Genomic DNA, 115,343 nt, shown 5'->3' with positions numbered 1-115,343 from the left:
GGTCATCACCGAGTTCTGCACGGTGTACAGGCGTTTTTCCGGGTGCAGCACGCTGACTTCCTTACCATCGCGGATCACCCGTACGGTGCCCTTGTCGGAGGTGAAGTTCGGGCCTTCGAAGTGCTTGGCGCCTTCGAACACAAACTGATAACCGGCCAGGCTCATGGACTCACCCGGTGCCAGGCGCAGATCGCGCTCGGCACTGTTCTGGCTCGACAACACGACACCCAACGCGCACACGGCGATGCCCAAATGCGCAAGTTGCATGCCCCAATAGCTGCGGGTCAGGGTCGGCAGACCTTTGATCAGGCCTTTGTGGCGAGTCTTGTCGAAAATGTCCCGCACACCGGCCAGCAACACCCAGGCAGCCAGCATGAAGGTCGCCAGCACCGCCCAGTTGAAATCGCCGTAGGCGACACCCGCCACGACAGCCAACGCGGCGCTGCCAAGCAACACCGGGGTCAGCATGCTCATCAGCCATTTGACCGGGGTGTCTTTCCAGCGCACCAGCATGCCGACCGCCATCACCACCATCAGGATCGCCATCAACGGAATGAACAGCGCGTTGAAATACGGCGGGCCGACCGACAGTTTGGCACCGGTCATCGCATCAAGGATCAGCGGATACAAGGTGCCCAGCAGGATCATCGAAGCAGCCACCACCAGCACCAGATTGTTACCCAGCAGCAGGGTTTCCCGAGACCAGAGGTTAAAGCCCACATGGCTCTTGACCACCGGGGCGCGCAGGGCGAACAGCGTCAGCGAACCGCCGACCACAAACAGCAGGAAAATCAGGATGAACACGCCGCGCTCAGGGTCGGACGCAAAGGCGTGAACCGAGGTCAGCACGCCGGAACGTACCAGGAAGGTCCCCAGCAAGCTCAACGAGAACGCGGCAATGGCCAACAGCACGGTCCAGCTCTTGAACACGCCACGTTTTTCCGTGACCGCCAACGAGTGAATCAGTGCCGTGCCCACCAGCCAAGGCATGAAGGACGCGTTTTCCACCGGATCCCAGAACCACCAGCCGCCCCAGCCGAGTTCGTAGTAGGCCCACCAGGAACCCAACGTGATACCGATACCAAGAAAGGCCCAGGCGACGATGGTCCACGGACGGGACCAGCGTGCCCACGCCGCATCGAGACGACCGCCCAGCAGCGCGGCGATGGCGAAGGCGAAGGCCACGGAGAAGCCGACGTAACCCATGTACAGCATCGGCGGGTGAACGATCAGGCCGATGTCTTGCAGCAGAGGATTAAGATCGCGCCCGTCCGCCGGCATCTGCGGCAGGATCCGGGCGAAAGGGTTGGACGTCAGGATCAGGAACAGCAGGAAGCCGGTGCTGATCATGCCCATCACCGCCAGCACCCGGGCCAGCATCACTTGCGGCAACTGTCGGGAGAACACCGACACCGCGAAGGTCCAGCCGCCGAGAATCAACGCCCACAGCAGCAACGAACCTTCGTGAGCGCCCCACACGGCGCTGAACTTGTAGTACCACGGCAGCGCGCTGTTGGAGTTGCTGGCCACGTAGGCGACAGAGAAGTCGTCCGCCATGAACGCATAAGTCAGGCAACCGAAGGCGAACAGCAAAAACGCGAACTGCCCCCACGCGGCCGGCTGGGCCAGGCTCATCCACAAACGGTCGCCGCGCCAGGCACCGAGCAACGGCACCACGGCCTGCACCAACGCAAAACACAACGCCAGGATCATGGCCAGATGGCCGAGTTCGGGGATGAACAGCCCCGAGCTGTAAAGTGCGGAAGTCATCAGTTAGCCCTCCTTGGCTGGCGTAGGTGCCGACTGGCCACTGTCTTTCAACGCCTTGGTCACTTCCGGCGGCATGTACTTCTCGTCGTGCTTGGCCAGCACTTCGTCGGCCACCACCACGCCATCAGCGTTGAGCTTGCCGAGGGCAACGATGCCCTGCCCTTCGCGGAACAGGTCCGGAAGGATGCCGCGATAGCTGATGGTCACGGATTTGTTGAAGTCGGTGACGATGAATTTCACGTCCAGGGAATCGCCGGAGCGTTGCAGCGAGCCTTTTTCGACCATGCCGCCCGCGCGGATACGCGTGTCTTGCGGCGCTTCGCCGTTGGCGATCTGGGTCGGGGTGTAAAACAGATTGATGTTCTGCTGCAGGGCGCTCAGGGCCAGGCCGACGGCAGCGCCGACACCGACCAGGATCGCGAGAATGATGACAAGACGCTTTTTACGCAGCGGATTCACTGGCCGTTCTCCCGGCGCAAACGACGCGCCTCTTGTTGCAGATACCGCTTGCGGGCCAGGATCGGCGCCGCCACGTTGAGGGCCAGCACCGCCAGGCAAATGCCATAGGCTGACCAGACATACAGGCCATGATGGCCCATGGCGAGAAAGTCGCCGAATGAAGCGAAACTCATCGAGCGGCCTCCAGACTGTTCTGCACTTCGGATTTCACCCAGCTCGCCCGGGCTTCGCGCTTGAGCACTTCAAGGCGCATGCGCAGCAACAGCACCGCGCCGAAGAAACAGTAGAACCCCAGCACCGTCAGCAGCAGTGGCAGCCACATCTCGGCGGGCATCGCCGGTTTTTCGGTGAGGGTGAACGTTGCGCCCTGGTGCAGGGTGTTCCACCACTCCACCGAGTATTTGATGATCGGGATGTTGATCACGCCGACAATCGCCAGCACCGCGCAGGCCTTGGCCGCGCTGTCACGATTGCTGATGGCGTTGCCCAGCGCAATAAGACCGAAGTACAGAAACAGCAAAATCAACATGGACGTAAGTCGCGCATCCCAGACCCACCACGAACCCCAGGTCGGTTTGCCCCAGATCGCCCCGGTAACCAGCGCCACGGCGGTCATCCAGGCACCGATCGGGGCGGCGCATTGCAGGGCGACGTCGGCCAGTTTCATTTTCCACACCAGCCCGACAATGCCGCACACGGCCAGCATCACATAGATCGACTGCGCCAGCATGGCGGCAGGAACGTGGATATAGATGATTCGAAAGCTGTTGCCTTGCTGGTAGTCCGGCGGTGCGAAGGCCAGGCCCCAGACCACGCCGACGCTAATCAGCAGCAACGCCGCGACGCTCAGCCAGGGCAGCAATTTGCCACTGATGCCGTAAAACCATTTGGGCGAGCCGAGCTTATGAAACCAGGTCCAGTTCATTGCTGTTTCCATCACGGTTGCTGTTCGTTATCACGAAACAGCCAAAGGGTCTTTACTGGTTAAATTTTAACCAGACCTCATTATTCGCCGACACTGATTTTCAGGCCAGCAGCTATTGCAAAAGGTGTCAGGGTTATCGCCAGGGCGGTCAGGCTACCAAGCCACAAGAGATAACCGGTCGCCGGCATGCCCTGCAATGCCGCCTGCAAGGCGCCACTGCCGAGAATCAACACCGGGATATACAGCGGCAGAATCAGCAGTGCTAGCAACAGGCCACCACGCTTCAATCCTACCGTCAGCGCCGCGCCCACCGCACCGAGCAGGCTCAACACCGGTGTACCGAGCAATAAAGAAAGCAGCAACACCGGCAGACAAGCGGCAGGCAAACCGAGCATCAGCGCCAGCAACGGCGCGAGCAAAACCAGTGCCAGGCCGGAAAAGGCCCAGTGTGCCAGCACCTTGGCCAACACCAGAAGAGGCAAGGGGTGCGACGAAAGGACCCACTGTTCAAGGGATCCATCTTCGAAATCACTGCGGAAGAGCCCGTCCAGCGAGAGTAAAACCGATAAAAGCGCCGCCACCCAGACCAGCCCCGGAGACAACGTTTGCAACAATTGAGTCTCGGGACCGACCGCCAGCGGGAACAAGGAAACAACGATGGCGAAAAATACCAACGGGTTCGCCAATTCGGCGGGACGGCGGAACAGCAAACGAGCCTCACGGGCGACCAACAGGCCGAAAACACTCATACGGCCCAATTCCCCAAATCAATCTCGCGATAGCCGGCCGGCATCCGGCTCAGCGTGTGGTGAGTGGTCAGCACCACCATGCCGCCGCGCTCGCAGTGCGCGGCCAGGTGTTCTTCGAGTTGCGCAACGCCTTGTTTATCGAGCGCGGTGAACGGCTCGTCAAGGATCCACAGCGGCGGGCTGTCCAGGTACAACCGCGCCAACGCCACACGACGTTGCTGGCCGGCAGACAGGGTGTGACAGGGAACATCCTCGAAACCGCGCAGCCCCACCGCCGCCAGCGCTTGCCAGATCGCCTCATGGGAGGCCGGTTGATGCAAGGCGCAGAGCCAGCTGAGGTTTTCTTCGGGGGTCAGCAGGTCCTTGATCCCGGCGGCATGGCCGATCCACAGCAGGTTGCGCGCCAGTTCGCTGCGTTGTTCGTTCAGTGGCTGGCCGTTGAGCAACACTTGACCGGCGGTCGGGTGCATCAAGCCGCAAAGCAGACGTAACAGGCTGGTCTTGCCACTGCCGTTGGGGCCGCTGATCTGTAACATTTCGCCACTGGCCAGTCGCAATTCGAGATTTTCGAAAAGCAGCCGAAGGTCTCGCTCACAGGCAAGGGCAACGGTTTGCAGGACAGGACTGGTCAAGGGTTCACGGGCCTTATGCGGTTCAAGTCGGCTCTGGCGCGGCCGTTAAAGAGATGCAGCATAGATGCTATGACGGCTTGTTCTAGAGAGCTGCGTCAATCAATTGCAATGTTTTCGCCACTCAGCGAAAGACGGGCGGCATTATACATGGCGTTCCCTACTCTCAAGAGTGCAATTTCCTCAGGTTGTGTCCGCGTATGACAGGCGAAATGAACATCCTCCCGCTCCCGCCAACCACCCCGGCGACTTCGCGCCCTTTGGTGATCAGCGGCGAGTTGCTCAAGCTGCTGACGCCGATGGAGGGCCTGATCACCGCCGGTCAGACCGCCAAGGCTGAAGTGCTGTCGCTCAAGCAGGCGGATCAGACCTTTCAACTGTTGCTCAAGGTCACTCTCGACAGCGGCCGCCAGACCACGGTCCAGGCCACCAGCACTCAGCCGTTGCCCCAGGGTACCAGCCTGTCGATCACCCAGCCGTCGGCGGGCAATCTGGCAGTCACGGTGCAACAGGCCATCGCCTCCAGCGTCGCCACCCTCACCCGTATCGACACTGCGCAACTGCCGGTCGGCACCCTGCTGCAAGGCAAAGTGCTGACTTCTCAGGTGATGCCGCAGGTGCCGGGCCAGCCGACGGTGTTTCGCTCGATGGTGAGCCTGCTCAATACCGCGCTGAGCGGCAGCACGCTGAGCATCGACAGCCCGACGCCGCTGCGCATCGGCACCTTGCTGAGCGCCTTGGTGCAGGACACCCAGACACTCAAATTCGTGCCGCTGAGTAGCCGTCAGGAACAGTTGGCGGTGACGCAACAACTGGTCAGCCAGCAAAGTCGCCAGGGTTCTCTGGATGGCTTGATCAAAGTCCTGCAAAACCTGCCGCCGTCGGATCAGACCTCCAGCGACCTGCGCGCCGCTGTGGACAAATTGCTCGCCGGCCTGCCTGACGTCCAACAATTGAGTACGCCCAAAGGCCTGGCCCAGGCGCTGGCCAACAGTGGCCTGTTCCTCGAAGCCAAATTGCTGACCGGACAAAACCCGACGCTGGCGCCAGACATGAAAGGCGACCTGCTCAAGCTGATCGCCCAGCTGACGCCGAGCCTGCCGGCCAACACCAATCTCAACGCCATCATCGCCGCCAACACCCTGGCCCAGGCGATGCCGAGTTTCGTGCGCAATGCCCTCGGCATGCTCGGGCAAGTCAGCGCCAAGCCGTCACCGACCAGTTTTCCGCTGCCCGAGCGCCTGCTGCAAAGCGCGGAAGGCGAAGATGATCTCGAGCACCTGCTGCGCCTGGCTGCGGCGGCGGTTTCACGTTTGCAAAGTCATCAGCTGTCGAGCCTTGAGCAGACTGGCGTCACCAGTGACGGGCGGTTGATGAGCACCTGGCAACTGGAAATCCCCATGCGCAACCTGCAGGACATCGTGCCGTTGCAGGTCAAGTTCCAGCGCGAAGAAGCCCCCGAAAAAGAACAACCGCGCGAACGCCGCGATGAACGCGAACCCAAGCAACCGCTATGGCGCGTCGAGCTGGCGTTCGACATGGAACCGTTGGGGCCGTTGCAGATTCAGGCCCAACTGATCAAAGGCAGCCTCTCCAGTCAGCTGTGGGCCGAACGGCCTTACACCGCGAGCCTGATCGAAAGCAATCTGGCCGCGCTGCGCCAGCGCCTGCTGGATTCCGGGCTGAACGTAGGCGATCTGGATTGCCACCTCGGCACACCGCCACAAGGCCCTCAAACCCGTCTCGAACAACGCTGGGTCGACGAAACCGCATGAACGAATCCACCGCACCGCGCCAGGCCATCGCCCTCAAATACGACGGCAGCCACGCCCCTACCCTTACGGCCAAAGGTGACGAGGAACTGGCTGAAGAAATTCTGCGGATTGCCCGTGACTACGAAGTGCCGATTTACGAGAACGCCGAACTGGTGAAACTGCTGGCGCGGATGGAATTGGGCGAGAGTATTCCCGAGGAGTTGTATCGCACGATTGCCGAGATCATCGCGTTTGCGTGGAATCTGAAAGGCAAGTTTCCGGCGGGGCATGATCCGCATGCGGTGACGGTGGAGAAGGACGTCACCGAGCGCGGGGATGATTATTGAATCTTTGTTGAATGTAAAAAGATCGCAGCCTCGTTTCACTCGACAGCTCCTACATTGGGATGGTGTACGCCCTGTAGGAGCTGTCGAGTGAAACGAGGCTGCGATCTTTTGCTCTTCTCAGTTTCTGTGCAACTTGCTCATCAACTCCGCCTCAGCCTGGGTCAAGCCGCAAGACTGAGTCAGCTCATCGACGCTGGCCCCCATCCCCACCAGGCGCGCGGCCTGGGCGAATGAAAGGCTCGACGGATCACGCTGTTCCAACTGCGCCAGCTTGTCCGGCAACGGCCCGACCACCGCACGCAGTTCGTGCAGGTCTTCACCCATGCGCACATTGCCGTTCTGGTAGTCGTCGACGCGCTTGGCCAGGTCCTTGATGCGCTGATCACGCAGCGCATCGCCCTGAGCCTGTTGTGCGGCGAGCTGCCTTTGAGCGCGGATGTACGCCAGGAACATCGCCAGCGTGCCTGCCCACAAGAGGAACAGGACAATTACAGCCACCTCAAGAATCAATCAGATACTCTCCAGTTCCGACCATTCTTCTTCGCTCATCATCTTGTCCAGCTCGACCAGGATCAGCAGTTCATTGTTCTTGTTGCACACGCCTTGAATGAACTTGGCGGACTCTTCGTTACCGACGTTCGGCGCGGTCTCGATTTCCGACTGACGCAGATAAACCACTTCAGCCACGCTGTCGACCATGATCCCGACCACTTGCTTGTCGGCTTCGATGATGACGATGCGGGTGTTGTCGCTGACGTCGACCGTGCCCAGGCCGAAACGCTGGCGGGTGTCGATCACGGTGACCACGTTGCCGCGCAGGTTGATAATGCCCAGCACGTAGCTCGGGGCACCCGGTACCGGAGCGATTTCGGTGTAGCGCAGGACTTCCTGAACGCGCATCACGTTGATGCCGTAGGTTTCATTGTCCAGCTTGAAGGTGACCCATTGCAGGATCGGATCTTCGGAACCTTTTGCCGCCGTCGCCTTGTCATTCATACCCAGACCCCTCGAAAAACCGCCCTAGCGGTGTGTATTCAGTGCACCGGCACTTGAATGCCGATGCGTGTTTTTTATGTCGGTTTGTGGTTCGGCTTACTGCCGCCCATGTGCTTCGCCCCGCCGCTGGCGATCAATTCGGCCAGTGCGGCGACATCGAGCAAGGCGCACATGTGTTCAATCACCGTGCCGGCGAGCCATGGCCGCTGCCCCCGGTGACTTCTCCATTTGATTTCATTCGGATCCAGGCGCAACGAGCGGCTGACCTGATGCACCGCCAGCCCCCACTCATAGCCCTGGACTGAAATAACGTATTGCAGGCCCTGGCGGAAATCGTCGCGGTAGCGGTCCGGCATGACCCAGCGTGCGGTATCCAGCACCTTCAGGTTGCCGGCCTGGCTTGGCAGGATCCCGAGGAACCATTCCGGCTGACCGAACAACGGCGTCAGCTCGTGGCCGGCCAGGGAATAAATCGAGCCCAGGCACACCAGCGGCACCGCCAGGGTCAACCCGGCGACATCGAACAACAGGCATTCGAACGGCTCGGCCGCCCAGGCCGGACGATCATCATTTTCCACCGGAGGCGGCGTGTTGCTCGGCGGCAGATGAACTTCCACCACCGGCGGCACCAACGCTTGCAGCAACGGAGCAATCGTCGACACGGACGCCAGAATCGGCGCCGGTGCTTCGATCACGGCCACCGGTGCCTTCGCCACTGGCGCAACAACGGGGGCCGCGACCACTGCCGGCTTCTGCGCATCGCGCGCCTGCTCTTCGAGCACCGCCGCCTGAAACTCGTCCAGGGCAGCTCCAGCCTCGACAACCTCGGGCAGCGCCTCGACTTCAGGCAACAGCTCTTCGGTCGCGTCCTGCAGCAAGCCATCCAGATAAGACTGAAGGGCCAATTGCGGGCGCGAGGTGATCTTCACCGGCCGGGTCATGCGAATACCATCGTAGGAATCAGGCTCATCTCAAGCCACCTGCGGAACGAGTTGCTGCGCTAGCAGGTGCTTGAGCAGTGCGCGGTAGGCGAGAACACCACGACTCTTGCCATCGAATTGCGACGGCGTCAGCCCTGCCCGGCTCGCGTCACGCAAGCGGGTGTCGATCGGGATGTAGCCTTGCCAGATTTCTTCCGGGTACTTGTCGCGCAACACGCGCAGAGTGCCTAGCGAAGCCTGGGTGCGGCGGTCGAACAGGGTCGGCACGATGTTGAACGGCAACGCCAGTTTGCGCGAGCGGTTGATCATCGCCAGCGTGTTGACCATGCGTTCCAGGCCTTTGACCGCCAAGTGCTCGGTCTGCACCGGAATCACCAACTGCTGGCTGGCCGCCAAGGCATTGACCATCAGCACGCCGAGCAACGGCGGGCTGTCGATCACGGCGTAATCGAAGTCTTGCCACAACTGCGCCAGACTCTTGGCGATCACCAGGCCCAAACCGCTCTGGCCCGGCGACTGGCGCTCAAGGGTGGCCAGCGCGGTGCTCGATGGCAACAGGGAAATGCGTTCGTCACTGGTGGGCATCAACAACTGACCGGGCAAGCCTTGCGGCACGCTGCCCTTGTGCAGAAACAGGTCGTAGCTGCTGTGCTCCAGGCTGTCGGGGTCGTAACCGAAGTAGCTGGTCATGGAGCCGTGGGGGTCGAGATCGACCACAACCACGCGCTTGCCCGCCTCCGCCAGTAAACCGGCTAAAGCAATGGAGGAAGTGGTTTTACCGACACCACCCTTTTGATTGGCAACTGCCCAGACTCTCATTCGGATTGTTCCTCCCGGTCGAAAAGGCCAACCGAGAAATAGCTCAACGTATTAATGCGGGTGACGGAGAATTGACGGCACTCTCGCGTCCCGGCGACTTGACCGGGGTCGGTGCAGTTTGTGTGCCAGCCCGCTTCAATGCGGCATCCGGTTGTGCATGAGCCGTTCCGGTACCGGTGAGGCTACGGCGTACATCAAGATTGCGTGACACCACCAGCACCACCCGACGGTTGCGCGCACGGCCTTCGGCGGTGGCGTTGTTGGCCACTGGCTGGAATTCGCCATAACCCACCGATGCCAAGCGACCAGGGTTCACGCCCTGCATCGCCAGCATCCGCACGATGCTCGCCGAACGGGCCGAGGACAGTTCCCAGTTGGTCGGGTATTGCGCGGTGCGGATCGGTTGATCGTCGGTGAAACCTTCGACGTGGATCGGGTTGTCGAACGGCCGGAGAATCGCAGCGACCTTGTCGATGATGTTGAACGCGATGTCGCTGGGCATCGCGTCGCCGCTGCCGAACAACAGGCTGGAATTGAGTTCGATCTCGACCCACAACTCGTTGCCGCGCACGGTCATCTGGTTGGAACTGATCAAGTCGCCGAACGCTGCGCTGATGTCATCGGCGATGCTTTTGAGTGGATCTTTGGCGGCCTGGGCGATGCCGGCGTCGATCTGCTCGCTGTCCTTGACCAATGGCTTGGCCGGAGTCACGGTCTTCGGTCGCTCTTCGCCGATGGGAATTGGCTTGAGGGCGCGGTCAGTGTCGGTAAACACCCCGATCAACGCCTCGGAAATGATCTTGTACTTGCCTTCGTTGATCGAAGAAATCGAGTACATCACCACGAAGAACGCGAACAGCAAGGTGATGAAGTCCGCGTAGGACACCAGCCAGCGTTCGTGATTGACGTGTTCTTCATGCTGGCGACGACGTGCCATGAGGTTAGTCCCTTAATCCATGAAGCCCTGAAGCTTCAACTCAATAGAGCGAGGGTTTTCACCTTCGGCGATCGACAGGATCCCTTCCAGCAACATTTCGCGATAGCGCGACTGCCGTAACGCGATGGATTTGAGCTTGGCGGCAATCGGCAACAGCACCAGGTTGGCACTGGCCACGCCGTAGATGGTGGCGACGAAGGCGACGGCAATGCCGCTGCCCAATTGCGATGGGTCGCCCAGGTTGCCCATGACGTGGATCAGGCCCATCACCGCACCGATGATACCGATGGTCGGCGCATAGCCGCCCATGCTTTCAAAGACTTTGGCGGCTTCGATGTCGCGGCTTTCCTGGGTGTAGAAATCCACTTCCAGAATGCTGCGAATCGCTTCCGGCTCGGCACCGTCGACCAGCAGTTGCAGGCCTTTGCGCGAGTAGCTGTCGGGTTCGGCGTCGGCCACTCCTTCCAGCCCGAGCAAACCTTCCTTGCGGGCGGTCAGGCTCCAGTTCACCACGCGATCAATGCCGCCGGCCAGGTCCACGCGAGGCGGAAACAGAATCCAGGCAAGAATCTGGATGGCGCGCTTGAAGGCACTCATCGGCGATTGCAGCAGCGCGGCACCGATGGTGCCACCGAGGACGATCAACGCCGCCGGGCCGTTGGCCAGCGCGCCGAGGTGACCGCCTTCAAGGTAGTTGCCGCCGATGATGGCGATGAACGCCATGATGATCCCGATAAGGCTGAGCACATCCATCAGATGCAAGCCTCAACCAAGTGCCGACCGATGTCGTCGAGGCTGTACACCGCGTCCGCGAGTTCGGCTTTGACGATGGCCATTGGCATGCCGTAGATCACACAACTGGCTTCATCCTGGGCCCAGATCGCACTGCCACCCTGCTTGAGCAGACGCGCGCCTTCGCGACCGTCGGCGCCCATGCCAGTCAGTACCACCGCCAGAACTTTGTCGCCGTAGGACTTGGCCGCGGAACCGAAGGTAATGTCCACGCACGGCTTGTAGTTCAGACGCTCGTCGCCCGGCAGGATTTTCACCGCGCCACGGCCGTCGATCATCATCTGCTTGCCGCCCGGTGCCAGCAGCGCCAGGCCCGGACGCAGGATGTCGCCATCCTCGGCTTCCTTGACACTGATGCGGCACAGCTTGTCCAGGCGCTCGGCGAAGGCCTTGGTGAAGGCTGCCGGCATGTGCTGGATCAACACGATGGGTGCCGGGAAGTTGGCCGGCAACTGCGTCAGCACCCGTTGCAGCGCAACCGGGCCGCCGGTGGAGGTACCGATGGCGACCAGTTTGTAGGCTTTGCGTTTCGGTGCAGGAGACGACGGCGCCGCAGCATGGGTGCGTGCCGGAATCGGTGCCGGTGCCGGACGCGCAGGTGCGCTGCCGCCATAGCTGCCGACGCTCGAAGGCGCAGGAGCAGGCGTCGGGGCCGGCGCGGCGACCGGCGCCGGAGGTGTGTAGGCACTGACACGACGGTTACTGCGCGAGATGCTGAGAATCTTCTCGCACAGCAGCTGTTTGACCTTCTCCGGGTTACGGGAGATGTCTTCGAAATTCTTCGGCAGGAAGTCCACCGCGCCGGCGTCCAGCGCATCGAGGGTGACCCGGGCGCCTTCGTGGGTCAGCGAGGAGAACATCAACACCGGGGTTGGGCAGCGCTGCATGATGTGCCGCACCGCCGTGATGCCATCCATCATTGGCATCTCGTAGTCCATGGTGATCACGTCTGGCTTGAGGGCCAGGGCCTGATCGATCGCCTCTTTTCCGTTGGTCGCCGTACCGACGACCTGGATATTTGAATCCGCTGCAAGAATTTCCGAGACGCGGCGGCGGAAAAACCCCGAATCGTCCACCACCAGGACTTTGACTACCATAAACACTCCGTTAGACGGGGCGAGGCTCTGGCGCCCCGCTCCCCCAGAATCAAATACGCCGTGCGGCGTAACGCTTGAGCATGCTCGGAACATCGAGAATCAGCGCAATGCGGCCGTCACCGGTGATGGTGGCACCGGACATGCCCGGGGTTCCCTGGAGCATTTTGCCCAATGGCTTGATGACCACTTCTTCCTGACCCACCAACTGATCGACGACGAAGCCGATCCGTTGAGTGCCCACCGAAAGGATCACCACATGGCCCTCGCGCTGCTCTTCGTGAGCGGCGGAGCTGACCAGCCAGCGCTTGAGGTAGAACAAGGGCAGCGCCTTGTCCCGCACGATCACCACTTCCTGGCCGTCCACCACGTTGGTGCGCGACAGGTCGAGGTGGAAGATCTCGTTGACGTTCACCAGCGGGAACGCGAACGCCTGGTTGCCGAGCATGACCATCAGCGTCGGCATGATCGCCAGGGTCAACGGGACCTTGATGACGATCTTCGAGCCTTTGCCCTTGGTCGAGTAGATATTGATGGTGCCGTTGAGCTGGGCGATCTTGGTTTTCACCACGTCCATGCCCACGCCACGACCGGACACGTCGGAGATCTCGGTCTTGGTCGAGAAGCCCGGCGCGAAGATCAGGTTGAAGCAATCGGACTCGCTGAGACGGTCCGCCGCATCCTTGTCCATCAAACCTTTTTTCACGGCGATACCGCGCAAAACGTCAGCGTCCATGCCCTTGCCGTCATCGGAGATGGACAGCAGGATGTGGTCGCCTTCCTGTTCAGCGGACAGAATCACTTTGCCGCTGCGAGGCTTGCCCATCGCTTCGCGATCAGCCGGCTCTTCGATACCGTGGTCGACCGAGTTGCGCACCAAGTGGACCAACGGGTCGGCCAGGGCCTCGACGAGGTTCTTGTCGAGGTCGGTTTCTTCGCCGACCAGTTCCAGGTTGATCTCTTTCTTGAGCTGGCGAGCCAGGTCGCGAACCAGACGCGGGAAGCGCCCGAAGACTTTCTTGATCGGCTGCATCCGGGTCTTCATGACCGCGGTTTGCAGGTCGGCCGTGACCACGTCGAGGTTCGACACGGCCTTGGACATGGCTTCGTCGCCGCTGTTGAGGCCCAGACGGACCAAGCGGTTACGCACCAGTACCAGCTCGCCGACCATGTTCATGATTTCGTCGAGACGCGCGGTGTCGACCCGCACGGTGGTCTCGGCTTCGCTGGTTGGCTTTTCCGCGGGCGGCGCGGCCGGGGCACGAGCAGCAGCCGGTGCCGCGGCAGCAGCAGGCTTGGGTGTTTCGGCTTTTGGCTCGGGCGCTTTGGCAACAGGTGCCGGCGCCACAGCCTTGGCGACTGGAGCCGACACTGCAGCAACAGCCGAAGCAGTGCCCACTTCAGTGAACTTGCCCTTGCCGTGCAATTCGTCGAGCAGCGATTCGAATTCGTGATCGGAGATCAGATCGCTACCGGCCGCAGCGGCGGTTGGCACAGCCGGGGCTGGCGCCGAAGCGATTGCCGATTCCAGCGCATCGACCGCAAAGTTGCCTTTGCCGTGCAGCTGGTCGAGCAGTGCTTCGAACTCGTCGTCGGTGATGTCGGAGCTGTCGCCGGCGGCTTTCGGAGCAGCCGGTGCGGCGGGCGCTGCGGCCACCGCATCGGCGGCGAACTGACCTTTGCCGTGCAATTGATCGAGCAACGACTCGAACTCGGCATCGGTGATTTCGTCACTGGCTGCTGCATCGGCGGCAGGCTGCGAAACAGGCTGCGCAGCGGCTACGGGTGCCTCGGCCTGGGCCTTGACGGCGTTCAGCGAGTCCAGCAGTTGTTCGAATTCGTTATCGGTAATGTCGCCCGATTCGCTTTCGGCGACCGGAGCTTCAACCACTTCAGCGACCGGTGCCGGTGCGGCTTCCATTTGCGGCTCGGCCAGACGGGCCAGCGCCGCGAGTAACTCAGGCGTGGCAGCCGTGATCGGGCTGCGTTCGCGGACTTCGCTGAACATGCTGTTCACCGCGTCCAGCGCTTCGAGAACCACGTCCATCAGTTCCGAGTCGACGCGACGCTCCCCCTTGCGCAGGATGTCGAACACGTTCTCGGCGATGTGACAGCACTCCACCAGCTCGTTGAGCTGGAGGAAGCCGGCGCCCCCTTTTACAGTGTGAAAACCGCGAAAAATTGCATTGAGCAAGTCCGCATCATCAGGTCGGCTTTCCAGCTCGACCAGCTGCTCGGACAGTTGCTCTAGAATCTCGCCGGCCTCAACCAGGAAATCCTGAAGGATCTCTTCATCGGCGCCGAAGCTCATTAAGGGGGTGCTCCTACAGGTCTAAAAACCCAAAAAACTAAAATCCAAGACTGGATAGCAAATCGTCCACATCGTCCTGACCGGACACAACGTCTTCTCTTTTATCGGCATGAATCTGCGGACCTTCACCCTGAGAGAGATGTTTTTGTGGATCTTTTTCAGCCAGCATCGCTTCACGGTCATGTTCGATACCCGCGAAGCGGTCTACGTGACTGGCCATGAGTACGAGCTTGAGCAGGTTGCTTTCAACTTCGGTGACCAATTGGGTCACACGCTTGATCACCTGACCGGTGAGGTCCTGGTAATCCTGGGCCAGCAGAATGTCGTTGAGGTTGCTCGACACGACGCGGTTGTCCTCACAGCTGCGTGTCAGGAAACCATCGACCCGCCGGGCCAGTTCGCGGAACTCTTCAGCCCCGACTTCGCGACGCATGAACCGTCCCCAATCCGTGCTCAGCGCCTGGGCTTCATCGCTCAGGCTGTTGATCAGCGGCGTGGCGTTTTCCACCAGGTCCATGGTGCGGTTGGCCGCGGCCTCGGTCAGCTTGACCACATAGGACAGGCGCTCGGTGGCATCCGTGATCTGAGACACTTCCTCGGCTTGCGGCATGTGCGGGTCAATCTGGAAATTGACGATCGCGCTATGCAGCTCGCGGGTGAGCTTGCCCACTTCCTGATACAGGCCGCGGTCACGGGTCTGGTTGAGCTCATGGATCAGTTGCACAGCGTCGCCAAACTTGCCTTTTTCAAGGCTGTCGACCAGTTCGACCGCGTGTTTTTTCAGGGTCGACTCGAAATCGCCCTGTGAAGATTCGTTATGCTCCATAGCTCCCCCGTGCGCAGTACATCAGCCGATGCGTTCGAAAATCTTCTCGATTTTTTCTTTCAACGCCTGGGCTGTGAAGGGTTTGACCACATAGCCGTTAACACCGGCCTGGGCCGCTTCGATGATTTGCTCGCGCTTGGCTTCGGCGGTCACCATCAGCACCGGCAGGTGCTTGAGCCTTTCATCGGCGCGCACCGCACGAAGCAGGTCGATGCCGGTCATACCGGGCATGTTCCAGTCGGTAACCAGAAAATCGAAGTTACCGCTTTGCAGCATCGGCAACCCGGTCAGCCCGTCATCGGCTTCGGCGGTGTTGGTGAACCCAAGGTCACGCAACAGGTTTTTAATGATCCGCCGCATCGTTGAGAAGTCATCAACGATGAGGATTTTCATGTTCTTGTCCAATTCGACCTCCAAGCAGTCTTAAACGCGCCCAGCACCTGGACGCGCCATTTCAATCAATCCGGCAAAGCACTCAATGACTGTCTGGAGCACAACAGATCGAGACCGGTACGGTTCAACACCACACCAGCTCCATTCGCAGTGTCCCCACACTGCCTTCAGCGCGCTCGCCACTCCCCCAAACGCCCCCGCAAACGGGCCGCGCACTGGCTGTGTAACTGGCTGACCCGAGATTCACTGACCCCCAGGACCTCACCGATTTCCTTGAGATTCAACTCTTCGTCGTAGTACAGCGCCAACACCAGTCGCTCACGCTCCGGCAAATTGGCAATCGCGTCCGCCAGCGCCGCCTGGAAGCGTTCATCTTCCAGATCGCGTGACGGCTCGAGATGAGCACTCGCGCCATCCTCATGCAGCCCTTCGTGTTCGCCGTCCTGCAACAGATCGTCGAAACTGAATAACCGGCTGCCCAGGGTGTCGTTCAAAATCCCGTAATAATCGTCGAGACTCAATTGGAGTTCGGCCGCAACTTCGTGATCTTTAGCGTCACGGCCGGTTTTAGCTTCAATCGAGCGAATCGCGTCGCTGACCATGCGGGTATTGCGGTGGACCGAACGTGGCGCCCAGTCCCCCTTGCGCACTTCATCGAGCATCGCGCCGCGGATTCGAATACCCGCGTACGTCTCGAAACTCGCGCCTTTGCTGGCGTCGTATTTGGTTGATACTTCAAGCAGGCCGATCATCCCGGCCTGGATCAGGTCTTCGACCTGGACACTGGCCGGCAGACGCGCCAGCAAGTGGTAGGCAATGCGTTTGACCAGTGGCGCGTAACGCTCGATCAGCTCGTACTGCGCGTCACGTGCCGACTTCTTGTAGAGGTTGTAACCGCTGGCTGTCATAGCACGGGTCCTGCCGTTTGTTGCACGAGGCGCTCGACGAAAAATTCCAGGTGCCCACGCGGGTTGGCCGGCAGTGGCCAGGTATCGACTTTCTGCGCAATGGCCTTGAACGCCAGGGCGCACTTGGAACGCGGAAAGGCTTCATACACCGCGCGTTGCTTCTGCACGGCCTTGCGCACGCTTTCGTCGTAAGGCACCGCACCGACGTATTGTAAGGCGACGTCGAGGAAGCGATCCGTGACCTTGGTCAACTTGGCGAACAGGTTGCGGCCTTCCTGCGGGCTCTGCGCCATGTTGGCCAGGACGCGGAAGCGGTTCATGCCGTAGTCGCGGTTAAGCAGTTTGATCAGCGCGTAGGCGTCAGTGATCGAGGTCGGCTCGTCGCACACCACCAGCAAGACTTCCTGCGCGGCGCGCACGAAGCTGACTACCGAGTCACCTATGCCCGCAGCGGTGTCGATCACCAATACGTCGAGGTTGTCGCCGATGTCGCTGAATGCCTGGATCAGGCCGGCATGCTGGGCCGGGCTCAGATGAACCATGCTCTGGGTGCCGGAGGCAGCCGGGACGATGCGGATACCGCCAGGCCCTTGCAACAGCACGTCGCGCAGCTCACAGCGGCCTTCGATCACGTCGGCCAGCGTGCGTTTGGGTGTCAGTCCCAACAGAACGTCGACGTTCGCCAGCCCCAGATCGGCATCCAGCAGCATGACGCGCCGGCCGAGCTCAGCTAGAGCCAGGGACAAGTTCACTGACACGTTAGTCTTCCCGACGCCACCTTTGCCGCCGGTCACCGCGATCACCTGTACGGGATGCATGCTGCCCATGTTATTTCTTTACCTTGTCTTACTTAGACGGAGGCCACATTACTGGCTGCGCGTTCACCATCGGAACAATGCATGGCAGACCATCGATGTAGGTACAAAAAATGTTCATTAACACCTCAGCCAACCTGCTTGGTCGGGCTGTGGTAAATATCAGCGAACATGTCAGCCATGGCTTCTTCGCTGGGTTCTTCCTGCATTTGCACGCTAACGGCGCGACTGACCAACTGATGACGACGTGGCAGATGTAAATCATCCGGAATCCGCGGACCATCGGTCAGGTAAGCCACCGGCAACTCATGACTGATCGCCAGGCTCAACACCTCACCCAGACTTGCCGTTTCATCCAGTTTAGTCAGGATGCAGCCGGCGAGGCCGCAGCGTTTGTAACTGTGATAAGCGGCGGTTAGAACCTGTTTCTGGCTGGTGGTTGCCAAAACCAGATAATTTTTTGATTTGATGCCGCGCCCGGCCAGACTCTCGAGCTGCATGCGCAGTGCCGGGTCGCTGGCCTGAAGGCCGGCGGTATCGATCAGCACCACGCGTTTTCGCAGCAAGGGCTCCAGCGCCTGCACCAGGGATTGACCCGGGTCGACATGGGTCACCGACACATTGAGGATCCGGCCCAGCGTCTTGAGCTGTTCCTGGGCACCGATGCGATAGCTGTCCATGCTCACCAGCGCGATGTTCTGCGCGCCGTACTTGAGCACGTAGCGGGCCGCGAGCTTGGCCAGCGTGGTGGTCTTGCCCATGCCGGCGGGGCCGACCATGGCAATCACCCCGCCCTCTTCCAGTGGTTCGACTTCCGGGGTGGCGATCATCCGCGCCAGGTGCGCAAGCAACATGCGCCAGGCCTGACGAGGCTCTTCAATGTCGGTAATCAGTGCCAGCAGATCGCGCGACAACGGGCCGGACAAGCCGATACGTTGCAGGCGACGCCAGAGGTTGGCCTGCGCCGGACGGCTGCCTTGCAGCTGATTCCAGGCCAGCGAGCCAAGCTGCACTTCCATCAGTTCACGCAGGCTGTTGAGTTCGAAACGCATCGAATCGAATGCGCGCGGATCGACACCGGTCGCCGCAGCAGGCGCGGGAGCCGGACGCCGAGGTTCGGCCAGCACCGGTTCGATCAGCGGTTCGGCGGCGGTCAACGGCAGGCCGGCGAACAACTGGCGATTGGTGGTCTTGTCGCTCTCGCCATCGCCGCGCAGGCTCAGTTCGGCCTGGGCGGTGACGATCCGCGACTGGGTCTTGCGCAGCTCATCCTCAAGTTCCATGTTCGGAACACGTGGGGCCAGCGCCGACAATTTGTAATCCAGGGCAGCCGTCAGCTCGACACCGCCGGCGATCCGGCGATTGCCAATGATGGCGGCATCAGCGCCCAACTCATCACGAACCAGTTTCATGGCCTGACGCATATCGGCGGCGAAAAAACGCTTAACTTGCATAAACCACTACCTCAGCCGTTGGGCCCTACTGTCGCAACGATGGTCACTTGCTTGTTGTCAGGAATTTCCTGGTAAGCCAACACGTGCAAACCCGGCACTGCCAGCCGACCGAATCGCGAGAGCATCGCGCGAACCGGACCGGCCACCAGCAGAATCACCGGCTGACCTTGCATTTCCTGACGCTGCGCCGCATCGATCAACGAGCGTTGCAGTTTTTCCGCCATGCTTGGCTCCAGCAGAACGCCCTCTTCCGAGCCTTGTCCTGCCTTCTGAAGACTATTGAGCAATATTTGTTCCAACCTTGGTTCCAAGGTGATCACAGGCAGCTCCGACTCAGTGCCTACAATGCTTTGCACGATTGCACGGGATACGCCGACGCGCACCGCGGCCACCAAAGCGGCGGTATCTTGACTCTTGGCGGCGTTGTTCGCGATGGCTTCGGCGATGCTGCGGATGTCCCGCACCGGCACCTGTTCGGCCAGCAACGCCTGCAAGACTTTGAGCAGTTGCGACAGCGAAACCACCCCCGGCACCAGTTCTTCGGCCAGCTTCGGTGAGCTTTTGGCCAGCAATTGCATGAGTTGCTGGACTTCTTCGTGGCCGATCAGCTCGCTGGAGTGCTTGTACAGAATCTGGTTCAAGTGGGTCGCTACCACCGTACTGGCATCGACCACGGTGTAACCGAGGGATTGCGCCTGGGCACGCTGGCTGATTTCGATCCACACCGCTTCCAGGCCAAAAGCCGGATCTTTGGCGGTGATGCCATTGAGCGTGCCGTAGACCTGACCCGGGTTGATCGCCAGTTCGCGCTCCGGGTAAATCTCCGCTTCAGCCAGGATCACGCCCATCAGGGTCAGGCGATAGGCGCTAGGCGCCAGGTCGAGGTTGTCACGGATATGCACAGTCGGCATCAGGAAGCCCAGGTCCTGGGAGAGTTTTTTACGCACCCCCTTGATCCGCGCCAGCAACTGCCCACCCTGGTTGCGATCCACCAGCGGAATCAGGCGGTAGCCCACTTCCAGGCCAATCATGTCGATCGGCGTCACGTCATCCCAGCCAAGCTCCTTGGTTTCCTGAGCCCGAGCCGGCGACGGCAGCAACTCCTGCTGACGCTTGACCTCTTGCAGGGCCTGAACCTTGACCGCGTTCTGCTTTTTCCAGAACAGGTAAGCACCACCGGCCGCCAGGGCTGCCATGGACAGAAAGGAGACGTGCGGCATGCCGGGCACCAGGCCCATCACCGCCATCAAGCCTGCGGCCACCGCCAAGGCTTTCGGCGAGGCGAACATCTGACGATTGATTTGCTTGCCCATGTCCTCCGAGCCGGAAGCACGGGTCACCATGATCGCGGCGGCGGTCGACAACAGCAGTGATGGCAATTGCGCCACCAAACCGTCACCGATGGTCAACAGCGCATACACCTTGCCGGCATCACCAAAGCTCATGCCGTGCTGGAAGATACCCACCGCCATGCCGCCGATCAGGTTGATGAACAGAATCAGCAGACCGGCGATGGCGTCACCGCGCACGAATTTGCTGGCACCGTCCATGGAACCGTAGAACTCGGCCTCCTGGGCGACTTCCATCCGGCGCAGTTTCGCCTGGTTCTGATCGATCAGGCCGGCGTTCAAGTCGGCGTCGATCGCCATCTGTTTACCGGGCATCGCGTCGAGGGTGAAACGCGCGCTCACCTCGGAAATGCGCCCAGCACCCTTGGTTACCACGACGAAGTTGATGATCATCAAAATCGCGAAGACCACGATACCGACCACGTAGTTACCGCCGATCACCACTTCACCGAAGGCCTGGATCACCTTGCCGGCGGCGGCATGGCCGTCCTGACCGTGGAGCATGACCACCCGCGTGGAGGCCACGTTCAGCGCCAGTCGCAACAACGTCGCCACCAGCAGAATGGTCGGGAACACCGCAAAATCCAGTGGTCGCAAGGCGTATACACAGACCAGCAACACGACGATGGACAGGGCAATGTTGAAGGTGAAAAACACGTCCAGCAGGAACGGTGGCACCGGCAACATCATCATGGCCAGCATGACCAGCAGCAACAGCGGCACGCCCAGATTGCCCCGACTGAGGTCGGCGACGTTTGTGCGGGCACTGTTGATTAACTGAGAGCGATCCACCGGTTTTCCCCGTTCCTTTAAAGCAAACTTTTGACGCCTGAAGCAGGCGCAGGGCGGCTATTGCAAGAAGCCTTCCAACTTTTGCCAAGGAGGGAAATAGATAGATTTGTTGAGCCCGGGGTAGCAGCTGCCGAGCCTGCGAGACTGCGTTCGAGGACGCAGTCCTCGCAAAGGTTTACGACTGCTGCGCAGCCGAACGCAGCCTCGCAGGCTCGGCAGCTGCTACGAACAGGGTGGATCAGAGGCGGGGCATGACATCGCTCAAGTTCACTGCCCTGCCATTCGTTCAGAGACCTGCACAGCCGTAAGTTTTGATAGTAGCCAAAACGGCCTTATGGGTATTGGATGGTGATCATCAGCGTTGGTAATACCAAGCGCCGGAGCAGCGATCATGCCCAAGAAAGCGGTCAAGTCATTCAACGATGCCAAAGGCTTCGATCTGGTTGCGCCCAAGCAACAGGACGACAGGAAGAAACAGGAAAACAGTATTGCGAAAGAGCCCGGCAATGAAAAAGCCAATAGGCGGCATCAGCGCCCGTAGGCGCTGCCGAAGGCGGCTATCTTTTTGATTTCAGAGCCGTAGACCCGATCAGGAATCGCGACGCAGATCCGGCGGAATCGGCAAATCATCCTTCAGCGGATCCGGACGTTTGCCCTTGCCCGCGCGGTACTGGCGGATCTGATAGACGTAAGCCAATACCTGAGCCACCGCCAGATACAGCCCGCCTGGAATTTCCTGATCCAGTTCCGTGGAGTAGTAAATCGAACGCGCCAGGGCGGGCGATTCGAGTAACTGCACTTGGTTGGCCACGGCGATTTCGCGGATCTTCAAGGCCAGGAAGTCGCTACCCTTGGCGATCAGCATCGGCGCCCCGCCCTTCTCCGGATCGTACTTGAGCGCTACGGCGTAGTGGGTCGGGTTGGTGATGACCACGTCGGCGTCGGGGATCGCGGCCATCATTCGCCGCTGCGACATCTCGCGCTGCAATTGGCGAATGCGTTGCTTGACCTCCGGCCGCCCCTCTTGGTCCTTGTGTTCGTCACGCACTTCCTGCTTGGTCATCAGCAGCTTATTGTGGCTTTCCCAGAGCTGCACCGGCACGTCGACCAGCGCGATGATGATCAGCCCGCAAGCCATCCACAAAGTGCTCCAGCCGACCACTTGCAGGCTGTGAATGATCGCCATGTCCAACGGCTCATGGGCGATGCGCAGCAGATCGTCGATGTCTGACGACAAGACCGCCAACGCCACGAACAACACGATGAAAAACTTCGCCAGAGCCTTGAGCAACTCCACCAGCGCCTTGGTCGAGAACATCCGCTTCAGGCCCGCGAGGGGGTTCATGCGACTGAACTTGGGCGCCATGGAGCCAGGCGCAAATAGCCAGCCCCCCAGGGAAATCGGGCCGATCAGCGAGGCCAACAGCAAGGTAATCATCAGCGGCTGAATCGCGTACAAGGCGATCTGCCCCGAGTGCAGCAGATAAGTCGCCATAAAGCGCTGATCCAGAATCACCTCTCGCGAGAGCGAGAAGTTCATGCGCATCAGCTCCATCAAATCCTGGGCCAGGGCGCCACCAAAAATCAGCAGCCCACCGGCGCCGGCGAGCATGACCGCCAGGGTGTTGAGCTCCTTGGAGCGCGCAATCTCGCCCTTCTCACGGGAGTCCTTTTTGCGTTTCTCCGTGGGGTCTTCTGTTTTGTCCTGACCGCTTTCGCTCTCAGCCATGACTCAGCGCGCCTGTGCCAGTTCGCGTAACAACTGCAAGGCCTCGACGGCCAGCGGTTGATACTGATTGAGAATGTCCGCCAGGCCGACCCAAACGATGAACAGCCCAAGTACCAGGGTCAGCGGGAAGCCGATCGAGAAGATGTTCAGCTGAGGTGCTGCCCGGGTCATCACGCCAAACGCAATGTTGACCACCAGCAACGCAGTGATCGCCGGCAACACCAGCAACAGCGCCGCACCGAATACCCAGCCGAGCTTGCCGGCCAGCTCCCAGAAATGATTGATCACCAAGCCACCACCGACCGGCAACGTGGTAAAGCTTTCGGTGAGGACCTCGAACACCACCAGATGGCCGTTCATCGACAGGAACAACAGCGTCACCAGCATGGTGAAGAACTGCCCGATCACCGCCACCGACACACCGTTCGTAGGGTCGACCATCGAAGCGAAACCCATGCCCATCTGGATCGCGACAATTTGCCCGGCGACCACGAACGCCTGGAAAAACAGCTGCAAGGAGAAGCCCAACACCGCGCCGATGATGATTTGCTCGGCGATCAGCAACAGCGCGCTCAGGTCCAGCGCATTGACCGCAGGCATGGGCGGCAGACCCGGCGCGATGACCACAGTAATCGCCAGCGCGAAGTACAAACGCACGCGCTTGGGCACCAGCGTCGTGCCGAAAATCGGCATGACCATCAGCAACGAGCCGATGCGAAACAGCGGCAACATGAACGTCGCCACCCAGGTGCTGATCTGCGTATCGGTCAGCTGCAGCAGCGACATGGCTTAACCGATGACCTGAGGAATGCTGTGGTACAGCTGCAGGATGTATTCCATGAATGTCTGCACCAGCCACGGGCCGGCAACGATCAGCGTCACCAGCATCACCAGCAGGCGCGGCAGGAAGCTCAGGGTCTGTTCGTTGATCTGGGTGGCCGCCTGGAACATCGCCACCAACAACCCCACCAGCAAGCTCGGAATCACCAGCACGGCGACCATCATGGTGGTCAGCCACAGCGCTTCGCGAAAGATGTCTACGGCAACTTCAGGCGTCATGGTGAAACACCGCCGAAGCTGCTGGCCAACGTGCCGATGATCAACGCCCAGCCATCCACCAGCACGAACAGCATGATTTTGAACGGCAGGGAAATGATCAGTGGCGAGAGCATCATCATACCCATCGCCATCAGCACACTGGCCACCACCAGGTCGATGATCAGGAACGGAATGAAGATCATGAAGCCAATCTGGAACGCGGTTTTCAGTTCCGAGGTCACGAACGCCGGCACCAGAATCGTCAGTGGCGCCTGATCCGGCGTAGCAATATCAGTGCGCTTGGACAGGCGCATGAACAGCTCCAGATCGCTGCTGCGAGTCTGGGCCAGCATGAAGTCCTTGATCGGCACCTGAGCCTTGGCGACTGCATCCTGAGCGGTGAGTTTCTCCGCCAGATACGGCTGCAAGGCATCCTGATTCACCCGATCGAACACCGGAGCCATGATAAACATGGTGAGGAACAGCGCCATGCCGGTGAGGATCTGGTTCGACGGTGTCTGCTGCAAGCCCAGGGCCTGACGCAAGATCGAGAAAACGATGATGATCCGGGTGAAACTGGTCATCAGCATGACGAACGCCGGGATGAAACTCAGCGCAGTCATGATCAGCAGGATTTGCAGGCTGACCGAGTATTCCTGGGCGCCATTGGCATTGGTGCCCAGGGTGATCGCCGGGATCGACAACGGATCGGCGGCGAACGCCAGTGGCGCAGCCAGCATCAGGGCCAGCGTCAAGACGATGCGTAACGCACCCATTACTTCTTATCCTTCTGATCCTTGCCAAGCATCTCCAACAGACGCTGGGCAAACTCCGGAGTCGCTTTCTCGGTTGCGCTCGGCACTTGTACCGGCTCCTTGAGCACATGCAACGCGGTGATGGTGCCGGGGCTCAGGCCGAGCAGAATCTGTTCGTTGCCGACCTGTACCAGCATCAAACGGTCACGGGGGCCGAGGGCCCGGGAACCGATCAACTCGATCACTTGCCCCTTGCCGGCCGGCCCGGCCTGCTGGACCCGGCGCAGCAGCCAGGCAAGGAAGAAGATCAACCCCAGCACCAGCAGCAAGCCAAACACCAACTGCGTCAATTGCCCGGCCACACCGCTGCTGACGGCTGGCGCGGCCGCCGCTGTCGCAGCAGTCGTCACCGACTCGGCCGCCAGCACGCTGGATGGCAAGGCCAACAGAACCGCAAGAACCTTGTTCACTCAGCGCAGCTTCTTGATGCGTTCGCTTGGGCTGATCACGTCGGTCAGGCGGATGCCGAACTTTTCGTTGACCACGACCACTTCGCCGTGGGCGATGAGCGTGCCGTTGACCAGCACGTCCAGCGGCTCACCGGCCAGGCGATCGAGCTCGATCACCGAACCCTGGTTGAGTTGCAGCAGGTTGCGGATGTTGATGTCGGTGCTGCCGACTTCCATGGAAATCGACACCGGGATATCAAGGATCACGTCCAGGTTCGGACCGTCCAGCGTCACTGGATCGTTGTTCTTCGGCACGCTGCCGAACTCTTCCATCGGCAGACGGTTGGAGCCCGACGTACCGGCATCGGCCGCCAGCAGCGCATCAATGTCGGCCTGCCCGGCGTCACCGGTTTCTTCCAGGGCCGCAGCCCATTCGTCGGCCAGTGCCTGGTCGTCCTGGGCGTTCATATCGTCGTTCATCATTTGTCCTCGGCGGGCAACAATTCAGTTAAATGCGTAGGGGGTACGAGCGCCGGTCAACGGCGCTCGATCGGCTCGATCACTTGCAACGCGAGGTTGCCTTTGTGCGAGCCCATCTTGACCTTGAAGGCCGGCACGCCGTTGGCGCGCATGATCATTTCTTCCGGCATCTCGACCGGGATCACGTCGCCGGGCTGCATGTGCAGGATGTCGCGAAGGCGCAGCTGGCGGCGGGCAACGGTGGCACCGATCGGTACGTCGACGTCCAGCACGTCCTGGCGCAAGGCGTTGATCCAGCGTTCGTCCTGATCGTCGAGGTCCGACTGGAAGCCGGCATCGAGCATCTCGCGCACCGGCTCGATCATCGAATACGGCATGGTCACGTGCAGGTCGCCGCCACCGCCATCGAGTTCGATGTGGAACGTCGACACCACAATGGCTTCGCTCGGCCCGACGATGTTGGCCATGGCCGGGTTCACTTCCGAGTTGATGTACTCGAAGTTCACTTCCATGATCGCCTGCCAGGCTTCCTTCAAATCGACGAAAGCCTGCTCCAGCACCATGCGCACCACACGCAGTTCGGTGGGGGTGAATTCACGCCCTTCGATCTTCGCGTGACGGCCGTCGCCGCCGAAGAAGTTGTCCACCAGCTTGAACACCAGTTTGGCGTCGAGGATGAACAGCGCGGTGCCGCGCAGCGGTTTGATCTTGACCAGGTTGAGGCTGGTCGGCACGTACAGCGAGTGCACGTATTCGCCGAACTTCATCACCTGCACGCCACCGACGGCAACGTCCGCCGAGCGGCGCAGCATGTTGAACATGCTGATGCGGGTGTAGCGGGCGAAACGCTCGTTGATCATTTCCAGCGTCGGCATGCGTCCACGGACGATGCGATCCTGGCTGGTCAGGTCGTAGCTTTTGACACTGCCGGGTTCGGCAGCGTTATCGGTCTGTACCAGACCATCGTCGACGCCATGCAACAGCGCATCGATCTCATCCTGGGACAGCAGGTCCTGCACGGCCATGTCGTGTTCCTACTGCAGTACGAAATTAGTGAAAAGCAACTGTTCGATCACCACTTTGCCCAACTCTTTCTGCGCCACTTCCTGAACGCTGGCCGTGGCTTTCTGACGCAACATCTCCTGGCCAACCGGGGTCGCCAGCGTGGCGAAATCCTGACCGGAAAACAGCATGACCAGGTTATTGCGGATCACTGGCATGTGGACTTTGAGCGCCTCCAGATCAGCCTGATTACGCCCCTGCATGGTGATGCTCACCTGCATGTAGCGCTGACGGCCGTTCTGGGTGTAGTTGGCCACGAAGGCTGGAGCCATTGGCTCGAAGATCGCCGGCTGCTTGCCGACCACAGCGGTTTCAGCCGCGGCGGCAGGCTTGCTCTGGGCGCTGTGCATGAAGAACCAGGTTGCCCCCACGGACAAGCCGATCGCCAGCAGCAGGGCCACGACGATCACAATGATCAGCTTGATTTTGCCTTTGGTTGCGGGGTCTTTTACTACTGCTTCGCTCTTCGCCATGCCAATAATCCGTCACTATTCGGGTTTTCACAGTCGCACGGCAAGGCAAGAGCAAGTGTTATGCCAGAAGTGTCTGGGGACATATGGGCGTCAGCAGGCAGACACCGAAAATCAAAAGATCGCAGCCTTCGGCAGCTCCTGCATTTGGATGGTGTACACCCGTAGATACAAGGAGCTGGCGAAGGCTGCGATCTTTTGAGGGGACGTCCTGATTTATCAGGCGTAATAATCGACCGCGCTGGTGCCGATCACGCTGGTGGTGTTGGCGGCCACATCAGCGACCGTCGCAGGAAGCTCTTCATCCATCGAATCGAGGCGACCGCCACTGGCATTGGTGCGCCCGCCCTGCCCCTGTTGAGCCTGTTCCTGCCCCTGGCCCTGCCAGCCACGGGACTGATCGGAAACGTTGACGTCGACCTGGCCCATGCCCTGCTGCGCGAACATGTCTCGCAGGCGATGCATTTGCCCGTCGAGTGCTTCGCGAACGCTTGGGTGAGCGCTCATGAAGGTCACTTGGGTCTGCTGATCCGGAACCATGTTCACCCGAATATCGAGGCGTCCCAGTTCGGCCGGTTGCAACTGGATATCCGCCGCCTTGAGATTGGCGCTGGACAGGTACATGACCCGGTTGACCACCTCTTCGGTCCAACCGCTCTGATGCATGGCGATCGGTTGGTTCACCGGCAATGCATTGGCAGTCTTGGGTGTTGCTGCCTGGGTCAGAGCCGCCAGACGATTGGCGAAGTCATCGACACGGGTGTCGCTGCTGGCGGACTTGAGATCCTTGAGGCCGTCATCGATCAGGCCACTGAACGCCTTCTCGCCGCCCTGGCTGGTGCTGTCCTGATCGGCTTGCACGTCGAGCATGCTCGCCATGCCCGCGGCAAAAGTCTGTGCCGAGGTCAGCTCGCCGTTGGCCTGAGCCTGAGTCGGCGCCGCTTTTGGCTGAGCCTGGCTGGCGGCCGAAACGTGCCCGCTCTGCTCCATCGCCATGCGCACGGCCGGCAGTGCATCGAGAGGATCGGCTTCGGGATCGAAATCAGGATCGGTGGTCGCAGCGGCTTGCGTCGCTGCCGTGGTAACGGCGGCCGCGACGGGTGTTTGAACGGTTGACTGCACGGCGGCGACAACCGGCGAGGTTTCCGGCACAGGGGCTGGCAGCACCGGCTGCACCACTTGCATCAACGCCGGATCAAGGGCTGGATCGACAGGCGCGCTATCGGCTATCGGCGTCGTCGGCTCAGCGGTATCGGGCGCGCCATCGTTAGCGGTCTTGTCATCGGCCTGCGCCGGTTTATCGGCGGGCAAGGATTTGCCGCTATCGGCAACCGTCGGTTCCTGGGCGGCAGACGAGTCGTTGCCCACGTCCTTTTTGCCAGTGTTGTCCGAGGCTTTGTCACGTACGGGTTTAGCCGATCCGTCCGCCGTAACCGAAGGCTTGTTCTGGGCCTGATTGGCGTAGACCTGAGCGAAGCTGGACGCCTTGTCCCCGGGCTCGGCCGTAGACGCCGGGGTATTGGCGGACGCGGCTTGAGTCTTGGCCGCAGCCGCGGCCTGAAGAAGAATGTTTGGGGTAACGGGCATGGAACGGTCTCCGCTGCACTGGGATCGTAGGTACAGTTGAGTGAGTTGACTGCAAGGGTCGAGCCAGCTTTGTTCGCTGGCCGCCAAAAGCGCCGGATGGTTAAGCTGTAATGCAATCCGTAGTGGCTGGTGGTTGTCTTATTCTGCCAGGGAGCGCTGGCGCTCTGCCTCGAAAAGCGGTCGAACAATCGCGAATTCGCCGTCGATCTCTCCAACCAGCGCTTCTATGCCTTCGAGTTTTTTCTCTTTGGCTCGCTGCTCCAGCTCATGGCACAGCTCAGCCAGCCGAGTCGCGCCCATGTTGCTGCTGCTGCCCTTGAAACTGTGTGCCGTGGCACCTAACCGATCGGCATCGTCAGCCTTGCGCAGCAAGCTCAATCGCTCTTCGGAATCGCTGAGAAAGGTATCGAGCAATTCTGGATACCCGTCCTCCATAACTTCTTGCAACGCGCTCAGCACGTCGCGATCCAGATGTGTGTCGTCCACTTGTTCACTCCTTTGATCAAGAATGCCTGGGATTATGCCTGAGCCTCCCAGAAAAACTCCACGCGAGCACTGCGCCCATTATCGGACCAGCTCGCATGATGACTCAACTGTCGAATCAAACTGACGCCACGTCCCGACAAACGGACATCATCGACGGGACGCTCCATCACCCGTACCACATCGAAGCCCTTGCCACTGTCTTCGACTCGAACAGTCAGGCAACCGCCTTCGCCTTTTGGCGTCACCTGTAAATGTACGCGCACATAGCCGTCCTGCAATTCGTCCAGGCGCGCACTGCGCTGCTGATAATAACGCGCAAAACCCGAAGCATCGCGTTTGAGACTCGAATCCAGACCTAGCACGCCATGCTCCAGGGCATTGGAGTAAAGCTCTGCCAGCACGCTGTAGAGCGCACCACTCTGAGCGCGCAAGCCATGCACCTCAAACAGCAATTGCAACAGGTACGGCAGCGGGTTGAAGCGCTTGAGGGTGGCGGCGCGAAATTCGAAACTCACCGACCAGTCCAGCGGGCAGGACTGACCGCTATCGGAATATACCGGTGCTGGCGGGCTCAGTTGCGCCGCATCCAACAGGCTGACCTCAACCATGCTCACGTCATCGCGAGCCTCGCCGCGAAAGTCCCGCAGGGCCTGCTCGATTTCTTCGAACAGCGCATCGGGCTGACGATTGACTGCAAACACCTGCTCAAGTCGCTCGACACCAAACAACTGCTCATTGGCATCGCAGGTATCGATTACTCCATCAGACAACAGGAACACCCGATCCCCAACGGCCATCGGGAACACCTCGGTGCGGTCATCGAAGGTTTGCGGGCTCAGTACACCCAGCGGCAAGTGCCGTGCCGTGAGCGCTGTACGCTCGCCACTGGTGGCGTTGTGCAAATAGCCGTCCGGCATCCCGCCGTTCCAGACCTCCACCGACCCTCGCTGAAAGCTCAGGCGCAGCAGGGTCGCGCAGCAGAACATGTCGACCGGCAGGATACGTTTGAGCTTGGCGTTCATCTCGCGCAGGGTTTCGGACAAACCATAACCCTTGGCGGTCATGCCATAGAAAACTTCGGCCAACGGCATGGCACCGACAGCGGCCGGCAAACCATGGCCGGTGAAATCACCGAGCAACACATGCATGTCGCCGGCCGGGGTAAACGCGGCCAGCAACAGATCGCCGTTGAACAGCGCATAGGGCGATTGCAGATAGCGGATGTTCGGCGCATTCAGGCAACCGGAGTGGGCCACCTTGTCGAACACGGCTTTGGCCACTCGCTGTTCGTTGAGCAGGTAATCGTGGTGCCTGGCGATCAGGTCGCGCTGTTCCAGCACCGTGGCCTGCAAACGCCGCAAGCGGTCCATTGCCTTGATCTTGGCCGCAAGGATTACCTGGTTGTAAGGCTTTGCCAGAAAGTCGTCGCCCCCGGCCTCCAGACAACGAGCCAGGGCTTCGCTTTCGGTCAGCGACGTCAGAAAGATGATCGGCACCAGGGTTTCGCCGGCCAGCGCCTTGATCTGCTGCGCGGCCTCGAAGCCATCCATCACCGGCATCATGGCGTCCATCAGCACCAGGTGCGGCCGCTGCGAGCGAAACGCCTCGACCGCCTCGGCGCCATTACTGGCTGTCAGCACTTCATGCCCCTGACGACGGACAATAGTCGACAGCAGCATACGATCGGCCGCACTGTCTTCGGCGATCAGAATCGTCAGCGGCTCGAGCGGCTGCATGACAGTCAACTGATGTCGAACAGCTTGTCGAAGTTGGAGATGGCGAGGATTTTCTTCACATCGCTACTGCTGTTGACGACACGAATATCGGAGTTGTCGCCACCGGCGTGATCGCGCAGCAAAAGCAACATGCCAAGCGCCGAACTGTCGAGATACGTGGCTTCCTTCAGATCTACGACGATGGACTCGGGTTTCCGGTTGAGTCGCTCGTAGGACTCGCGAAACTCCTGATGCCGACCGAAATCGAATCGCCCCTTAACCGAAATCGTCAACTTTTGCCCATCCGGGGATACTTCTGTAACGACTGACATTTCACGGCTTCCTTGTCATTGGCGAACGTACGTGTACAAGGTTTAGCACTTGCCGGGGGCTGGAGCAAGGTCAAAAGATCGCAGCCTTCGACAGCGTCTCCGGAATCAGGTTTGCATGCACCCGTGCAGGTGCTGCCGTAGGCTGCAATCCTTTGAGATCAACACTCAATACGAATCCTGACGCGGCAACCGCTGGGACAATTCATCCAGCAACTTCTGCTCGCGCTTGTCTTCCAGTTGCCGTGCCTCATCCATGTAGCGCTGAACCAGTTTGCGCAAGCCTTCGACCCGGGCAAATGCCTGTTGCCAGGCTTCTCGGGCCTTGTTCAGATTGTTTTGATGCCAGTTCAGGCTCTGGCGCTGCTGGTCGATGGCCGTGCCCAATTGCGCGAGAAAACCCTGATAGCCCAGCAGCCACTGACCCGAAACGCCGCCGCTGCCGCGCACGATCCATTGTTCCTGGTAGTCGAGACGGAAGGCTTCGAGGTCGGCGAGTTTACTTTCTGCCAAACGAACCTGGCCCTGGAAGTGCCCCAGGCGCTGGACGGCGGTTTTCTCGGCCTTTTCAGCCATTTCCACCACGGGCGCCAGACGTGCCGCGCGACTCGAGGCCATGACCGGTTAACCGCCCGGCGCTGGTGCGAAGACCGACGCGAGATGGTTTTCGCTGGCGCCCATGCTGATGTTGTCGTTCAAGCCCTGACGCAGGTACATGGTCATGGCCGGTTGCAGATTGATCGCGGTGTCGGTTTCCCGGTCCCCGCCGGGCACATAGGCGCCAACGCTGATCAGGTCGCGGCTCTGCTGATAGCGCGACCAGTATTGCTTGAACATCTGTGCGTGGTTCAAGTGCTTGATGCCGACCACCGATGGCATGACCCGGCTGATGGACGCTTCGATGTCGATGGCCGGGTAATGCCCTTCCTCGGCCAGGCGCCGGGACAGCACGATGTGCCCGTCGAGCACGCCCCGCGCCGAGTCGGCAATCGGGTCTTGTTGGTCATCGCCTTCAGACAATACCGTGTAGAACGCGGTGATCGAACCGCCGCCCTTTTCGGCGTTACCGGCCCGCTCCACCAGTTTCGGCAACTTGGCAAACACCGACGGCGGATAGCCCTTGGTCGCCGGCGGTTCGCCGATGGCCAGGGCGATTTCCCGCTGGGCCTGGGCGAAACGGGTCAGGGAATCCATCAGCAACAGGACGTTCTTGCCCTTGTCGCGGAAATATTCGGCGATCCGCGTGCAGTACATGGCCGCACGCAAACGCATCAGCGGCGCATCGTCCGCCGGCGACGCCACCACCACTGAACGCTTGAGCCCTTCTTCACCGAGGATGTGCTCGATGAACTCTTTAACTTCACGACCCCGCTCACCGATCAATCCGACCACGATAATGTCGGCCTCGGTGAAACGGGTCATCATGCCCAACAGCACACTCTTGCCGACGCCGGTACCGGCGAACAGCCCGAGGCGCTGACCGCGACCGACCGTCAACAAACCGTTGATGCAGCGAATGCCCACGTCCAGCGGCTGGCTGATCGGGTCACGCTTGAGCGGGTTGATGGTTGGACCGTCCATCGGCACCCAGTCTTCAGCCTTCATCCCGCCCTTGCCATCCAGCGCACGACCGGCGCCATCAAGCACCCGCCCGAGCATGCTCATGCCCATTGGCAAGCGACCGTTGTCCGCCAGGGGAACCACGCGTGCGCCTGGCGCAATGCCGGCGACGCTGCCGACCGGCATCAGAAAGACTTTGCTGCCGGAGAAGCCCATGACTTCGGCTTCGACCTGCACCGGGTGATAGCTGTCATCGTTGATGACCATGCAGCGGCTGCCCATGGCGGCGCGCAAGCCTTCGGCTTCGAGGGTCAGGCCGACCATGCGCAACAGGCGACCTTCGAGGATCGGCGCGCCAGCCAGCTCCGTGGCCTCGGCATAGCTGCCGAGGCGTTTGGCGAAGCTGGTGCGATCAAGGCGCATCGGGATCGTCCAGTTCCGGTTCGACCGGGGTGACGGCAGGCTTCTTGTCGATCGGCAATTCCAGGCTGAGGTCCGGCGCGGCCGGGTGCAACGTCTGATCGTGGAGTTGATCGAACAGCTTGGCCATGACCTGGGTCACACGGGTTTCGATGGTCGCATCGATACGGCTGTGTTCGGTCTCGACCCGGCAACCGCCCGGCAACAAGGATTCGTCCTCGACGATGCGCCAGGTTTCTTCATGGCGCTCGCGCAGGGCTTTGACCTGTTCGAAATCCTGCGGGTTGACGTACAACCGCACATTGCCCACGCCCAGTGGCAAGAGCTTGAGCGCTTCACGCATGACGTGTTCGATCTGCGTCGAGTCGATGGCCAGCTCGCGCTGAATAACCTGTTTGGTGATGTGCTGCACAAGGTCGACCAGCGACTTTTCGATCTGGGTGTCCTGCTCGGCAATCGGTTCAAACAGGTTGGCCATCAGCTGTTCCAGGCCCGCGATCTTGGCCGTCAGGGCCACTTCGGCTTCCTGACGGACCTTGAGCGTGGTGCTATGGAAACCTTCTTTCTCGCCAACCGCGAAGCCTTCGTTGTAGGCCTCCTGGCGAATGCTTTCGAGCTCTTCGAGGGTCAGTGGCTGGACTTCTTCCAGCGGCACTTCTTCCATTTCCGGCGGTTCGGGTTCCGGTTCCGGCTCGGGTTCCGGCACAAACGGGTCGAAGCTGGGCAGCGCCCAGACGTCGAAACCTGCGACGTCCTTGCCACGGATCAGGTCGGTCTGGGACTCATCATGTTTGGACGACATAGTGACCTTAGATCATCTCTTCGCCGCCCTTCCCGCCGAGAACGATTTCTCCGGCTTCGGCCATACGGCGGGCAATGGTGAGGATTTCTTTCTGCGCCGTTTCCACGTCGCTGACACGCACCGGGCCTTTGGCCTCGAGGTCGTCGCGCAACAGTTCGGCCGCTCGTTTGGACATGTTCTTGAAGATCTTTTCCTTGACGCCTTCGTCCGATCCCTTGAGGGCCAGCACCAGGACGTCCGAGGACACTTCGCGCAACAGCGCCTGAATACCGCGGTCGTCGACATCGGACAGGTTGTTGAACACGAACATGAGGTCTTCGATCTGACCGGACAGGTCTTCGTCGACTTCGCGGATCGAGTCCATCAGCTGACCTTCGATCGAGCTGTCGAGGAAGTTCATGATGTCTGCCGCGCGCTTGATGCCACCCAGGGTGGTACGCGAGGCATTCGAGTTGCCGGAGAACTGCTTCTCGAGAATCTGGTTGAGCTCTTTCAGGGCCGCCGGCTGCACGGTGTTCAGCGAAGACACCCGCAGGATGATGTCCAGCCGCACCTTATGGTCGAAGTTGCCCAACACTTCACCGGCCTGGTCCGGGTCGAGGTACGCCACCACGATCGCCTGGATCTGCGGGTGCTCGTAACGGATCACGTCGGCGACGGCGCGCGGTTCCATCCACTTCAGGCTGTCGAGGCCACTGGTGTTGCCACCCAGCAAGATCCGGTCGATCAGGCCGTTGGCCTTGTCTTCGCCCAGGGCCTGGGTGAGCATTTTGCGCACGTAGTCATCGGAGCCGACGCCCAGGCTGGTCTGGTCGCCGACGATGTCGACGAACTCACTCATGACCTGTTCGACCTGCTCGCGGTGCACGTTACCCATCTGGGCCATGGCCACGCCCACACGCTGGACCTCTTTGGGCCCCATGTGGCGCAGCACTTGTGCGGCATCCGTAGAACCCAGGGACAGCAGCAGAATCGCGGCTTTATCAACCCGGGACAGTTTGGCGACAGCGGCTCGGTTATCACTCATCTGCGTTAATCCACTCTTTCACGACCTGGGCCACGCGACCCGGATCTTCTGCCACCAGACTCTTGATTGCGTTCAACTGTGCGTCATAGCCTTCGCTCGGGCTCGGCAGCAGGATGCTGGTCGGGCCACCGAGGCTGACGCGATCGTTAGCCAGTTCGCCGTCCAGGCCGCCCATGCCACCGAGCTCCATGTCGCCGCCAAAGGCCGCGAGTTGCTTGTCTTTGCCGCCGCCGGTGATGTTCTTGAGCACCGGACGCAGCACACCGAACACCAGCACCAGGATGAACAACACGCCCAGCACTTGCTTGACGATGTCCCAGAACCACGGCTGGGAGTAGAACGGAATCTCGGCGATCACTTCACCGCGCTCAGCAGAGAACGGCATGTTGATCACGCTGACGCTGTCGCCACGGCTGGCGTCGAAACCGACCGCGTCCTGCACCAGGCGAGTGAAGCGCGCCAATTCATCGGCGCTCCACGGCGCACGGGTGGTTTCGCCATTGGCCGCGTTGACCTTGACCTGATCGTCCACCACCACCGACACCGACAGGCGATTCAAACGGCCCTGCTGTTGCTTGGTGTGGCTGATGGAACGGTCGAGTTCGAAGTTCTTGGTGGATTGTTGACGCTTGTCCGCCGGGTACGGCGCCAGCATCGGCTGACCGGTGGCCGGGTCCATGATTTGCTGACCGTTGGCATCGAGCAGTGGCTGGCCTGGCTGCACCATGCCGGCCGACGCGGTGGCGCCACCAGTGGTTTGCGGCGCCGAGGCAGGCGACGGCGGCTGGTTGCTCAAGGCACCCGGCACACCTTGCGGGCCATTGCTGGCGGTACGTTGTTCGTTGACCGACTGCTCGCTGCGCAACGCCGGTTGATCCGGGTTGAACTGCTCGGAAGTCGATTCGACGGCGCTGAAATCCACATCGGCCGAGACTTCGGCTTTATAGCGGTCGTTGCCCAGCACCGGTTGCAGGATGTTGTGCACGCGCTGAGTCAGCATGCTTTCCATGCGACGGCTGTAATCGAACTGCTTGCCGGCCATGGTCAGCTCGGAGTTTTCCGCCTGATCCGACAGCAGGTTGCCCTTCTGGTCGACGACGGTGATCTGCGATTTGCTCAGTTCGGGAACGCTGGTCGCCACCAGATTGATGATGGCGACGACCTGGCCTGGCTCCAGCGAGCGACCGGAATACAGTTCAACCAGAACCGAAGCGCTGGGCTTGCGCTCGTCACGCACGAACACCGAACTTTTCGGAATCGCCAGGTGCACGCGGGCACCCTTGACGTTGTTCAGGCTGGAAATGGTCCGGGCCAGTTCGCCTTCGAGGCCGCGACGATAACGGGTCGCTTCCATGAACTGACTGGTACCCAGCCCCTGTTCCTTGTCGAGAATCTCGAAACCGATGTTGCCGTCGCTGGGAGTGACACCAGCGGCCGCGAGCTTGAGCCGCGCACGGGACAGGTCATCGGCCTTGACCAGCAAGGCACCGGAATTCGGTTCGACGGTATAGGGAATGTCGGCGGCGGCCAGGGTTTCCATGACCTGTTTGGCGTCCATGCCGGCAAGGCTGCCGTATAGAGGCCGGTAGTCCGGCTGCTGGGACCACAACACGACGGCAAAACCAATCGCCACGCTCGCAGCCAGGCCGACCAACAGGCCCACCTGACGCAACATGGTCATCTCGGAGAGGTTTTCCAGGAAAGACAACCCGAACAACGGCGGTTTGCCGTCTATTGGAGTGGCCTTGGCCGGAACATTATCGGCGATTGCTTCTGCCATGACTCAATCTCGTCCTTAAACCGGCATCTGCATGATGTCTTGGTAAGCCTGAACCAGCTTGTTACGCACTTGGGTCAGTGCCTGAAAAGACACACTGGCCTTCTGTGAGGAAATCATCACGTCCGTCAGGTCGACGCCGCTTTTACCGATCTCAAAGGCACTGGCCAACTGATTGGATGCCTGCTGGGTGTCGTTCACTTTATTGACGGCCTGACCGAGCATGTCGGCAAAGCTGCTGCCACCCATTTCAGGAACTGCGGCAGTCGATTTCGGCGCAGACATGGCATCCATTTGCATGGCGCGCATATCCAGCATCAACCGGTTGAATTCAATACCTTGGCTCATGGTCTGCTCTCTTTGGCTACTCGCAATTTTTTGACACTCACTCGGCGAGTAGTGAGGTGTTAGCAACAAGGGTGCCAGCTCCGTGGCCGCTCTAAACAAAAGCTCTCATGTGCTTTTTTTGCCGACCGTTACGTGGCGAACAAATACGCTTCCACATCCATTCCGGCATCGCGCATCTGTGCCAGCTTGTAGCGTAAGGTGCGCGGGCTGATGCCCAGTCGCTCGGCGGCTTCCTTGCGACGACCGCGCTCGGAGCGCAAGGTGTCGATGATCATCTGGAACTCACGGCGCCGCAGGTCATCGCCGAGAGCGCCCGCCGATTCGGTGTCGACTTCCACTGTTCGTGCAGGCACCGGCGCCAATGCTGGCAATGGCGCACACGCCACGGGCCCGGCCAGGCAGAAATCCTGCGGCTGGATCAAACCGCCCTGTTGCAGGATCAACGCACGCTGGATTGCGTTATCCAGCTCACGCACATTGCCCGGCCACGGATAGCCGATCAGGCACGCCTGCGCCTCAGGCGAAAGCCTTGCCGCGGCATGCTTCATTTTATTGACGTGCTTGGCCAGCAGGCGCTCGGCCAGCGGCAGGATGTCGGCGGTGCGCTCGCGCAGCGGACGCCAGGCCAACGGGAACACCGACAGGCGATAGTAAAGATCTTCGCGGAAACGCCCCGCCGCCACTTCACCGGCCAGGTCACGGTTAGTGGTAGCGACCACTCGAATATCCAGCGTGATCGGCTTGCGTGCGCCGACTCGCTCGACTTCACGCTCCTGCAATACGCGCAGTAACTTGGCCTGCAGGCCGAGGGGCATTTCAGAAATTTCATCGAGCAGGATCGTCCCGCCATCGGCCTGCTCGAACTTGCCGGCCTGCGCCGCGATGGCGCCAGTGAACGAACCCTTTTCGTGACCGAACAAAGTGGCTTCAAGCATATTGTCCGGGATCGCTGCGCAGTTGATCGCAATGAACGGCTGACTGGCGCGATGGGAGTGCTGATGAATGTAACGCGCCAGCACTTCCTTGCCGGTCCCGGACTCACCGGAGATCAACACCGTGGAATCACTGCGCGCCACGCGCGCGGCCAATTCCAGCAATTGCGCACTGGCCGGCTCGAACGCCACAGGCCCCTCGCTCTCGGTCGCGCCGAGATTGCCCAAGGCGTGACGCGCCACCAAGTCGAGCAAGGCTTTGGGCTCGAACGGCTTGACCAGGTAATCCGCCGCACCTTGACGCATGGCGTCGACCGCACGTTCAACCGCACCGTGAGCGGTCATCAACAACACCGGCAGTTGTGGCTGACGAGCCCGCAGCAATCCAAGCAGCTGATGACCGTCCATGCCCGGCATATTGACGTCACTGACCACCAGGCTAAATGCCTCGGCGCCAACTGCAGCCAGCGCCTCTTCCGCCGAACCGACCGCCTTGTAATCGTGTCCGGCAAGCAACAGCGTATCGGCCAGTGCTTCCCGGAGCGCGCGATCATCCTCGACCAGTAAAACCTTGATGGTCATATCCTTCACTTCACTCCCTGAGCGCTGGGCTGCTCACCCGCGAAAAGCGGCAGGATCACCTGCGCGCAAGTGCCGCGACCCGGTCGCGAACGCAACTGCAATTCTCCCTGATGAGCACGAGCCACTGCCTTGACCACGGTCAGGCCCAGACCGGTACCGGTGGTTTTGGTGGTGAAAAACGGCTCGCCCAAACGTGCCAACACCTTCGTGTCGATACCACTGCCGCTGTCGCTGATCGATATGCGCAGGTTGTTGTCGCGGGTATACAGGTGAACCTTCAAACGGACGTCGCCGGCGCTGGCCTGAATGGCGTTTTCGATCAGATTGAGGATCGCTCCGACCAGCGTGTCGCGATTGCACAGCAACTCACCGGCATGACTGTCGCATTGCCAGCGCACCGGCAGATCCTGAACATGAGTCAGCGCCGCCGCTTGCAGCGACTGCATCAGCATTTTTGGGGTGACGCGATCGGTCAACGGCAGCTCACCGCGAGCGAACACCAGCATGTCGCGCACCTGGTGTTCCAGCTCATGCAGACGCTCTTTCAGGCGGCCGGCAAAACGCTGCTGCGTGGCGACCGGCAGTTCCTGCTCAGTCAAATGACTGGCATAGAGCAACGCGGCGGACAACGGCGTACGAATCTGATGGGCCAACGATGCGACCATGCGACCGAGCGACGACAAGCGCTCATGGCGGGCGAGTTGATCTTGCAGATGACGGGTTTCAGTCAGGTCGTTGAGCAACACCAACTGACCGGGTTCGGCATCCAGCGAGCGGGTAGCGATCGACAGGCGCCGACCGTCCTTGAGGGAGATTTCGTGACCATCGTCTTCGCGCGGCGCAAAGCATCGCGCAATAACGTGGCGCCACAGCTCGCCTTCGAGGGGCAAGCCGAGCAACTCACACGCGGCGGGATTGGCTTCACGCACGATGCCTTGGGCGTCGATGACGATGACGCCGCCGGGCAATAGATCGAGGAGGTTTTGCAGCCGGTTGGCCAGACGCTCTTTTTCCGCCAGCTCCTGCATGCGCTGGGCGCTGACCACCGCCAGCTCACCCTTGAGCTCGGTGACCCGGGCTTCGAGCATGCTGTAGGAATCAGTCAATTGGCTCGACATCTGGTTGAACAGCGCAAACGCCTGCTCAAGGCCAAGCCGGCTTGCCTGCTCTACGGACGACGGTTGCCCCGAAACATCAGGGACAGGAGACATCTGGGCGGCTTGGGGCATTGTGCTCTCTCGCGTGGTTGACCGTCAGTTAAACGGAACGTTGCGAGGGATGTAGCAATACCCGTGCCTAAAAAAAACTGCCTATAAATGAAGGGGTTGAAAAACAGGCGTCAATCATCCGCCTGTTCATCACCATCACGACGACTCATGCCGTACTTGCGCATCTTTTCCACCAGGGTCGTGCGACGAATACGCAGCCGTTCGGCCGCCCGCGCCACAATGCCGTTGGCGTCATCCAGCGCCTGCTGAATCAACCCTTGCTCCAGACCGCCGAGGTAGTCCTTCAGGTCCAGGCCTTCCGGCGGCAGCAGCGCATTGGCGGCGAAGTCCGGGGTATGACCGTTGATGGCCACCCGCTCTTCGAGATCACTGCGCAGGCTGTCGACCAACTGCTCGTCTTCGTCATCGACGTAGCGGAATTTCTTCGGCAACTCGACCACGCCGATCACCCCGTACGGGTGCATGATCGCCATGCGCTCCACCAGGTTGGCCAGCTCGCGAACGTTGCCCGGCCAGCCGTGACGGCACAGCGACATGATCGCCGCCGAGTTGAAACGGATCGAACCGCGCTTCTCGTGCTCCATGCGCGAGATCAACTCGTTCATCAGCAACGGAATGTCTTCGACGCGCTCACGCAACGGCGCCATCTCGATCGGGAACACGTTCAGGCGATAGTAGAGGTCTTCGCGGAACGTGCCGATCTCGATCATGCTTTCGAGATTCTTGTGGGTTGCCGCGATGATCCGCACATCGACGCTTTGGGTCTTGTTGCTGCCCACGCGCTCGAACGTGCGCTCCTGCAAGACGCGCAACAGCTTGACCTGCATCGGCAGCGGCATGTCGCCGATTTCGTCGAGGAACAGCGTACCGCCGTTGGCCAGCTCGAAACGCCCGGCACGACTGGTGATCGCCCCGGTGAAGGCACCCTTCTCGTGACCGAACAATTCGCTTTCCAGCAACTCGGCCGGAATCGCCCCGCAGTTGACCGGAACGAACGGCGCTTCACGACGCTTGGAGTGGTAGTGCAGATTGCGCGCGACCACTTCCTTGCCAGTGCCGGACTCACCGAGGATCAGCACGCTGGCGTCGGTGTCGGCGACTTGCTGCATCATCTGACGGACGTGTTGAATCGCCCGACTGGTGCCGACAAGGCTGCGGAAAAGATTCGGTTCACGGTGACGACCGCGCTCACGGGCCTGGTCATACATCTCGCGATAGACCTGGGCACGGTGCAGCGAATCGAGCAGTTTGCTGTAGCTGGGCGGCATTTCGAGCGTCGAAAGCACTCGGCGACGCTGGTCTTCCGGCAAGTCAATGGAAGAATTATCGCCCATTAACAAAACTGGAAGGAACTCATCCCAGGTTGAGAGTGTCTTTAACAGGCCCAAAAGTGCACCAGGAGCATTTACCGTCCCGATGAGGACACAGATTACTTCACGACTTGATGACAGAGAGCCGACCGCCTGCTGCCAGTCATGGCTGCCGCAGGGTAAATTTTCTTCGCCAAGAAAATTTAAAATCACCGCCAAATCGCGGCGGCGGACGCTATCGTCATCAATCAGCAGAATTTTGGTTTCACGCCACATGCAATAGCAACTTCCCTAGTCAACTCAATGCCCAAAATGAGGGGCAAGCTAGACGCTTGCAGACACGTTGTGCCTGTAGACGCCTGAAATCTGGAACCAGCCACTAGTTAAGTCAAAAAACCGTGCACAGTCAAATTTATGGCGCACTATGTTTGGATTAACTGAGGGTTAATTAACCAAACAGATGGTAAACCTTTGCCGCGTTCTGTGCTTGGTGGATCTGCGACATCTCGTCGACTATCGCTTGTCGCTCCCCCGTCGCCGCTTCCAGGAGCTGTTTATACACCCCCAGCAACTCCTCCAGGTTTTCGCGCAACGCGGTCTCGTCCACCGAAGCTTCACTCAAGACGTCTTCCATGCAGGAACGGCAAGCCAGGTCCAATTCACCGATGGCCTCCCAGTTACGCTCGGCCAATGCCTCGACCAGGGCGTCCCGGGTATGCTCGATTCGCTGCAATACAAGACTCATGGTGATCTCCTTAAAACTGGGGAGCAGGTGCGCCAATGGCATCCCAACCGTCTTTGACCGTGCGAAGCAGGTCGGCGACTTCGTCGAGGATTTTTGGATCGGTCCTGAGGTTGGCTTCCGCCAGACGCTTCATCATGTAAGCGTAGAGACTATCCAGCTCACTGACGGACTCCGCCTGTTTCTCCAGGTCCAGCCCCTCTCGCAAACCACCGATAATGCCGATGGCCTTGCCGATAAAAACACCCTTATTGGCGACGTCCTTGCGCTCCATGGCACCTTTGGCCTGAGCGATGCGATCCAGACCGCCTTCCATGAGCATTTGCACCAGACGATGAGGACTGGCCTCGGAAGTCTGGGCTTGCGCGCCAATCTTCTGGTACTGCCGAAGGGCTAACATCGGGTTCATGTTTACCTCATCCAAAACTCTGTGATTCGTATAATCAAGCTATCGACATAGCGTCAAAAATCTTTAATCCGAAACTAAAAAAGCCCGACAAGCGGAATCCGCTGCCGGGCTTTTGGCGTTTAGGCGCTATGAAGCGTTCTTCTGTGCGTTCATCGCATCGAACATCGAAGTAATATTGCTCGCCGTTGCCTTCAGCTTGCCGACAAGGGAATCCATGTCGTTGTACTTCTTGGTCAACACCGCCGTCAGCGTCTCGACCCGACGATCCAGGGCTGCCTGCTGGCTGGCCAGATTCGTCTTGGCCTTGGCCAGGTTGGTCGAACGGGTATCCAGGATCCCATCACTGCCAGTGACCGTGTAAGGGGTGATTGCATCGTTCATGCGCGTCAACAGGCCCATGGAGGCATCGCCAGTCGCCGTCGGATCGCCCAGGAACAGCTTCTGAACTTCACCACCGAGCTTCTGGGTATCCATCGCGGTCGAGAACTTGGTGCTATCGAAATCCAGTGCACCGGTTTTCTGATTGGTGGTGATACCCAATTGCGACAGAACAGTGAGTTTGTCACCCGCCCCCGTTGTGACCAACGGCGTACGAATCGATGCCAGAACGCTGCGCGCCAACGGGTCACCGGTCAGTGCTGCAGCAACGGTCGGCTTGCCATTGCTATCCAGGGAAGGCTTGGTCAGCGTATTGACATTGGTCACAACCTGGTTATAGGCATCAACGAAAGCTTGGATGGATTTTTTCAGGCCATCACTGTTCGGGCCAACCGTCACCGTCGTGGTACCACCGGCGACCAAATTCAGGGTCAAGCCGGAAATAGCCGAGTCAACCTTGTTGCTTTTGCTAGTCAGCGCGAGCCCGTCCACGGTGAAACTGGCGTCCACCGCGAAATCGCCGATGGCACCCGCCGAAGTCGCTGTCGGTGCTGCACCCATTTGCTGGCCGGCATTGATCTCCAGACCCGCGATACCGCTGAGGGTGATGTCGGAGCCCGCACCGGTCGCCGTGGACCCCATCACCAGACGCGAGCCAAACGAGTCGGTCACGATGTTGGCGCTGAAACCGTTCGCGCCCTGCTGGGTGTTGATCGCATCGCGAACCGACTGCAACGTCGCGCCGGCCGGAATGGTGACAGAACTGGATACGCCATTTTGCGTGATATTGAGCGTGCCGCTCGCAACGGCACTGCTGGCACCGCCGGCAAAGGCCGCGGTGGCCACTTTGGACGAGGTCGCAAGGTTATTGACCTTGACCACGTAGGAACCGTTGACGGCCGTGTTGCTGGCCACAGAGGTCAATACTTTCGCGTCGGCGGACGTGGCGTTGTAACCCAGGAACTGCGGAGCTTGCGTATCTTGCAGCTTCTTGATTGCAGCCTGGAAGTTCGCCAGGACACTTTTGAGAGTACCAATACCGGAAATCTGCGCAGTATTGGTGGTCGTCTGACGATCGATCTGATTCTGCTTGGCCGCCTTGTCGGCGTTGACCAGAGCCTTGACGATATCACCGGTATTAATACCGGAGCCTAAGCCCGTGCCCGGTAGAATTGGACTTGCCATGTGGAACTCCCTTCAGTGTGTCGCCGGCCTTTTGACCACTACAACGCCCAAAAGAACATAGCAACAAAATTCGTGCCAGCTGTCAGACTTTTGCGCTGAACAACAGACTGCTTGCATCATTCAAACTGTTCGCCAGCTTAAGGACTTCTTCGTTGGGGATTTGACGAATCACCTCACCGGAGTCACTGGCAATCACTTTGACCACAACTTTGCCTGAAGGCTCGTCAATCGAGAACTCCAGGTTACGCTTGACCGACTGAACGAACTTTTCGATTTCCTGAACGGCCATCTTCAGTTTTTCCTGCTCGGTCTGGTCTTTTTTACCTTCTTCCTTGACGGCAACCACTGGCGTAGTTTCCGCTCGAGGCTTTTCCGCAGGCTTATCGGCAACAGTCGTCGCCTGCTGGGCCGCAGGATAAGACAAGTTCAGCTTGACGCTCATATCCATGTCCATCACCTCTTAAAGTAAAAAGCGAGAGAGCGCGACAAGCGCACTCCCCCGCCAAAACTCATCGGCTATTACTGAAGCAGTTTCAGTACAGCGGATGGCAGTTGGTTGGCCTGAGCCAGAACTGCGGTGGAAGCTTGTTGCAGAGTTTGTTGCTTGGTCAGCTGTGCAGTTTCAGCAGCGAAGTCGGTATCTTGTACGCGGCTCAGTGCAGCACTGGCGTTTTCGTTGATGTTTTGCAGGTTGGAGATGGTGCTGGAGAAACGGTTTTGTGCAGCACCCAGGTCAGCACGAGTGCTGTTGATTCGCGACAGAGCGGCGTCGATAGCCGAGATAGCCGACGCTACAGCAGAGTGGTTGGCTGCGTTGGAGGTACCGGAAATGGTAGTACCGGTCATGCCCAGGGCGCTGGAGTCGAAGCTCGAAGCCAGGGTCAGAGTGATCTGGTTGTCGGAGGTGGTGTTGGAACCAACCTGGAACTCCATCGCACCAGCAGTACCATCCAGCAGCGCCTTGCCGTTCAGGTTAGTCGACTGAGCGATACGGGTCAGTTCAGCAACCGACTGTTGGTATTCTTTGTCCAGAGCGGTACGGTCAGCAGTGCCGTTGGAGTCGTTACGCGACTGAACTGCGATTTCACGCATACGCTGCAGGATGTTGGTCGATTCTTGCAGAGCGCCTTCAGCGGTCTGAGCGATCGAAACACCGTCGTTGGCGTTTTTGATAGCCATGGTCTGACCACGGATCTGCGAGGTCATACGGGTAGCGATCTGCAGGCCGGCGGCGTCGTCTTTGGCGCTGTTGATTTTCAGGCCGGAAGACAAGCGAGTCATCGAAGTCGACAGTGCGTCGGAAGCACGGTTCAGGTTCTTCTGAACACCCAGAGATGTAGTGTTGGTGTTTACTGTTAAAGCCATGACGAATTCCTCGTTGGTTGGGTACTACGGCTTCCGGCCCTGGCAACCGCCCGGTATGGCCTAGAGAACCTTCGTAATAGTTATCGTCGCGAATGCAGGTTGCTTGAGGGGATTTTTGAAATTTTTTGCCATCACACTGCCACCCCCTGTAAAACCAAGCCATAGCGACGATCCAACCACCAAAAAATGACGCCAGAGAACTGCCACAACCCTTCCTTACGCCCCGCTTGCGTTGACCTGCCACGGCATTACGCGGAATTGACAGCCATCAACAAATCAACCAGTTCGTATTCAAGGTAATCCGCGAGCGCCAGCCAGTCCTGTCGCTCCTGGCTATCCAGCATGCCTGTCAGCAATGCCATCCACCGGGCCGCGATCTGGCTGTCTGCTCCACCGACCCGCGACTGCACCTGCTCCGCTACCTCGACCATGACCAGCGCCGCCTCGACATCCCTTCCCAGACGAAACAACGCTGAACATTGCCGGGCCTGATCAACGAGTAGCTCTTCGCTCATCGACTGAACTCCGGATGAAATGTCGTGCCGACAATCATGGCCCCGGCTCGACTGCTGTTGTAGAAGACGACGTGTGGATGCGCAGCGATATAGCGCTCCAGCTCACACAAGTAACTACGGAAATTGAGCTGAGTCTTGACCCGCTGCCCATGCCCATCCAACACCCAATGACGAGCCGCGACCAATTGCGGGCCAAGGTCGCCGTCATCCCAACCGGCATGGGTTTTGTTGTTGGGGAACGCGAAGTCCGCCCCGAACAGCGTGATCTGACTGGCACCCATTTTCACCGCCAGGTCCACCGCCGGATGAATCACGCTGCCGCCTGCAAACAACCCTGCCCGTGGGAGCTGCTTGCGCAGATCGCGAAAGACCGGGCTTGCCGAGTAGGCGACATAGCGTTTGCCTTGCCAGGCCTGCAAGACCGCAGGAGCCACCAGCGGCATGTAGACCAGCGTGATGTCTGCGCTGTCCTCGGGCGGCAGATGGCGCTGCGAGATACGCTGGTCGATCGTGACGACGACATCCGGTTTGATACCGTTCTCGATGAGCGGCCGGTAAGCGGTATCGACACAAACGAACAGCGGTCGCTGGGTCTGGCCGCGAATTGATCGCAAGGTTACGAAGTGCTGTTCCAGGCTCGGCCCGGTGGCGATGACGAACATCGGCTGGCCAGCGTGTGTGGCGAACAATTGTGCGGCGTCGCTATCGACGCGGATCTGTTCGACACTTTCCAGCAAGCGCGCGGCGATTTCCGGATTGTCCGGATCAAACTCACAGTTGTTGAACGTCAGATGGGTTTCGCTGACCAAGCGGTCACGGATCTTCGCGTTGAAGTCATCGGCCAGCACCAGCTCTGAAGGCAGGGCAAAGAACGGCAAACAAATTTCAGCCAAATCACCGGCGTAGTGCAGCTCGATCCGCGAATCACTGAGCCACGGCTGCTGATCGAGCAATTGCAACACCAGCGCAAACACTGCGCCGTTAAGGATATGTACGTGTAACTGAATCAGCCCCGAACGCTGCAGCAGCTCCAGTTGCAGATCACCCAGCCCTGTGCCGTAAACGTGTAACACCGGGCTGTCGACCGGCAGGCTTGCGGCCTGAAGCTGCGCTTCGCGGGTACGGTCATGGCGACTGGTCAGCTGAATGCCGTTGATGCTCAGGGTCGAGCCGAGCCCTTCCACCAGATCGGCCTGCAACGGGCCCGGATCTTCAGACAGCAGACGCTCAGCCACGGCCGGCCAGCGACGCTGGATGAGTTCGGCGTTGGGTTGAAAAAACTCGCTCATGGCGCCTCGCTGTGATTCGGGCAAAAAAATAGCGCTCAAGGTTACACCTTGAGCGCTTTTTTTGTGTCCGGCTTTTAGAAGATCAAGGGCGATAGATGATCGCCGAACCCCAGGACAAACCAACACCAAAACCGCTGAGTGCCACACGCTTCCACTTGGAGTCGAGCACGTGCTTTTCCAGCAGCAATGGAATGCTCGACGACACGGTGTTACCGGTCTCGACCATGTCCTTGAGGAACTTCTCGGGCTCGCCCTCGAAGCGTCGCGCCACGGCATCGACAATCGCCGCGCTGCCCTGGTGAATGCAGAAAGCATCGATATCGTCGGCCGTCAGGCCCGAGTCAGCGAGCAGCTCATGCAAATGCGCAGGCACTTTGAGCAGCGCAAAGTTGAACACCTGACGGCCGTTCATGAAGAACACCCCGTCGGTAACCTTCAGGTGCGGCGCGCCGGAACCGTCAGTGCCGAACTTGGCCTTGCCCAACTGCCATGGCGCGTCTTCGCCCATCCAGGTGGCGGTGGCGGCATCGCCGAACAGCATGGTGGTGTTGCGATCTTCCGGGTCGACGATCTTCGAATACGGATCGGCGGTCACCAGCAGGCCATTCTTCAGGCCGGCGGCTTCCATGAAGCCCTTGATGGCGTAGATGCCGTAGACGTAACCGGAGCAGCCCAGGGAAATATCGAACGCGGCCACAGTCGTTGGCAGGCCCAGCTTGTCCTGAACGATGGCGGCGGTGTGCGGCAGGCCTTCTTCGTCGCCGTTCTGGGTCACGACGATCAGCACGTCGATCGCTTCACGTTTCAATTCAGGGTTGTTGGCGAACAGCGCGTTGACTGCTTCGACACACAAGTCCGAAGTTTCTTGCCCGGCGTCTTTGCGCGGCAGGAAGGCCGAACCGATCTTGCCCAGGATGAACTCTTCATCCTTCTCGAATTTTGCACCTTGTGCGTAATTGTCCACGCCGGCTACAGGAACGTAGCTCGCAATGCTCTTTATGCCAATCATTACGGCTTCCCAATAATAAACAGCCCAATACCACCGCTCGCAAGGAATCGAGGGGCGCCGACAAACAACGAATAACGTCGCCCTCAAGGAGGTGACAGCGGGAAGAGTAAAAGGCCATCACTGAGCCAAAAGCAGGCCAGGCGCCCTCTTCCCTATTTATACAATACAGTGAAGATGCGCGTAATGACTCGCAGGTCACGCTATTTTGCCGAATCAGCCCCACAAGCGGTTATTCGACCAGCGACCAGTCCAGCGGCGTTCCGCGCTTGATGGCCTGGCGGGCACGGCGGCCCAGAAGGGTTTCAGCGTGTTTCGGGGCCAGCCCCAGGCCTGGACGGATGGCCCGCAGATTAGCGGCGGTAAAAGGCTCACCGGCGATCATGTCCTGGGTGACATACAGCGACCGGCGGTACACCAGGGACTTGCGCTCGGCGTCAGTCACGCCGTAATGCACCTGGCCCATGGCCTGCCAGGCGCGCTCGGTTTCGACCACCAGGCTGGCAAGCTCGGCTGGTTCCAGGGAGAAACTGGCGTCCACACCTCCGGCGGCACGGTCGAGGGTGAAGTGTTTTTCCACCACCGTCGCCCCCAGCGCTACGGCGGCGACAGACACCCCGACGCCCATCGAATGGTCGGATAAACCGACTTCACAGCCAAACAACTCGCGCAGATGAGGAATCGTGCGCACGTTGCTGTTGGCCGGCGTTGCCGGGTATGTGCTGGTGCACTTGAGCAACACCAGGTCCTTGCAACCGGCCTCACGGGCGGCACGCACGGTTTCATCGAGCTCGGCGATGCTGGCCATGCCGGTGGAAATGATCAGCGGCTTGCCGGTGGCCGCAACCCGACGAATCAACGGCAGATCAGTGTTCTCGAAGCTGGCGATCTTGTAGGCCGGCACATCGAGGCTTTCGAGGAAGTCCACCGCGGTGTCATCGAACGGTGTGGAGAACGCCAGCATGCCCAGCTCTTTGGCCCGGGCGAAAATCGGCGCGTGCCATTCCCACGGCGTGTGGGCCTTTTCGTACAGCGCATACAGCGAAGAACCGGCCCACAAGCTGTTGGGGTCCTTGATGAAGAACTCGCCTTCGGACAAGTCCAGGGTCATGGTCTCGGCGGTGTAGGTTTGCAGCTTCAAGGCATGGGCGCCGGCCTTGGCCGCGGCTTCGACGATTTTTATCGCCATGTCCAGCGACTGGTTATGGTTGCCGCTCATCTCGGCAATGATGAACGGCGGCGCATCGGCACCGATCGAGCGGTTGCCGATCTTGAAACTGGTCATTGTTCTGGATCCTTCAATACACGCGTGAACGCGCAAGCACTCTGAGTAAAACCACCCTCGCGGAAAACCTTCAGCGATGGCTGATTGGCCGGCAGCACCTGAGCCGTGATGGCCTCAAGTTGTGGCCAATGCGCCGTGACGAACGCTTCGCCCCGCGCCAGCAGCGCCCTGCCCCAGCCCAGGCCGAATCGGCCTTCGAACAGATAGATCGAGACTTCGGCCCGAGTACCGTCAAGGTCATAGCGCAGCATACCGACCGGGCCGTCATCCGCCTCGGCAATCAACAGCAGTCGCTGGGGATTGTTCAGGCTCGCAGCCAGCCAGACCTGGTGCCGTTGCCAATCGATGACGTCGGTGTCCAGCGACCAGCGCCGTACCGCCTCGGCATTACGTCCCTCGAACAACAAATGCGCATCGTCCGCAGTGGCCCGACGCACCTGCAGTACCGCTCCCGCCAGTGCTGCCGCCACCCGCTGCGCGCCACGGCCATCGACCAACTGCCGTGAGCGTTCGGCCATACTTTGACGAAAACCTTGATTGCCTACGACAAAACCAATGGCTTGGCGCAATTGCTCGACGCTGACATGCTCGCGGTTGCCCAGGAACACATGAGCCCCCGAGGTCGCCATCACCTCGCCGTTCGCCTGCTGATTATTCGAGACCGCAATGCAAATCGTCGGCAGCCCCATGGCCGCCCGCTCCCAACTGGTGCCGCCACCGGCACCGATAAACAGGTCGGCCTCGGTCATCAGCCGATAGAAGTCGCTGACAAAACTGTGCAGACGCCAGTTCGGACGATACGCCGCCAGCGCCTGCATCTGCTCCCAGGCCGGGTTGTCTGCCCCCGCCACGAAATCGACCTCCAGCTCATGAAGGTCCGCCAGCGCCAACATTGCGTGGTGGGTCTGCATGGCCGCATCGAAGCCGCCGAAGTTCACCAACACTCGCCTGGCCCGAGGCTTGATTTCGACCGCCGGGCAGCAGAACTCATCGCGCAACATCGCAAAACGTGGGCCGAGCAAGGTCTGGCAGTCGGGCGTCAGCAGCGTGGCATAAGCCTCTGGGGTGCCCGACAGATTTTGATTGAGCAGCAGATCGACGCGGTACTGCCGAGTGGCCAGGTCATCCACCGCGGCGATCCGTGGTGCCCAGCGACGGGCCGCAGTCTGCCAGTGATGATCGAGGCCATAGTGGTCAACGATGATCCAGTCGAAAGCCGGATGGCTTTCCATGGCTTGCGCCAGCGCGGCGATGTCCGCCTGCCACGGCAGCATCGATTCGATGGCCTGCTGCGGATCTTCATCGGGGTAGCGCGGCGGCAGCGCGAAGGTCTCGAAGCCCTCGCTTGCCAGGCTGTCCAGTCGATGCCCCGGCAGCAGGCGACAGGCGAAGGCAACGTGCGTGCCCTGCTTGCGCAACACCCTGGCCAGGGTCAGGCAGCGGGCAATATGGCCGCTGCCAATGGTTGGCGACGCGTCAGCGCGGATCAGTACCCTCATTGCAACTCACCACCAGCCTTCAATGCGGCGTAAAGGTATTCGGCGCGTTTCCAGTCTTCAAGGGTGTCGATGTCCTGTACCAGGTAGCGCGGCAGAATCACCGGCAGGCTCGCCGGCGAAAACAGTGCATCACCACGCAACCAGGCCTCGCTGCGCCCCCAGTAGAACTGGCCGGCATCTTGAAAGGCTTCGGGCAAGTCCTGGGAACGAGTGTCACGAAACTCCGGATAGAGCGAGGTCAGGGCGCCCTGCTCGTCGAGGGTCAAGGCACGCTGCACCGGAAAACCAAAACCGGTGACTGAGAACGCGAAAGACTTGTCCGGGTGCTGCACCAGCAACTCATGCCCCTGACGCAGATAACGCGCTTGCAACAACGGCGCCGTCGCATAGATGCAGCAGGCATGGTCGAACGGCGGCAATTGATTCAAGGCATGCACAATCACTGCCGCAGTCCCGGTGAAATCGTCAGCCAGTGCCGCAGGCCGCATGAACGGCACCTGAGCGCCATTGGCTCGTGCGACTTCGGCGATTTCCTCATCGTCGGTACTGACGATCACCTGGTCGAACAGGCGCGACTCCAGCGCCGTGCGAATCGAACGGACGATCATCGGCACGCCGTCAAACGGCTTGAGGTTCTTGCGCGGGATTCGCTTGCTGCCACCACGGGCCGGAATGATCGCAACACAGCTCAAGAGTCACTACTCCTCAAGGATCAGTCGTCGCAATTGCTCGACCACATAGTCCTGTTGTTCATCGCTCAGCAGAGGAAACAGCGGCAGGCTGATGGCCTCGGCGTAATAACGTTCGGCCTGGGGAAAATCACCCACGGCAAAACCCAGGTCGCGATAGTACGGCTGCAAGTGCAGCGGAATATAGTGCAGATTCACCCCGACACCGGCTGCTCGCAAGCCTTCGAACACCTGTCGATGACTGAGGTTGATCCGCTCCGTCTGCAAGCGCACCACGTACAGATGCCACGCCGATTCGGCCTCAGGCTGCGCGCTGGGCAAGGTCAGCGGCAAGTACGCCAGCAACCGGTCGTAACGCGCCGCCAGTTCGCGCCTGCGCTCGATAAAGCCATCGAGCTTGTTCAGCTGCGACAGACCGAGGGCCGCTTGCAGGTCAGTGATCCGGTAATTGAAGCCCAGTTCCACTTGCTGGTAGTACCACGGGCCGTGGCTGGGTTCGGTCATCTGCTCCGGGTCACGAGTCATGCCGTGGCTGCGCAGGCGCTGCAAGCGCTCGGCCAGTTCCGGGCGATTGGTCAGCACCATGCCGCCTTCGGCGCTGGTAATGATCTTCACCGGATGGAAACTGAACACGGTCATTGCCGCGAACTCACCGCAACCCACCGGGCGCCCGGCATAGGATGCGCCGACCGCGTGAGAGGCATCCTCGATCACCGTGAAACCGTAACGCTCGGCCAGTTCGGCGATCATGCGCATATCGCAGCTCTGCCCGGAGAACGCTACCGCCACCAGCACTTTCGGCAGCTTGCCGTCGCGCTCGGCGATTTCCAACTTCGACGCCAAGGTGTAGGCATCGAGGTTCCAGGTCAGCGGGTCAATGTCGACAAAATCGACGTCGGCGCCGCAGTAACGACTGCAATTGGCCGAGGCCAGAAAGGTGTTCGGCGTGGTCCATAACCGATCGCCCGGCCCCAGGCCCGCGGCGAGACAGGCAATGTGCAACGCCGCAGTGGCATTGCACACCGCCACCGCGAAATCGGCCTGGCACCGCTCGGCCATCGCCTGTTCGAAACGCTCGATGGTCGGCCCTTGGGTCAGCCAGTCAGACTGCAACACGGCGACCACCGCATCGATGTCCGCCTGATCGAGGCTTTGCCGACCGTAGGGAATCATGCCGACAGTTCCGCGTGCAGGTCGGCGATCTGGCCGACTGACAGGAAGTGCGGGTTGGTATCGGAACGGTACTCGAAATCTTCGCCCACCGGCCGGCCCTGCTCACCCAGTTTGTCCACGGCAAAATCCACGTCGACGCTGGTGAAACGGATCGACGGCTGAATGGTGTAGTGATCGTCGAACTCCAGGGTCATGCGCGCGTCGTCCAGTGGCACCATCAGCTCATGGAGTTTTTCCCCCGGACGAATGCCGACGTGTTTGTGCGGCAAATGCTCAGCCATGCCCTGCGCCAGATCGACGATGCGAATCGACGGGATCTTCGGTACAAACACTTCACCACCGTGCATACGGGCGAAGCTGTCGAGCACAAACTTCACGCCGTGATCGAGGGTGATCCAGAACCGCGTCATGCGCTCATCGGTGATCGGCAGCTCTTTGGCGCCCTCGGCAATCAGTTTGCTGAAGAACGGCACCACCGACCCCCGCGAGCCGGCGACGTTGCCATAGCGCACCACGGCAAACCGGGTCTGTTGTTCGCCGGCAATGTTATTGGCAGCAACGAACAATTTATCCGACAGCAGCTTGGTCGCGCCGTACAAGTTGATCGGGCTGGCAGCCTTGTCGGTGGACAGCGCGACAACTTTTTTCACGCCGTTGTCGATGGCCGCGGCAATGATGTTTTCCGCGCCGTTGACGTTGGTGCGGATGCATTCGGTGGGGTTGTATTCCGCCGCTGGCACTTGCTTCAGCGCCGCGGCGTGCACCACGTAATCGATACCGCGCATGGCCTGACGCAAACGGTCGGCGTCGCGCACATCACCGATGAAGTAACGCATGCACGGCGCGTTGAACGTCTGCTGCATCTCGTACTGCTTGAGCTCATCGCGGGAAAACACCACCACCCGCTTGGGCTGGTATTGCTCCAGCAAGCGGCGGATGAAGTTGCGCCCGAACGAACCGGTGCCGCCAGAGATGAAAATCGATTTACCGTTGAACATGCCTTGAGTCCTTTTACCTGTCAGCCAGGCTTATGCGAGCAACTGCGCCCAGTCAATGCTGGTCGGTTCGCCGAGGGTAAAGCCCTTGCCAGTCAAGGCCAGGTTCTGGTTGTAGGCTGAGTCCTGCTCGAAACGGGCCTGCCACTTGTCACGCAGGGCAGCTGCCGCCTGCGGATTGTCCGGCAAAGTCCCGGGGTGCGTAATCTGCACTTGTGGTGTCCAGACCGTCAGCAAACCTGCGTCGGCAACTTTCAGGCACAGATCGACATCGGCGTAAGCCTCGTCGAAATGCTCTTGGTCCAATCCACCGACGTCATCAAACACTTGCTTGCGAATCATCAGACAAGCACCAGAGACAGCCTGATAGTTCTGTTCGACGACCAAGCGACGCATGTAGCCCTGGGCATCTTTTTTCTCGCCTGCGAAAGGTGAAGCGACCCCGCCATTGAGGCCCAGAATCAAACCGGCCCCCGTCACATTGCCATTGGCATCCACCAGTTTGGCCCCGACCACTCCTACCTCAGGACGCTGCGCCTGGTTAAGCAGTGCCTCGATCCAGTTGGCGTTAACGACCTCGGCGTCCGCCGCCAGCAGCACCAGGTATTCGCCCTGAGCCTGTTCTACAGCCAGGTTAAGTAGTGCCGAAGTGCTCAGACGCTGCTCTGCCCTGACCAGACGAACCCGGCCACGACCGTTCTGCTCCAGGCTTTCCAGCCAGGCGAGCAGTTCGGCGGACTGGCTGTGATTGTCGACGATCACGATCTCATTGTTCTGATAGCGCGTGCGTTGCAACACGCTGACCAGGCAGCGCTGCAAACACTCCAGGTTGTCCTGGCTGTGAACGATGATCGAAACCTTCGGACGATCGGCGTGACGGTAGTCGATACGGTAGCCTCCCGACGCTTCGGCACTGACCTGGGCCTGATATCCGCGGGTCGCCAGATGACGAACCAGAGTCTGGCGTTCGTGTTCAATAGGCCCCGGCGGCGGTGCCTGGGTGATCAGCAAAGGCTCTGCCAGATGCGCGAGCCCGGCCAGGCCGCCGGCTTCGATCAGGCGCAGCAACAGGTCGAACTCGAGCGCCGAAGTGAACTCACGAGAGAAACCACCGACTTCCACCAACACCTCACGCCGGATCAGCCAATGCCGCGCAGTCAGCGCCGGCAGGCTCTGCAACAAATCGAGGTTGAAGGCGGGACGGAAGACATCGACCAGCGTGCCATTGGCCTGACGATGAATCTCGTCCACCGCCACCGCACGGCAACCCTCGGCGTTCTGCAACTCCAGGCTGGCACGCAACAGACCCGCGGCGGTGAACTCGTCGCCCGCCTCGGCCAGCAGCAACCAGTCCGAGGTCGACTGGCGAGCAATCTGGTTCAGCTTATCGACATAGTTGCTCGTGGTGACCTTGACGAAATGCAGGGTGTTTTGTTCGGTGGTGACTGCCGGCAGATCGCCAGTAGTGAAGACCACCACTTTGAAGGCCCGGAACGCGCTCTCCATCAGACTATCGAAGCTGGCCTGAAGCTTGTCCATGTCTGCGTCCAGGTCCAGCAACAAAATGCCGAACTGAGGTCCACCGTCATTGGCTGCCAGATGCTGGTTGATTTTCCTCACCGCAGTCTCATTTGGCTCCCGTGCCTGCAACCAGTTGAGCAGACGTCCCGACGGCATCGTGTCGAGCAACTGACGACTATCGTGGGTCGGCACACTGTCCAGGCGCTGCACCCAATCGGCCAACACTTGGGCATCAGCCGTTTCCCCCATGTCCACCAGTTGCTGAGCGAGCTTTTGCACGACTCGACGGTTGAAGGCGCCGAGTTCCACGGCTTGAAGCAGGCGCGTCTGGATCGTCGCCGGACTGTCATTGGAGTAAGTACGCTGCAGTGTCTGCTGCTTGAGCAATGTCCCTTCCATTTCCTCGAGTTGCAAACGGCCGGCCGGCATTGCATGGAGCAGAAACTCGCACTCCGCCAGTTGCTCGAAGAAGGCGCTGTTGTAGAACGGCATCTCGACGTATTGCTCCGGGCCGAAGACACGCTTCGGGCCGACCGTCGGATCGGTCCAGTAAGACTCGAATATCGGTTCGATGGTCAGCGCGTTGCGGGCAGTCAGGCTGTCGGCCAAAGCGGCGAAGCTTTGCAGGGCCAACTGGGCGGTCTGCTGTTGGTCGAGACCGGTGATACCCGTCGGCAGCGATGACAGGAACCCGGCAAAGCGCTCGCGCTCGGCGACAGAGCGGGCGTCCTTGAAACTCAAGGTCGTCATGATTTCGGTGTTGTGGTCCGAACGCCCGTAATTGACTTCACGTACCACATAGGGTGCCGGGAGAATTCGCGCCTTGGCCCGTGCCAGCATGTAGTACACGTGGCCGATTTCCTGCCACTGGAAGATCGTGCCTTCCGGCATCGCTTCGTACCAGTCACGCAACAACGAGGTCCGATGCACGGCATAGAACGGCGGAATGTACTGCCCCATGTAATCGAGTACACGGTCCTGGCCTTGCTCGGCGTTGTAATCCTCCTGCACCTTCTTGTCGCGACGGTAGTACTGCACATAATTGGCGTGGGTCAGGTACATCAGGCAATAGCCGTGGCACAAACCGTAGTCGGGGTTGGCTTCGAGGAAGTTCACCGATTCGGTGAGAGCACCGTGCAACAGGAAATCATCGTCGGAGGCGAACACCATGTACGGCGTGCTGACCTGTTCGACACCGTATACCAGCTTGGCCTGGATGCCCCAGTAGCCGAACTGCGGCAAATGCCGATAGTCGATGGTGTCTGCAACCGTCGCCGCGCCATCCAGAGCAACGGCTGACGAATCAAGGACCAGAATCCTGCAAGGCAGCGTGCTGTAGAACTGCAACGCCCTGCGCAAAAACGCCGGACGATTGTGCGTAATCAGCACCAGAGTGAACAGCTCACTCAGGGGCAACGTGTTTTCAGAACCGTAAATGCCTTGCATATCCTTCCCCGCCACAGACCTATTGCCTGATGAACACTTGAATGAAGTTGTCGTTTAACGCACCCGGCGCAGGTAGCCATCCGGCGCAACGGTGATCAGCAGTTTGCTGTGAATCGCCTGATCGATCTCGAAATCCCGGTTTTCTTCCAGGTACGCCCAAACGGCGGTTTTAGGGTTATCACCCTTGCCCCATGGACGGTCCGGAAAGGCGTCTTCCGGCATGTCTTCGACCACCGTATCCATGACCACGCAGTAGCTGCCGACCGAGACCATCGGTGCATACAGGCGCAACTCTTCCAGCACGTGTTGATGGGTGTGATTGGAGTCCAGCACCACCAGCACTTTCTTGCCCTGAATGCGCTCGCGCACCTGATCGACGATCGCGGTGTCGATGCTCGAACCCTGAATCATCTGGATTCGTTTGCTCATCGGATGGGCTTCGATCGCTTCGCGGTTGTGCTGGCGAATATCGATGTCGACACCCAGTACTTCACCATGGCCGATCAGCTCCAGCATCGAGGCGTAAAACACCAACGACCCGCCGTGGGCGATCCCGGTTTCCACGATCACATCCGGGCGCAAGTTCCAGATGATTTCCTGCATGGCCACCATGTCCTGGGGGAACTGAATGATCGGGCGGCCCATCCAGCTGAAGTTGTAGGTGTACTTGTGTTTGGCCGTGGTGCCGACCCAGTCCAGGGACTCGGCCTGCAGCGCTTTGTCTTTCTTCAAACCTTCGATGTTGCCTTTTACTTCTTCACGAAACTGCTCATGGGGATTCATCGCAACTCTCCAAAAAATAGGGAAACGGCTTACTTGAATACCTTACCGTCGGGGTAAGGCACCGCGTTGGTCTTGATGATCCTGGCGGGATTGCCCGCCACGACCGAATAATCCGGAACATCTTTGGTGACAACGGCGCCGGCGCCGATGGTGACCCAGCGACCGATGCGCAGGCGCGGCAGGATGGTGGCGTTGGTACCGATAAATGTCCCGTCGCCGATTTCCACGCAACCGGCGATACACACCCCAGGTGCCATGAAAACCGAGTGGCCAATCCGTCCTTCATGCCCCACCACGCTGCCGGCACTGATGCTGGTGTTGTCGCCCAGCGTTACTTCGGCCTGCATGAGCACGCCTTCCTGTAGATAACTGCCCTGCCCCATGCGAATCATGGTCAGGTCGATACCCGGGTGAACGAATTGGCCCAGAGTGGCGCCGGCCTCGACCAGTTGGCGGGTGGTCTCGTAGCGCAGCCGGGTACTGCCGGTGATCAGGTTCACGAAGCGCGCCTGAGGCCCTTTGAGTTCGCTCACCCGATCCGAGCCGCCGATCACCGGTACCCCATAAAACAGCGTGCCCTGCTTGCTCGGGTCGTTATCCAGAAAGGCGAATTCGACGTTGGGGGTGCTGCGCTTCACCGCGTGAAGCATGCGCACCGCTTCGGGGTTGGCCGCGCCCAGCAAATAAATCTTCACGACAGCTGCCTTTTTGCGAGCAGGGCACGCACGACATCCACCACTCGTTGCTGATCGGCGTCGGTCATATCGTGATAACTCGGCAGGTTGAATGCGCGCTCCGGCAAGGCGAAAGCCACCGGTGTGTCGACAGAGTGTTCGCTGAACATCGGCAACGACGACAACGGCCAGAAGAACACCCTGGCATCGATATCGGCAGCCTGGAAAGCGGCGATCAACTCATCCCGGCGAATCCCGGTCTCGGCATCGAACACCACTGTCGGCATCCAGTAGCCGTTACGCGAGTGCTCAGGCTCAGGGTTCAGGGAAACACCCGGCAGTAATGTCAGGGCGCGGGCGTAATTGGCGAAAATCTCACGCTTGCGACTGATCAGCTCATCGATACGCTCGACCTGAGCGCAACCGACGGCGGCCTGCAGGTTGCTCATCTTGTATTTGAAGCCGATGAACTCCGGCCAGAACTGTTTGGTGCTGCCAGCGACCCGGCCATGGTTGGATAAGGTCAGGACGCGCTCGTACAAGGCTTTGTCCGAGGTGACGAAAATCCCGCCCTCGCCGGTGGTCATGGTCTTGGTGCCATGAAACGAGAACGCACCGAATGCGCCTAGAGAACCGGCCGCCCGACCACGCCATTGCGAGCCGATGGCCTCAGCGGCGTCTTCGATCACCGGAATATTGTGTTCCCGACCGATCGCCAGCAAGGCGTCCATATCACACAGGTTACCGTAGAGGTGCACTGCGAGAATGGCTTTGGTTCGCGGGGTAATTGCACACCTGACCTGCTCCGGGTCCAGGCACCAGCTATCCGCCAGAACATCGACGAACACCGGCGTGGCACCCAGGTAGGTAATGGGCGCCGCCGACGCGATCCAGTTAGTGTTGCCCAGGATCACCTCATCGCCAGCACCAATGTCCAACGCCGCCATCCCCATGTGCAAGGCGCCAGTACAGCTGGAGGTCGCGATGGCGTAGGTGGCGCCAAGATGCTCGGCAAAACCATGCTCGAAACGCGTCAGATATTCGTAGCAACGTGCGCCCCAACCGTTCTGAACGGCGTCCAGGGCATACCGGGCTTCCAACTCGCCCACGCTCGGCTTGGTGTAATGAATTCTGCTCATTGAATGCTCAACTCCGGAACGGCGACAACAAACCGCGCGCCCCACACTTTGACCGAGGCGAATTGTTGGGTGATTTCAGTCAACAGGTTCCAGGGCAAAACCAGGATGTAGTCGGGTTTTTCAAGATCGATGCGGTCGGGCGAAACCACCGGGATTCGACTGCCCGGCAAATACTTGCCCTGCTTGTGCGGGTTGGCATCGGCCACCCAGGCCAACAGGTCCGGTTTGACCCCTGCGTAGTTGAGCAAGGTGTTGCCCTTGGCTGCCGCGCCATAACCGACCACGCGCTTGCCGTCGGCCTTGGCTTGCAGCAGGAAACGCAGCAGTTCGTGCTTGATACGTTCAGCGGCGGGCGCGAGAGTCGCGTAGTACTCGGGCGTTTTCACCCCGGCATCCAGCTCAGCCTGTAATTGTTGCTGCACGGTCGGTTGCACCACGCGGCGCTCACCGTCCTTACGCTGCACGAATACCCGCAGTGATCCACCGTGAGTGCTCAGCAGACTGACATCGAACACTTCCAGCCCATTGCGCTCGCACAAGGTCTGCACGGCGGTCAGGGACAGGTAGGAATAGTGCTCGTGATACAGCGTGTCGAATTGCTGCCCGGCCATCAACGTCAGCAGTTGCGGAAACTCGAACGTCGCCACACCGGTCGGCTTGAGCAAGGTGGAGAAACCACCGAGGAAATCATTAATGTCCGGCACATGCGCCAACACGTTGTTGGCGGCCATCAGGTCGGCGGCCCAGCCTTGGTTTTTCAGTTGCGCGGCGGTGTCGCGACCGAAGAACAGTTCGCGAATCTCCAGGCCTTTTTCCCGCGCTGCTTGCGCGGTGCTACGGGTCGGTTCAACACCCAGGCAAGGGATGCCGCGCCCGGCGACGTACTGCAACAGGTAACCGTCGTTGGCGGCGATTTCCACCACGCGACTGTCGGCCGTCAGGCCGAAGCGTTCGACCATCTCCGCGACATAGCGCTCGGCATGGGCCAGCCAGGTACTGGAGAACGAACTGAAATACGCATACTCGGCATCGAACAGGCTGTCGGCGCTGGTGTAATCCTCGGTCTGCACCAGCCAGCACTGCTGACACACCGCGACCTTCAATGGTACCCATTGCTCGGCTTGTTCCAGGCGATCGGCGTGCACATAGGCGTTGGATGGCGGCGAGGTGCCGAGATCGATCAGCGGCAAGGCCAGAGGAGTACCGCAACCACGGCAGTTCATAGACGCACTCCAGCGAAGTGTTCATCGATCAAGGGATGGCTGGAGTCCCTGGCCGACAGATTATTGACAGGCAACGGCCAGGCAATCGCCAGCCGTGGATCGTTCACCGACAACCCGCCCTCGTGCGCAGGCGTGTAATCGGCGCTGTGCAGGTAGAGCAATTCGGCGTCATCGGTCAGCGTCTGGAAGCCGTGGGCGAACCCGGCCGGGATCAGCAGGCTGCGACCGTCACCGGCCTTCAGGTGCTCGGCGTGCCAGTGCAGAAAGGTTTCGGAATCGGGGCGCAAGTCCACCGCCACATCCCAGACCTCGCCGCGCAGGCAGGTAATCAACTTGGCTTCCGGCGCATTGGAATTTTGAAAATGCAGACCGCGCACACTGCCCCGCTCACGGGTGCAGGAGTGGTTGATCTGGCGGATATGAAACGGCTGGCCGAAAGCGCTCAGGCTGCCTTCGCAAAACAACCGGGCGAAGTGCCCGCGATCATCTTCGAAGCGTTTGTGCTGCACGCTGAACAGTCCGGCCAGCGGCAAGGTCTTCAATAAAAACTCGCTCACAGCGCGCCTCGATACAGGTTCAACTGACGCAGGGTGATTTCACGCATGTCATCACCGTTCTGCCACGCCAGGTGCCAATCGAGGGTCTGGGTCAGGCACTGCTGCAACGACCAGCGCGGTTGCCAGGCCAACAGTTGACGGGCGCGACTGCTGTCCAGGCGCAGCAGACCGGCCTCATGCAAATCACTCGGTTCAATGCGCAATCCGCGTGCTTGCGGCCAGCGGCTGGCAAGCAACTCGACCACTTCGCCGACGCTGCACATGTCCGCTTCGCTCGGGCCAAAGTTCCACGCGCCGGCAAACTGCGGGCCTTGCTCATAGAGGCCTGCGGCGAGTTGCAGGTAACCCGCCAAAGGTTCAAGAGCGTGCTGCCAGGGGCGCACGGCCTGCGGGTAGCGCAGGGTTACCGGTTGGTCGGCCGACCAGGCCTTGAGCACATCTGGAATCAGGCGTTCCGGCGCGAAGTCGCCACCGCCCAACACGTTGCCGGCACGCGCGGTGGCCAACGCCAAGCCATGCTCGGCGTACTTGTCGGCCGGGAAAAACGATGCGGCGTAAGACTGCGCCAACAATTCGCAGCAAGCCTTGCTGCTACTGTAAGGATCGTGACCGCCCAAGGCTTCGTCTTCGCGGTACGGCCACAGCCATTCCTTGTTGGCGTAGACCTTGTCGGTGGTCACCAACACACAGGCGCGCACGCCGCCGACCTGGCGGATCGCTTCGAGCAGATTGAGCGTGCCCATGACGTTACTGGAATAGGTGCCGAGCGGATCGCGATAGCCTTCGCGCACCAGCGGTTGGGCCGCCAGGTGCAGGACGATTTCCGGCTGGGTTTCGGCGATCAGTTCCAGCAATGCGCCGAGGTCACGCAGGTCGCCGCGTTGATCATTGATGCCTTCGTACACCCGCGCCAGATCGAACAGGCTCGGCTCGGTGGATGGATCGAGCGAAAACCCGCTGACCTCGGCCCCGAGGCTTTGCAGCCACAACGTCAACCAGCTGCCCTTGAAACCGGTGTGGCCGGTCAGCAGCACCCGTTTGCCGCGCCAGAATTGCGGACTCAGTCCCATTGCTTCCATGGGGCCTCCCCGCTCTGCCACAGCGCCTCAAGGTGATTCTTGTCGCGCAGGGTGTCCATCGGATGCCAAAAGCCATCGTGCTGGAAAGCAGCAAGCTGGCCATCGCTGGCCAGGCCGGTCAAAGGTTCGGACTCCCAAACCGTCTCATCCGCGGTAATCAGCGGCAGCACCTTAGGCGACAGCACAAAGAAACCACCATTGATCCAGCCACCGTCCCCACGAGGTTTTTCAGTGAAACCGCGAACCAGATAACCTTCGCGCTCCAGGGCGCCATAACGACCAGGCGGCTGGACCGCCGTGACCGTGGCAAGCTTGCCGTGGGAAAGGTGAAAGTCCACCAGGGCGCTGATGTTCAAGTCAGACACGCCGTCGCCGTAGGTAAAGCAGAACGCTTCTTCGTTTTCCAGATAGCGGCCGGCCCGTCGCAAACGACCACCAGTCATGGTTTCCTCACCGGTGTCGATCAGCGTGACGCGCCACGGCTCACTGTAATTCTGGTGAACGTCCATACGGTTGTTGCACATGTCGAAGGTGACGTCGGAGGTGTGCAGGAAGTAGTTGGCGAAGAAGTCCTTGATCGCATAGCCCTTGTAGCCAAGGCAGATCACGAAGTCATGAATCCCGTGGGCGGAGTACTGTTTCATGATGTGCCAAAGAATTGGCTTGCCACCGATCTCGATCATCGGCTTGGGCTTCAGGTGCGATTCTTCGCTGATGCGCGTGCCCAGGCCACCCGCCAGAATTACTGCCTTCATCGTCTCCCCTCTTGTTCTTCACAGAGCTCGGCCAAGCTGTTTCAAGCTTTTTCGGGCTGTCTGGCTAAAACGCTCTGCCGTGTCAGGCGCTGGCGTACCGGCCGCAAGCGCTCGTTTTATGGCGATATGAGGAGGACTTGCAGGAAACGCGCCAGCTCATGAATCCAGATAGAAGGCACAAAAAAGGGACGAATCCGGATCATGCACACCGGGTTCGTCCCTAAGCGTAAAGCGGGCCCAAGACCGCTTGCAGCTGTACATCCAGATTCAATCAGTTCGGTAACCAACCCTCGGCCCAGTAGTTGAGGTTATTGCCCTTGAGCATGTAATCGCGCAGCACTTCTTCGCGCAGCGCATCGCCCATGCGGTAGCTCGCATCAGGGTCGGACAGGTGCATGCGGATTGCCTCAAGCCACTCCTCGGTACTGTTACTCACGACTTTGGTACACGGCAGATAACCGCGATAGGCCTCGGTGTCGGTGCAAATCACCGGGTAACCGCAGGCGCCGTACTCCAGCAGACGCAGGTTGCTCTTGCAGTCGTTGAAGATGTGGAACTCCAGAGGAGCCAGTGCCAGGTCGAGGTTCAGGCTGGCCAGTTTGGCGGGGTAAGCCTCAAGAGCGACGCCCGTGTGAAACTCGTGCACAAATGGCCGTAGCGCCTCGGGGCACATTCCGAAAAATACCCATTCGACTTCATCGGCAAGCAGGCGCACCACATCCGCAATAATTGCCAGGTCACCGTCATGACTGGTGCCGCCACCCCAGCCTACGCGGGGTTTGCGCGAAGTACGTCGATGACTGGTGAGCCCCGTCCACAGATGCGGTGCAAGCATGTTCGGCACCACCCGAATGTCGTGATGCATGTCACGCAAGGCATCCGCCAGCGGCTGAGTCGATACCACGACCCGATCACACAATCCGACACCACGCCGCACCAGTTTGTCGACACCCACTTCGGCCTTGCGGATGTGTGCGTTCTTTTTCGGCACATCGATCACGTAATCGTCGAGCTCAAAAATCCGGAAGGCTTGCGAACAGTTTTTGATTCGCTCGACCTCATCGACAGCCCCTTGGCTGTAGCGCCCCTGCAGGATGATCACGTCGGGCGAGCACCGCTCAAGTTCAATGTCCGTCGGCGTATGGTAGGTCATATGCCCTACCACTCGCCCCGCCGCCTCCAGCTCGAGGAACGGCTGGCTGACCCGATAATGCCCCACCGCCGTGGCGTTGATCGGAATCGCCAGGATCTTGGGCAGGGGCTGACGGGTGAAGGGATCCCACCCGTCCTTGAACCCAGGCTCCAGACTGAAATTGCTGGTGCCCAGACTCAGGTTCCGGTTATACGCCGGATCCCTGGCAACCAGGGGCAACCAGTTCCGGTAGAAGTGTTTCTGCTCAGCCTGCAGCACTTTGGGTGCAGGCCCGACAGTGGAGGCCGGGATCGCCTGCACCAGCTCGGCGTATGGCGTCCATACCACCAGGTAGCCGGCCTGCCGCACACGCAGACAAAAATCAGGACCATTAAGCGCCTGGGCCAAATGTTGTTCGTCCAACCCCTGCAAATCGTCGAAAACCTGCTTGCGTACCAGGAGACAATCGACGCCTACCGCACTGAAGTTCTGTACGGTTTGCTGACGCTGCATATAGCCAGGGGCGTTGAGCAACTCTCCGCGATTGGGGACACCAATGGCCCCCCGCAACCCCAGAACCAGTGCCGAACCCTCGATCCGGCCCTGCGGACTCAGCATCCGCCCGCCAACTACACCGACCTCTGGGCGCAGGCCGTGATTCAGCAACTCGTCCAGCCAGTCGGCATTGACGATGATGTTGTGGGGGCTGAGCAACAGCAGATAGTCGCCCCGCGCCTGGGCCGCGGCGAAGTTATGCACCGCTGCCTGGTTGTCGCCATAGTCACAGCGCAGCACTCGCAGTTTGTCGCTGCCCATTTGCTCCATGGCCGCCAGCCAGCTACAGGCATCTGCGGCAATGCTGGCGTTATCGGCAATCAAAATCTCGTAACGCGAATAGGCCGTTTTTTCCAACAGACTTTCAACACAGCGCTGCAAAGAACCGATCTGGTCCCTGGTGGAGATGATGATCGATACAAGAGGCTGCTGGTCATGGAGGTAGTCAACACGATTGATCAGCGCCAGACTGCCGCTACGGATGCGGTGTGGCGCCTCAATACGCTGTAGATGCGCGGCAAGTACCCGAGGATTCTGCTCGATGACCTGGGGTTGCGAGAGCCACTGAGACAGGCGCAAGGCAGACTCCACAAGCACTTCGCTCACATGGCCGATGGCGTGCGGGCCATTGCTCTCCACCAGACGCCAGACCAGATCGTGAACACCGAGCTCGTCGTAGCCCGCAACAATGCCACCAAGCTCGAGCACCCGCTGACGCTGCAAAGCGAGGACCCGGCCGATGTAAGGGTAACTGCGCATCAAGTCAAGATTGAAGTCCGGCTTGAACACGGGCTCGATCGACACCTCATCGCGCAGCCCTCCCTCATCGCTATAGAGACAGCGCACGTCCGGCATTTCGACCATGCGCTCGGCCAGCAGCAACAAGGCCAGCTCGTTCAAACGATCGCCCGCCCGGACCAGATAGATCCAGTCTGCCTCATCCAGTTGCCTCAGCAGTCGATTGAACTGAGCGACCGGTTCTTCCTGCAAACGTACATGACGCACACCTTCGCAGGGCGCATGCTCCGAACGGGAAATCACCACCACCTGCTCGGCGGCATAAACCTGCTGACGAATACTCTTGAGCGTATCTTCCAGCGCTACGCTATTACCTTCGCTATCGATGACGATCGGCACAATCCGCGGACGCCAGGCCCACCCCTGCAGGCGGGCAGGCAAAAGACGCTGTTGAGCGGGGTTCAATGTGCGGCAAGACAACCATTCACGATACAGGTCGACAAAACTGTCGCAGTCGTCACCCACCCGGGAAAGCACCAGGGTGTGTATGAAACTCAGGGATCGGCCCAACCCCGACTCTTCCCAGGCATAGGGCTGACCATCGACTGCATCGGCCAGAGCCATATAGCGCACCCAGCCTGGTGCAGGTGCCGGCTCGCCACTGCGCAATGCAAGCATCTGTTTGAGCCAGTCGAGCTCTGTCGCCAGCGCATTCCTGACATGTGGCTGATTACTCAATCGCGCCGGGTGCAGGCGCTCGAGACTCAGAACCTGACTGACGACAACCAGATTGCCGCGACGTAACAAACAGGCAAACAAGGCGAAGTCCAGGCGAGCCACGAAACCTTCACCGACCTGGGTCAACGCCGGCAAATACTCCAGCGCATGACGGGTACGCAGCAGCGCCCCGCTCAAACCGCTGAGGAAGTTGACCAGGGTGCTTTCCAGAATCCCCAACAGATCCTCACCCTTGAACAGCGTGATGCCAGTAGAAAAACAGCAGTTTTCCAGCCGCTCGGACAACAGGATGTAATCGCCGTCGCAAAACTGTCGCTGGGCGATGACCAGATTCACATCATCACGATCGATAAAACCTTCGATCTGCTGCTTGATGCACTCAGGCAACAGTTGATCGTCGTCGCACAGCAGCTTCAGATAATCGCCGCTGGCCTCTTGTGCGCAAGCCATGAGGTTACCCTGAAACCCCAAGCGTCGATCATTGCGTACATAACGTAACCGGATCGACTGCGGCACCTCACAATCCTCGACGATCTGGCGGATTTCGTCGCCGACACTGTCGTCGCAGACAATCACTTCGAGGTTGCTGTAGGTTTGATTCAGCGCGCTTTGCAACGCCGCCTGAAAGAACTGCGGATTGAAGGCGGGGATGGCGATGCTGACAAGAGGGACTGGTTTCACGGCAGGGGAACTCTCGAGCGGCGGAAGCTCACTCTAAAAAGAGTGGAGCCCCCCGGAACCGCTGAAAAAAGACGGTTTGCACTCGGCAATCTGCAACCCTCGCGATAAATCGCGAAGGCCTGGATTCAGACTTTGTTGAACAGCCCCAACTGAGCGATCTTGCTGAACGCCAATTGCGAGGCCTGCAACATGGTTTGCTGCAGGGTCAGGCGGGTCATCACTTCGGCCGGATCGGAATCGCGAATCGACGACTGGGTCTGGGTATTGGCCAGCGCCAGACTCTGGTTGATCTCGGTCTGAGTGGTCAATGACGAACCGCGCCCCCCCACGGAACTGATGCCGGCCGCCAACTGGTCGATGCCACTGGACAGATTGCCAATGCCTGAACCGATCGCCGCGTTTAATTGCTGGATGGCGATCGGGTTGTTGTTGGTCGGTGTCGCCAGTGCGGCCTTCAGTTGGCTGACGGTATCCAGAACGTTCTGTGTCTGGTGTGTGTTGACTGCAACGGAGAACTGGTCACCCGCAGCCGGTGTACCGGCCAACGTAAAGGTAACGCCGGACGCGGTTGCCGTGGCACCGGCCATGGTGCCGCTGGACACCGGTTTGCTGCTGGCGGTCAGTGGCGCGGCGTACAAATCGTAGTTTGTGGCGCTGGTGAACTTGAGGATCGCACTACCGCTCGGGAAACTGGCGTGGTAGTTGGCGCTGTTGGTGACCGCGGTACCGGTGACCAGTGCCGCCGAAGGATTCCCCGGGCTGCGAGACGTAGTGAAGCTGTCCGGCTTGGCCGCCAGGGTGAAACTGTGCCCGGTGATCACTGTACCCGGGACGTCACCCGCCTGCAGGTTGATGTTCAACTTCAGATCAACGCCACGGAAATTGACAGTCTGTGTGGCCGCACCGTTGGTGGAGCTGAACACGCCGTTCTGACTGGCCTCGGCGGTGACGTCGTTACCTAGCGAATCGGTAATTTTCAACTGCGTGCCACTGACGAAATCCACGGTGTAAGGCTCGCCGCTGCGGAACTTGGCGTTGTAGGTGACATCGGAGCCGACCTGACCGTTGGACAACACCACACGACCGTCATCGACCGCAGGCGCGGTGAGCGTAGTCTGAGTACGGCTGGTGTTGATCGCCTGCTGGAATACATCCCAACCGGTGCTGTTGGTGGCCATCGACTGGGTATCGCCAATCGGCAGATCCAGCGTGACCTGATCACCGTTGTAGGCGTAGCTGCCATCGGTGTTGCGGGTGAACGGCACCACATCGCCCTTGGACCCGGAGAAGATGTACTTGCCGTTTTCATCCTTGGTGTTCATCAGGCTGAGCAGTTGCTCTTCAATCTGCCCCAGTTCGGAAGCGTTCGCCTGACGGTCGGCATCGGTATAGCCAGCGTTGCCTGCGCCCAGCGCCAGCTCTTTGGCGCGCTGCAGCACGTTGCCAATACTGGTCATCACCGACTCGGTCTGGCCGAGGGTGCCTTTGATGGTGGTCATGTTGGCCGAGTACTGGTCAAGCATCGAAGCCTGCTGACCCAATTGCAGCAAACGCGAAGCGCCGACCGGATCGTCGGCCGCGGTATTCACGCGAACCAGGCTGCTGGCCTCTTCGCTGCTCTTGACCACGTTGGAAAAGTTCTTCTGATAGTTGGCAGCAGAGGACTCGTAAAACTGGGCGGTAGAAATGCGCATGGGCTACGACTCCTTAAAGACTGTTGATCAGTGTGCTGAAGATTTCCTGCGCAGCCTTGATGATCTGCGAAGACGCGGTGTAGTACTGCTGATACTTGACCAGGTTGCCGGTTTCCTCATCGAGGTCGACACCGGACAACGAGTCGCGAGCGCCCTTGGCGTTGGCCAAAATCGCGGTGGTCGCAGCACTGTCGAGCTTGCCTTGCGCGGCCTTGGCACCGACACCCGAGACCAGTTTGCCGTAGGCATCGTTCAGGGAAATACCGTTGCTGGCCGAACCGGTGTCCACGGCCTGCTTGGTCTGCAAGGCGGCCAGTGTGGTGCCGTTACGGTTATCCAGCGAACCCGGCTGGCTGAGCGATACGTTGATCGCGGTGCCGTTACCTGGCGAACCGGCCACGGTCATGTCGAACGACACGGTGCGCTGCACGATGGGCGGTCCCGGATCATTGATCGCGGCACCGGTGCCGTCGACCAGCGGAATGGTCAGGCTCAGCGTATTGTTCTGCCCCGGCACGATGGTGCCGCTGCTGAGCGAGTTGCCTTGGGCATCGAGCATTTGGTAAGTCTGAGTCGTACCACCGGCCGCACCGAACACGATCTTGACCGGCGTCGAAGTCTTCAGGCCGTTCTGGATTGTGGTGGTGGTCGCCGTGTCGTAGATATCGAACTTGGTGGTCAGGGTCGGTTGACCGCTGGCCGGAATCGTCAGCGTGCCGCTGCCGCCCGCCGCAATGGCCGCGCCCAACGGTGCCGCGATGGCCAGACGTTTGGAGTCGGTCATCTCGGTCTTGATGTTGGTCGCCGCGTTGCGGGTCGGGGTGATCTTGAACGTGTCGCCGGCGGCTGCTGTGCCACCGGAAAGTGTCATGGAGAAACCATCGATCACCGGCGGTGGCGTGGTCAGCGTGCTGAAGGCGCCCATGGCGGTGCCTTCAGGCAGACGCTGCACGGTGTAGTTGGTGGCGCTGGTGAAGGTGACCTTGTAATCGTTGATGGTCAGCTTGCCGCTGTCCTCGATGCTCACGTCGAAGTTGCCTGAACCGGCGCTGTTGCCGACCGTGGCAACGCTGCGCTGGGCCATTTGCGCGGCAGTGTTGATGCTGTTGAACAGGTTCGAGCCGAAGGCACCGTTCTTGTCGATGCCCTGGGCCTGGACGGTGTTCATCTGATCGGCGACGACCAGCGCCACACGCCCCAGCTCGTTCATGGCCGGGTCCAGCACGGTACTGCGATAACGCAGCAAACCGCCCATTTCGCCACCGGTCATCACCGAGGTGATGTCGATAGTGCTCGAGCCACGATTGAGCTGAATGGCTGAGCGCGACGGATCGTCTTTGCTCGGCACCACTTCAAGCTTGCTGGCAGTGCTGCCCATGACCAGCGGCTGACCGCTGCCCAGGTAAATGTCGAGGTTACCGTCACGCTCGATCACTTGCGCACCCGTAAAGGTGGACAACTGGCGCACGGTCTCGTTGCGCGCGTCAAGCAAGTCGTTGGGTTGGCCGCCGGCGTTGGAAACTTCGGAGATCTTCTGGTTCAACTGGGCCACGGTGGCCGCCAGTTTGTTGACCTGATCGGCCATGTTCGTCAGGTTGCCGTTGATGTCCGCGTTCTGCGCGGTCAACTGGCTGGAGATCGAGTTGAAACGGTTACTCAGGGCTTGCGCATCGCTGAGCAGCAGTTGGCGGGAAGCATCGTCGCCCGGTTTCGCGTTGACGTTCTGTACCGAGGCGAAGAACTTGGTCAGGGCGCCGTTGAGGCCGGTACCGCTGTCCGACAGCAATTTATCGAGCGGGCTGATCTGCCCGGCATAGGCAGCCGAGTCGCTGTTGAGCGAGGTGGTGGTTTGCAGTTGCGCATCGAGGTAGCTGTTGTACACCCGACGCACATCGGCCAGGGTCGTACCCGTGCCGATGTAGACATTGCCGAACTGATTCGAGGCCTTGCTGCCCTGCACGGTTTGCTGACGCGAGTAGCCTGCGGTGTCGGCGTTGGCAATGTTGTTACCGGTCACCATCAACGCGCTTTGGCCTGCGGATAAACCCGACATCCCGATGTTGAGCAAACTCATGATTCAAACCTTATGCCTTGTGCCTATAAAGGCGTAGTGGAAGCGCCCGCTGCAGCGTAGTTTTGGTAACTCGTCATCTGCTTGGCTATCTGCGAAATCTTGCTTGCGTAATCCGGGTCGGTTGCATACCCGGCTTTTTGCAACTCGCGTACAAACTGTTCTGGGTTATCGGCCGACTTCAGCACATCTTGATAGCGATTGTTGCTTTGCAGCAGCGTCACAAGGTCATGGAAACTGTCCTTGTAAGAGGCGTAGGAACGGAACTCGGCCGTCTCCTTGACCATCTGGCCATTTCTGAATTCGCTGGTGATTGCCCGCGCCGAATCGCCCTTCCAGTTACCGCTGGCCTTGATCCCGAACAGGTTGTGGCTACTACTGCCATCCTGAGCGCGCATGACCGATTTGCCCCAACCGGTTTCCAGGGCGGCCTGAGCCACCAGGTAACGCGGATCGACACCGATACGGTCGGCGGCTTCTTTGGCCATTGGCAGCATGGTGTTGACGAATTCGTCGGCGGAGCTGAAGGCTTTCTTCGCCGGCGCCAGGGGGATTTGAGCCATGGCACGACCATAAATCTGCAGGCGCCCGCTGGAGGTCGTATCCGTTTGCGAAGCCAGCCAGTCGCCGTTGTACAGCGGGCCGGAACCGGTCGTGGTGCTCGGCGGCACCTGGATTTTATTTTGCGTTGCGGAGGCGGTCGTTGCCGTGGTCGATGCCGATGGCACCAGCCCTGCGAGCAAACGGTCGGCCAGTTTCGGCGGCAGCGCCAGACGCCGCTGATTGATCAGCGCCATGTCGTTGCGGTGTGCGCCCTCGCCCGCACCTGCCGGCGCCCGCACCGCGCGTGAAGCCCACAACGGGCGCTCGCCGTTGAGGCGCGACAGCGGCCCATTGGTGGCGACCGTACCGGCGGCAATCGGTGTTTCCACGGCGGCCTTCGCGGCGGCTTGCTTGGCGGCAGACGCTGCAGCAGCCTCACCCGGTGCCAACGGCTTGTTCTTCGACATCTGGCGCATCAGCACGTCAGCCAGGCCGATACCGCCGCCTTCACGGGACAGGGAAACGGCCAACTGCTGGTCGTACATTTCCTGGTATTGCTTGGCCGCCGGCGTGTTGAGCGGATTGTCCTTGCCCAACGCTTCGGTGGCCGAGCGCATGGACTTGAGCATTTCACCGAGGAACAGCGACTCGAATTCCTGCGCCACTTTGCGCATGTTCGCATCGCTGTTCTTGTCGCCGACCTTGAGCTGATTCAAACGATTCAGGTCCGAGTAAGAACCCGAATCGCTGCTGCTGACCAGACCGCTTTTGCGCATATCCATGATCGCCGTCCTCAGATCACGATCAGGTCGGCTTGCAACGCGCCGGCCTGTTTCAACGCTTCGAGGATCGCCATCAAGTCACCCGGCGCTGCTCCGACCTGGTTCACCGCACGAACGATCTCGTCGAGGGTGGTGCCCGGGCCGAACTTGAACATCGGCTTGGCTTCTTGCTGAGCGTTGACCCGCGAACGCGGCACGACCGCCGTCTGCCCGTTGGACAGAGGGCCGGGCTGGCTGACGATCGGGTCTTCGGTGATGGTCACGGTCAGGCTGCCGTGGGTCACGGCGGCCGGGGAAACCTTGACGTTCTGGCCGATCACGATAGTGCCGGTGCGCGAGTTGATGATGACTTTCGCCACCGCCTGACCCGGATCGACTTCGAGATTTTCGAGGATCGACAAATAGTCGACCCGCTGGCTTGGATCGAGTGGCGCAGTCACGCGGATCGAGCCGCCATCGATGGCCTGAGCGACGCCAGGGCCAAGCATGTCGTTGATCTTGTCGACGATGCGCTTGGCCGTAGTGAAGTCCGAACGGTTGAGGTTCAGGGTCAGGCTGTTGCCCTGATTGAAACCGCTCGGCACTGCACGCTCGACCGACGCACCGCCGGGGATGCGACCGGCCGACGGAACGTTGACGGTGATCTTCGAACCGTCACGACCTTCGGCATCGAAACCACCGACCACCAGATTGCCCTGAGCGACGGCGTAGACGTTGCCATCGATACCTTTGAGCGGCGTCAACAGCAAGGTGCCGCCGCGCAGGCTCTTGGAGTTACCGATGGACGCTACGGTGATGTCTATCTGCTGACCCGGCTTGGCGAACGCTGGCAAATCGGCGCTGATCGACACGGCCGCGACGTTCTTCAATTGCACGTTGCCGGAACCTGGCGGCACCTTGATGCCGAACTGCGAGAGCATGTTGTTGAAGGTCTGCAGGGTGAACGGGGTCTGGGTCGTCTGGTCACCGGTGCCGTTAAGCCCGACTACCAGGCCATAGCCGATCAATTGGTTGGAACGCACGCCGGAAATACTGGCGATGTCCTTCAGCCGTTCGGCTTGAGCATCGAAGGCTGCGCACAGCAAAAGAGCGCCCACCATCAGGTGTTTAAGATTCAACATAGCCACCTAGAAAGGGAACAGCGGGCTGAGGAAGAAACGGTCGAACCAGCCTGGCTGACTCGCATCGGCAAACGCACCGGTGCCCGAATAGGTGATGCGTGCATCGGCGACGCGGGTCGACGACACGGTGTTATCGGTGGCGATGTCATCGGCACGAACGAGGCCGGCAATCCGTACCAATTCGTCACCAGTGTTGAGAGTCAGCCACTTCTCGCCGCGTACAGCGATGATGCCGTTAGGCAACACGTCGGCAACGGTCACAGTGATCGAGCCGGTCAGGCTGTTGCTCTGACCGGACTTGCTATCGCCCTTCGTTGAGCGGTCGGCGCTATAGCCGGCGTTCAGACTCAGGTCGTTGCCACCGACCGGATTATTGGTGGTCAGACTGGAGCCGAACAGCGAGGTCAGGCCGATCTTGTTGTCGCTGTTCTTGTCCATCTGCGAGTTGGCGTTCTTGCTCGCCTGGGTGCGCTCGTTCAGGGTGATGGTGATGATGTCACCGACCCGGAACGCCTTGCGGTCGCTGTACAGGTTCTGTTCGAAACCGGCCTGGTAGATCGAGCCGTTATTGGCGGCAGCCGGCAGCGGCGTGCGCGGCAACACCGGGGCGTAGTAAGGGTCATTGGGCCTCGGCGTCGGACCAACGCACCCCGCCAGCGCGGCGACCCCACTCAGTGCCAGAACAGATACGAAGCGATTCATGACCCTACCTCACGGTGTTGCAGGCGACCTCATGGCCGCCTCATAGACTTGATTACAGATTCTGCGTTACGAACGAGAGCATCTGGTCGGCGGTGGAGATCACTTTGGAGTTCATCTCGTAGGCGCGCTGAGTGGTGATCATGTTGACCATCTCTTCAACGGTGCTGACGTTGGACGTTTCCAGAGTGTTCTGCAGCGTGGTGCCAAAACCGGCCAGGCCCGGGGTGCCGACTTGCGGCGCGCCACTGGCAGCGGTTTCCAGGAACAGGTTGTTACCCACCGCTTGCAGCCCGGCCGGGTTGATGAAGTCGGCGGTTTGCAGGTTGCCGATCACTTGGGAGGCGGGGTTGCCGGCAACGGTGATGGACACGGTGCCGTCACGACCAACGGTGAACGTCTGGGCGTTGTTCGGAATGACAATGGCCGGCTCCAGGGCAAAGCCGCTGGCGTTGACGATCTGACCGTTGGAATCCAGGTGGAAGGTACCGTCACGGGTGTAGGACGTGGTGCCATCGGGCTGCAGGATCTGGAAGAAACCGCGACCGTCGATGGCCATATCCAATGGCTGCTCGGTGGTTTGCAGGCTGCCGGCGGTGAAGTTTTTCTGGGTGCCGACGATGCGCACACCGGTACCCACTTGCAGACCCGACGGCAGTTCGCTGTCCTGGGTCGACTGGGCGCCTGGCTGGCGTTTGATCTGATACAGCAAGTCCTGGAACTCGGCGCGGTCACGTTTGAAACCCGTGGTCGATACGTTCGCCAGGTTGTTGGAAATGGTGGTGAGGTTGGTGTCCTGGGCGGACAGACCTGTTTTGGCAACCCATAGAGCCGGAAGCATTCGTTTCTCCTCGTGCGCCTGTTTTACGGCGCGACGTTCTGATAATTAGCTGATCTGCAAGACCCGAGCCATGGCCTGGTCATCGTCTTTGGCGGTGTTCATCATCTTGACGTGCAGCTCGAACTGCTTGGCCAGCGCCAGTACCGAAGTCATTTCTTCCACGGCATTGACGTTGCTCGACTCGAGAAACCCAGACACCAGTTTGACGCCGGCATCGGCCTGCGCCGGCTTGCCGTCCTTGGTGTGGATCGAACCGTCCAGGCCTTTGGTCATGTTCTTGAAGTCCGGGTTGACCAGCTTGATGCGGTCGACTTCGGCCATCACACGCGGGCCCTCGCCCATCGCACGGATGCTGACGGTGCCGTCTTCGCCGACTTCGATCTGCTGCTCGGGCGGCACGGCAATCGGCCCGCCATTGCCCATCACCGGCATGCCGTTGCCGGCGCGCAGTACGCCCAGCGCGTCAACGTTCAGGCTGCCGGTGCGTACGTAGCTTTCACCGCCATCGGGGTTTTGCACGGCGATCCAGCCGTTGCCTTGCACCGCGACATCAAGGTCGCGACCGGTTTGCACCAGGGCGCCCGGGGAGAAGTCGGTGGCCGGACGTTCGCTCATGGCAAACGCACGCGCCGGAAAGCTGTCACCAAACACCGGCATCGAACGGGCCTGCTCCAGGTCCTTCTGAAAACCATTGGTAGAGATGTTCGCCAGGTTGTTGGCATGAGCCTTCTGCGCCAGTGCATTCTGGCTGGCGCCGGTCATTGCCACATAAAGGTACTTGTCCACACTCTTTCCTCTGCATGCCGGACGTTTGCCGCCCACCGCTGTACTGCTGAGCGATAAGCAATTTGCAGACCAACTTTTTTCTGGCGGCGCCGGGCCCGGCAAACAAAGGACTTGAGGGGTTTAGAGGGGGATTGGGGGAATGTATCGAAGACGAAAAACCGGCGGTGTTATGCCGCCAAGAGGCAAGGATCAGCCTGGACGCTGATCGTTCCCCTGTGGCGAGGGAGCTTGCTCCCGCTCGGGCGCGAAGCGGCCGCAAAACCTGCCTGCGCGATCTGCCTGCAATAATTCGGTTGTCATTTTTGGGGCTGCTGCGCAGCCCAGCGGGAGCAAGCTCCCTCGCCACAAAAGCCGCTTAGCCGGGCTCTTTGCCGACCTCATACTCACGCAACTTATTGGCAATGGTGGTATGGGAAACCCCCAGTCGCTTGCCCAGTTGCCGACTGCTCGGATACTCGGAATACAAGCGCTCCAGCACGGCTTTCTCGAAGCGCCCGACAATCTCGTCCAGCCCACCCTCGAGGGAGAAATCGCCAAGCGGCTGACGCACGCCGTAGTCTGGCAGACGAATGTGCTCGGCTTTGACGGTGCCACCCTCGCACAGGGAGACCGCCTGAAACAGTACGTTTTCCAACTGCCGCACGTTACCCGGCCAGTGATAGTGACTGAGCCGTTCCATCGCCGCCGGCGCCAGTTTCGGCAGTGGGCAACCGATCTGTCGACTGGCCTGATCGAGGAAGTGCTCTACCAGCGGCGCCAGTCCATCGAGGCATTCGCGCAGTGGCGGGATGTGCAGCGAGAGCACGTTCAAGCGGTGGTACAAGTCCTGACGAAATTCACCGCGAGCACACAGCTCGGACAAGTCCACCTGAGTCGCGCAGATCACCCGCACATCCAGATAAACCTCTTCATCGCTGCCGACACGACGGAAGCAACCGTCCTGCAGAAAGCGCAGCAATTTCACCTGCAAGCGCGGGCTCATTTCGCCGACGCCATCGAGAAACAACGTACCGCCCGCCGTCAGCTCCAGAAGCCCGAGCTTGCCTTCGGCCCGCGCCCCTTCGAAGGCGCCGGGGCCGTAGCCGAACAATTCGGTCTCGGCCATGGACTCCGGCAGTCCGGCGCAGTTGAGCGCCATCAGCGGCGATTGCCCACGTGGGCTCGCCAGGTGACAGGCCCGCGCCAACAACTCTTTGCCGGTGCCGGTTTCGCCTTCGATCAATAGCGGCGCATCCAGCGGTGCCATGCGCCGTGCTTCGCGAACCACTGCCGCCATCACTTTCGAACTTTGGAAAATGCTGTCGAAGCCGCGCAACTCCTGTTTGCGCACGTTATAGATGCGCTCGCCCACCCGGTCCGCCCGGTGCAGCGTCAACACCGCACCGGCCATGGCCTCGCTTTCGTCGTGCTCCGATTGCAGCGGCGCGATGTCGGCGAGAAACACGTCACCCTTGACCTTCACCCGCAAGCCGTTGATCCGCGACTTGTTGGCGCGCACCAGTTCCGGCAAGTCGAAGTCCTCGGCGTACCGCGACAACGGAATCCCCGGCACCTCATCCACCCGCACCCCGAGCAACTGCGCCGCCGCACGGTTGGCCGCGACGATGGAGCCGCCCATGTCGATCGACAGCACCGGAAACTCCAGGGCACCGAGCAAGGCATTGAGCTCCATGTGCCGACGCTCGCTGGGCATCAGCCCTACACGCTTGACGCCGAACACCCCGCCAATCGCCTCGAACTTCGGTCGCAACGCCTGGAACTGAATGTTGATCAGGTTCGGACAGTGCAGATAGATCGCATTGCCATGCTCACCACCCACCTCGCCGCGGGCGACGTTGATCCCGTACTCGACCAACAGGTTGAGAATGTCGCGCAGGATACCGATGCGGTTCTGGCAGTGAACTTTGATACGCATAAAAAGGCCCGTAACAGGGGTGATCGAGGCCCGACGCAAGGAAATTTCTGCGCGAACGCCAAGTTAGTCGTCAAGATTATGTGACACCCGCGATCCATTTCAAACACGGAAATATCAATACTTACGCCACAGCAGCAAAACCGTAACGAATACTTTACGAAAAGCATGGACTTTTCCTACATAAGGCGCGGATCACCTGCTGCAAAGTCGCACACCTTGGCGTATCTCTAATTCCAGAGCAGGACATAAAACAAGAACGTATCCCCTAGCAGGAGAGCAGCATGAAGCAGACGCAATACGTGGCTCGTGAGCCCGATGCGCAAGGTTTTATCGACTACCCCGCTGAAGAACACGCGGTGTGGAATACGCTGATTACTCGCCAACTGAAAGTGGTCGAGGGTCGTGCATGCCAGGAATACCTGGACGGTATTGAAAAACTCGGTCTGCCCCACGACCGCATTCCGCAACTCGGCGAAATCAACAAAGTCCTCGGTGAAACCACCGGCTGGCAAGTTGCCCGGGTGCCCGCGCTGATTCCCTTCCAGACCTTTTTCGAATTGCTGGCGAACAAGCAGTTTCCGGTGGCGACCTTTATTCGTACCCGCGAAGAGCTGGATTACCTGCAAGAGCCGGACATTTTCCACGAGATCTTCGGCCACTGCCCGTTGCTGACCAACCCCTGGTTCGCCGAATTCACCCACACCTACGGCAAACTCGGCCTACAGGCTTCCAAGGAAGAACGCGTGTACCTGGCGCGCCTGTACTGGATGACCATCGAATTCGGTCTGGTCGACACGCCGCAAGGCCTGCGCATCTATGGCGGCGGCATTCTGTCCTCGCCGAAAGAAACTGTTTACGCCCTGTCGGACGCACCTGAGCATCAGGCCTTCGACCCACTGGAATGCATGCGTACGCCTTATCGCATCGACATTCTGCAGCCGCTGTACTTTGTCCTGCCGAACCTCAAGCGCCTGTTCGATCTGGCCCACGAAGACATCATGGGCATGGTCAAACAAGGCATGCAGCTTGGGTTGCACGCACCGAAATTTCCGCCAAAAGCTGCGTGACCCGCAGCTTTTAGAATCAAGTGAGCCTGTCAGGAACCAGCGCTTTGGTTTAGCGTGGTGTCACTGACGGCCGATTTCCAATAATTCGATTTCAGGAACCCATCATGTCCACATTGAACCAAGCCCATTGCGAAGCCTGCCGCGCCGATGCCCCTCAGGTCAGCGACGAAGAACTGCCGATCCTGATCAAGCAGATCCCTGACTGGAACATCGAAGTGCGCGACAGCGTGATGCAGCTGGAAAAAGTTTTCCTGTTCAAAAACTTCAAACACGCGCTGGCGTTCACCAACGCCGTTGGCGAAATCTCCGAGGCCGAAGGTCACCACCCGGGTCTGCTGACCGAGTGGGGCAAAGTCACCGTGACCTGGTGGAGCCACTCCATCAAGGGCCTGCACCGCAACGACTTCATCATGGCCGCGCGCACTGACGAAGTAGCCAAAGACGCCGAGGGCCGCAAATAATGCATTTCGACGCCATCGGCCGAGTACCCGGCGACCCGATTCTCGGCCTGATGGAGGCCTATGCGCAGGACCCTAACCCGCGCAAGTTCGACCTTGGCGTGGGTGTCTACAAAGACGCCCAGGGCCTGACGCCAATCCCTGAAGCGGTGAAGCTTGCCGAGCAGCGCCTGGTGGATCGCCAGGCCACCAAGACCTACATCGGCGGCCACGGCGATGCAGCGTTCGGCAAAGTCATCAACGAGCTTGTGCTGGGTGCTGATTCGGCGCTGATCGCCGAGCAACGGGCCGGCGCCACTCAAACGCCGGGCGGCACCGGCGCACTGCGCTTGAGCGCCGACTTCATCGCCCAGTGCCTGCCGGGCCGTGGCGTGTGGCTGAGCAGCCCGACCTGGCCGATCCACGAAACGATTTTCGCGACGGCCGGGGTCAAGGTCAGTCACTACCCGTACGTGGGCAGCGATAACCGCCTCGATGTCGAAGCGATGCTCGCGGTGCTTAACCAAGCACCGAAGGGCGATGTGGTGCTGCTGCACGCCTGCTGCCACAACCCGACCGGTTTCGACCTGTCCCATGACGATTGGCGCCGGGTGCTGGACGTGGTGCGCAGTCGCGACTTGCTGCCTCTGATCGACTTCGCCTATCAGGGCTTCGGCGACGGCCTGGAGCAAGATGCCTGGTCGACCCGGCTGTTCGCCGCCGAGTTGCCGGAAGTGCTGATCACCAGTTCCTGCTCGAAGAACTTCGGCCTGTACCGCGACCGCACCGGCGCGCTGATTGTCTGCGCACAAACCGCCGACAAGCTGGTGGACATCCGCAGCCAATTGGCCAACATCGCCCGCAACCTATGGTCGACACCGCCGGATCACGGCGCCGCCGTGGTCGCGACCATCCTTGGCGATCCAGAGCTGAAAAGCCGCTGGGCCGACGAAGTGGAAGCCATGCGTCTGCGCATCGCTCAGCTGCGCAGTGGCCTGGTCGAAGCGCTCGAACCCCACGGGTTGCGCGAGCGGTTTGCGCACATTGGCGTGCAACGCGGGATGTTTTCCTACACCGGTTTGTCGCCGGAGCAGGTCAAGCAACTGCGCGAGCATCACAGCGTGTACATGGTCAGCTCGGGCCGGGCGAACGTGGCGGGGATCGATGCGACACGCCTGGACCTGCTGGCCGAGGCCATCGCTGACGTCTGCAAGTAACACGATGCAATGGCGAGCTCCCTGTGGCGAGGGAGCTTGCTCCCGCTCGAGCGCGTAGCGGTCGCAAAAAACTGCAACCGAGTTCTAACGCAAAGAACCCATTACCTGCATTGGGGCCGCTCAGCGACCCAGCGGGAGCAAGCTCCCTCGCCACAGTAGGTCTTCGCCTCCTGCTGACCTGTCTAGACAATCCCATCCGTCGTAACAAATGGATATAAAATCTATTTGTCATTTTTCCTGCTGTATCCTGCCCAGGCTTTTTAAAAGCGCGGATCTACCAGATCTATCAACAGACTTAGCGAGGAGCGCGAAACATGCACGAGATCCCTAATCTCCCCTTCCCAAGCCTGCACGAAACTGAGCAGACAACCACGCAACAAGCCGGCGCCCAACAGCCCGAGCCGAAAGAAGCACCTGAACGCCGCCAGGCCGACAGAGAAGACTGATACACCTGCAATGCCAGACCGTGTGGAAAGCGCTAACATGCGCTTTCCACACTGCCTGAACCGCGAGCCCGCACCATGAGCGATGATTTCACTGAAGCCCAGGCCAGCGTCCTGATCGGCACCGCCGAGAAGATGATCGAGATCTGGAATCGCCTTTCCCCCGAGAAACAAGCCGCCCTGCTGGCCCGCTTCGGCAGCGAAGAAAATGCCCTGGCCGCCCTGGTCACGACGCAACTGGTCGCCCCCGCAAAACCCTGATTCATCCCGTTCGGCAATTAGTTTTACTTTTTCACGCCCCGCGACCGTCCACGCCGCTATCATAAGCAGCCTATCTATCCTGCTGCCCCGTGGACCTTTTACCCATGTCTGAAACCCAGCGCCCCCTGGCGGTCACGCTGCAAGTCGTTTCCATCGTCCTGTTCACTTTCATCGGTTACCTCAATATCGGTATTCCCCTGGCCGTATTGCCGGGCTACGTCCACAGCGACCTCGGCTTCGGCGCGGTGATCGCCGGGCTGGTGATCAGCGTGCAATACCTGGCCACCCTCCTCAGCCGGCCTTACGCCGGGCGCATCATCGATAACAAGGGCAGCAAACTGGCGGTGATGTATGGCCTCGCTGGCTGTGGTTTGAGCGGTGTGTTCATGCTGATTTCGGCCTGGACGCAAAGCCTGCCGATACTGAGTTTGATCAGCCTGTTGATTGGCCGCCTGATACTCGGAAGCGCGGAAAGCCTGGTCGGCTCCGGGTCGATCGGCTGGGGCATCGGTCGGGTCGGCGCAGCGAACACCGCCAAGGTCATCTCCTGGAACGGCATCGCCAGTTACGGCGCGTTGGCGGTCGGCGCACCGCTGGGGGTGCTGCTGGTGAGTCAATTGGGTTTGTGGAGCATGGGCGTGAGCATCGTGCTGCTGGCCGTGCTGGGCGTGGCGCTGGCCTGGCCGAAAACCGCGGCGCCGATTGTCGCCGGTGAGCGTTTGCCGTTCATGCATGTGCTGGGACGGGTGTTCCCTCATGGCTGCGGCCTGGCACTGGGCTCCATCGGCTTTGGCACCATCGCGACCTTCATCACCCTGTATTACGCCACTCAGCATTGGTCCAACGCGGTGCTGTCCCTGAGTTTGTTCGGCGCCAGTTTCATTGGCGCACGGTTGCTGTTCGGCAATCTGATCAACCGCCTCGGCGGCTTTCGCGTGGCGATTGCCTGCCTCTCGGTGGAAACCCTCGGGCTGTTGCTGCTGTGGCTGGCGCCAGATGCTCATTGGGCACTGGCCGGTGCGGCGCTGAGCGGTTTCGGCTTTTCGCTGGTGTTCCCGGCCTTGGGCGTGGAAGCGGTCAATCTGGTGCCGGCCTCCAGCCGTGGCGCAGCCGTTGGGGCCTATTCGCTGTTTATCGATTTGTCACTGGGGATTACCGGACCGCTGGCGGGTGCGATTGCTGCAGGATTTGGTTTTGCCTCGATCTTCCTGTTTGCCGCCCTCGCCGCTTTGAGCGGATTGATGTTGAGCGTTTACTTGTACCGGCAGGCACCCAAGTATCGGGAAGAGCGTGAGGCCCGCTAAAAATCCACCTTGCCCCGCCCGGCCTTGATGCTACCGCGCTTGGTCTTGGATTCGAGCCGACGCTTTTTCGAGCCCAGAGTCGGCTTGGTCGGGCGGCGTTTCTTTTCCACTTTGGTAGCGCTGAGGATCAACTCGGTCAGACGCTCCAGCGCGTCGGCGCGGTTCTGCTCCTGCGTGCGGTATTGCTGGGCCTTGATGATCAACACCCCTTCGCTGGTGATGCGACTGTCGCGCAACGCCAGCAGCCGTTCCTTGTAAAACTCGGGCAGGGACGAGGCCGGAATGTCGAAGCGCAGGTGCACCGCACTGGAAACCTTGTTGACGTTCTGCCCTCCGGCGCCCTGGGCGCGAATGGCTGTCAACTCGATCTCGGCATCCGGCAGATGCACGTTGTTGGAAATCACCAGCATGGAAAAGCGTCCGTATTCAGAGCGCGCAGGATACCGCGAATAGACAGAAGGAATACGCTCCCACAGGTATTGCATCGCCCACAAAAAACCCGGCGCATTGGCCGGGTTTGGTGTTTCTGCGCGTTGCGTTATTTCACCGCAACCTGCAACGCCTGCTGGGCGCTGCGCTTGTTCTTGATGCCGTAGCAGATCCACATGAACGCGACCCACACCGGAATCGCATACACCGAGACCTGGATGCCCGGAATCAGCAGCATCACGCCGAGAATGAACACTACGAACGCCAGGCAGATGTAGTTGCCGTACGGGTACCACAGGGCCTTGAACAGCGGCGTCTGCTTGGTGTTGTTCATGTGCTGGCGGAACTTGAAGTGCGAGAAGCTGATCATCGCCCAGTTGATCACCAGGGTCGCAACCACCAACGACATCAACAGTTCCAGCGCGTTTTGCGGGATCAGGTAGTTCAGCAACACCGCGATCAACGTCACAGCAGCCGACGCCAGGATCGAACGTACCGGCACACCACGCTTATCGATCTTCGACAAGGCTTTCGGCGCATCGCCCTGCTCGGCCATGCCCAGCAGCATGCGGCTGTTGCAATAGGTGCCGCTGTTGTACACCGACAGCGCCGCGGTCAGGACCACGAAGTTGAGGATGTGCGCGGCGGTGTTGCTGCCGAGCATCGAGAACACCTGCACGAACGGGCTGCCGCTATAGGCATCGCCAGACGCATTCAGCGTCGTCAGCAGGCTGTCCCAAGGGGTCAGCGACAACAGGACCACCAGCGCACCGATGTAGAAAATCAGGATCCGGTAGATCACCTGGTTGATGGCTTTCGGGATCACGGTTTTCGGTTTGTCGGCTTCAGCGGCGGTGAAACCGAGCATTTCCAGGCCACCGAAGGAGAACATGATGATCGCCATGGCCATCACCAGGCCGCTGACACCGTTCGGGAAGAAGCCACCGTGGGACCACAGGTTGGTTACCGAGGCTTGCGGGCCGCCGTGGCCACTGACCAGCAGATAGCTACCCAAAGCAATCATGCCAACGATCGCCACGACCTTGATGATCGCGAACCAGAACTCGGCCTCGCCGAAGACTTTGACGTTGGCCAGGTTGATCGCGTTGATCAGCACGAAGAACGCGGCAGCGGAGACCCAGGTCGGGATATCCGGCGCCCAGTAGTGGATGTATTTGCCGACCGCGGTCAGCTCCGACATACCCACCAGGATGTACAGAATCCAGCAGTTCCAGCCCGACAGGAAACCGGCAAAACCGCCCCAGTATTTGTGTGCGAAGTGGCTGAAGGAACCGGCTACCGGCTCTTCGACGATCATTTCGCCCAGTTGGCGCATGATCATGAAGGCGATGAAGCCGCAGATGGCGTAGCCGAGAATCATCGACGGGCCGGCGGATTTCAGCACGCCGGCCGAGCCGAGGAACAACCCGGTACCGATCGCGCCACCGAGGGCGATCAGTTGAATATGGCGATTTTTCAGGCCGCGTTTCAGCTCGCCTGAATGCGAGTTTTGTCCACTCATGAAAAGGGTCTCACGCAAGGTTTGATGATGTTCAGTAGACGTTGCTGCAAGGTGCAGATTTCAAGCAGCGCCGATCAAACCCCAGCGCAGGCACCAGGAGTTCAGCGTTTTTACGACAGTCATGCGTCACCTGTTTGTTTTTATCTGTGACGAAATCGAACCCGACACGCTCGTGACGCGGCGGAGTGAACAAGGCGGATAGCCTTGAGATTTGCGCTGTTGCGCAGAGGGTCACAGTTAAAACGCGGCGCATTGTACACCTGTAACCCCCTGCTGCCAGACACCGCTGGATCAGCGCGTCGGTTGCCGGGATTGCCTGTGTCCGCCTCGAGGGTCTCGGGCGGCTGCAAAAATTGAGTCAGACCTTTGCAGGTCTTCGACGGGGGCAGCGGAAAAATCGCCCCACGGAGAGAGATGGAGATGAGTCACGGCGTTCATTGCGCCTCCTTCTTGTTATGCACCTGCACGACAGGCATGGGGCGCATCTCACCTTTCAATCGAGGCCGAGACAAGCGCGCCAGAGCCCTTGAACAGCGCCATCGCGGCGGCGGACGGCAGGTTTTCCTTACAGCCCTTTCCACAGCGACATTCCATGGGGTTTGAGCGCGCTTTTCGTAAGGATTTATTTACAGCGCGTAACGCATGCTTTCCAAATCAGATCCAGAGAGCCGTCGACTGTAAATTGACGATAGGAAGCTTCCTAAGGAGTTTTCCGACTTAGTTTTCTGTTTTTTATTAGGAAATTTACTTTTTGAAAAATGGAATAATTAGTTCAAATGAAAATTGTTTAATTATTTTTTTGCAATTCAAAAACCTGTGAACTAGGTTTTCAACGACTTGCCGAGCCGCATCGACCGGCAAGTTGACGCGCTCTTCAATGAATGAAAAACGCGCCGCTGTTCTTACCGAAAAAGTCATTCAGGAGATTCACCATGCAAGCACTGGACAAAGACTTGGATACTGAACTGCAACTGGACGATTGGTTTGAAGCACCGACCCATGAAGCCGCCGTTGAAATGATGCAAGCCGACGCGGTTGTTCCGTTCGGCACGGCGATGTGGCCTCTGTAAGACATCCCGGCGGGCATGATCCGGCCGGTCGTGCCCGCCACTTACCAGGTTTGTCAGGGAGGACTCCATGGATAAGCAGCGCGCCATCTCGCATTTCCTTTACTACCTCGAACATCACCCTGCCGTTGCCGGCATCAACCCGGCGAAGGTCTTGCTTGGCCATACCGCTGACTACGAGGCGCTGACCGGCGCCATTGCCGAACAGACCGGCAACAGCCCACGGTTCAGCTTCAGCGCAATGCGCCTGGACCTCGAACCCACCGAATTGCTGGCCCAGACGATTGCCGACAGCGATCTGTACATTTTCTTCTACGACTCTTCTACCCTGCCAAACCCGCGTCCCGACGGCCCGGACTTTGTCCGCGCGCTGCAAGGCGTGATGGCGGAAAACTGGAAGAAGTCGCTGCTGTTCAAGGATTACGGCGATTATTTCTACGACACGTTCAGTGTCACCCCACAGCGGATTGCCGGGTTGAACAGCCACCTGATCCAGCGCATGTCCCAGGCCACCACTTTAAGTTTCAAAGATGATCATGGCTCGTGGTTCGAAACACCGTTGAGCAGTATCAAGAAGTGGACCGACATCAATGGTGTCGGCAACTTCGACCTGGCGCCCGGCGAGATTGCCACCCATAGCGAGGCGATAAATGGCCGAGTGAAGTTCATGGGGACGTTCCTCAGCACGATTCCGTTTGCCCGCAAGTACGGCGTACTCGCGTCACCACTGGAGTTGTGGATCGAGAACTCGACCATCAGCAAAATCGCCACCGATGTGCCGGGACTGGAACATGACTTCAACAAGTACCTGGACGCCAATCCATCCAACCGGCGCATCGAGGAGTTGGGGATCGGCACCAACGAAGGTGTGAAAGAGTTGTATGCGCGCAATGCCGGCTTCGAAGAGCGCCATTGCGGTTTGCACTTGGGGTTGGGTGGAGGCGCCAAGGGCAGCCATCATCTGGACCTGATCTTCTCTGGCGGCGTGTTGGCGCTGGATGATGAGCCGGTGTTTGATGGGCGGTTTGTTTTCTGAGCAACACCGGCCCCTGTGGCGAGGGAGCTTGCTCCCGCCGGCCGATCCGCGCCCGGGCGCAGCAGCCGCAAAACCTGCCGACGCGGTTACCTGACATAACGAGGTGAATGGGTTTTGGGGCCGCTTCGCGACCCAGCGGGAGCAAGCTCCCTCGCCACAACGCCACCTGCATATTGAAAACCGGTTCTGCCAGGCACAAAAAAACGCCATCCCGAGGGATGGCGTTTTTCATGGGGCGCTTACCGATTACTCAGGCTTGCGACGACCGAAGCCCGGACGCTGGCCGGAGCCGGCGGGTGCGCCGCGGCGCTTGCCCGATGGCGCGTCCTTGTCGACCAGCACAATGCCTGGGCGTTTCTTCGGCGCTGGCTTGGCCGGGCGCTTGGTGTCGGCCGGGCGGTCTGCCACCGGCGTACCGCGACCGGCAGGCGCACCGCGATCGCTACGACCACCGGACGGAGCGCCACGGCCTTCGCCGCGCTCAGTACGACCGTTGGCCGGACGTGGCGTGCGTGGACCGCGCTCGCCGTCCTGGCGTGGCGCTGGCTTGCGGGCCGGGCGCTCGCCTTCGATCTGCGGCTCGCGAGATGGACGCGGGCCGGCAGCTGGAGCGCCAGCGGCTGGACGCAGGGTCCGTACGCGTTCGGTCTTGCCCACCGGGCGGGACGATTTGCGCTGCATACGCTCGAGCTTGTCTTTGCTCTTGGCGTTCATTTGCGGCATCGCCACCGGCGTCAGGCCGACTTCAGCACTCAGAATGTCGACTTCCTGTTGGCTCATTTCGCGCCAGCGACCCATCGGCAGATCGGAGTTGAGGAACACCGGACCGAAACGCACGCGCTTCAGACGGCTGACCACCAGGCCCTGGGACTCCCACAGACGACGAACTTCGCGGTTACGACCTTCCATCACCACGCAGTGGTACCAGTGGTTGAAACCTTCGCCACCTGGTGCCTGCTTGATGTCGGTGAATTTGGCCGGGCCGTCTTCGAGCACCACACCTGCCTTCAGACGCTCGATCATCTCGTCGTCGACTTCGCCACGTACACGGACCGCGTATTCACGGTCCATTTCGTAGGACGGGTGCATCAGGCGGTTGGCCAGCTCACCGTCGGTGGTGAACATCAGCAGACCTGTGGTGTTGATGTCCAGGCGACCGATGTTGATCCAGCGACCTTCTTTCGGGCGCGGCATCTTGTCGAACACGGTCGGACGGCCTTCCGGGTCGTCACGGGTGCAGATTTCACCGTCGGGTTTGTTGTACATGATCACGCGGCGTACCGACTCGGCAGCTTCTTCGCGCTTGATCACCTTGCCATCGATGGTGATGGCGTCATGCAGGTCGACGCGCAGGCCAAGGGTGGCGTCTTTGCCATTGACCTTGATGCGGCCGTGGCTGATCCAGGCTTCTACGTCACGGCGCGAGCCGACGCCGATACGGGCGAGGACTTTCTGCAGTTTTTCGCCTGCTGGGCCGATTTCCTGGTCGTCTTTCTGGTCGTTGATACTCATCTGGGCACCTCCCGGTGTGATCAAGTTCAGGCCTTGGCCTGAAGATGTGAAATCTGGTCGTTTGACGAAGGGATCGTCAAAGGGTCGCGAATCATACGCTCATGGAAGCGTTCGCGCATCAGAGACTAGCTGATCGACCGTCGGTTATTGGTTTTTCCGCCGGCCGGTGGTGGATGGAGGAACAAGATCAAAAGATCGCAGCCTCGTTTCACTCGACAGCTCCTACAGGATCGATGTACGCCGAAATATCGCGGGTAAATACCGCCTCCGTAGGAGCTGCCGCAGGCTGCGATCTTTTGGCGGACTTCAATCCTCGAACTGGCGGCGTTCGGCCTCGATCGCTTCGGCCAGGGCCCGGGCTTCGGCTTCTTCATCGCTGAGTTCAGGTTCAGGTTTGGGTTGTTCAAGCGCGGCAACCGCGGCCAGCAGTTTCTCGCGAGCCTCGGCAACGCCAAGAATGTCATCCTCAAGCTCTGGTTCCTGTTCTTCTTCGTCAGCAACTGACGCCTCAACCTGAAGCTCTAGCTCGACTTCCGGCTCCGGCTGCTCCGATACCTCTTCAGTCTCGGTCAACTCGCCATCGCGCAGCAAATCGTCGAAATCAGTCTTGAGCCCCTCCTCCATGGTGTCCAGCTCCAGCAACAGCGTGTGGAAGCTGGTTTCTTCCTTGGGCTCTTCCGGCTCGGCGCTGGCATCCGCCAATTCTTGTAACCCGGCCGGCACCGGTGCGTCGTCGAACTCGAGCATCGGCTCGGGCTCCAGCTCGCGCAGCTCGGCCAGCGGCGGCAGGTCGTCGAGGTTCTTCAGGTTGAAGTGATCGAGAAACGCCTTGGTGGTGGCGAACATTGCCGGTTTGCCGGGCACGTCGCGGTAACCGACGATGCGGATCCACTCACGCTCCAGCAGGGTTTTGACGATGTGGCTGTTGACCGCCACGCCGCGCACGTCTTCGATCTCGCCCCGGGTGATCGGTTGGCGATAGGCGATCAGGGCCATGGTTTCGAGCATGGCGCGCGAGTAGCGCTGCGGCCGTTCTTCCCACAGGCGCCCGACCCATGGCGCGAACTTTTCGCGGATCTGCAGGCGATACCCGGAGGCGACTTCCTTCAGTTCGAAGGCTCGGCCGTCGCAGGATTTGCCCAGAATCGTCAGCGCTTTCTTGAAAACCGCTGGTTCGGGCCGCTCGCCTTCTTCGAAGAGTTCGAACAGGCGCTCAAGCGATTGCGGTTTTCCCGAGGCCAACAGAAAGGCTTCAAGCAGTGGCGCCAGCTCGCGGGGTTCAGTCAGGTTCATGATTCAACTCGTTATTCGGCTCGGGCTCGCACATGTATCGCCGCGAACGGCTCATTCTGCACCAGCTCGACCAAGGATTCCTTGACCAGTTCGAGGATCGCCATAAAGGTCACCACTACCCCCAGACGCCCTTCTTCAGCGGTGAACAGCTCGACAAAGGGCACGAAACCGCCGCCCTTGAGCCGCTCCAGTACATCGCTCATGCGTTCGCGGGTGGACAGTGCCTCGCGGCTGACCTGGTGGCTTTCGAACATGTCGCCCCGGCGCAAGACCTCGGCCATGGACATCAGCAACTCTTCCAGACTCACGTCCGGCAGCAGCTTGCGCGCCCGGGCTTCCGGCGCGTCGAGCTTGGGCACCACGACATCGCGGCCGACGCGGCTCAGGCCATCGATGCCTTCGGCGGCGGCCTTGAAGCGTTCGTATTCCTGCAAGCGGCGGATCAGTTCGGCGCGAGGGTCGTCTTCCTCGTCTTCAATGGTTTCGGCTCGCGGCAGCAGCATCCGCGACTTGATCTCGGCGAGCATCGCGGCCATCACCAGGTACTCGGCGGCCAGTTCCAGGCGCACCGACTGCATCAACTCGACATAGCCCATGTACTGGCGGGTGATTTCCGCCACCGGGATGTCGAGGATATTGATGTTCTGTTTGCGGATCAGGTACAGGAGCAGGTCGAGCGGGCCTTCGAAGGCTTCCAGAAAGACCTCGAGCGCATCCGGCGGGATGTACAGGTCCAGCGGCATTTCCATGACCGCCTGGCCATAGACCATGGCGAAAGGCAGTTCTTGCTGGGCGCCGGCCTGGCTGTCTACGGGTTCTGGTTCTACTGCAGACATCTACGCCTCGGCCATGAATGGCGTTGGGTCGCCGCAACCGACACGGATGACTTCCGGCTCGCCGTCGGCGAGGTTGATCACGGTGGACGCCTTGATCCCGCCGAAACCGCCGTCGATGATCAGGTCCACCTGATGCTCCAGCAACTGGCGCATTTCGTAGGGATCGGTCAGCGGGTCGGTGTCGCCGGGCATGATCAGGGTCACGCTCATCAGCGGTTCGCCGAGTTCTTCCAGCAGCGCCAACGCAATCGGATGGCTCGGCACGCGCAGGCCGATAGTGCGTTTTTTCGGGTGCAGCAACAGCCGCGGGACTTCACGGGTAGCGTTGAGAATGAATGTGTAAGGCCCTGGCAAATGGGCCTTGAGCAAACGGAAGGTGCCAGTGTCGATCTTGGCAAATAGCCCCAACTGCGACAGGTCGCTGCAGATCAGCGCGAAGTTGTGCTTCTCATCCAGCTGACGCAAACGACGCACACGCTCCACGGCGGTCTTGTCACCGATCTGGCAACCAATGGCGTAGGAAGAGTCTGTGGGATAAATCACCACCCCGCCGTTGCGGATGATCTCGACAGCCTGTTTGATCAGGCGCGCTTGCGGGTTTTCCGGATGAATCTGGAAAAATTGACTCACATTCTCTACCTGTTCAGACGGCGGCAATAATTGGGTCATGTTTGAATCGACACCACAGTGGTGGCAGATCCTCCGGGAGCGGGCGGTATTCACCGATCTCGGACCAGCCTCCAGGGCCATGAAAATCACTGCCGGCGCTGACCAGCAGACCAAACTCACGGGCAAGAATCGCCAGGCTGCCCACTTGCTCGGCGGGCTGATGGCCATTGACCACTTCAATCGCGTGGCCCCCGGCTTGAATATAGTCAGAAATCAGGCGGCGACGCTTGCTGCGAGTGAAATCGTAGTGCCAGGGGTGCGCCAGGCTGACCCAGGCACCCGCGGCGCGCAGGGTCTCGACAGTGTCTTCGAGGGTCGGCCAGTGTAGTTTGACGTCCCCCAGCTTGCCTGCACCCAGCCATTTGCGGAACGCTTCGGCGCGATCCTTGACGAAACCTTCGCGCACCATCCAGTCGGCGAAGTGCGGACGGGCCGGCGCGTTGCCGCTGTCGCCCAGCTCCTGCTGAATGGAGCGAGCGCCGTCAAGCGCCCCCGGCATGCCTTTCAACGCCAACTTGCGGCTTATTTCTTCGGACCGTAGCCAGCGGCCATCGTGCAATTTGGCGATGGCCTCGACCAATGGCGCGGCATTGACATCGAAACCGTAGCCCAGCACATGAATGGTCGCCCCGCCCCAGGTGCAGGACAATTCGACGCCGTTGACCAGTTGCATCCCCAGCGCCGTCGCGGCGCTACGGGCCTCGTCGAGGCCTTCAAGGGTGTCGTGATCAGTCAAGGCCAGGACTCGCACGCCTTTCTCGAACGCACGCGCAACCAGTGCCGCAGGCGCCAGGGCGCCATCGGAGGCCGTGCTATGGCAGTGCAAATCAACATTCACAGGACTATGTAACCTCAAATCAGCGGACGCTATCGCGCGTCAATATGTTTGTTATTATGCCGCCACATCCTGCTTCTGGCTGCCACTGTGAAACAATTCATCGACTTCATCCCGCTTCTGCTGTTTTTCATCGTCTTCAAAATCGACCCGCGGGTCGTCGACATTGGCGGTCATCAACTGTCTGTCGGTGGTATTTACAGCGCCACCGCGATGCTGATCATCAGCTCCCTGGTGGTCTACGGCACGCTGTACATCAAGCAGCGCAAGCTGGAGAAAAGCCAGTGGCTGACCCTCATTGCCTGCCTGGTCTTCGGCAGCCTGACCCTGGCGTTCCACAGCGAGACCTTCCTCAAATGGAAAGCCCCGGTGGTCAACTGGCTGTTCGCCCTCGCGTTCATCGGCAGCCACTTTGTCGGTGACCAACTGCTGATCAAACGCATCATGGGCCACGCGCTGACCCTGCCGGAGCCGGTCTGGACCCGTCTGAACATCGCCTGGATCGTTTTTTTCCTGTTTTGCGGTGCCGCCAACCTGTTCGTCGCGTTCACCTTCCAGAGCTACTGGGTAGACTTCAAGGTCTTCGGCAGCCTGGGCATGACTTTGCTGTTCCTGGTCGGCCAGGGCATCTACCTGTCCCGCCACCTGCACGACGCCGACACCACAACGCCAAAAACCGAGGACTGACATGCTTTACGCAATCATTGCCACAGACGTCGCCAACTCCCTGGAAGCCCGACTGGCCGCACGGCCTGCGCACCTTGAGCGTCTGCAAGTGCTCAAAGGCGAAGGTCGTATCGTATTGGCCGGTCCACACCCGGCAGTCGACAGCAATGATCCGGGCGCGGCCGGTTTCACTGGCAGCCTGATCGTCGCCGAATTCGAGTCCCTGAGCGCCGCCAAGGCCTGGGCCGACGCCGATCCGTATGTTGCCGCAGGCGTCTACGCCAATGTTCTGGTCAAGCCGTTCAAGCAAGTCCTGCCGTAAAGTTCTCGCGTGCGGTGAATCTCATTGATTCATCGCACGTTCAATCGCTCATTATTCTCGTTTACCGGCCGACAACCTGCCCAATACTCGTATTGGAATCAGGAGTTGCGATGCGCAAAGGTCCGTTGTGTCTGATGTTGGTGACGTTGTCGATCATGGCGCCCGCCCATGGTGAAGAAAGCGCCAATGGCGGTAATTCGACGCCGCTGTCCTTGAGCGCCGGCAGCCAGATCACCGAGTTGCAGCAGCGCTTGAAAGAAAGCGAGCAGCAACGAGAAACACTGAGCAAACAATTGCAAACCACCGATGGCGAACGCGAAAGCGCCCAGCTGAGCCGGTTGCGCCAGGAGAATCAGCGCCTGAAGCTGCAACTCAAGGAAACCCTGGCCAGCAGCCCGCTACCGCGCCTGCTGACCGATCAGCAGCAGTGGTTCGTTATTGGGGCCGCAGTAGCGCTATTGGCCCTGCTCTGCGGTATCTTCGCCAGTGGTGCCACCAGAAAACGTAGGCAATGGCTAAATTGAGTGAGTCATGAGCGAGCTGTTACTAATTGATGATGACCAGGAGCTGTGTGAGCTCCTGAGCAGTTGGCTGAGCCAGGAAGGCTTTCAGGTTCGCGCCTGCCACGATGGCCAGAGCGCCCGTCGCGCGTTGGCCGAAACGTCTCCGGCGGCCGTGGTGCTGGACGTGATGCTGCCGGACGGCAGCGGCCTGGAATTGCTCAAGCAACTGCGTAGCGACCATCCGGATTTGCCGGTGCTGATGCTGTCGGCCCGTGGCGAACCGCTGGACCGCATCCTCGGCCTGGAACTGGGCGCCGACGATTATCTGGCCAAGCCGTGCGACCCACGGGAACTGACCGCCCGCCTGCGCGCGGTGTTGCGCCGCAGTCATCCGACGGCGGTCTCCAGCCAGCTCGAGCTGGGCGACCTGTGCTTCAGCCCGGTGCGCGGGGTGGTCAGCATCGATGAACAGGAATTCACCCTCACCGTTTCCGAAAGCCGCCTGCTCGAAGCCCTGCTCAAGCAGCCCGGCGAACCGCTGGATAAGCAGGAACTGGCGCAAATCGCCCTCGGTCGCAAACTGACCCTGTACGACCGCAGCCTGGACATGCACGTCAGCAACCTGCGCAAAAAAATCGGCCCACACCCCGACGGCCGTCCGCGCATCGTGGCCCTGCGCAGTCGCGGTTACTACTACAGCCTGTAAGAACCGAGAAAGAACCGAATAACAGCAACCTGTGGCGAGGGAGCTTGCTCCCGCTGGGCTGCGAAGCGGCCCCACTCTTTACCTAAAAAGAAGGGGACTGCTGCGCAGTCCAGCGGGAGCAAGCTCCCTCGCCACAGTCTGGTGCCTGCATCTGGAATTTTGTCAGGAAGGCAGAAAGCCGTCTTTACCCAAGCTTTACGCTCCGCTGACCGCCGTTGACCTTGATCTGCGTAATCTGCACACATCCGGAACGTACCGGGAACGAGACAAGGAGATACACCATGCGCAAGACTCTTATCGCTCTGATGTTTGCTGCCGCCCTGCCGACCGTTGCCATGGCCATGCCTGAAGGCACAGGCCCTATGGGTGATCACATGGACGGCTCACGCCACGGCGGTCAGATGCACGGCATGCACGGTAAAGGCCCTTACAGCCAACTGGACCTGAGCCGCGAACAGCGCGAGCAGATCCGCAAAATCATGGGCGAGCAGATGCACGAGCGTCAGCAACTGGTCGACAAGTACCTGGAAAAACTCTCGCCAGCCGACCAGAAAGCCCTGAAAGACGAGATGGAGGCCAAGCACAAGAAAGCCGAAGCCGACGTTCGCGCCCTGCTGAAACCGGATCAACAGAAGCAATTCGACGAGATCCAGAAGAAACAAGCTGAGCGTCGCGCCGAATGGGCCGAGTTCCAGGCCTGGAAAGCGCAGCAAGCGCAAAAAGCGCAATAATGCGTTAACCCCGGACCCAACGGCTAATCACCGTTGGGTCTGATTGTGCTTGTTCGAGGATTTTCTGTGCGCTCATTGTTCTGGCGTATCCTGGCCAGCTTCTGGCTGGCCATCGCTCTGGTTGCAGGGCTTTCCATTTTGCTGGGGCACATGCTCAACCAGGACGCATGGATTCTCAGTCGCCACCCGGGCCTCAACACCCTGGCCGAACAGTGGACGCAAACCTACGAGAGCCAGGGCGAGGAAGCCGCCCAGGACATTCTGGAGCAGCGCAAGCGCCAGTATCACATCGACGTTCAGGTGCTCAACGAGGCAGGAGACCCGGTGGTACGCGGCACCTTCCCTCGGCGTGCAGCCGCCTTCGAAGCACGGCAGCAAAACGATGATCGGCGCCTGCCGTGGCGACGCCTGACCGATGAATACACCAGCGCCAAGACGGGCGACACCTACCTGCTGATCTATCGCATTCCGCACCCGGAACTGGACGCCTGGCACCGTGAGAGCCTGCTCTGGCCGTTGAGTGCGCTAGGTATTGCCCTGGTGGTACTGACCCTGTTCAGCCTGCTGGTGACCTTTTCCATCACCCGACCGCTGAGCCGTTTACGTGGCGCAGTGCATGAATTGGGGCAGACGACGTATCAGCAAAACAGCCTGGCGCAACTGGCTAACCGCCGCGATGAATTCGGTGTGCTGGCCAACGACTTCAACCGCATGGGCGCGCGCCTGCAAAGCCTGATCGGCAGTCAGCGGCAATTGCTGCGCGATGTGTCCCACGAGTTGCGTTCGCCCTTGGCCCGACTGCGCATTGCGCTGGCACTGGCCGAGCGGGCCAATCCCCAGGAGCGGGAAAAACTCTGGCCGCGCCTGACCCGTGAATGTGATCGACTGGAAGCACTGATCAGCGAAATCCTGGTGTTGGCGCGGGTCGATGCCGACAACGCCAGTGCCGAAGAAGTGGATCTCAATGCACTGCTCAATACCCTGCAAAAGGATGCTCAGCTAAGTTCGCCGGAGCAGAACGTGCGCCTTGAGGCCGAGCCGCAACTGAACCTCAGAGGCTGGCCGACCATGATCGAGCGCGCCGTGGACAACCTGCTGCGCAATGCCCAGCGCTTTAACCCGGTCGGGCAACCGATCGAAATGCAGGCGTCGCGTCAGGGCGACAGGATTGTGGTCAGCGTGCGCGATCATGGCCCCGGTGTAGAGTCCGAGCATTTGAATCAGCTGGGTGAACCGTTCTATCGGGCACCGGGGCAGACAACGGCCGGGCATGGCCTGGGGCTGGCCATTGCACGCCGTGCGGCGGAACGCCATGGCGGCAGTCTGGTGCTGGCCAATCATCCTGGGGGTGGGTTTATTGCCAGTCTGGAATTGCCATTGGTGCCGGGGGCGGTGGTGCAGCCGTAAATCGGGGGTGATGCAAAAAGATCGCAGCCTCGTTTCACTCGACAGCTCCTACAAGTGCAACGAGGCTGCGATCTTTTGATCTTCAGGCCTTACCAGGCCAGGCGCTGACAAACTCGGCCAGATCAACCTTCTCCGCCACACGCGGTTCTTTCTGCGGTGTACCGAGATAAAGGAACGCAATCACCTCTTCCCCTTCAGCCAGGCCCAACCCTTTGGCTACATGCGGCGAATAGGCCAGCTCACCAGTGCGCCACACGGCGCCAATGCCTTGCGCGTAAGCGGCCAGCAAAATCCCGTGAGCAGCGCAGCCTGCCGCCAACAATTGTTCGGATTTCGGGTATTTGACGTGATCCTGCAAACGCGCGATCACCACAACCACCAGCGGAGCACGCAGCGGGCCGTTACGGGCCTTGTCCAGCACGGCTTCTGAAACGTCGCTGTCTTGTAGCTTCGCCGCTTCGGCCAGCAACTCGCCCATTTGCTCGCGCGCCGCGCCTTCGACTGTCAGGAAGCGCCAAGGCTGCAAATGGCCGTGGTCTGGCGCGCGCATCGCGGCGGCAAACAGCACTTCGCGTTGCTCGGCAGTGGGCGCCGGATCGAGCAGTCGTGGAACGGAAACACGGTTGAGCAAAGCGTCGAGAGCCTGCATCGGCCACCTCCTGAAAAAAATGTCTGCCTATTCTAGCGGTATCCGGCACAGGGCTGTCGGTTTACATGCCCTGCCCCACAGGTAGAATGGCGCCCTTCCCTACTTCAGCCCGAGCGGACTTCATGGCGTTGCCGACCTTACGGATCATTGGTTTCATCATCGGCATCTTCCTGATCACGCTGGCAATTTCCATGGCCGTGCCCATGGCTACCCTGGTGATCTTCGAGCGCACCAGCGACCTGCCGTCATTCCTCTGGGCCAGCATGATTACCTTTGTCGCCGGCCTGGCCCTGGTGATTCCGGGGCGCCCCGAACACATCCATTTGCGCCCGCGAGACATGTACCTGCTGACCGTCAGCAGCTGGCTGGTGGTGTGCATCTTCGCCGCCCTACCGTTCCTGCTGACCCAGAACATCAGCTATACCGATTCGTTCTTCGAAAGCATGTCCGGCATCACCGCCACCGGCTCGACGGTGCTCACAGGCCTGGACACCATGTCCCCCGGCATCCTGATGTGGCGCTCATTGCTGCACTGGATCGGCGGGATCGGCTTTATCGGCATGGCGGTAGCGATTCTGCCATTGCTGCGCATCGGTGGCATGCGGCTGTTTCAGACCGAGTCGTCAGACCGTTCCGAAAAGGTCATGCCCCGTTCGCACATGGTGGCGCGCTTGATCGTTGCGACCTACGTAGGCATCACCATTTTCGGCAGCCTGGCGTTCTGGTGGGCCGGGATGAGCCCGTTCGACGCGATCAACCACGCGATGTCGGCGATTTCCACCGGCGGGTTTTCCACCTCCGACCAGTCTTTGGCCAAGTGGCCGGAGCCTGCGGTGCATTGGGTCGCGATCGTCATCATGATTCTCGGCGCCTTACCGTTCACCCTGTATGTCGCCACATTGCGCGGTAACCGTCGGGCGCTGATCAAGGATGAACAGGTGCAAGGCTTGCTCGGCATGTTGCTGGTGACCTGGCTGGTGCTCGGCACCTGGTACTGGTGGACCACCCAGTTGCACTGGCTGGACGCCTTGCGGCATGTGGCACTGAACGTCACTTCGGTGGTGACGACGACAGGTTTTGCACTCGGGGACTACAGCCTCTGGGGCAACTTCTCGCTGATGCTGTTCTTTTATCTGGGGTTTGTTGGCGGCTGCTCGGGTTCGACCGCTGGCGGGATCAAGATTTTCCGCTTCCAGGTGGCCTACATTCTGCTCAAGGCCAACCTTAACCAGTTGATTCACCCGCGCGCGGTGATCAAGCAGAAGTACAACGGCCACCGTCTCGACGAAGAAATCGTACGTTCGATCCTGACCTTTTCGTTCTTTTTCGCCATCACCATTTGCGTGATCGCTCTACTGCTGTCGCTGCTCGGCGTGGATTGGATGACCGCCCTTACCGGCGCGGCCAGCACAGTGTCTGGCGTCGGCCCGGGGTTGGGCGAAACCATTGGCCCGGCGGGTAACTTCGCCAGCCTGCCGGATGCCGCGAAGTGGATTCTCTCGTTCGGCATGCTGCTGGGTCGGCTGGAAATCATTACGGTGTTTGTTCTGTGTATCCCTGCGTTCTGGCGTCACTGACCGGCTTGAGCGCTTCCGTCAGCCGCGCCCGGTATTCGCCGGGGGTGGTGTCGAACCAGCGTCGGAAAGCGCGGAAGAAGTTGCTCGGATCGGCAAACCCCAGCAGGTAGGCAATTTCCAGCAGCGTCATGCTCGGTCGCGCCAGGTATTGCTCGGCCAGTTCACGCCGCGTGTCATCCAGCAACGACTGAAAACTCGTGCCCTCTTCCTGCAAGCGTCGCTGCAAGGTGCGTTGCGACAGGTGCAGCGCCTGCGCCACTGCATCGCGCTTGGGTTCGCCCTGGGGCAGCAAGCGGCACAACACCTGCCGCGCATTGTGGGTCACGCGGCTCTCGGCAAACCGCGCCAGGTATTCACCGGCAAAGCGATCGTGCAGCAGCGCCATGGCCTCGTTGGCGGTGGGCAACGGCGCCTCCAGGTCAGCGCGCTCGAAAATCAAGGCGTCATAGGGCGCATTGAACATCATCGGCGCGTGGAAGGCTTGCTTATACGGTTCGAGGTCGTCGGGTTGATCGCCCTGCAGCAGCACTTTGCGCGGACACAGCGTGCGCCCGGTCAACCAGCCGCAAAACGCCAGGGCACAGGCCATCGATGCTTCGGCGCTTTGTCGGGTCGGCGGCAAGTGGTCGCCATGCACCGTCAGAATCAGCGCATAACCCTCGTCCAGTATGCGAAAACTCAGATCGGCACTTTCGGCGATGATTCGCTGATAACGCACCAGACGTTGAAAGCCTTCGGCCAGGGTCCGGCTGGACATCAAGGCATAACCGGCGACGTGCAGGGACGCCGGTCGCACCACCTTGCCCATGTTCAGGCCGATCGCCGGGTTGCCGGACAACTCGACCGCGCGCTGCCATAGCCGCGTCATGGAATCTTGCGGGAACCGCGCATCCGGATCATCCAGTGCCGCATAGTCGAGCCCTAGCTGTTTGAACAAAACCCGGCAATCCAGGCCGTCCATTTCCAGTGCTTTGACAATCCCCATCGCCCAGCTTGCAGAAGTCGTTCTTTCGCTCATGGCGTTTACTACGTGATGGCCGCATGCCACGACCCAATTCCGAAGGATACTAAAGTGGCGCCTATTGTCACTGGCTGATGCCAATGATCACTCTAGACTTAAATAGGCTACCCGCAGCGCAACTTGTCGCCTGCGCACACACCACAGAGATCGCAGTCGTGGAAAACATCAAACGTTTCAACAGCTTCGCTGCGTTTTACCCGTATTACCTCAGCGAACACCGCAACAGCACTTGTCGACGATTGCACTTTGTCGGCACCACGCTGGTTATTTTCATTTTGGCGCTGACCATCGCCAAAGGCCCATGGTGGCTGTTGCTGGCCCTGCCGCTGGCCGGTTACAGCTTCGCCTGGGTCGGGCATTTCTTCTTTGAGAAAAATCGCCCTGCAACCTTTCAGCATCCTCTTTACAGCCTGCTCGGCGATTTCGTCATGTACCGCGACATGATTGTAGGTCGCGTGCCGTTCTAGGCTCCTTTGGCCACAAAAGCGTCCTGTGCAGCCAGTGCAGCGCTCTGGATCCGAGTCCTACACTCCAAACATCCCTTTCGATAAGAACAAGAGGATAGCCGATGAATGCCCGCGCCCGTTTTACCCACATGCAGGACGGCACGCAGCAAGACTGGGCGATCATCGCCGCAGACTTCAGCGCCTATGCCCGGCAATTGCCTACAAGGATCGTGGCGCATTTGAAGTTACTGGAAGGTGATTTCGGCGGATTCCCGGTGGATCGCCTGACCCACTCGCTGCAAACCGCCAGCCGTGCCTGGCGCGATGGCCGCGACGAAGAGTACGTGGTCTGCGCCTTGCTCCATGACATCGGCGACACACTGGGGTCCTACAACCACCCGGACATCGCCGCGGCGATCCTCAAGCCGTTCGTCAGTGCCGAGAACCTGTGGATGGTGGAGAAACACGGGATTTTCCAGGGCTATTACTTCTTCCATCACCTGGGCATGGACCGGCACTTGCGCGAGCAATTCAGCGCTCATCCGCAGTATCAGGCGACCATCGATTTTTGCGCCCGGTACGATGCAGCGGCGTTCGATCCGGCATACGACACACTGCCGCTGAGCTTCTTCGAACCGATGATGGAACGGTTGTTTGCGCAGCCGAAGAACTCGATCTACAAGGCGGCGATGGAAGAACAAGCGCCGGCCTGAAGATCTTTTGACTTTGCTTTTAAGCCGGCTCTGCGACTTTAATTGCCTTCAACTCCGCCTCCCGCGCTTGGGCATCGGCCAACCGGTACAACTCGATCGAGCCGTCCCAATGCTCGATCAGCGCCGTGCACGATTCCACCCAATCCCCGCAATTGAGGTAGTCCACCTCACCAACCTTGCGAATCTCGGCATGGTGAATGTGCCCGCACACTACGCCATGCAACTCGCGTTTGACGCATTCGTGGGCAATGGCTTCCTCAAAATCGCTGATGAAACTGACGGCGGTCTTGACCTTGTGCTTGAGGTACGCCGACAACGACCAATAGCCGTAGCCATAACGGGCCCGCCAATGGTTGAGCCAGCGGTTGAGGGTCAGGGTAAATTCGTAGGCCGAGTCGCCGAGGAACGCCAGCCAGCGGTGATAGCGAGTAATCACGTCGAACTGATCGCCATGAATCACCAGCAGATGACGACCATCGGCGGTCACGTGCACGGCTTCGTCCACCAGCTGGATATTGCCCAGCATCAGTTTCGAATAACGGCGCAGGAATTCGTCATGGTTGCCGGTGACGTAGATCACTTCTGTGCCGCGCTTGCTCATGGTCAGCAGGCGACGAATCACGTTGGTGTGCGCCTGGGGCCAATACATGCCGCTACGCAGCTTCCAGCCGTCGATGATGTCACCGACCAGGTAAATCTTGTCGGCATGGTAGCCCTTGAGAAACTGCGACAGGTGTTCGGCCTGGCAGTCCCGTGTGCCCAAATGCACGTCGGAAATCCATAAGGTCCGCACACGTTGCTTACGGCTGGGTTTGGCGAGCTCGGCGCTGGTCATGGGCAACCCTCTGGACAAGTTTTGGCAAGCTTGCGCCGGTCGGGTTAATTGCCCATGACAATCGCAAGTCAGTCCTGTGACAACGCGCGGACGCAGGGCCTCGGTGTAGACTGGCGGCTTCACTCATCAATATCGCCACGAGACCTGCGATGAGACCGATCCTCACACTGCGCCAATACACCCACGACCTGATCGTCCACAGCCACGACTACGCGCAACTGGTATTCGGGCTGTCGGGTGCACTGGATTTCGAGGTCGAGGGGCTTGGCAGTCAGGTGGTTCAGCAGAGTTTCGTGGTGGTGCCGTCCGGGGCGCATCATGCCTGCGACAGTGCCCATGGCAGCCGTTGCCTGGTGCTGGATGTGCCGAGCGATCAGTGGGTGTCTCAGTCACTGGGGGACCACGCCGAGGCCAGCCGCCGCTTGCTCGACAACGCCGGGCGCCTGTCGCTGGACGCCGGGCAAAGCCAATTGGTGAGCTGGCTGGCCGGCAGCCCGATCAGCGATCCGCTGATCGCCCAGCAAGGCGCGGTGTTGCTGCTGGCCAGCCTCAACAACGCCAAGCCCGACACGGTCGGCGGACGACGTCTACCGTATGCGGCGCTCAATGCTCACATCGATCAATACGCGGCCTATCCACTGCAAGTCGCCGATCTGGCACGCATTGCCGGCCTGTCCAGCGCTCGCTTGCACGCGCGATTCGTGGCGGAATGCGGGCAAACGCCGATGGACTACATCCGTAGTCGCCGGCTGCACATCGCCGTGCGCTTGTTGCGCGATTCGGCGCTGCCCATTGGCGAGATCGCGTGTCGGGTCGGCTACAGCTCCCAGAGCGCATTCGCCGCAGCAGTGCTACGTGAATTCGGCGCCTCACCCGGTAAATTGCGCCGCGAGGCTGGCGACAAATGACGCGAGTCTGGCGACAGACATAACCGGCTGAGCACGATTCAATGTAGGAGCTGCCGAAGGCTGCGATTTTTTGATCTTGCTTTTGGAGATCAAGGCCAAAAGATCGCAGCCTTCGGCAGCTCCTACAGGGGCCGACGGTGTCGTCGGCCAGATTCGATGCGTTATTCAAGGACTGCAATGACTCCCCGTACCGCCCTTGGCGCTCTGCATATCGGTGCACTGATGTTCGGCCTGACCGGCGTGTTCGGCAAACTTGCCGCCGCCTCACCGGCGATCATCGTGTTCGGTCGTGCCGCGTTTGCCGTCCTCGCCCTGGCGTTTTTCGCACGGTTCGCCAGTAATACCCGTTGGCAGACACTCGACGCCGTGGACTGGCGCCGCCTGTTGCTCAGCGGCTTGCTGCTGACCGGGCACTGGGTGAGTTTCTTCATTGCGGTGAAGGTGGCCGGGGTGGCGATCGCGACCCTGGGCTTTGCCAGTTTCCCGGCGTTTACCGTGATCCTCGAAGGACTGATTTTCCGCGAGCGCATCCGCGCCAATGAAATCCTGCTGGTGGTATTCGTCAGTATCGGTTTGGTACTGGTCACGCCGGACTTCGATCTGGCCAGCGGCGCCACCACCGGCCTGTTGTGGGCAGTAGCCTCCGGCCTGCTGTTCTCCCTGCTGTCCCTGACCAACCGCGCCAGCTCCGGGCGAATCCCGCCGGTGCAGGCGGCGCTGTGTCAGAACGTAGTGGTTGCGATCTGCCTGCTGCCGGTGGCGATGCCACAGTTTAGCGAGGTACGCGCCATCGACTGGCTGTGGATTGGCCTGCTCGGGGTGTTCTGCACCGGAGTCGCTCACAGCCTGTTCGTCGCCAGCCTGGCGGTGATCAAGGCCCGGACCGCGTCAGTGGTGTTTGCCCTGGAGCCGGTTTACGGCATCACCCTGGCCTGGCTGTTGTTCGATGAAAACCCGACGCTGCGCATGCTGATCGGCGGCGCGTTGATCATCGTGGCCATCGTGGTCTCCAGCCGGTTGTCCGGCGGTTCAAGCCAAAAAACCGTTGCCGCGCAAGCGCCGTCTCACTGAGTGCGGTCGCTGTGGCCCAGGTCGCGGTCCGGATCGATCTGATCGCGGACCCGCTGCTTGAGCACCTTGGCCTCGGGGAAACCGCCGTCGGCCTTGCGTTCCCAGAGCTGCACATCGTCGCAGAAAATGTGGAATACCCCACCAGTGCCGGGCACCAGGGATACTTTGCCCAGGTCGTCGCCGAAGGTGCTGAGCAGTTCCTGGGCCAGCCAGGCGGCGCGCAACAGCCATTGGCATTGAGTGCAGTAAGTGATGACGATTTCCGGTTTACGTGCGGTCATGATTGGCAAAATTCCTGAGCCTGTGGGCGTCGCCATGATAAACCGCGTAACCGAAGATCTTCAGCGAATTCCGGCCAACAGCGTCCGGGCCGTCTCCTTCAGCGGTTCGTCGCCCTCCTTGAGCAACTCGTTGAGCAGCTCGATGGCGCTGTCCAGATCACCGTCGTCGATGCAGGTCTGGGCCTGTTCGAGTTTGCCCGCGCTGCTCGGCTCGGCCGGTTCAAGATCGATCAATTCAGCAGTCAGCGGTTCAAGCTCCAGCGACTGGCCCGGATCGCTGAATTCGTTGAGAAAGGTCTCGTCCAGAGATTGCGAGTCAGGTTCGGCGACCCATTCAAGCTCGGGCTCATCCAGCGTCGGCTCGTCGGGTATTTCGAAGACATCGGGCAACACATGCAGGTTCGAGGTGAATCCGGGGTCGTCCGACGGCAATGGCTGATTCGACGGTTTGGCGCTGGGCGGTGAGTTGTCGAAGGGGCTGATCAGGTCCCAGTTCGCATCCATCGACAGGTCGTCGAGGTTCAGCTGGAACTCATCGCCAGGTGCCGCTTCAGGAGCGGCTACCGTCGGTGGAGCCACCGCTACGGCAGCGACCGCCGGTGCGACGGCGCCAATCAGTTTCGGATGGCGAGCGCGAATGTCCTGAAGTTGCTGCGCGTCAAACCCAGCCTCACGCAGGTTACTTTCCTGCGCGTCATATGCTTGCACATCACCCTGTTTGCCAAAAATTTCCAGCAGCTGTACGGCCAGATCGGTGCGCTGGGGTTCCTTGACCAACGCCTCTCGCAATAAACCGGCAGCTTCGGACAAACGGCCATAGGCGAGGTAGATACTCACCCCTTCCAGCACATCGCCTGCAGCAGTCTCATCCGCCGAGCCGGCCACCGATTGCGTCTGGGTGGCTGGCCTGGCTGTTTCTGCCGTGCGGTTGAGCACCGGTTCATGACGTGACGACTGCGCGGGTAGCGGCTCGGGTAAGGCCTGAACCTGCTGTCGTTGACGGCGAATGAACACTGCGAGCGACACTAGGGCCACCAATGACAGCAACCCGATGATCAACGGCCAATGGGATGCTTCGGACGTCTCGACAACCACCGGAACCGGCGCCGGCACCTCGGGTGCGGCAGGCGCCGCCGACGCCTGCTTGACTTCCGTCAGTTGGGTTTGCAGCTCAGTCACCTGTTTTTTCTGAACGGCGATCTGCTCGTCCTGCGCCTGCAGCTTCGCATTGAGTTCATCGATGGTCTTTTGCAGCTGCTGGTTTTGCAGCACGCTGGTGGCCAGTTGTTCGGCAACAGGATCATTCGCCGGCGTGGCGGCTGGTTTATCGACATCAGGCTTGGGTGCCGAACTATTCACCGCAGGTGGCGGTGCAACAGCCGGTTCAACAGACGGGAACGCGGAATCCTGAGGGCTCGGCGCGGGGTCGTCGTTGACGGGAACAATCCCAGGTGAACCCGGCGGATCGATCAGCACGGTGTACTCGCGCAGCAAACGCCCGTTGGGCTGATTGAGCTGCACCAGAAAATTCAGAAAGGGTTCCTTGACCGGTTTACTGGACGTCACCCGGATCAGGTTGCGGTTGCCCCGCAGGATCGGCGTGAACTTCAGGTTATTGAGGAAGAACACCCGCTCGACACCGGCGCGGCTGAATTCTTCCGCCGTCGCCAGGCTGACCGACAGCTCGCCCTCCTCCAGCCCCCCGACATCCAGCAGGGCGATATCGGCGCTGAATGGCTGATTCAACGCCGAATGCTGGGTGATCTCACCCAAGCCTAGCGCGGGGGCCAATGCCGAGTAAGTGACGGCACCACCGACCAGCAGCAGCCGGGTGCAACACCGCAATACAACGTGCCAACTCTCGAGCATGAGCATCCCTTAGATAACCAGAACCAACCTGTATGCATTCGCACATCCGGTACGAACACGATATTGCCTAGTAGTTCTTTATAGTCTGCCCAACGGGGTATCTCAAAAGTCCGACGCGTGGTTGTGCCTCAAGATTTTTCCAGGTTGCCCAGGATGTGCGCGTGGACACGCATGCAGACCTTCAAATCCGCCTCATCAACGCCTTCGAACAATTCGTGGCGCAGTTGCGTGGCAATGGTTTCAATTTGTTCGATCAAGGGGCGGGCCGGGGCACAGAGGACGATTTTTTTCGCCCGACGGTCTTCCAGCACTGATTGGCGTTGCACCAGGCCCTGACTTTCCAGGCTATCGAGCAGTCGAGCCAGGGTAGGCCCTTCGACGCCGACGCTTTGCGCCAGTTCACGCTGGGTGGGAGCATCATCGAAACGCGCCAGGTGCAGCAGCACCAGCCAGCGCGCCTGGGACAGGCCCAGGCCAGCCAGTCGGCGGTCCAGTTCGGCACGCCAGCCGCGAGACATCTGGGCCAGTTGCATGCCAAAGCGGTGTTGATCGGTTAACGGCATAAAACACTCATGGTTAGACTGAAATAGAGAAAAACTAATTATTAGTCAGCTAAGCATGACCTTTGGCTATAGGCAAGGTTTGCTCTGTACTGAATCGTTACATCTGCGCGACAGGTCATTCAAATTTCGAATTCCGACTGCAGCGCGGCACGTACGCAATACAAAACGCCTTCCGGCACCCGCCCTGCGAACAACGCGGCGATCTCCGCCACCGGCGGCAACTCGCCTTCGCCGTCGAGGAAGGCGTCCTGAACTTCGCCCATCAACTCTTCGGGCAGGTCCAGCGCCTGTTCCAGCGACAGCTGCTGCTTGCCGATGGCCTCGGCGAGCATCGTGTAGACGTTCTTTTCCGAGCATTGCAGCTGACCGGCGATCTGCAGCGGTGTCATGCCGGCCCGGGCCAGCGTGATCAGCTCGTGGCGCACATCGGCCACCACTTTCGGTGCCTCGACCTGACCGCCGAGCACTTCGAGGAAAGCCTCGCCGTAACGTTCCAGTTTGCGCGCGCCGACACCGCTGACCGTGGCCATTTCCGCCAGCGAGGTCGGCTGGCTGCGGAGCATTTCCAGCAGCGTCGAATCGGGGAAGATGACATACGGCGGCACGCCATGTTCTTCGGCCAGTTTGCGGCGCAAGGCACGCAGCGCTTCCCACTGTTCGCGCTCCTCGAAGCGGACCAGTTGGCTCGCCTGGCTCTTGCTGCTTTTGGCGGTGGTTTGCGGCTTGAGGTCGCGGCGCAGTTCCAGGGTCACTTCGCCCTTGAGCAGCGGCCGGCAGGTATCGCTCAGGCGCAGCCCACCGTAGCCTTCGAGGTCGATGTCCGCCAGACCGCGAGCAACAAGTTGTCGGAACAAGGAGCGCCATTCACTTTCGCCCAGCGCTTTGCCTACGCCGTATACCGACAAATGCTGATGGCCGAAACTGCGGACCTTTTCGTTGTCCTTGCCCAGCAACACGTCCACCAAATGGCCGACGCCGTAACGCTGACCGGTGCGGTAGATCGCCGACAGCGCCTGGCGGGCCGGCTCGGTGGCGTCCCAGGTCTGCACGCCGTCGACACAGTTGTCGCAGTGGCCGCAGGGCTCGGGCATGTCTTCGTCGAAGTACGCCAGCAGGGTCTGGCGGCGGCAGCGGGTTTCTTCGCAGAGCGAGAGCATGGCGTCGAGCTTGTGCTGCTCCAGACGCTTGTGGCGCTCGTCGCCTTCGGAGTTTTGCAGCATCTGCTTGAGCATCACCACATCTTGCAGGCCGTACGCCATCCAGGCATCCGCCGGCAGACCGTCACGACCGCCGCGACCGGTTTCCTGGTAATACGCCTCAAGGGACTTCGGCAAGTCGAGGTGCGCCACAAAACGCACGTTGGGCTTGTCGATGCCCATGCCGAACGCCACGGTGGCGACCATGATCAGGCCTTCCTCGTTGAGGAAGCGTTTTTGGTGATGCGCCCGGGTTTCGTTGGGCAGACCGGCGTGGTACGGCAGCGCCGGGAAGCCTTGCTCGCTGAGGAACACCGCCACTTCGTCGACCTTTTTGCGCGACAGGCAGTAAACGATGCCGGCATCGCTGCGCCGCTCGGCGAGGAACGCCAGCAACTGCTTGCGCGGCTGCTCCTTGGGCACGATGCGATAAAAAATGTTCGGGCGGTCGAAACTCGACAGGAAACGCTCGGCATCCTGCAAATGCAGGCGATCGACGATTTCTTCCCGGGTGCGCTTGTCGGCGGTGGCGGTCAGGGCGATGCGCGGGACGCTGGGGAACAATTCCGCCAACTGGCCCAGTTGCAGGTATTCGCGGCGGAAATCGTGCCCCCATTGGGACACGCAGTGCGCTTCGTCGATGGCGAACAAGGCGATTTCGAGACTTTGCAGGAAGGCCAGCATCCGTGGCTGCACCAGGCGTTCGGGCGCCAGGTAGAGCATTTTCACCTCGCCGCGCTTGATCCGTGCAGCAAGATCACGCTGTTGCTCGGCGCTGAGGGTGGAGTTCAACGACGCCGCGGCGACGCCCAGCTCTTCGAGGGTGGCGACCTGATCGTCCATCAGCGCGATCAGCGGCGACACCACCACCGCCAGGCCTTCGCGCAGCAGCGCCGGCACCTGGAAGCACAAGGACTTGCCGCCCCCGGTAGGCATCAGCACCAGGGCGTCGCCGCCACTGGCCACGCGCTCAATGATTGCACCCTGACGGCCACGGAAACTGTCGTAGCCGAAGATGTCCTTGAGGACGCGTTGAGCCTGTTCGAGCATAAAAACTCCAAAAATCACCGAAACATCCCTGCAAGGCTGGTTCAGAACCACGAAAGCTGCACAAACAAATCGTAAGTGCGCATTGCATGACACTGCATATTTCAGCCGTGACGCCAGCAGGGCATCACAAAACGCGCGAGTATACCCGAGCCCTCCCCTGCAAAGGGCGCCGCTGATAAGACGCACACAAGCCAACCGCGTGAGCAAATATGCCGCGCGGCTGGCCTGAGCGCTCAAGAAGGCCTAGAATTCCCGCATCGTATATTCCCCAAGGTAGCCCTTTAATGTCCTTCGCTGAGCAACTAACCCGCCTGCAAGTCTTCCTCGACGCCGACGAGCTGCATGACGAGGCGCTGGACTACGTGGCCGCCCACGGCTACCTCACTGCGCTGTCGATCTGTTCCGAAAGCGTTCCCGACCGCGAATGGATCGACGCGCTCTTCGCCGAAGAGCCGCATTACGCCGACGACACCGAGCGTGAAGCGATCGAATCCACCCTGGTGCTGCTCAAGGCTCACATCGCCCGCCAACTGGCGTCCGACGAAGAGTTCGAGCTGCCATGCGACCTCGACCTGGGCGATGACCCGGACGATTCCGACCTGCGTGGCTGGTGCATCGGTTTCATGGAAGGCGTGTTCCTGCGCGAAGCCGCCTGGTTCGAAACTGCCGAAGACGAAGTCAGTGAAATGCTGCTGCCGATCATGGTCGGTTCGGGTCTGTTCGACGAACAACCTGAGTTCTCCGACATCGCGGCCGACGCCAACCTGATGGACGACATGATCGTGCAAATCCCGGAAGCCCTGACCGCACTGTACTTGCTGTGCAACGCGCCAGACGAAAAACCGGCGATCCTCAAGCCACGTCACCACTAAGGTTTTGCCTATGGACAACCCCATAGGCAACCGCCCCCTGATGTTGCGCTACGTGCTGCTGGCCATCGGCTGGCTGAACGTAGTGCTGGGGGTGATCGGGATTTTCCTGCCGGTGCTGCCCACCACACCGTTCCTGCTGTTGGCGGCAGCCTGCTTCGCCCGCAGTTCGCCGCGTTTCTATCACTGGCTGGTTGAACATCCACGGCTTGGCCCCTGGATTCGCGACTATCTGGACGGCAACGGCATTCCGCTCAAGGGCAAGGTCTACACCATCGGGTTGATGTGGGCGAGCATCCTGTTCTCCTGCTACCTGGTGCCCCTGCCGTGGGCGCGCGGGTTCATGCTGACCAGTGCGGTGCTGGTGACGATCTACATCCTCAAACAGAAAACCCTGCATCAACCCTGATTCCTATCTATGGCTCGAGGCTTTTGTGGCGAGGGAGCTTGCTCCCGCTGGGTTGCGAAGCAGCCCCAAAACCTGCAACCCGCCTTCTCCTGACACACCTCATTGATCGGTTTGGCGACTGCTGCGCAGCCGAACGGGAGCAAGCTCCCTCGCCACAGGAAACAACCCGTCGACGTCCTTTCGTCCGACGACCTGCCCTCCCTCGCCGTAAACACCACCTAGACTTCAGGCATCTGCACCCGAGCAGCCAGACATGCCCCGCAGTCCGCGTAGTCCAGGATGGTCAACGCTCCGACTTCGGTTCGGCGGATGGCTGCTGCTGGCGAGTTTTCTGCTGGCCGGGTTGGGCAGTGTCTGGGCCGACTGGGATTTTGCGCAGGTCCTGCAAACGGCCGAAAAACGCTACGGCCCCCTTGGCGAGGCACAGGGGCGGATCAAGGCCTGGAGCCAAATGCTGCAAAGCGAACGCAACCAGCCTGAGCGCGAACAGCTGAACGCGGTCAATCACTTCTTCAATCAGCAACTGAGTTTTCAGGATGACACGCGCATCTGGCATCAGACCGATTACTGGGCCACGCCCGTGGAATCCTTGATCAAAGCCGCAGGCGACTGCGAAGACTACGCCCTGGCGAAATATTTCAGCCTGCGTCATCTCGGGATTCCCAGCGAAAAACTGCGCATCACCTACGTCAAGGCCCTGACCCAGAACCAGGCGCACATGGTGTTGACCTTCTACAGCAGCCCCACGGCCGATCCGCTGGTGCTGGACAACCTGATCGACGAGATCCGCCCCGCCTCCCAACGCAAAGACTTGCTGCCGGTGTACGCCTTCAACGCCGAAGGCCTGTACTTGCCGGGAGCCAATGGCGGTAAACGCAGCAGCGACTCGAAAAAACTGTCGCGCTGGCAAGACGTATTGAAAAAGATGCAAATCGAAGGGTTCGCCGTGGGCGAAGGCTAGCCGCCAATGCAAGGAGTGTTTTCATGTCACTGCGCAAACAGTTGTTCCTCGCCATTTGCCTGTTCTTGCTGGTGGCCTTCAGCGGCAGCTTTTTTGTCAGCCTGGAAAGCTCCCGTGAACAGATGCTCAGCCAATTGCGCTCCCACGCCCAGGATGCTGCGACGGCGCTGGGCCTGTCGTTGACCGCACAGATCGACGACCCGGCGATGATCGAATTGATGGTCAGCTCGATATTCGACAGCGGCTATTTCAGCAGCATCCGGGTCGTCAGTATTGTGGATGAACGGGTGTTGGTGGAACGCAGCATATCGACGCAAATCGAGGGTGTTCCGGACTGGTTCGTCAGCCTGGTGAACCTGCACCCACAGGGTGGCGATGCGCTGGTCACGCGTGGCTGGGACCAGGCAGCCCGGGTCGAAGTGCTGAGCAACCCGCAGTTCGCCCTGGCCAAACTCTGGGACAGCACCCTTGGCAGCCTGATCTGGCTGCTGATTTGCGGACTGCTCAGCGCCGTGTTTGGTGGCTGGCTGTTGCGCCGGCAGCTGCGGCCGCTCGACAACATGGTCAAACAGGCGGAAGCCATCAGCAAACGCGAGTTCCGCAGCTTGCCGAAACTGCCGCGCACACCGGAGCTCAAACGCGTGGTGCTGGCCATGAACCAGATGGTCGAAAAACTCAAGGCGCTGTTCGCCGAAGAGGCCGCGCGCAGCGAAAAACTGCGCTCCGAATCCTATCAGGACAGCCTCACGGGCCTGGCCAACCGGCGCTTGCTGGATGAACAACTGGCCGACCAATTACTGGATTCCGAGCAAAGCCGCGACGGTCATTTGCTGATGCTGCGGATCAACGACCTGATCGGTCTCAATCAACGCCTGGGTGGCCAGCGCACCGATGCCCTGATCAGCGCCGTCGGCGAATTGCTCAAGCGCCTGACGCAACCCGCGGAACGTCGCACCTGGCTCGCGGCGCGTAATCGCGGTGGCGAATTCAGCTTGCTGACGCCGGGCCTGGACAGTAAGGATGCCGCGCGCCTGGCCTCCGAAATCAGCGCCACCCTGGAAAACCTGCGCCTGACCGGCGCCAGCGACTGCATGCCCGTGGCACATCTGGGTATCGTCGCCTACCACCCGGGCGAACCGGCAAATGATGTGCTGCTGCGCCTGGATCAGGCGCTGACCCAGGCCCGGCAACACCCCGAGCGGCCATGGATATACCAGGCCCAGGTCGATACTGCGCCGAATCACTCTCAGCATGATTGGCGCAACTGGATCGACGACGCACTGACCGAAGGCAAGATGCAGTTGTATTTTCAACCGGTGGTGCAATGCGCCGACACCAGCCAGGTGCTGCACCACAAAGTCCTCGCGCGCCTGCTTGATCCGCAAGGCGAGGCGATTGCCGCCGGGCATTTCCTGCCGTGGATCGAACGTCTCGGCTGGTCGGCGCGGTTCGACCTGGCCATGCTCGAAACCACCCTCGAATACCTCGCCGCCAACCGCTGGCCGCTCGCGCTGAGCCTGTCCGGCAGCACCCTGCGCGATCAAACCCAGCTGAAACTGATCTGCGACATACTCCAATCATTGCCGGAACTGGCGCCTCTGCTGACCCTGGAAATCGACGAACGCCAACTGCCGCCCCCCGAAGAACTGCAACGCCTGAGCCACAGCCTGCTCAAAACCGGTTACCGCATCGGTCTACAGCATTTCGGCGGCAGCTTCAGCCAGATCGGCAACCTGACTCAACTGGGGTTGGCTTACTTGAAAATCGATGCTGCCTACATTCGGGGTATCGATGAGCAGAGTGATAAGCGGTTGTTCATCGAGGCGATTTTTCGCGCGACCAACAGCATTGATTTGCCGTTGATTGCGGAGATGGTGGAGACGCAGGCGGAATTGGAGGTAATTCGGGAGTTGGGGTTGTTTGGGGTGATGGGGCGGTTGATTGGGCCGCCGGAGCCTATGTGAGGGATTCGACCGTTCATCTTAAACCATGCACTACCTGTCAGATCTGACAGTAGCCAGTCTTCCCTACCTGGTGTGTGATAAGCCCGCGTCCCGAGAGGACTCAGGGCTTGTCACCTTCCAGGAGAATATGATGGATATCCAGTCCGCCGAGTTGAACAAATTGTTCGTGCTGTTTCCCGTGATCATCCCGGGCTGGGTCACCCCGGTGAAACCGGACGGCATCGCCCACGGCGGTATCCCCAATGCCCTTTATGACGGCCAGGTCCGGGGCCTTGAATGCCTGGTCGAGCCCTTGATCGAACTGCTGGGCTCCTGGACCATGGCGGCCGATGATCGCGTGGATTTGTATTGCAACGGCAATTTCGTCCCAGGAGCAGGCCAGACCGTCAAACCGGGGGAGGAACAACTGCGTCTACGTCTGTACCTGCCACATGGTTACCTGAACCAGGGCGTCAATACGTTGCATTACGTGGTCACCCGTGTCAGCGGGAACAGTGAACCCTCTCGGGATCTGCTGGTGCTGTACCACCTGCGACCTGCGGACAGACTGGATCTGGTGATCCCGGCCGACGTGCTCAAGGGCGGCGTCAGCGCCGAACGGGCGGCGCAAGGGGTGGCGTTCGGGTTCACCTATGCCAACCGGCGCAAGTATGATCGCATCGAGTTTCTGCTGGGCGACACCCAGGTCAAGTTCGACGTCCCCGACGGCACGGCGCCTATCACCCACACCCTGTTCACCAAGACGTTCCGCGAGGCGGGCGACAACCCGAGTGCGGTGGCCGAGTTCCATGTCATCGATCAGTTGGGCAATCGGGTCAAATCCCCGGAGAAACGACTGGACATCCACCTCGACCGTATCAAGTTGCAAACAGCGATTTTGTTGACCCCGGCGAGGACTCCAATTGATGTATTGGCTTACACGGATGGAGTCACTGTTCAAATTGAACATCAGACAGCGGAGTTGAATGATCAAGCACTTCTGATTATTGAGAATCCGGGCGTCGACGACAAACCGTTTCCTGCGCGACCGTTCAATCAAAACAAAAGAGCCAACTTCAAACTAAACCCTGCGCTACTATTGAGCTGGATGGGGCGCGAAGTTAATTTGTCCTGGCAGTTGATACGCAATGGTCAGCCAGTAGGCAAGTCGTTGCCGCTGGTGCTCACGATTAATAAAATCGCCAATGGGGATGCTCGATTAAAGGTCGGTGTAATTGATCAGGCTGATAGTGCACGGATTGTGGACACCAATGAATTCAAAGGTGATGCCACCGTCTCTCACAAGAACTGGCCATTGCGGGGTGGAGTTTATAGTCTTGACATAAATATCACAGGCACTGATACCAATGGAAATGCGTTTGTGATTTCAATTGTCAAAAGAGGTTCCCTAACACCTGCAGAGGAGCAAAATGGTTTCAGCAGGACACTATCACGTGCAAAGTTGTTATTGCTCAAGGACAGTTCAAATCTAGATATCAAGACAGAAGTTCACTTCAAAGAAACTACACCCTGGACACTCAAATTCCCAGCCTCCTTAATCTATATCATTCAAAACAAACCTCCCATCCTGTCAGAAAACTTTGATAGTGAACACTCTCGCTTTATATCATCGGGTGGTTCCATATCAATCCCCAGCATGAAGATACACCATCTCGGAGGAGAGGGTCTTCTAGGTATAAACTCTATCAATACAATACTCACCGGCCCTTACCCCCCCATACATAACCAAAGCGCGGCACAAGTCTTGGAGATGCATACGAACATATTGGGTCACGGGCAACATATGCGCCTCGAATTCCGTTGGGGTTACTCTTCTGTCGGCTTCTACTACAGATTTGTTCAAACCAACGGGATATTGGTTCGTTTCCTGGATAAAAGCGGGAGAAGTCTATCCGATCAACATCTCGTCAATAACCCTGGCCCACTGCCTGTTTTCTTCTCCACTTCAACCAACTCCATTTGGTTTATTGACATCATTACGAACGTATATGACTTGATTACCTTTGACTATTTCACCATGGGTCGTACGAAATAAAGATGATTTATTTATCACTCCTCTCTCGACGCTACCTGAGTGAGAAATAAACGCCGATGTTTAAAAAACATCTCCAGACACTCACTCAGGCTACACATCCTTGCGTCGTTGCCTACGACTGCGCCAGAATCCGCCGGTTTGTGCGCCTAAGGGTCGGGTTCTATTGTTTCCCGGTCGCTGACGAATCAGCGATCGGGTTTCGCAGCCTGGGTCAATCAAGGCGCACTGCGCCACCGCTCCCTTTCAGTTGGCGCTTCTTTTCGTCAACTGGATTGCGTTATGGCGGCTGTGCGCGGGAGATCTTCGGGTCTGCCGGGTTCCTTGATTCCCGGTCTGCGAACCTGCGTACAGCTGCCACCTCCCTCGTTTCGCAGCGAGCAGTGACAGCTCCATTAATCAAGGAGCTTCACCATGTTCAAAATCACACCCAACCCACCCGAAACCGACGACGTCTCCCCTACGAAACCCCGGACTCCAAAAAACTCAACGAAGCCGCCGAGCGCGCCCTCGATTACTACCTCAAACCGTCCGCCCCCAAGCCCCCACGCAAACCGAGCACGATTTACACCGTTGCCCCGGACATCAACATCGAAGAGCTACTGGCCAATGCCTGCGAGTCCTTTGCCTCGGCCAAGGTGATCGCCAGTGACTGTGCCGGTTTTCTGGAAGGGCCGCAGCGCAATACGGTACTGGGCGTCGCTCAGCTCATCATGTTTGGTGAGCTGGCGGTGAATCGGGCGCTGGATAGTCTTGAGCTGAAGGCTGACCCGGCCCTATAACCTGAGTTCAAACGCTGACCCCTGTGGCGAGGGAGCTTGCTCCCGCTCGGCTGCGCAGCAGTTGTAAACCCTGTACATGCGGTCTACCTGATGCAATTGGGTCGAATGGTTTTGGGGCCGCTTCGCAGCCCAACGGGGGCAAGCCCCCTCGCCACAGGAATTGATCGTTCCCACGCTCCGCAGTCCCCTCCAGAGCCGAACGCAGAGCGTCCGTTGAGACATTCCCACGCAGAGTGGGAACGATCAAATGAGAAATAAACAGCGATGTTTAAACGACATCTCCAGACACTCACTCAGGCTACACATCCTTGCGCCGCTGCCTACGACTGCGCCAGAATCCGCCGGCTTGTGCGCTTTGTGTCTGGTCTTTATCGTTTCCGGGTCGCTACGAATCAGCGATCGGGTTTAGCGACCCGGATCATTCCAGGTGCATCAGCGTTCCAAGCTTCGTTGCAGGTTTTCATACACCTGCAATTACGTTATGGCGGCTGTATGTGGGAGACCCTCGGGTCTACCGGGTGCCTGTGACCGGTTCGCTAACCTGCGTGCAGCCGCCACCCTTACTTGTTTAGCGACAGGTCATGGTGGCTCCATATCCTATAGGAGTTTCACCATGTTCAAACCAACACCCAACCCACCCGAAACCGACGACGTTTCCCCCTACGAAACCCCGGACTCCAAAAAACTCAACGAAGCCGCCGAGCGCGCCCTCGATTACTACCTCAAACCGTCCG

112 protein-coding genes and 1 pseudogene (1 of these 113 running past the window's edge) are annotated in these 115,343 nt (G+C 59.9%); 28 read left to right on the top strand and 85 right to left on the bottom strand.

The annotated features are described in order from the left end of the window. The 6 genes from ACCC96_RS15420 to ccmA all read right to left on the bottom strand — a co-directional run. Positions 1–1,770, bottom strand: partial view of a heme lyase CcmF/NrfE family subunit gene (locus ACCC96_RS15420; RefSeq protein ID WP_413696235.1) — the 5' portion only. Its footprint begins 234 nt before the window's first position; only the first 1,770 of its 2,004 coding nucleotides appear in the window; the start codon lies at positions 1,768–1,770; its stop codon lies off the left edge, out of view. A 3-nt stretch (positions 1,771–1,773) separates the two neighbouring features. Continuing rightward, positions 1,774–2,229, bottom strand: a complete 456-nt coding sequence (gene ccmE / locus ACCC96_RS15415; protein WP_007939191.1) for a cytochrome c maturation protein CcmE — start codon at positions 2,227–2,229, stop codon at positions 1,774–1,776. Next, a complete protein-coding gene (ccmD, locus tag ACCC96_RS15410) occupies positions 2,226–2,402 on the bottom strand; it encodes a heme exporter protein CcmD (RefSeq protein ID WP_007939192.1) in 177 nt (58 codons plus the stop codon). The genes ccmE and ccmD overlap by 4 nt, the downstream gene beginning before the upstream one ends. After that, on the bottom strand, positions 2,399–3,154 hold the full coding sequence (locus tag ACCC96_RS15405; protein WP_413696234.1) for a heme ABC transporter permease: 756 nt from the start codon (positions 3,152–3,154) through the stop codon (positions 2,399–2,401). Before ACCC96_RS15405 ends, ccmD begins: the two co-directional genes overlap by 4 nt. A gap of 80 nt (positions 3,155–3,234) precedes the next feature. After that, on the bottom strand, positions 3,235–3,903 hold the full coding sequence (gene ccmB / locus ACCC96_RS15400) for a heme exporter protein CcmB (RefSeq protein WP_105339828.1): 669 nt from the start codon (positions 3,901–3,903) through the stop codon (positions 3,235–3,237). Continuing rightward, positions 3,900–4,535, bottom strand: coding sequence for a cytochrome c biogenesis heme-transporting ATPase CcmA (gene ccmA / locus ACCC96_RS15395; protein WP_413696233.1), 636 nt, complete (start codon positions 4,533–4,535; stop codon positions 3,900–3,902). Before ccmA ends, ccmB begins: the two co-directional genes overlap by 4 nt. Positions 4,536–4,732: 197 nt before the next feature. Between ccmA and ACCC96_RS15390 the strand changes: the two genes are divergently transcribed. Continuing rightward, positions 4,733–6,307 carry a flagellar hook-length control protein FliK gene (locus ACCC96_RS15390; protein WP_413696232.1) on the top strand — a complete coding sequence of 525 codons (1,575 nt, stop codon included), beginning with the start codon at positions 4,733–4,735 and terminating at the stop codon, positions 6,305–6,307. Continuing rightward, positions 6,304–6,633, top strand: coding sequence for an EscU/YscU/HrcU family type III secretion system export apparatus switch protein (locus ACCC96_RS15385; RefSeq protein ID WP_018925069.1), 330 nt, complete (start codon positions 6,304–6,306; stop codon positions 6,631–6,633). The genes ACCC96_RS15390 and ACCC96_RS15385 overlap by 4 nt, the downstream gene beginning before the upstream one ends. A gap of 117 nt (positions 6,634–6,750) precedes the next feature. On the opposite strand, the gene ACCC96_RS15380 is transcribed toward ACCC96_RS15385, so the two are convergent. The 14 genes from ACCC96_RS15380 to flhA all read right to left on the bottom strand — a co-directional run bounded on the left by ACCC96_RS15380 (position 6,751) and on the right by flhA (position 21,060). Continuing rightward, on the bottom strand, positions 6,751–7,143 hold the full coding sequence (locus ACCC96_RS15380; RefSeq protein WP_413696231.1) for a DUF2802 domain-containing protein: 393 nt from the start codon (positions 7,141–7,143) through the stop codon (positions 6,751–6,753). After that, positions 7,144–7,629 (bottom strand): chemotaxis protein CheW, encoded by a 486-nt coding sequence (locus ACCC96_RS15375; RefSeq protein ID WP_007938663.1) that lies wholly within the window; start codon positions 7,627–7,629, stop codon positions 7,144–7,146. A gap of 74 nt (positions 7,630–7,703) precedes the next feature. After that, positions 7,704–8,570: a CheW domain-containing protein gene (locus ACCC96_RS15370; protein WP_258670530.1), complete on the bottom strand. Its 867-nt coding sequence runs from the start codon at positions 8,568–8,570 to the stop codon at positions 7,704–7,706. 30 nt (positions 8,571–8,600) lie between these two features. Continuing rightward, a complete protein-coding gene (locus ACCC96_RS15365) occupies positions 8,601–9,389 on the bottom strand; it encodes a ParA family protein (protein ID WP_007938661.1) in 789 nt (262 codons plus the stop codon). 43 nt (positions 9,390–9,432) lie between these two features. Continuing rightward, positions 9,433–10,326, bottom strand: a complete 894-nt coding sequence (gene motD, locus ACCC96_RS15360; RefSeq protein WP_019648117.1) for a flagellar motor protein MotD — start codon at positions 10,324–10,326, stop codon at positions 9,433–9,435. Between the two features lie 12 nt (positions 10,327–10,338). Continuing rightward, entirely contained in the window at positions 10,339–11,079 is a 741-nt protein-coding gene (locus ACCC96_RS15355) for a flagellar motor protein (RefSeq protein WP_019648116.1), read from the bottom strand. Then, positions 11,079–12,215 (bottom strand): protein-glutamate methylesterase/protein-glutamine glutaminase, encoded by a 1,137-nt coding sequence (locus ACCC96_RS15350; protein WP_019648115.1) that lies wholly within the window; start codon positions 12,213–12,215, stop codon positions 11,079–11,081. The genes ACCC96_RS15355 and ACCC96_RS15350 overlap by 1 nt, the downstream gene beginning before the upstream one ends. Before the next feature lie 49 nt (positions 12,216–12,264). Continuing rightward, positions 12,265–14,523 (bottom strand): chemotaxis protein CheA, encoded by a 2,259-nt coding sequence (locus ACCC96_RS15345; RefSeq protein ID WP_413696230.1) that lies wholly within the window; start codon positions 14,521–14,523, stop codon positions 12,265–12,267. 37 nt (positions 14,524–14,560) lie between these two features. Beyond that, entirely contained in the window at positions 14,561–15,349 is a 789-nt protein-coding gene (locus tag ACCC96_RS15340) for a protein phosphatase CheZ (protein ID WP_413696229.1), read from the bottom strand. Positions 15,350–15,370: 21 nt separating this feature from the next. Next, the gene (locus ACCC96_RS15335) at positions 15,371–15,742 is read right to left on the bottom strand and encodes a chemotaxis response regulator CheY (RefSeq protein WP_167331167.1); all 372 of its coding nucleotides are present in this window, start codon (positions 15,740–15,742) and stop codon (positions 15,371–15,373) included. 167 nt (positions 15,743–15,909) lie between these two features. After that, positions 15,910–16,650: an RNA polymerase sigma factor FliA gene (fliA, locus tag ACCC96_RS15330; RefSeq protein ID WP_007894214.1), complete on the bottom strand. Its 741-nt coding sequence runs from the start codon at positions 16,648–16,650 to the stop codon at positions 15,910–15,912. Beyond that, positions 16,647–17,477 carry a flagellar synthesis regulator FleN gene (gene fleN / locus ACCC96_RS15325; protein ID WP_003222917.1) on the bottom strand — a complete coding sequence of 277 codons (831 nt, stop codon included), beginning with the start codon at positions 17,475–17,477 and terminating at the stop codon, positions 16,647–16,649. Before fleN ends, fliA begins: the two co-directional genes overlap by 4 nt. 116 nt (positions 17,478–17,593) lie before the next feature. Further along, complete coding sequence (gene flhF, locus ACCC96_RS15320) at positions 17,594–18,919, bottom strand: flagellar biosynthesis protein FlhF (RefSeq protein ID WP_413696228.1); 1,326 nt, start codon at positions 18,917–18,919, stop codon at positions 17,594–17,596. 11 nt (positions 18,920–18,930) lie between these two features. Continuing rightward, positions 18,931–21,060 (bottom strand): flagellar biosynthesis protein FlhA, encoded by a 2,130-nt coding sequence (gene flhA, locus ACCC96_RS15315; protein WP_007938653.1) that lies wholly within the window; start codon positions 21,058–21,060, stop codon positions 18,931–18,933. 391 nt (positions 21,061–21,451) lie between these two features. Between flhA and ACCC96_RS15310 the strand changes: the two genes are divergently transcribed. Further along, entirely contained in the window at positions 21,452–21,601 is a 150-nt protein-coding gene (locus tag ACCC96_RS15310) for a hypothetical protein (RefSeq protein ID WP_019648112.1), read from the top strand. A 48-nt stretch (positions 21,602–21,649) separates the two neighbouring features. On the opposite strand, the gene flhB is transcribed toward ACCC96_RS15310, so the two are convergent. The 51 genes from flhB to ACCC96_RS15055 form a co-directional block, all read right to left on the bottom strand. Beyond that, on the bottom strand, positions 21,650–22,789 hold the full coding sequence (flhB, locus tag ACCC96_RS15305; RefSeq protein WP_413696227.1) for a flagellar biosynthesis protein FlhB: 1,140 nt from the start codon (positions 22,787–22,789) through the stop codon (positions 21,650–21,652). Between the two features lie 3 nt (positions 22,790–22,792). After that, complete coding sequence (gene fliR, locus ACCC96_RS15300; protein ID WP_019648110.1) at positions 22,793–23,575, bottom strand: flagellar biosynthetic protein FliR; 783 nt, start codon at positions 23,573–23,575, stop codon at positions 22,793–22,795. 3 nt (positions 23,576–23,578) lie between these two features. Next, positions 23,579–23,848 (bottom strand): flagellar biosynthesis protein FliQ, encoded by a 270-nt coding sequence (fliQ, locus tag ACCC96_RS15295; RefSeq protein WP_007938648.1) that lies wholly within the window; start codon positions 23,846–23,848, stop codon positions 23,579–23,581. Then, the gene (gene fliP / locus ACCC96_RS15290; RefSeq protein ID WP_007938646.1) at positions 23,845–24,603 is read right to left on the bottom strand and encodes a flagellar type III secretion system pore protein FliP; all 759 of its coding nucleotides are present in this window, start codon (positions 24,601–24,603) and stop codon (positions 23,845–23,847) included. Before fliP ends, fliQ begins: the two co-directional genes overlap by 4 nt. Further along, complete coding sequence (gene fliO / locus ACCC96_RS15285) at positions 24,603–25,052, bottom strand: flagellar biosynthetic protein FliO (RefSeq protein ID WP_019579581.1); 450 nt, start codon at positions 25,050–25,052, stop codon at positions 24,603–24,605. Before fliO ends, fliP begins: the two co-directional genes overlap by 1 nt. After that, positions 25,053–25,511, bottom strand: a complete 459-nt coding sequence (gene fliN / locus ACCC96_RS15280) for a flagellar motor switch protein FliN (RefSeq protein WP_007938642.1) — start codon at positions 25,509–25,511, stop codon at positions 25,053–25,055. It abuts the gene before it with no gap. A gap of 56 nt (positions 25,512–25,567) precedes the next feature. Continuing rightward, entirely contained in the window at positions 25,568–26,536 is a 969-nt protein-coding gene (gene fliM / locus ACCC96_RS15275) for a flagellar motor switch protein FliM (RefSeq protein WP_007938639.1), read from the bottom strand. A gap of 9 nt (positions 26,537–26,545) precedes the next feature. Further along, positions 26,546–27,046: a flagellar basal body-associated protein FliL gene (gene fliL / locus ACCC96_RS15270; RefSeq protein WP_007938638.1), complete on the bottom strand. Its 501-nt coding sequence runs from the start codon at positions 27,044–27,046 to the stop codon at positions 26,546–26,548. Between the two features lie 216 nt (positions 27,047–27,262). Next, positions 27,263–28,630, bottom strand: coding sequence for a flagellar hook-length control protein FliK (locus ACCC96_RS15265; protein WP_413696226.1), 1,368 nt, complete (start codon positions 28,628–28,630; stop codon positions 27,263–27,265). Between the two features lie 138 nt (positions 28,631–28,768). Then, positions 28,769–29,116, bottom strand: coding sequence for an Hpt domain-containing protein (locus ACCC96_RS15260; RefSeq protein WP_019579577.1), 348 nt, complete (start codon positions 29,114–29,116; stop codon positions 28,769–28,771). A 32-nt stretch (positions 29,117–29,148) separates the two neighbouring features. Then, positions 29,149–30,852, bottom strand: coding sequence for a fused response regulator/phosphatase (locus ACCC96_RS15255; RefSeq protein WP_019648107.1), 1,704 nt, complete (start codon positions 30,850–30,852; stop codon positions 29,149–29,151). Positions 30,853–30,857: 5 nt separating this feature from the next. Further along, positions 30,858–31,163: an STAS domain-containing protein gene (locus ACCC96_RS15250; protein WP_413696225.1), complete on the bottom strand. Its 306-nt coding sequence runs from the start codon at positions 31,161–31,163 to the stop codon at positions 30,858–30,860. A gap of 165 nt (positions 31,164–31,328) precedes the next feature. Beyond that, a complete protein-coding gene (fliJ, locus tag ACCC96_RS15245; RefSeq protein WP_413696224.1) occupies positions 31,329–31,778 on the bottom strand; it encodes a flagellar export protein FliJ in 450 nt (149 codons plus the stop codon). A gap of 6 nt (positions 31,779–31,784) precedes the next feature. Beyond that, the gene (gene fliI / locus ACCC96_RS15240) at positions 31,785–33,143 is read right to left on the bottom strand and encodes a flagellar protein export ATPase FliI (RefSeq protein ID WP_019648104.1); all 1,359 of its coding nucleotides are present in this window, start codon (positions 33,141–33,143) and stop codon (positions 31,785–31,787) included. Continuing rightward, entirely contained in the window at positions 33,133–33,942 is an 810-nt protein-coding gene (gene fliH, locus ACCC96_RS15235; RefSeq protein ID WP_413696223.1) for a flagellar assembly protein FliH, read from the bottom strand. Before fliH ends, fliI begins: the two co-directional genes overlap by 11 nt. A 7-nt stretch (positions 33,943–33,949) precedes the next feature. After that, positions 33,950–34,969: a flagellar motor switch protein FliG gene (gene fliG / locus ACCC96_RS15230; RefSeq protein WP_003184041.1), complete on the bottom strand. Its 1,020-nt coding sequence runs from the start codon at positions 34,967–34,969 to the stop codon at positions 33,950–33,952. Continuing rightward, on the bottom strand, positions 34,962–36,749 hold the full coding sequence (gene fliF, locus ACCC96_RS15225; protein ID WP_413696222.1) for a flagellar basal-body MS-ring/collar protein FliF: 1,788 nt from the start codon (positions 36,747–36,749) through the stop codon (positions 34,962–34,964). Before fliF ends, fliG begins: the two co-directional genes overlap by 8 nt. Before the next feature lie 15 nt (positions 36,750–36,764). Beyond that, on the bottom strand, positions 36,765–37,094 hold the full coding sequence (fliE, locus tag ACCC96_RS15220) for a flagellar hook-basal body complex protein FliE (protein WP_019648102.1): 330 nt from the start codon (positions 37,092–37,094) through the stop codon (positions 36,765–36,767). 128 nt (positions 37,095–37,222) lie between these two features. Then, complete coding sequence (locus tag ACCC96_RS15215; protein WP_413696221.1) at positions 37,223–38,608, bottom strand: sigma-54-dependent transcriptional regulator; 1,386 nt, start codon at positions 38,606–38,608, stop codon at positions 37,223–37,225. A 5-nt stretch (positions 38,609–38,613) separates the two neighbouring features. Next, positions 38,614–39,819 (bottom strand): ATP-binding protein, encoded by a 1,206-nt coding sequence (locus ACCC96_RS15210; protein ID WP_177324936.1) that lies wholly within the window; start codon positions 39,817–39,819, stop codon positions 38,614–38,616. A gap of 128 nt (positions 39,820–39,947) precedes the next feature. Continuing rightward, the gene (locus ACCC96_RS15205; RefSeq protein ID WP_413696220.1) at positions 39,948–41,423 is read right to left on the bottom strand and encodes a sigma-54 dependent transcriptional regulator; all 1,476 of its coding nucleotides are present in this window, start codon (positions 41,421–41,423) and stop codon (positions 39,948–39,950) included. 172 nt (positions 41,424–41,595) lie between these two features. After that, complete coding sequence (locus ACCC96_RS15200; RefSeq protein WP_019648098.1) at positions 41,596–41,892, bottom strand: hypothetical protein; 297 nt, start codon at positions 41,890–41,892, stop codon at positions 41,596–41,598. Between the two features lie 10 nt (positions 41,893–41,902). Further along, positions 41,903–42,298 (bottom strand): flagellar export chaperone FliS, encoded by a 396-nt coding sequence (gene fliS / locus ACCC96_RS15195; protein WP_018925037.1) that lies wholly within the window; start codon positions 42,296–42,298, stop codon positions 41,903–41,905. Positions 42,299–42,424: 126 nt separating this feature from the next. Beyond that, positions 42,425–43,861, bottom strand: a complete 1,437-nt coding sequence (fliD, locus tag ACCC96_RS15190; protein ID WP_019648097.1) for a flagellar filament capping protein FliD — start codon at positions 43,859–43,861, stop codon at positions 42,425–42,427. Positions 43,862–43,943: 82 nt separating this feature from the next. Beyond that, the gene (locus tag ACCC96_RS15185; RefSeq protein ID WP_413696219.1) at positions 43,944–44,309 is read right to left on the bottom strand and encodes a flagellar protein FlaG; all 366 of its coding nucleotides are present in this window, start codon (positions 44,307–44,309) and stop codon (positions 43,944–43,946) included. A gap of 71 nt (positions 44,310–44,380) precedes the next feature. Next, positions 44,381–45,226, bottom strand: coding sequence for a flagellin domain-containing protein (locus ACCC96_RS15180; RefSeq protein ID WP_018925034.1), 846 nt, complete (start codon positions 45,224–45,226; stop codon positions 44,381–44,383). A 248-nt stretch (positions 45,227–45,474) separates the two neighbouring features. Then, a complete protein-coding gene (locus ACCC96_RS15175) occupies positions 45,475–45,741 on the bottom strand; it encodes a hypothetical protein (protein WP_258670564.1) in 267 nt (88 codons plus the stop codon). After that, positions 45,738–47,030: a motility associated factor glycosyltransferase family protein gene (locus ACCC96_RS15170; protein ID WP_413696218.1), complete on the bottom strand. Its 1,293-nt coding sequence runs from the start codon at positions 47,028–47,030 to the stop codon at positions 45,738–45,740. Before ACCC96_RS15170 ends, ACCC96_RS15175 begins: the two co-directional genes overlap by 4 nt. Positions 47,031–47,112: 82 nt before the next feature. Further along, the gene (locus tag ACCC96_RS15165) at positions 47,113–48,039 is read right to left on the bottom strand and encodes a ketoacyl-ACP synthase III (protein WP_019648094.1); all 927 of its coding nucleotides are present in this window, start codon (positions 48,037–48,039) and stop codon (positions 47,113–47,115) included. Positions 48,040–48,268: 229 nt separating this feature from the next. Beyond that, a complete protein-coding gene (gene pseI / locus ACCC96_RS15160) occupies positions 48,269–49,321 on the bottom strand; it encodes a pseudaminic acid synthase (protein WP_064619507.1) in 1,053 nt (350 codons plus the stop codon). After that, entirely contained in the window at positions 49,318–50,820 is a 1,503-nt protein-coding gene (pseG, locus tag ACCC96_RS15155; protein WP_019648092.1) for a UDP-2,4-diacetamido-2,4,6-trideoxy-beta-L-altropyranose hydrolase, read from the bottom strand. The genes pseI and pseG overlap by 4 nt, the downstream gene beginning before the upstream one ends. Then, positions 50,817–51,512: a pseudaminic acid cytidylyltransferase gene (pseF, locus tag ACCC96_RS15150; protein ID WP_019648091.1), complete on the bottom strand. Its 696-nt coding sequence runs from the start codon at positions 51,510–51,512 to the stop codon at positions 50,817–50,819. The genes pseG and pseF overlap by 4 nt, the downstream gene beginning before the upstream one ends. Positions 51,513–51,518: 6 nt before the next feature. After that, the gene (gene pseC, locus ACCC96_RS15145) at positions 51,519–52,682 is read right to left on the bottom strand and encodes a UDP-4-amino-4,6-dideoxy-N-acetyl-beta-L-altrosamine transaminase (protein ID WP_413696217.1); all 1,164 of its coding nucleotides are present in this window, start codon (positions 52,680–52,682) and stop codon (positions 51,519–51,521) included. Continuing rightward, positions 52,679–53,680 carry a UDP-N-acetylglucosamine 4,6-dehydratase (inverting) gene (gene pseB / locus ACCC96_RS15140; protein ID WP_019579558.1) on the bottom strand — a complete coding sequence of 334 codons (1,002 nt, stop codon included), beginning with the start codon at positions 53,678–53,680 and terminating at the stop codon, positions 52,679–52,681. Before pseB ends, pseC begins: the two co-directional genes overlap by 4 nt. A gap of 30 nt (positions 53,681–53,710) precedes the next feature. After that, complete coding sequence (locus ACCC96_RS15135) at positions 53,711–56,644, bottom strand: TIGR00180 family glycosyltransferase (protein WP_413696216.1); 2,934 nt, start codon at positions 56,642–56,644, stop codon at positions 53,711–53,713. Between the two features lie 54 nt (positions 56,645–56,698). Further along, a complete protein-coding gene (locus ACCC96_RS15130; RefSeq protein WP_018925024.1) occupies positions 56,699–57,427 on the bottom strand; it encodes a cephalosporin hydroxylase family protein in 729 nt (242 codons plus the stop codon). A 29-nt stretch (positions 57,428–57,456) separates the two neighbouring features. Further along, positions 57,457–58,122, bottom strand: coding sequence for an acetyltransferase (locus ACCC96_RS15125; RefSeq protein WP_018925023.1), 666 nt, complete (start codon positions 58,120–58,122; stop codon positions 57,457–57,459). Continuing rightward, a complete protein-coding gene (locus ACCC96_RS15120) occupies positions 58,119–59,240 on the bottom strand; it encodes a DegT/DnrJ/EryC1/StrS family aminotransferase (RefSeq protein WP_413696215.1) in 1,122 nt (373 codons plus the stop codon). Before ACCC96_RS15120 ends, ACCC96_RS15125 begins: the two co-directional genes overlap by 4 nt. Then, on the bottom strand, positions 59,237–60,463 hold the full coding sequence (locus ACCC96_RS15115) for a methyltransferase domain-containing protein (protein ID WP_413696214.1): 1,227 nt from the start codon (positions 60,461–60,463) through the stop codon (positions 59,237–59,239). The genes ACCC96_RS15120 and ACCC96_RS15115 overlap by 4 nt, the downstream gene beginning before the upstream one ends. Continuing rightward, positions 60,460–61,020: a dTDP-4-dehydrorhamnose 3,5-epimerase gene (locus ACCC96_RS15110; protein WP_019648085.1), complete on the bottom strand. Its 561-nt coding sequence runs from the start codon at positions 61,018–61,020 to the stop codon at positions 60,460–60,462. Before ACCC96_RS15110 ends, ACCC96_RS15115 begins: the two co-directional genes overlap by 4 nt. Further along, positions 61,017–62,099 (bottom strand): CDP-glucose 4,6-dehydratase, encoded by a 1,083-nt coding sequence (rfbG, locus tag ACCC96_RS15105; protein ID WP_026345696.1) that lies wholly within the window; start codon positions 62,097–62,099, stop codon positions 61,017–61,019. Before rfbG ends, ACCC96_RS15110 begins: the two co-directional genes overlap by 4 nt. Beyond that, positions 62,081–62,854, bottom strand: a complete 774-nt coding sequence (rfbF, locus tag ACCC96_RS15100; RefSeq protein WP_019648083.1) for a glucose-1-phosphate cytidylyltransferase — start codon at positions 62,852–62,854, stop codon at positions 62,081–62,083. The genes rfbG and rfbF overlap by 19 nt, the downstream gene beginning before the upstream one ends. A gap of 271 nt (positions 62,855–63,125) precedes the next feature. Then, on the bottom strand, positions 63,126–66,698 hold the full coding sequence (locus ACCC96_RS15095; RefSeq protein WP_413696213.1) for a glycosyltransferase: 3,573 nt from the start codon (positions 66,696–66,698) through the stop codon (positions 63,126–63,128). A 125-nt stretch (positions 66,699–66,823) separates the two neighbouring features. After that, the gene (locus ACCC96_RS15090) at positions 66,824–68,392 is read right to left on the bottom strand and encodes a flagellar hook-associated protein 3 (protein ID WP_413696212.1); all 1,569 of its coding nucleotides are present in this window, start codon (positions 68,390–68,392) and stop codon (positions 66,824–66,826) included. Positions 68,393–68,405: 13 nt separating this feature from the next. Continuing rightward, positions 68,406–70,466 (bottom strand): flagellar hook-associated protein FlgK, encoded by a 2,061-nt coding sequence (flgK, locus tag ACCC96_RS15085; protein WP_413696211.1) that lies wholly within the window; start codon positions 70,464–70,466, stop codon positions 68,406–68,408. A 23-nt stretch (positions 70,467–70,489) separates the two neighbouring features. Then, positions 70,490–71,788 (bottom strand): flagellar assembly peptidoglycan hydrolase FlgJ, encoded by a 1,299-nt coding sequence (gene flgJ / locus ACCC96_RS15080; protein ID WP_019648079.1) that lies wholly within the window; start codon positions 71,786–71,788, stop codon positions 70,490–70,492. Positions 71,789–71,799: 11 nt separating this feature from the next. Then, positions 71,800–72,909: a flagellar basal body P-ring protein FlgI gene (locus ACCC96_RS15075; protein ID WP_018929948.1), complete on the bottom strand. Its 1,110-nt coding sequence runs from the start codon at positions 72,907–72,909 to the stop codon at positions 71,800–71,802. A gap of 6 nt (positions 72,910–72,915) precedes the next feature. After that, positions 72,916–73,611 (bottom strand): flagellar basal body L-ring protein FlgH, encoded by a 696-nt coding sequence (gene flgH, locus ACCC96_RS15070; protein WP_413696210.1) that lies wholly within the window; start codon positions 73,609–73,611, stop codon positions 72,916–72,918. A gap of 52 nt (positions 73,612–73,663) precedes the next feature. Beyond that, complete coding sequence (flgG, locus tag ACCC96_RS15065; RefSeq protein WP_018929947.1) at positions 73,664–74,449, bottom strand: flagellar basal-body rod protein FlgG; 786 nt, start codon at positions 74,447–74,449, stop codon at positions 73,664–73,666. A gap of 45 nt (positions 74,450–74,494) precedes the next feature. Beyond that, positions 74,495–75,235, bottom strand: coding sequence for a flagellar basal body rod protein FlgF (locus ACCC96_RS15060; protein ID WP_026345695.1), 741 nt, complete (start codon positions 75,233–75,235; stop codon positions 74,495–74,497). Between the two features lie 355 nt (positions 75,236–75,590). Then, positions 75,591–77,150 (bottom strand): sigma-54-dependent phenylalanine hydroxylase transcriptional regulator PhhR, encoded by a 1,560-nt coding sequence (locus ACCC96_RS15055; protein ID WP_007938551.1) that lies wholly within the window; start codon positions 77,148–77,150, stop codon positions 75,591–75,593. 281 nt (positions 77,151–77,431) lie between these two features. Between ACCC96_RS15055 and phhA the strand changes: the two genes are divergently transcribed. From phhA to ACCC96_RS15025, 6 genes are all read left to right on the top strand, one after another. Beyond that, entirely contained in the window at positions 77,432–78,217 is a 786-nt protein-coding gene (gene phhA / locus ACCC96_RS15050; RefSeq protein WP_018929945.1) for a phenylalanine 4-monooxygenase, read from the top strand. A gap of 104 nt (positions 78,218–78,321) precedes the next feature. Continuing rightward, positions 78,322–78,678, top strand: a complete 357-nt coding sequence (locus ACCC96_RS15045; protein ID WP_007938547.1) for a 4a-hydroxytetrahydrobiopterin dehydratase — start codon at positions 78,322–78,324, stop codon at positions 78,676–78,678. After that, positions 78,678–79,871, top strand: a complete 1,194-nt coding sequence (locus ACCC96_RS15040) for an amino acid aminotransferase (protein ID WP_413696209.1) — start codon at positions 78,678–78,680, stop codon at positions 79,869–79,871. The genes ACCC96_RS15045 and ACCC96_RS15040 overlap by 1 nt, the downstream gene beginning before the upstream one ends. A 314-nt stretch (positions 79,872–80,185) precedes the next feature. Further along, positions 80,186–80,317, top strand: coding sequence for a hypothetical protein (locus ACCC96_RS15035; protein WP_007938543.1), 132 nt, complete (start codon positions 80,186–80,188; stop codon positions 80,315–80,317). A 75-nt stretch (positions 80,318–80,392) separates the two neighbouring features. Next, positions 80,393–80,575, top strand: a complete 183-nt coding sequence (locus ACCC96_RS15030) for a hypothetical protein (RefSeq protein WP_413696208.1) — start codon at positions 80,393–80,395, stop codon at positions 80,573–80,575. Positions 80,576–80,679: 104 nt separating this feature from the next. Then, the gene (locus ACCC96_RS15025; protein ID WP_413696207.1) at positions 80,680–81,879 is read left to right on the top strand and encodes an MFS transporter; all 1,200 of its coding nucleotides are present in this window, start codon (positions 80,680–80,682) and stop codon (positions 81,877–81,879) included. On the opposite strand, the gene arfB is transcribed toward ACCC96_RS15025, so the two are convergent. Together arfB and ACCC96_RS15015 are read right to left on the bottom strand one after the other, a co-directional pair. Beyond that, the gene (arfB, locus tag ACCC96_RS15020) at positions 81,876–82,289 is read right to left on the bottom strand and encodes an alternative ribosome rescue aminoacyl-tRNA hydrolase ArfB (protein ID WP_007938537.1); all 414 of its coding nucleotides are present in this window, start codon (positions 82,287–82,289) and stop codon (positions 81,876–81,878) included. The two genes, ACCC96_RS15025 and arfB, sit on opposite strands and share 4 nt — an antisense overlap. A 128-nt stretch (positions 82,290–82,417) precedes the next feature. Next, a complete protein-coding gene (locus ACCC96_RS15015) occupies positions 82,418–83,830 on the bottom strand; it encodes an amino acid permease (protein WP_413696206.1) in 1,413 nt (470 codons plus the stop codon). Between the two features lie 932 nt (positions 83,831–84,762). On the opposite strand from ACCC96_RS15015, the gene ACCC96_RS15010 reads away from it, so the two are divergent. Both ACCC96_RS15010 and ACCC96_RS15005 read left to right on the top strand, forming a co-directional pair. Beyond that, positions 84,763–84,900: a hypothetical protein gene (locus tag ACCC96_RS15010; RefSeq protein ID WP_007938535.1), complete on the top strand. Its 138-nt coding sequence runs from the start codon at positions 84,763–84,765 to the stop codon at positions 84,898–84,900. A 67-nt stretch (positions 84,901–84,967) separates the two neighbouring features. Further along, entirely contained in the window at positions 84,968–85,933 is a 966-nt protein-coding gene (locus ACCC96_RS15005; protein WP_413696205.1) for a leucyl aminopeptidase, read from the top strand. A 246-nt stretch (positions 85,934–86,179) separates the two neighbouring features. Here the strand turns inward: ACCC96_RS15005 and rluB are convergent, their stop codons facing one another. The 5 genes from rluB to ACCC96_RS14980 form a co-directional block, all read right to left on the bottom strand. Further along, positions 86,180–87,445: a 23S rRNA pseudouridine(2605) synthase RluB gene (gene rluB, locus ACCC96_RS15000; RefSeq protein WP_018929938.1), complete on the bottom strand. Its 1,266-nt coding sequence runs from the start codon at positions 87,443–87,445 to the stop codon at positions 86,180–86,182. A 306-nt stretch (positions 87,446–87,751) separates the two neighbouring features. Beyond that, on the bottom strand, positions 87,752–88,738 hold the full coding sequence (gene scpB / locus ACCC96_RS14995) for an SMC-Scp complex subunit ScpB (RefSeq protein WP_258670611.1): 987 nt from the start codon (positions 88,736–88,738) through the stop codon (positions 87,752–87,754). An 11-nt stretch (positions 88,739–88,749) separates the two neighbouring features. Continuing rightward, on the bottom strand, positions 88,750–89,508 hold the full coding sequence (locus ACCC96_RS14990; protein WP_253548957.1) for a segregation and condensation protein A: 759 nt from the start codon (positions 89,506–89,508) through the stop codon (positions 88,750–88,752). A gap of 66 nt (positions 89,509–89,574) precedes the next feature. Continuing rightward, the gene (locus ACCC96_RS14985; RefSeq protein WP_007938530.1) at positions 89,575–90,204 is read right to left on the bottom strand and encodes an L-threonylcarbamoyladenylate synthase; all 630 of its coding nucleotides are present in this window, start codon (positions 90,202–90,204) and stop codon (positions 89,575–89,577) included. A 13-nt stretch (positions 90,205–90,217) separates the two neighbouring features. After that, positions 90,218–91,081: a PHP domain-containing protein gene (locus ACCC96_RS14980; protein WP_413696204.1), complete on the bottom strand. Its 864-nt coding sequence runs from the start codon at positions 91,079–91,081 to the stop codon at positions 90,218–90,220. Positions 91,082–91,168: 87 nt separating this feature from the next. On the opposite strand from ACCC96_RS14980, the gene ACCC96_RS14975 reads away from it, so the two are divergent. The 6 genes from ACCC96_RS14975 to ACCC96_RS14950 all read left to right on the top strand — a co-directional run bounded on the left by ACCC96_RS14975 (position 91,169) and on the right by ACCC96_RS14950 (position 95,413). Further along, positions 91,169–91,765, top strand: a complete 597-nt coding sequence (locus ACCC96_RS14975) for a septation protein A (RefSeq protein ID WP_019648070.1) — start codon at positions 91,169–91,171, stop codon at positions 91,763–91,765. A gap of 1 nt (position 91,766) precedes the next feature. Next, positions 91,767–92,066 carry a YciI family protein gene (locus ACCC96_RS14970; protein ID WP_019579534.1) on the top strand — a complete coding sequence of 100 codons (300 nt, stop codon included), beginning with the start codon at positions 91,767–91,769 and terminating at the stop codon, positions 92,064–92,066. A gap of 110 nt (positions 92,067–92,176) precedes the next feature. Further along, the gene (locus tag ACCC96_RS14965) at positions 92,177–92,590 is read left to right on the top strand and encodes a hypothetical protein (RefSeq protein WP_064619574.1); all 414 of its coding nucleotides are present in this window, start codon (positions 92,177–92,179) and stop codon (positions 92,588–92,590) included. A 7-nt stretch (positions 92,591–92,597) separates the two neighbouring features. Then, positions 92,598–93,275, top strand: coding sequence for a response regulator transcription factor (locus ACCC96_RS14960; RefSeq protein ID WP_008010984.1), 678 nt, complete (start codon positions 92,598–92,600; stop codon positions 93,273–93,275). Positions 93,276–93,556: 281 nt separating this feature from the next. Next, the gene (locus ACCC96_RS14955) at positions 93,557–94,006 is read left to right on the top strand and encodes an LTXXQ domain-containing protein (RefSeq protein ID WP_019648068.1); all 450 of its coding nucleotides are present in this window, start codon (positions 93,557–93,559) and stop codon (positions 94,004–94,006) included. A 66-nt stretch (positions 94,007–94,072) separates the two neighbouring features. After that, positions 94,073–95,413, top strand: coding sequence for a sensor histidine kinase (locus ACCC96_RS14950; protein WP_019648067.1), 1,341 nt, complete (start codon positions 94,073–94,075; stop codon positions 95,411–95,413). An 82-nt stretch (positions 95,414–95,495) separates the two neighbouring features. On the opposite strand, the gene ACCC96_RS14945 is transcribed toward ACCC96_RS14950, so the two are convergent. Then, positions 95,496–96,062 carry an NAD(P)H nitroreductase gene (locus tag ACCC96_RS14945; RefSeq protein ID WP_413696203.1) on the bottom strand — a complete coding sequence of 189 codons (567 nt, stop codon included), beginning with the start codon at positions 96,060–96,062 and terminating at the stop codon, positions 95,496–95,498. Between the two features lie 122 nt (positions 96,063–96,184). Between ACCC96_RS14945 and ACCC96_RS14940 the strand changes: the two genes are divergently transcribed. Further along, on the top strand, positions 96,185–97,639 hold the full coding sequence (locus tag ACCC96_RS14940; RefSeq protein WP_413696202.1) for a TrkH family potassium uptake protein: 1,455 nt from the start codon (positions 96,185–96,187) through the stop codon (positions 97,637–97,639). Here ACCC96_RS14940 and ACCC96_RS14935 read toward each other — a convergent pair. After that, positions 97,596–98,657 carry an AraC family transcriptional regulator gene (locus ACCC96_RS14935; protein WP_413696201.1) on the bottom strand — a complete coding sequence of 354 codons (1,062 nt, stop codon included), beginning with the start codon at positions 98,655–98,657 and terminating at the stop codon, positions 97,596–97,598. The two genes, ACCC96_RS14940 and ACCC96_RS14935, sit on opposite strands and share 44 nt — an antisense overlap. Before the next feature lie 158 nt (positions 98,658–98,815). Between ACCC96_RS14935 and ACCC96_RS14930 the strand changes: the two genes are divergently transcribed. Both ACCC96_RS14930 and ACCC96_RS14925 read left to right on the top strand, forming a co-directional pair. After that, entirely contained in the window at positions 98,816–99,127 is a 312-nt protein-coding gene (locus tag ACCC96_RS14930; RefSeq protein WP_413696200.1) for an Mpo1-like protein, read from the top strand. 101 nt (positions 99,128–99,228) lie between these two features. Then, positions 99,229–99,819, top strand: coding sequence for an HD domain-containing protein (locus ACCC96_RS14925; RefSeq protein WP_258670627.1), 591 nt, complete (start codon positions 99,229–99,231; stop codon positions 99,817–99,819). Positions 99,820–99,838: 19 nt separating this feature from the next. On the opposite strand, the gene ACCC96_RS14920 is transcribed toward ACCC96_RS14925, so the two are convergent. Then, the gene (locus tag ACCC96_RS14920; RefSeq protein ID WP_063342878.1) at positions 99,839–100,654 is read right to left on the bottom strand and encodes a UDP-2,3-diacylglucosamine diphosphatase; all 816 of its coding nucleotides are present in this window, start codon (positions 100,652–100,654) and stop codon (positions 99,839–99,841) included. A 149-nt stretch (positions 100,655–100,803) separates the two neighbouring features. Here ACCC96_RS14920 and ACCC96_RS14915 point away from each other — a divergent pair, with 149 nt between their 5' ends. Further along, positions 100,804–101,562, top strand: coding sequence for a helix-turn-helix transcriptional regulator (locus ACCC96_RS14915; RefSeq protein WP_230174860.1), 759 nt, complete (start codon positions 100,804–100,806; stop codon positions 101,560–101,562). Between the two features lie 177 nt (positions 101,563–101,739). After that, positions 101,740–102,633: a DMT family transporter gene (locus ACCC96_RS14910; protein WP_413696199.1), complete on the top strand. Its 894-nt coding sequence runs from the start codon at positions 101,740–101,742 to the stop codon at positions 102,631–102,633. On the opposite strand, the gene ACCC96_RS14905 is transcribed toward ACCC96_RS14910, so the two are convergent. From ACCC96_RS14905 to recQ, 4 genes are all read right to left on the bottom strand, one after another. Continuing rightward, a complete protein-coding gene (locus ACCC96_RS14905; protein WP_413696198.1) occupies positions 102,627–102,914 on the bottom strand; it encodes a SelT/SelW/SelH family protein in 288 nt (95 codons plus the stop codon). The two genes, ACCC96_RS14910 and ACCC96_RS14905, sit on opposite strands and share 7 nt — an antisense overlap. A 60-nt stretch (positions 102,915–102,974) precedes the next feature. After that, entirely contained in the window at positions 102,975–104,783 is a 1,809-nt protein-coding gene (locus ACCC96_RS14900) for a FimV/HubP family polar landmark protein (RefSeq protein ID WP_026345694.1), read from the bottom strand. Positions 104,784–104,911: 128 nt separating this feature from the next. Continuing rightward, complete coding sequence (locus tag ACCC96_RS14895; protein WP_018929920.1) at positions 104,912–105,346, bottom strand: MarR family transcriptional regulator; 435 nt, start codon at positions 105,344–105,346, stop codon at positions 104,912–104,914. 119 nt (positions 105,347–105,465) lie between these two features. Beyond that, entirely contained in the window at positions 105,466–107,592 is a 2,127-nt protein-coding gene (gene recQ / locus ACCC96_RS14890; RefSeq protein WP_413696197.1) for a DNA helicase RecQ, read from the bottom strand. A 284-nt stretch (positions 107,593–107,876) separates the two neighbouring features. Here recQ and ACCC96_RS14885 point away from each other — a divergent pair, with 284 nt between their 5' ends. The 6 genes and pseudogenes from ACCC96_RS14885 to ACCC96_RS14860 all read left to right on the top strand — a co-directional run bounded on the left by ACCC96_RS14885 (position 107,877) and on the right by ACCC96_RS14860 (position 114,609). Then, positions 107,877–108,464: a YecA family protein gene (locus ACCC96_RS14885; RefSeq protein ID WP_007938492.1), complete on the top strand. Its 588-nt coding sequence runs from the start codon at positions 107,877–107,879 to the stop codon at positions 108,462–108,464. A 10-nt stretch (positions 108,465–108,474) separates the two neighbouring features. Beyond that, positions 108,475–108,870: a YbaN family protein gene (locus ACCC96_RS14880; protein WP_019648060.1), complete on the top strand. Its 396-nt coding sequence runs from the start codon at positions 108,475–108,477 to the stop codon at positions 108,868–108,870. Between the two features lie 253 nt (positions 108,871–109,123). After that, a complete protein-coding gene (gene lapG, locus ACCC96_RS14875) occupies positions 109,124–109,831 on the top strand; it encodes a cysteine protease LapG (protein WP_019648059.1) in 708 nt (235 codons plus the stop codon). A gap of 23 nt (positions 109,832–109,854) precedes the next feature. Then, positions 109,855–111,795: a cyclic di-GMP receptor LapD gene (lapD, locus tag ACCC96_RS14870; RefSeq protein ID WP_413696196.1), complete on the top strand. Its 1,941-nt coding sequence runs from the start codon at positions 109,855–109,857 to the stop codon at positions 111,793–111,795. A gap of 130 nt (positions 111,796–111,925) precedes the next feature. Beyond that, positions 111,926–113,830 carry a hypothetical protein gene (locus tag ACCC96_RS14865; RefSeq protein ID WP_413696195.1) on the top strand — a complete coding sequence of 635 codons (1,905 nt, stop codon included), beginning with the start codon at positions 111,926–111,928 and terminating at the stop codon, positions 113,828–113,830. Positions 113,831–114,241: 411 nt separating this feature from the next. Then, positions 114,242–114,609, top strand: a pseudogene (locus tag ACCC96_RS14860) (DUF6124 family protein). The last annotated feature ends 734 nt before the right edge of the window (positions 114,610–115,343 follow it).

This window comes from Pseudomonas sp. Pseusp11, assembly GCF_047304405.1.
Taxonomy (GTDB): domain Bacteria; phylum Pseudomonadota; class Gammaproteobacteria; order Pseudomonadales; family Pseudomonadaceae; genus Aquipseudomonas.
The sequence above is the reverse complement of the archived record's forward strand: the minus strand, read 5'-3'. Positions and strand labels throughout refer to the sequence as shown.

Coding starts and splice junctions, on each gene's coding strand:
- fleN (WP_003222917.1), bottom strand. CDS start 17,477: ATGGGCAGCATGCATCCCGTACAGGTGATCGCGGTGACCGGCGGCAAA.
- ACCC96_RS15045 (WP_007938547.1), top strand. CDS start 78,322: ATGTCCACATTGAACCAAGCCCATTGCGAAGCCTGCCGCGCCGATGCC.
- ACCC96_RS15210 (WP_177324936.1), bottom strand. CDS start 39,819: ATGTCTCCTGTCCCTGATGTTTCGGGGCAACCGTCGTCCGTAGAGCAG.
- fliA (WP_007894214.1), bottom strand. CDS start 16,650: ATGACAGCCAGCGGTTACAACCTCTACAAGAAGTCGGCACGTGACGCG.
- ACCC96_RS15030 (WP_413696208.1), top strand. CDS start 80,393: ATGAGCGATGATTTCACTGAAGCCCAGGCCAGCGTCCTGATCGGCACC.
- fliH (WP_413696223.1), bottom strand. CDS start 33,942: ATGTCGTCCAAACATGATGAGTCCCAGACCGACCTGATCCGTGGCAAG.
- ACCC96_RS15015 (WP_413696206.1), bottom strand. CDS start 83,830: ATGAGTGGACAAAACTCGCATTCAGGCGAGCTGAAACGCGGCCTGAAA.
- motD (WP_019648117.1), bottom strand. CDS start 10,326: ATGGCACGTCGTCGCCAGCATGAAGAACACGTCAATCACGAACGCTGG.
- ACCC96_RS14885 (WP_007938492.1), top strand. CDS start 107,877: ATGTCCTTCGCTGAGCAACTAACCCGCCTGCAAGTCTTCCTCGACGCC.
- ACCC96_RS14925 (WP_258670627.1), top strand. CDS start 99,229: ATGAATGCCCGCGCCCGTTTTACCCACATGCAGGACGGCACGCAGCAA.
- fliR (WP_019648110.1), bottom strand. CDS start 23,575: ATGTCGCTGCTGCAGCTGACCGATACGCAGATCAGCACCTGGGTGGCG.
- ACCC96_RS15265 (WP_413696226.1), bottom strand. CDS start 28,630: ATGCCCGTTACCCCAAACATTCTTCTTCAGGCCGCGGCTGCGGCCAAG.
- ACCC96_RS15370 (WP_258670530.1), bottom strand. CDS start 8,570: ATGACCCGGCCGGTGAAGATCACCTCGCGCCCGCAATTGGCCCTTCAG.
- fliE (WP_019648102.1), bottom strand. CDS start 37,094: ATGAGCCAAGGTATTGAATTCAACCGGTTGATGCTGGATATGCGCGCC.
- ACCC96_RS15170 (WP_413696218.1), bottom strand. CDS start 47,030: ATGAGCGAGTTTTTTCAACCCAACGCCGAACTCATCCAGCGTCGCTGG.
- lapG (WP_019648059.1), top strand. CDS start 109,124: ATGCCCCGCAGTCCGCGTAGTCCAGGATGGTCAACGCTCCGACTTCGG.
- ACCC96_RS14905 (WP_413696198.1), bottom strand. CDS start 102,914: ATGACCGCACGTAAACCGGAAATCGTCATCACTTACTGCACTCAATGC.
- ACCC96_RS15175 (WP_258670564.1), bottom strand. CDS start 45,741: ATGAGCGAAGAGCTACTCGTTGATCAGGCCCGGCAATGTTCAGCGTTG.
- ACCC96_RS14895 (WP_018929920.1), bottom strand. CDS start 105,346: ATGCCGTTAACCGATCAACACCGCTTTGGCATGCAACTGGCCCAGATG.
- recQ (WP_413696197.1), bottom strand. CDS start 107,592: ATGCTCGAACAGGCTCAACGCGTCCTCAAGGACATCTTCGGCTACGAC.
- ACCC96_RS15340 (WP_413696229.1), bottom strand. CDS start 15,349: ATGGAGCATAACGAATCTTCACAGGGCGATTTCGAGTCGACCCTGAAA.
- ACCC96_RS15120 (WP_413696215.1), bottom strand. CDS start 59,240: ATGAGCAGAATTCATTACACCAAGCCGAGCGTGGGCGAGTTGGAAGCC.
- ACCC96_RS15130 (WP_018925024.1), bottom strand. CDS start 57,427: ATGAATCCCCATGAGCAGTTTCGTGAAGAAGTAAAAGGCAACATCGAA.
- pseC (WP_413696217.1), bottom strand. CDS start 52,682: ATGATTCCCTACGGTCGGCAAAGCCTCGATCAGGCGGACATCGATGCG.
- fliF (WP_413696222.1), bottom strand. CDS start 36,749: ATGGCAGAAGCAATCGCCGATAATGTTCCGGCCAAGGCCACTCCAATA.
- ACCC96_RS15205 (WP_413696220.1), bottom strand. CDS start 41,423: ATGTGGCGTGAAACCAAAATTCTGCTGATTGATGACGATAGCGTCCGC.
- ACCC96_RS14900 (WP_026345694.1), bottom strand. CDS start 104,783: ATGCTCGAGAGTTGGCACGTTGTATTGCGGTGTTGCACCCGGCTGCTG.
- fliG (WP_003184041.1), bottom strand. CDS start 34,969: ATGAGTGATAACCGAGCCGCTGTCGCCAAACTGTCCCGGGTTGATAAA.
- ACCC96_RS15025 (WP_413696207.1), top strand. CDS start 80,680: ATGTCTGAAACCCAGCGCCCCCTGGCGGTCACGCTGCAAGTCGTTTCC.
- ACCC96_RS15165 (WP_019648094.1), bottom strand. CDS start 48,039: ATGATTGGCATAAAGAGCATTGCGAGCTACGTTCCTGTAGCCGGCGTG.
- phhA (WP_018929945.1), top strand. CDS start 77,432: ATGAAGCAGACGCAATACGTGGCTCGTGAGCCCGATGCGCAAGGTTTT.
- ACCC96_RS15310 (WP_019648112.1), top strand. CDS start 21,452: ATGCCCAAGAAAGCGGTCAAGTCATTCAACGATGCCAAAGGCTTCGAT.
- ccmD (WP_007939192.1), bottom strand. CDS start 2,402: ATGAGTTTCGCTTCATTCGGCGACTTTCTCGCCATGGGCCATCATGGC.
- ACCC96_RS14990 (WP_253548957.1), bottom strand. CDS start 89,508: ATGGTCTATGGCCAGGCGGTCATGGAAATGCCGCTGGACCTGTACATC.
- ACCC96_RS14965 (WP_064619574.1), top strand. CDS start 92,177: ATGCGCAAAGGTCCGTTGTGTCTGATGTTGGTGACGTTGTCGATCATG.
- scpB (WP_258670611.1), bottom strand. CDS start 88,738: ATGAACCTGACTGAACCCCGCGAGCTGGCGCCACTGCTTGAAGCCTTT.
- fliL (WP_007938638.1), bottom strand. CDS start 27,046: ATGGCGAAGAGCGAAGCAGTAGTAAAAGACCCCGCAACCAAAGGCAAA.
- ACCC96_RS15385 (WP_018925069.1), top strand. CDS start 6,304: ATGAACGAATCCACCGCACCGCGCCAGGCCATCGCCCTCAAATACGAC.
- pseG (WP_019648092.1), bottom strand. CDS start 50,820: ATGAGGGTACTGATCCGCGCTGACGCGTCGCCAACCATTGGCAGCGGC.
- flgJ (WP_019648079.1), bottom strand. CDS start 71,788: ATGGATATGCGCAAAAGCGGTCTGGTCAGCAGCAGCGATTCGGGTTCT.
- ACCC96_RS15350 (WP_019648115.1), bottom strand. CDS start 12,215: ATGGTAGTCAAAGTCCTGGTGGTGGACGATTCGGGGTTTTTCCGCCGC.
- rfbF (WP_019648083.1), bottom strand. CDS start 62,854: ATGAAGGCAGTAATTCTGGCGGGTGGCCTGGGCACGCGCATCAGCGAA.
- ACCC96_RS14960 (WP_008010984.1), top strand. CDS start 92,598: ATGAGCGAGCTGTTACTAATTGATGATGACCAGGAGCTGTGTGAGCTC.
- flhF (WP_413696228.1), bottom strand. CDS start 18,919: ATGCAAGTTAAGCGTTTTTTCGCCGCCGATATGCGTCAGGCCATGAAA.
- ACCC96_RS15200 (WP_019648098.1), bottom strand. CDS start 41,892: ATGAGTCTTGTATTGCAGCGAATCGAGCATACCCGGGACGCCCTGGTC.
- ACCC96_RS15035 (WP_007938543.1), top strand. CDS start 80,186: ATGCACGAGATCCCTAATCTCCCCTTCCCAAGCCTGCACGAAACTGAG.
- fliD (WP_019648097.1), bottom strand. CDS start 43,861: ATGGCAAGTCCAATTCTACCGGGCACGGGCTTAGGCTCCGGTATTAAT.
- ACCC96_RS14970 (WP_019579534.1), top strand. CDS start 91,767: ATGCTTTACGCAATCATTGCCACAGACGTCGCCAACTCCCTGGAAGCC.
- ACCC96_RS14955 (WP_019648068.1), top strand. CDS start 93,557: ATGCGCAAGACTCTTATCGCTCTGATGTTTGCTGCCGCCCTGCCGACC.
- ACCC96_RS15005 (WP_413696205.1), top strand. CDS start 84,968: ATGGATAAGCAGCGCGCCATCTCGCATTTCCTTTACTACCTCGAACAT.
- ACCC96_RS15255 (WP_019648107.1), bottom strand. CDS start 30,852: ATGCAGCCGCTCGAGCCGCTGACGATTCTGATCGCCGAAGACAGTGCG.
- ACCC96_RS15040 (WP_413696209.1), top strand. CDS start 78,678: ATGCATTTCGACGCCATCGGCCGAGTACCCGGCGACCCGATTCTCGGC.
- ACCC96_RS15075 (WP_018929948.1), bottom strand. CDS start 72,909: ATGTTGAATCTTAAACACCTGATGGTGGGCGCTCTTTTGCTGTGCGCA.
- fliM (WP_007938639.1), bottom strand. CDS start 26,536: ATGGCCGTGCAGGACCTGCTGTCCCAGGATGAGATCGATGCGCTGTTG.
- rfbG (WP_026345696.1), bottom strand. CDS start 62,099: ATGGAAGCAATGGGACTGAGTCCGCAATTCTGGCGCGGCAAACGGGTG.
- fliP (WP_007938646.1), bottom strand. CDS start 24,603: ATGGGTGCGTTACGCATCGTCTTGACGCTGGCCCTGATGCTGGCTGCG.
- ACCC96_RS15185 (WP_413696219.1), bottom strand. CDS start 44,309: ATGGATATGAGCGTCAAGCTGAACTTGTCTTATCCTGCGGCCCAGCAG.
- ACCC96_RS14910 (WP_413696199.1), top strand. CDS start 101,740: ATGACTCCCCGTACCGCCCTTGGCGCTCTGCATATCGGTGCACTGATG.
- ACCC96_RS15405 (WP_413696234.1), bottom strand. CDS start 3,154: ATGAACTGGACCTGGTTTCATAAGCTCGGCTCGCCCAAATGGTTTTAC.
- flgH (WP_413696210.1), bottom strand. CDS start 73,611: ATGAATCGCTTCGTATCTGTTCTGGCACTGAGTGGGGTCGCCGCGCTG.
- ACCC96_RS15180 (WP_018925034.1), bottom strand. CDS start 45,226: ATGGCTTTAACAGTAAACACCAACACTACATCTCTGGGTGTTCAGAAG.
- flhB (WP_413696227.1), bottom strand. CDS start 22,789: ATGGCTGAGAGCGAAAGCGGTCAGGACAAAACAGAAGACCCCACGGAG.
- ACCC96_RS15390 (WP_413696232.1), top strand. CDS start 4,733: ATGACAGGCGAAATGAACATCCTCCCGCTCCCGCCAACCACCCCGGCG.
- ACCC96_RS15345 (WP_413696230.1), bottom strand. CDS start 14,523: ATGAGCTTCGGCGCCGATGAAGAGATCCTTCAGGATTTCCTGGTTGAG.
- fliS (WP_018925037.1), bottom strand. CDS start 42,298: ATGAACCCGATGTTAGCCCTTCGGCAGTACCAGAAGATTGGCGCGCAA.
- ACCC96_RS14865 (WP_413696195.1), top strand. CDS start 111,926: ATGGATATCCAGTCCGCCGAGTTGAACAAATTGTTCGTGCTGTTTCCC.
- ACCC96_RS15055 (WP_007938551.1), bottom strand. CDS start 77,150: ATGCGTATCAAAGTTCACTGCCAGAACCGCATCGGTATCCTGCGCGAC.
- ACCC96_RS15090 (WP_413696212.1), bottom strand. CDS start 68,392: ATGCGCATTTCTACCGCCCAGTTTTACGAGTCCTCTGCTGCCAACTAT.
- ACCC96_RS15335 (WP_167331167.1), bottom strand. CDS start 15,742: ATGAAAATCCTCATCGTTGATGACTTCTCAACGATGCGGCGGATCATT.
- ACCC96_RS14940 (WP_413696202.1), top strand. CDS start 96,185: ATGGCGTTGCCGACCTTACGGATCATTGGTTTCATCATCGGCATCTTC.
- ACCC96_RS14880 (WP_019648060.1), top strand. CDS start 108,475: ATGGACAACCCCATAGGCAACCGCCCCCTGATGTTGCGCTACGTGCTG.
- ACCC96_RS15115 (WP_413696214.1), bottom strand. CDS start 60,463: ATGAACTGCCGTGGTTGCGGTACTCCTCTGGCCTTGCCGCTGATCGAT.
- ACCC96_RS15010 (WP_007938535.1), top strand. CDS start 84,763: ATGCAAGCACTGGACAAAGACTTGGATACTGAACTGCAACTGGACGAT.
- ccmB (WP_105339828.1), bottom strand. CDS start 3,903: ATGAGTGTTTTCGGCCTGTTGGTCGCCCGTGAGGCTCGTTTGCTGTTC.
- pseB (WP_019579558.1), bottom strand. CDS start 53,680: ATGTTCAACGGTAAATCGATTTTCATCTCTGGCGGCACCGGTTCGTTC.
- ACCC96_RS15365 (WP_007938661.1), bottom strand. CDS start 9,389: ATGAGAGTCTGGGCAGTTGCCAATCAAAAGGGTGGTGTCGGTAAAACC.
- fliN (WP_007938642.1), bottom strand. CDS start 25,511: ATGAACGACGATATGAACGCCCAGGACGACCAGGCACTGGCCGACGAA.
- pseI (WP_064619507.1), bottom strand. CDS start 49,321: ATGACCAGTTTCAAGATCGGCAACCGCTCGATCGGTGCCGATGCGCCG.
- rluB (WP_018929938.1), bottom strand. CDS start 87,445: ATGAGTATCAACGACCAGAAAGACGACCAGGAAATCGGCCCAGCAGGC.
- arfB (WP_007938537.1), bottom strand. CDS start 82,289: ATGCTGGTGATTTCCAACAACGTGCATCTGCCGGATGCCGAGATCGAG.
- ACCC96_RS15215 (WP_413696221.1), bottom strand. CDS start 38,608: ATGACCATCAAGGTTTTACTGGTCGAGGATGATCGCGCGCTCCGGGAA.
- ACCC96_RS15355 (WP_019648116.1), bottom strand. CDS start 11,079: ATGGATGTGCTCAGCCTTATCGGGATCATCATGGCGTTCATCGCCATC.
- ACCC96_RS14935 (WP_413696201.1), bottom strand. CDS start 98,657: ATGAGCGAAAGAACGACTTCTGCAAGCTGGGCGATGGGGATTGTCAAA.
- ACCC96_RS14915 (WP_230174860.1), top strand. CDS start 100,804: ATGAGACCGATCCTCACACTGCGCCAATACACCCACGACCTGATCGTC.
- ACCC96_RS15375 (WP_007938663.1), bottom strand. CDS start 7,629: ATGAATGACAAGGCGACGGCGGCAAAAGGTTCCGAAGATCCGATCCTG.
- ACCC96_RS14945 (WP_413696203.1), bottom strand. CDS start 96,062: ATGCAGGCTCTCGACGCTTTGCTCAACCGTGTTTCCGTTCCACGACTG.
- ACCC96_RS15250 (WP_413696225.1), bottom strand. CDS start 31,163: ATGTCAGTCGTTACAGAAGTATCCCCGGATGGGCAAAAGTTGACGATT.
- lapD (WP_413696196.1), top strand. CDS start 109,855: ATGTCACTGCGCAAACAGTTGTTCCTCGCCATTTGCCTGTTCTTGCTG.
- fliI (WP_019648104.1), bottom strand. CDS start 33,143: ATGCGCCTTGATCGCACCAGCTTCGCCAAACGCCTCGGCAGCTATGCC.
- flgK (WP_413696211.1), bottom strand. CDS start 70,466: ATGAGTTTGCTCAACATCGGGATGTCGGGTTTATCCGCAGGCCAAAGC.
- flgG (WP_018929947.1), bottom strand. CDS start 74,449: ATGCTTCCGGCTCTATGGGTTGCCAAAACAGGTCTGTCCGCCCAGGAC.
- fliQ (WP_007938648.1), bottom strand. CDS start 23,848: ATGACGCCTGAAGTTGCCGTAGACATCTTTCGCGAAGCGCTGTGGCTG.
- ACCC96_RS15135 (WP_413696216.1), bottom strand. CDS start 56,644: ATGCAAGGCATTTACGGTTCTGAAAACACGTTGCCCCTGAGTGAGCTG.
- ACCC96_RS14920 (WP_063342878.1), bottom strand. CDS start 100,654: ATGACCAGCGCCGAGCTCGCCAAACCCAGCCGTAAGCAACGTGTGCGG.
- fliJ (WP_413696224.1), bottom strand. CDS start 31,778: ATGGCCTCGAGTCGCGCGGCACGTCTGGCGCCCGTGGTGGAAATGGCT.